Here is a 113,265-nt window from a genome sequence, read left to right on the forward strand (position 1 = left end):
GTATGCATCGATGATCTGCACGTGATCGCGGGCAAGGCCGACTGGGAAGAGGCCATGTTCCACCTGTTCAATCGCCTGCGCGACAGTGGCCGGCGCCTGCTGCTGGCAGCCTCCAGCTCGCCGCGGGAGCTGCCGATCAAGCTGGCCGACCTCAAGTCGCGGCTGACTCTGGCGCTGATTTTCCAGATGCGCGGGATGTCCGACGAGGACAAGCTGCGTGCCCTGCAACTGCGTGCCTCGCGCCGCGGCCTGCACCTGACCGACGAGGTCGGCCACTTCATCCTCACCCGTGGCACGCGCAGCATGAGCGCGCTATTCGACCTGCTCGAGCGGCTCGACCAGGCTTCCTTGCAGGCCCAGCGCAAGTTGACCATTCCATTCCTCAAGGAAACCCTCGGCTGGTAGCGCTGAAAACACGGTGCCAGAGCGTCGAATCGGAAAAGTCACATGTTTTTCGATAAAATTTGCAAATGGGTCCGATAGAAGGCATAGTTTCCCCCTTCTAAAGGACTACAGACACGGTCGTGCCCATGCTGAAGCGCTTCGCACCCCTCGTGCCACTTGCACTTGTCACCCTTCTTTACGGCTGTGCCTCCACCGGCTCGGTCGCGCCTTCGCAGGATCAACGCATGGCCACCGAGCAATCGGTCAAGGCCAAGGCCTCTACCTCTTCCGTATTCGCCGAGGAAGAGCTGGCCAGCGAAGATGACCTCGAGGCATTTTCCAGCAACAGCAAGCCGTACCAGTTGCCCGTGCTGGCCGACAGCATTCTCGAACGCGGCATGGCGCTGATCGGTACCCGCTACCGCTTCGGTGGTACCTCCGAGAAGTCCGGCTTCGACTGCAGCGGTTTCATCGGCTACCTGTTCCGCGAAGAGGCCGGCATGAACCTGCCGCGCTCGACCCGCGAGATGATCAACGTCGACGCACCGAAAGTCGCGCGCAACAAGCTCAAGCCCGGCGACCTGCTGTTCTTCAGCACCAACGGTCGTGGTCGCGTCAGCCACGCCGGCATCTACCTGGGTGACAACCAGTTCATCCATTCCAGCAGCCGCCGCAGTGGTGGCGTGCGCATCGACAGCCTGGGCGATCGCTACTGGAGCAAGACCTTCATCGAGGCCAAACGCGCGCTCGCCATGGCGCCGACCACGATCTCGCGCAATTGAATTGATATCAAAATGCTGTACCCTGCCACGGCGGCGTAGCTGAAAAGCTCGCCGCCGTGCGCATTTACAGAAAGCAGCTAATCTAAATCCTCAACTCTTTTTACCTTCGGCCAAGGCCGGGGGCTTCCCGACAGGACGTTTGCATCATGGCGATGTTGGCGCGCTTCGCATTCCTCTCCCTCGTGGCCCTGCTCGCGGCCTGTTCCAGCCGGGCGCCCGCTCCGGCACCGATGGCCAAAGCCCCAGTGGTGTTCAACCCTGCGCCGTCATCGCCCGCGGCGGACGATGTGCTGTTCCGCGCCATTGGCCTGGTGGGCACGCCCTATCGCTGGGGCGGCAACACGCCGGACGCCGGTTTCGATTGCAGCGGCCTGATTGGCTACGTGTACCGTGACGCCGCCGGCATCAACCTGCCGCGCACTACCCGCGACATGATCGTGATGCGTGCGCCGAACGTTGACATCAACGCCCTGCAGTCGGGCGACCTGGTGTTCTTTGCCACTGGCGGTGGCTCGCAGGTGAGCCATGCCGGGATCTACGTGGGCGAGGGGCGTTTCGTGCATGCACCGTCCGCTGGCGGTACCGTGCGCCTGGACTACCTGTCCAGCAGCTATTGGGCCAAGGCCTACCTGCAGGCCAAGCGGGTGATCCCGGCGGGGCATCTGGCGCAGAACCCTTGACCAGGCAGGCGGGCCCTTGATCAGGGTCCCCAACACTATCCTTCTACCGCTCCTCCCTGCGCTGCGCCGATCAGGATGTTCGTCCGATAACGACATCCTCGGAGCGGTTAATGAGCACTATCAAGGAGCGGGTCGAGCGCAGCCTCGATGCACTGGACACAGGGCGGCCGCTGGCGGCCCTGGTGGACGAGATTGTCCGCCAGTATCCAGACCCCTTCATACTGGCAAATCGGGAGGCTGCGCGCCTTCTGCTCAAGCACACCGGCAAGGTGATGGATCCGCGCTTTGTCTGGTGGCATCAGTTCGAGAGCGGCAGCAGTAGCCCGCTTACCTTCAACGGCTGGAAGCATTCGGGGGCACCGGTCAAGTCGATGGGGCTGGCCGAGTTGGTGGTCGAGCGCTTCGATGTGCAGTTCCAGGATGCGCCTGACCAGTTGGATCAAATCGGAGGCTTCTACCGGCAGGGCGCCCGAGTCGCCCAGTTCGATGAGCGCAATGAAGTTCACTTGTTGGGGCGTGAGATCCTGGATGACTTGTGGGCGCTGGATTTCGCCGAGGTCTATCGGGCCGCGATCGAGCGATTTTGGTCCGACTATGGCCGGCATTTCAGGGTCATCGCCAAGATCAATCTGCTTGGACAAGCCGCCAAGGCCCTGGGCCGCGGTCTGATTAGCCAGCTCGACTGTCAGCGTCTGCGGGCGGTCGCCGCGAATGGCCTGACGACGGGGGTACTGCCAACCCTGGCGTTGTTGGAGCAGGACGCGACCCACCCGCCGTTGACTGTCAGCCGCTATGTCTTTGGCGAAACCGACCGCGGTAGTTTGTACCGGCTGACGGCTGCGGATGGGCGCGTCGTGCTGTACATGCCGTGGTCACATGAGGCCGTGCGGGGGTTCGATTCCGAACTGACCATGGCGCGCTGGCTGCGTCAGCATCTGCAATCTACCCAGGCGCAGCAGGCATTTGTCGAGGGGGCACATGTCAATCCGCGAGATGACTCCGGCAGGAGGCTGATCAAGGTGCACCTGCAAGGTATTGCCGACAGTCGCTCCGACGAGATGGCCGTCGTCGCACTCTCCTTGTTCAAACGTGAGCCGGGCAAGGCGTTGTTCGAGGTACTGGTCGACCAGGTCTTGATCGAGATGCGCCAGACTGCCGAAGTCATCCAGAGCAATGCTGCACTACGCAAGGCGATGTGGCAGGGGTATCTGTCGGCGTTCCTCAAGGTGTTCGGTGGCTTTGCGCCGTTGGGGTGGCCCATGAGTCTGACGCTGCTGGGGGCTGGCGTTGGCAAAGTGGGGCTGGATGTGGACGCCGCGGTACATGCCGTTGACGAGCAGGTACGTCAGAGTGCGCTGCGCGATGCCATGCTCGACAGCCTGTTTACGGCGTTGAACATGGTAGATATCGGCTTCACCACAAGCTTCGGCTCACTGGCTTACGAAGCGCCGCCCCATGAGATCAGGGCATCGCTTGGGCAATGGCAGAGGGTTCGCAGTGCCACCCTGCCGGTTGAAGGGCAGGAGGCCAACGCGCTGGTAGCCGGCGAAGTGGTGCAAAGTGGCCGTTTGCGTGGTGTACGCTTGGGCAATGATGGTAGTTGCTGGATTACCCTCAATGGCTTGAACTATCGGGTGCGCTACAGCCATGAGCTCTCCGTCTGGCTGATTGTGCCGCAGGACAACCCTTTCGCTTTTACCGCGTTGCATCCGGTACGGCTGAGTGACCAGGATGAATGGGAACTGCTGGAGCCGCCACGGTTGCTCGGTGGTGCGCCCGCGGTAGCAGCCGAACTGCCGAGCCTGCGCTCGGAGTTTTGGGATACCTATTGCCGGACCGAGCTGTGGGAGAGCGCCAAGCTGTCGACCAAGGCCATCGTGCGGCAAAAAAACGTGTTGGTTGGCGCGGGTGTTGTCGAGCTTGCGCCTGGCCAGGTGTACGACCTGGATGCTCGTGGTCTGCCTTGCGTGCTGCGCGCGGGCAGGCCGGTATATTCCTATCGTCGGGGAAGGCAGTTCTCCAACGCATTGATCGAGGATTACACCCACGAGGCATCAAAGGTCAACGATGTGTTCCGCTATGGCACTTACGCGCATCCGGACATGGATGACTATATCGGACGTCTTGCCGACACTTTGGAAGCGCTGCCTGCGAACAACGCCGTCACACTGTATCGCGGAGGTCACGCGACGCGGGGGACGGGTGGAGAGGGTTATCGCAGCGGACGCCTGCAGGTGGGCGATATGCTGGTCAACACTGACCTGAGCTCCTTCACCGAAAACCCTTACAAGGCCTGCGAGTTCGCGTCGACTGGTAGCGGTGAAGAAGAGGATGGGGAAATCCGCGGGTTCGATGACAGCTCGGTGATTTTCGAATTACCGGCGCAGCGCTACCAGGGTGGTAGACCGATCAGCCCGTTCTCGATCTACCCGATGGAGGCTGAAACCCTTTTTCTGCCGGGGCGCTACTTCCGCATCGAGAGTTTGCAGCAGATATATGGAGAGGGCTATCGGTTCGTTCGTGTGCAGCTTGCCACGGTGCCCGAGCCCGGCACGGCAATCGTGCATGACCTGCGGACCGGTCAGCCTTTCAATAGGGATATCTACCGCGCACGTTTCAGGAACCAGGCGGTGGCGGACCGGTTCATCCCTGCCGCCGGTGGTGGCCAGCGTTGAGGTGAGGTTACCCGTTGCGGATCGCCCTAGCCCTGCTTGAGCAGCAGCGCCACACCGGGGAAATACTGCCCCAGCTCGTTGTGCAGCTTGCGATAGGCATAAGGGAAGTACCAGGCAATCGCGCAGGCGGTGTGTTTCTGCAGGTCATCGACCAGGTCCTGCAGCTCCTCGGGGCTGGCGTGCTGGCCGGCCTTCCACGGGGTGACGAACAACGCTCCGGCCTTGAGCTGGCTGGCGTAGGCGATCGCCTTGGCCTGGTTGGCGGCTTCCTGCAGCGCCGGCGCCAGGTCCAGGCGGGCAATGCGTGGCCAGCGCTGGCTGGTGTGCAGGTGGATCGACTCCTCGGCGCTGCTGATGGCCAGGTCGCCACGGGCTTCGCGCTCGCCTTCGTCGCGCTGCTTCTTGCTGGTGTACTGCTGCAGCGCCACCAGCTCGGCCTGCCAGGCGGCGGCCGCGAGTAGCCCGGCATTGGCGGCGGCGCCGTGCCAGTAAGGGGCTTCGTTGTCGCCCTGGAACTGGTTGAAGCGGTCGATGCAGTCGACCCAGCGTTCCAGGGCCGGGCGCAGGAATTCCAGGCGCGGGTTGTTGATGATCAGGCCTTGCATGCTGCGCTCCTTGTCATTGTGATCGAGGTCAGCCGAAATGGTGGCTATGTGATATCACTGCTTTGAGTGTGGCACAAGCTGGCGAATCGGCCATTGATCCAGGCCAGATCGGTCCTCGTTCGATTGACGCTCCCTGTGCAACCCTCTAACCTTCGCGGCGTGTTTCAGGTGCCCGACGAACCGAGGTTCGGCAGGGTGAAACTGGGAAGCCGGTGGGCGCCAGCAGGCGCGAATCCGGCGCTGCCCCCGCAACGGTAGGTGAGTAGAAGGCTGCGCAGGGACACTAGTACCCGGAAGGGCGCGTGGCCCGGGCATGTCCCGCTCGCGAGCCCGGAGACCGGCCTGTCACTGCCAACGGCATCACGGAGGGTGATGTGCGGTGCGATGTGGCCTGGGGCCACGGCCCCTGCGCGTTCTCCGTCTGCCCGCCTTTTCCCTGTCGCCAACCGGCGACAGCCTGCGGAGACCCCTGATGAGCGAATCCACCGAACGCGACGAACGTCACCTGGCGCGCATGCTGCGCAAGAAGGCGATCATCGACGAGCGCATCGCCAATTCCCCCAACGAGTGCGGCCTGCTGCTGGTACTGACCGGCAATGGCAAGGGCAAGAGCAGTTCGGCCTTCGGCATGCTCGCCCGCGCCCTGGGCCATGGCATGCAATGCGGCGTGGTGCAGTTCATCAAGGGCCGCAACAGCACCGGCGAAGAGCTGTTCTTCCGCCGCTTCCCCGAGCAGGTGCGCTATCACGTGATGGGCGAGGGCTTCACCTGGGAGACCCAGGACCGCCAGCGCGACATCGCCGCCGCCGAGGCCGCGTGGGCGGTATCGCGCCAGTTGCTGCAGGATCCGTCGATCCAGTTCGTGGTACTCGATGAACTGAACATCGCCCTCAAGCATGGCTACCTCGACCTCGACCAGGTGCTCTCGGACATCCAGGCCCGCCCACCGATGCAGCATGTGATCGTCACCGGCCGTGCAGCCAAGCCGGAAATGATCGAACTGGCCGACACCGTCACCGAGATGGGCATGCTCAAGCACGCCTTCCAGGCCGGTATCCGCGCACAGAAGGGCGTCGAGCTGTGAGTGACTCGCGCCAATGCCCCGCCGTGCTGATCGCGGCCCCGGCCTCGGGCCAGGGCAAGACCACGGTCACCGCCGCCCTGGCCCGCCTGCACCGCAACCTCGGGCGCAAGGTGCGGGTGTTCAAGTGCGGGCCTGACTTTCTCGACCCGATGATCCTCGAGCGTGCCAGTGGCGCGCCGGTCTACCAGCTGGACCTGTGGATGATCGGTGCCGAGGAGAGTCGTCGCCTGCTGTGGGAAGCGGCGGGCGAGGCCGACTTGATCTTGATCGAAGGCGTGATGGGGCTGTTCGACGGCACGCCGTCGAGCGCCGACCTGGCCCGCCATTTCGGCGTGCCGGTGCTGGCGGTGATCGATGGCACGGCCATGGCCCAGACCTTCGGCGCCTTGGCCCTGGGCCTGGCGCGTTACCAGCCCGACCTGCCGTTCGCCGGGGTGCTGGCCAACCGGGTTGGCAGCCTGCGCCACGCGCAGTTGCTCGAAGGCAGCCTCACCGAAGGCCTGCGCTGGTATGGCGGGTTGTCCCGCGAGCGTGGCATCGAGCTGCCCAGCCGCCACCTGGGCCTGGTCCAGGCCAGTGAACTCAATGACCTGGATGCGCGCCTGGATGCCGCCGCCGAGGCGCTGGGTGCCAGCTGCGATGCCGCATTGCCGCCACCGGTCGGTTTTGCCCGACCTGAGCCACTGGGCGTGACCACGCCGCTTGCCGGGGTGCGCATCGGGGTGGCCCACGATGAAGCCTTCGCCTTCACCTATGGCGCCAACCTGGATCTGCTGCGCAGCCTCGGCGCGCAGCTCGAATTCTTCTCGCCGTTGCATGATCGGAAACTGCCTGATGTAGACAGCCTGTACCTGCCAGGCGGCTACCCGGAGCTGCACCATCAGGCCCTGGCCGCCAACACGCCGATGCTGGAGGCGATCCGTGGCCACCACGCCGAGGGCAAGCCGCTGCTGGCCGAATGCGGCGGCATGCTCTACCTGCTCGACGCTCTGACCGATGTGGCCGGTGTGCGTGCGCCGCTGGCAGGCCTGCTGCCGGGCGAGGCGACCATGCAGAAGCGCCTGGCGGCCCTGGCCCTGCAGGCCGTCGAGTTGCCCGAAGGCACCCTGCGTGGCCACACCTATCACCATTCGCTGACCAGCACTGAGCTGCAACCGATTGCCCGGGGCCTGAGCCCCAACGGCGGACGCGGCAACGAGGCGGTCTATCGCCTGGGGCGGCTGACCGCTTCCTACGTGCATTTCTATTTTCCGTCCAACCCCGACGCGGCGGCGGCGCTGTTGCGACCATGAGCGAACACGCGTACAGCGCCGTTGAACGCGCGGCGATCTACCGGGCCATCGGTGAGCGCCGCGACATGCGCCATTTCGCCGGCGGCGAGGTAGCGCCCGAGTTGCTGGGGCGTCTGCTGGCCGCTGCTCACCAGGCCCCCAGCGTGGGCCTGATGCAGCCCTGGCGGTTCATTCGTATCAGCCAGCGCGGTTTGCGCGAACGTATCCAGGCGTTGGTGGAGGAGGAGCGGGTGCGCACAGCCGAAGCCCTGGGCGAGCGCTCCGATGAGTTCATGAAGCTCAAGGTCGAAGGCATCAACGACTGCGCCGAGGTGCTGGTGGCAGCGCTGATGGACAAGCGCGAGGCGCATGTCTTCGGCCGCCGCACCCTGCCGGAGATGGACCTGGCTTCGCTGGCCTGCGCCATTCAGAACCTGTGGCTGGCGGCGCGGGCCGAGGGGCTGGGCATGGGCTGGGTGTCGCTGTTCGAGCCGCAGGCCCTGGCCGAGCTGCTGGGCATGCCCGCAGGCGCCAAGCCCATGGCGGTGCTGTGCCTGGGGCCGGTGACCGAATTCTACCCGGCGCCGATGCTGGTGCTCGAAGACTGGGCTGAGCAACGGCCGTTGAGTGACATGCTGTACGAGAACCATTGGGGGGAATGCCCATGAGCGTGGCCTTGCTGACCGTGGCCGGCGTGGCCCTGGATGCACTGCTGGGTGAACCGCGGCGGCGCCATCCGCTGGTGGGCTTCGGCAACCTTGCCGCGCGCCTGGAGCAGCGCTTCAACGCTGGTGGCCGGGGCTGGCGCAGCCACGGTGTCACGGCCTGGTTCCTGGCGGTGGTGCCGCTGACCTTGCTGGCGCTGATCCTTTCCTGGCTGCCTGTTATCGGCTGGATGGTGGACGTTCTGGCACTGTACTGCGCCCTCGGCCTACGCAGTCTGGGCGAGCATGTGCTGCCGGTGGCCCAGGCGTTGCGCCAGGGCGACCTGGAGGAGGCGCGGCGGCGCGTCGGTTACCTGGTCAGCCGCGAGACCCGCGAACTGGATGAGCCTGCCGTGGCCCGGGCGGCCACCGAGTCGGTGCTGGAGAACGGCAGCGATGCGGTATTCGCCGCGCTGTTCTGGTTCGTCGTGGCCGGGGCGCCGGGGGTGGTGCTGTACCGCCTGAGCAATACCCTGGATGCCATGTGGGGCTATCGCAACGAACGTTTCGAGCGCTTCGGCTGGTGCGCGGCACGCATCGACGATGGGCTGAACTATATTCCCGCCAGGCTGGTGGCGCTGACCTATGCCCTGCTGGGCAAGACCCGCCTGGCCCTGGCCTGCTGGCGCAAGCAGGCGCCGCTGTGGGACAGCCCCAACGCCGGCCCGGTGATGGCGGCGGGGGCCGGTGCCCTGGGGGTGGAGCTGGGTGGCCCGGCGGTGTACCACGGCGAGCTGCACGAACGCCCGCGCCTGGGCGAGGGGCCGATGGCCGACGCTGATGCCATCGAGCGTGGCTGGAGCCTGGTGCAGCGCGGCGTGTGGCTGTGGGTGCTATTGATCTGCGTGGGAGCCTACCTGAATGCTTGAGCACGGTGGCCGCCTGCTACGGGCGGTGAAACAGTACGCGATCCCTCGGCACCAGTGGCTCGACCTGTCCAGTGGTATCGCGCCCTGGCCCTACCCGATACCACCGATTCCCGTGGACGCCTGGGCTCGACTGCCCGAGACCGAGGACGGTCTGGAGGCGGCTGCACGGCGCTACTATGGCGCGCAGCCGCTGCTGGCGGTGGCCGGCTCGCAGGCGGCGATCCAGGCTTTGCCGTACCTGCGTCCGACCGCTCGGGTCGGGGTGCTGACGCCATGCTATGCCGAACATCCGCATGCCTGGGCGCGGGCGGGGCATGCGCTGGTCGAGCTGGATGAGGCCCAGGTCGAGGACGCACTCGACAGCCTGGATGTCCTGGTGCTGGTCAATCCCAACAACCCCACCGGTCGCTGTGTGCCCCGTGAGCGGCTGCTGGCCTGGCATGCGCGTCTGGCTGCGCGGGGTGGCTGGTTGTTGGTGGACGAAGCCTTCATGGACAACACGCCGGCACACAGCGTGGTCGATCAGGCCGGACAACCCGGGCTGATCGTGCTGCGCTCGTTCGGCAAGTTCTTCGGTCTGGCCGGCGTGCGGCTGGGCTTCGTCGTCGCCGAGGCGGATGTGTTGCGGCCACTGGCCGAGGCGCTCGGGCCCTGGACCGTCAGTGGCCCGACCCGGGTGCTGGGGCAGGCGTGCTTCGCCGACGAGGCGACGCACCTGGCGCAGATTGCCCGTTGCGCCCAGGCCAGCCAGCGCCTTGCCATGACGCTCGAAGGTGCTGGCCTGCCACCTAGCGGTGGCTGCGACCTGTTCCAATACGTACGTGACGAACGTGCCGCGCACCTGCATGACTATCTCGCTCGCCGGGCCATCCTGGTGCGGCTGTTCGAGCGGCCGTCGGCGCTGCGCTTCGGCCTGCCCGCCACGGCGGCGGACGAGCAACGCCTGGCCCAGGCCCTGGCGGACTATCACAAGGAATCGGCATGACCACCCTCATGGTGCAAGGCACCACCTCCGATGCCGGCAAGAGCACGCTGGTCACCGCCCTGTGCCGCTGGCTGCTGCGCCAGGGCATCGCCGTGGTGCCATTCAAGCCACAGAACATGGCGCTCAACAGCGCCGTGACCGCCGACGGCGGCGAGATCGGTCGCGCCCAGGCGGTGCAGGCCCAGGCCTGCCGGCTGGCGCCGCACACCGACATGAACCCAGTGCTGCTCAAGCCCAACAGCGACACCGGCGCCCAGGTGATCGTCCATGGCCGGGCGGTGACCAGCATGAACGCCGTGGCCTATCACGACTACAAGACCATCGCCATGCAGGCGGTGTTGGCCTCCCACGAGCGCTTGAGCGCAGCCTATCCGGTGGTGATGGTCGAAGGTGCTGGTTCCCCGGCGGAGATCAACCTGCGTGCTGGTGATATCGCCAACATGGGCTTCGCCGAGGCCGTCGACTGCCCGGTGATCCTGGTGGCCGATATCAACCGGGGCGGCGTGTTTGCCCATCTGGTCGGCACCCTGGAGCTGCTGTCGGCGAGCGAGCAGGCACGGGTCAAGGGCTTCGTCATCAACCGTTTCCGTGGCGACATCGCCCTGCTGCAACCTGGCCTGGACTGGCTGGAGCAGCGCACCGGCAAGCCGGTGCTGGGCGTGCTGCCCTACGTCACCGACCTGCACCTGGAGGCCGAGGATGGTATCGATACGCGCCAGGGCGAAAAGAGTGAGCGCCTACTGAAGGTGATCGTCCCGGTGTTGCCGCGCATCAGCAACCACACCGACTTCGACCCGCTGCGCCTGCACCCTCAGGTGGACCTGCAGTTCATCGGCCCGGGCCAGCCGATTCCGCCAGCCGACCTGATCATCCTGCCTGGCTCCAAGAGCGTGCGCGGCGACCTGGCGCAACTGCGCGAGCGCGGCTGGGACACGGCCATCGCCCGGCACCTGCGTTATGGCGGCAAGCTCATCGGCATCTGCGGTGGCCTGCAGATGCTCGGCGAGCAGGTGCATGATCCCCTGGGCCTGGAGGGGCCGGCCGGCTCCAGTGATGGTCTGGGCCTGCTGGCGTACAGCACCGTGCTGGAATCCGAGAAGCAGTTGCGTAACGTGGCGGGCACGCTCGATCTCGAGCAGGCCCCGGTGGCGGGGTATGAAATCCATGCCGGCGTCACCAGCGGGCTGGCGCTGGAGCGCCCCGCAGTGCAACTGGCCGATGGCCGTGCCGATGGCGCCATCAGCGCCGACGGGCAGATCCTCGCCACCTACCTGCATGGCCTGTTCGAGGGTAGCCAGTCGTGCGCCGCGCTGCTGCGCTGGGCCGGGCTGGCCGATGCGCAGACCATCGACTACGAGGCCCTGCGCGAGCGCGATATCGAGCGCCTGGCCGACCTGGTCGAGCAGCACCTGGACACCGCGCGCCTGCGCGAACTGTGTGGAGTCGCCTGAAATGCACAGCCTGATCCTTGGCGGCGCCCGTTCGGGCAAGAGCCGCCTGGCCGAGCAACTGGCCGAAGCCAGCGGCCTGCCGGTGACCTATATCGCCACCAGCCAGCCGCTGGACGGCGAGATGAATGAACGCGTGCGCTTGCACCGTGAACGGCGTCCGGCCCATTGGGGGCTGGTGGAAGAGCCCGTGGCGCTGGCCGCCGTGCTGCACGCCGAAGCCGCCGAAGGGCGCTGCCTGCTGGTGGACTGCCTGACCCTGTGGCTGACCAACCTGCTGATGCTCGAGGATGACCAGCGCCTGGCGCAGGAGCGCGACGCGCTGCTCGCCAGCCTGGCGCAACTGCCGGGCACGATCATCCTGGTCAGCAACGAAACCGGCCTGGGCGTGGTGCCCATGGGCGAACTGACCCGCCGTTACGTCGACCTCGCAGGCACCTTGCACCAGGCCGTGGCCGAACGCTGCCAGCGCGTGGTGCTGACCGTCGCCGGTCTCCCTCTCATGCTCAAAGGACCAGCCTTATGACCCCGATGTGGTGGCGTGACGCCTGCCAACCCCTCGACACCGCCGCCATGGACCAGGCTCGCGCCCGTCAGCAACAGCTGACCAAACCGGCCGGCTCCCTCGGCCAGCTCGAAGGCCTGGCGGTACGCCTGGCTGGCTTGCAGGGGCGCGAGCGTCCCAGCCTGGAGCGGGTCGCCATCACGATCTTCGCCGGCGACCATGGCGTGGTGGAGGAGGGCATCTCCGCCTATCCGCAAGCGGTGACCGGGCAGATGCTGCGCAACTTCGTCGGCGGTGGCGCGGCGATCAGCGTGTTGGCGCGCCAACTGGATGCTCAACTGGAGGTGGTCGACCTCGGTACCATCGACCCGACGCTGCAACTGCCCGGTGTCCATCACCTGAATCTTGGGTCCGGCACCGCCAACTTCGCCCGCCAGCCGGCGATGACCGACGCGCAGCTGGCGGCGGCGTTGCAGGCCGGCCGCGACAGTGCCCTGCGCGCGCTCGACAACGGCGCCCAGCTGTTCATCGGCGGTGAAATGGGCATTGGCAACACCACTGCCGCGGCCGCGCTGGCCAGTACCTTGCTGGGCTGCCCGGCGCGTGAGCTGAGCGGCCCGGGCACCGGCCTGGACAGCGCCGGCGTGCGCCACAAGGCCGAGGTGATCGAGCGTGCCCTGGTGCTGCACGGCCTGCGCGCCGACCAGCCGCTGCAGGCATTGGCCTGTGTCGGCGGCTTTGAAATCGCCGCGCTGGCGGGTGCCTACCTGGCCTGCGCCCAGCACGGCGTGGCGGTGCTGGTCGACGGCTTCATCTGCAGTGTCGCCGCCCTGGTGGCGGTGCGCCTCAACCCGCAATGCCGCCCGTGGCTGCTGTTCGCCCACCAGGGCGCCGAGCCAGGCCACAAGGCCCTGCTGGCGGCGCTGGAGGCCGAGCCGCTGCTGGCCCTGGGGCTGCGCCTGGGCGAGGGCAGCGGCGCGGCGCTGGCGGTGCCGCTGATTCGCCTGGCCTGCGCCCTGCACGGGCAGATGGCGACCTTTGCCGAGGCCGCGGTGGCGGATCGTCCGGCATGATCCTCGAGCTGTTGCGCCATGGTGAGACCGAGCTCGGCGGTGGCCTGCGCGGCAGCCTCGACGATGCCCTTACCGAAAACGGCTGGGCGCAGATGCGTCAGGCCACCGTCGCTGCCGGCCCCTGGGATGTGCTGGTGAGCTCGCCGTTGCAGCGTTGCGCGGCGTTTGCCGAAGACCTGGGGGCACGGATCAACTTGCCGGTGCAGCGTGAGGCGGGTGTGCGCGAGCTGCATTTTGGTGACTGGGAAGGGCAGAGCACCGCCCAGATCATGCAGGCCGACGCCGATGCCCTGGGGCTGTTCTGGCGTGATCCTTATGCGTTCACCCCACCTGCGGGCGAGCCGGTGCTGGCCTTTGCCGAACGAGTGCTGGCCGCGGTCGAGCGTCTGCACCGCGAGCATGCCGGCAAGCGGGTGCTGGTGGTGACCCATGGCGGGGTGATGCGCTTGCTGCTGGCGCGTGCGCGCGGGCTGCCACGTGAGCAATTGTTGCAGGTCGAGGTCGGCCATGGCGCGCTGGTACGCCTGGCTGTGGCTGAAGACGGTCAGTTGCGCGAGGTGCGCTGAGATGCTGCCGTTCTGGATTGCCCTGCAGTTTCTCAGCAGCCTGCCGGTGCGCCTGCCGGGTATGCCGGCGCCACAGGAAATGGGGCGTTCGCTGCTGTTCTATCCCGTGGTGGGGCTGCTGTTCGGTCTGTTGCTGTGGCTGGCCAGCCAGCTGCTGCATGGCGTGGCGGCCCCTCTGCATGCGGCCTTGCTGCTGGCGCTGTGGGTGTTGCTCAGTGGCGCGCTGCACCTGGATGGCCTGGCCGACAGCGCCGATGCCTGGCTGGGTGGGTTCGGCGACCGCGAGCGCACCTTGCAGATCATGAAGGACCCGCGCAGCGGGCCGATCGCCGTGGTCACCCTGGTTCTGGTGTTGTTGCTCAAGTTCTGTGCCCTGTGGGTACTGGTCGAGCGGGGGGCTGGCGGCCTGCTGGTGCTGGCACCGGTGGTGGGGCGCGCGGCGATGCTGGGGTTGTTCCTCGGTACCCCCTATGTGCGCCCCGGTGGGCTCGGGTCGGCACTGGCCGAGCATCTGCCGCGGCGCGGCGCCGCGTGGGTGTTGCTGGGCAGCGCGGCACTCTGCGTGACGCTGGGCGGCTGGCCGGTGCTGTGGGTGTTGCTGCTGGCGGCAGTGGCGTTCACCTGGTTGCGCCGGTTGATGTGCCAGCGCCTGGGAGGGACTACCGGGGACACCGCCGGGGCACTGCTCGAGTTGCTGGAACTGGTGGTGGTGCTTGGCCTGGCATTGCAGTAGGCAACGCCTGAAAAATCCTGCGGGAAAAAGCGGAAATCCTTACCCGGCACTTGTTCTATCCTCGTGCGCTCGCCCACTACCAGGAATGCCTCGCATGCACCACTGGATCCTCGCCGGCCTGCTTGTGCTCGCCGGCATGCCCGCCAGCGCCGCCGAGCTGATCGACTTCTGGGATACACCGCGCCATGGCGGCAACAGCTTCAATCGCCTGCCCCCGGACCAGGCCTACTTCGACGCCCTGAAAGGCTACGGTGCCAGCTGGGTACGCCTGTCGTACGACAAATGGCAGCCGGCCAAGCGCGATTTCCTGTTGGGCAATGCCGACGATTACCAGGGCCTGGCCGCCAGCGACCTGCGGCAACTGGTCGAAGTGCTCGACCGCGCCCACGCCGCGGGGCTCAAGGTAGTCATCACGCCACTGTCGCTTCCCGGCATGCGCTGGGCGCAGAACAATGACAATCGTTTCGATGACCGCCTGTGGCAGGACAAGCGTTTCTGGGCCCAGGCCGCGCGTTTCTGGCGTGACGTTGCCCTGGCGCTCAAGGATCACCCGGCCATCGCCGCCTACAACCTCGTCAACGAGCCTGCGCCTGAGAAGCAGGGTGGCCTGGCCGAGCATGCCGACCTCGAGCGGATGAAACAGTGGTACGCCCGCGAGCAGGGCGGGCCGCGTGACCTGCCCGCGCTCTATCGGCAACTGTTGGCGGCAATCCGCGAGGTCGATGGCAAGACGCCGGTGATGGTCGATGCCGGCTGGTACGCCGCTGCCGACGCTTTCGGCTACTGGCCCGCGGCGCTGGAGGACGAGCGCGTGCTGTACAGCGTGCACATGTACGAGCCCTATGCCGCCACCAGTGCGCCGAACCTGGCCCGCCGCCAACCATACGCCTACCCGGGGCCGGTACCGTTCGCCGGGAAGACACAGCAGTGGGACGCCGGCCAGGTCGCGCGCTACCTGGAAAAGTCGGTGGATTGGGCCGCTGCCATCAAGCTGCCGCGTTCGCGACTGGTGGTTGGCGAGTTCGGTTGCATGCGCCGCCTGCCCGGTTGCCGGCAATACCTGGAGGACGTGCTCACGGTGCTTGACCGCCAGCAGTTGCATTGGGCGTTCTACAGCTTCCGCGAAGACAGCTGGGACGGCATGGACTACGAACTGGGTTCGGCCAAGGTGCCCTGGCGATACTGGCAGGCGATCGACAAGGGAGCGCCTGACCCACTGGTGCGCAAGGCCACAGCGGAGTTCGAGCCGATCCGTCGGCGTCTGCAGCCCGGAACCACCCCTTGAAATGTCTTGCAACGTCGTTGATGCGGGTATATACACGTATCCATGCTGAACAGTGAATGCATCTGTACCCATCTACGTCGTGCCGCCCGTGGGGTGAGCCGGCATTACGACGAGGCCCTTGTCGGCTTCGGCATCAATGTCGCCCAGTTTTCCCTGCTGCGTCATGTCCAGCGCCTCGACCGCCCCAGCATCACTTGCCTGGCCGAGGCCATGGGCCTGGAGCGCAGCACCTTGGGCCGCAACCTCAAGGTGCTCGAGGCCGAGGGCTTGGTGCGGCTGGCCGACGGAGAAGACCAGCGCAACCGTGTGGTGCTGTTGAGTGAGGCGGGCAGGGCATGCCTGGATGCCGCCTACCCGGCCTGGCAGCAGGCTCAGGAGCAACTGGTGAAGCGGCTGGGTGAGGGGCAGCGCGACGAATTGGTGCGCTTGCTGGAGCAACTTGCCTGATACACGACGATTAAAAGCGGGTATATACCCGCATCAACCTTGTGATGGGCTGGAGACAACGACAATGACTTCCCTTTGGCGGAGCAGCGGTTGGGTACTTCTGGGGGCGGCGCTGATCCTCGCGCTGTCGCTGGGGGTGCGGCATGGTTTCGGCCTGTTCCTGGCGCCGATGAGCGCCGATTTCGGCTGGGGCCGCGAGGTATTCGCCTTCGCCATTGCCCTGCAGAACCTGATCTGGGGCCTGGCCCAGCCGTTTACCGGGGCCTTGGCCGATCGCCTGGGCGCGGCCAAGGTGGTGATCATCGGCGGCATTCTCTACGCAGTCGGGCTGGCGATGATGGCCTTTGCCGATTCGGCCTGGTCGCTGTCGCTCAGTGCCGGCCTGCTGATCGGCATCGGCCTGTCCGGCACTTCGTTCTCGGTGATCCTTGGCGTGGTCGGCCGCGCCGTGCCGGCGGAGAAGCGCAGCATGGCCATGGGCATCGCCAGCGCCGCCGGCTCTTTCGGTCAGTTCGCCATGCTCCCAGGCACCCTCGGCTTGATCCAGTGGCTGGGCTGGTCGACAGCCTTGCTGGTACTGGGCTTGCTGGTGGCCTTGATCGTGCCGTTCGTGGGCATGCTGCGCGACCGCCCGCTGCCCAGCCATGGCGCCGAGCAGACCCTCGGCCAGGCATTGCGTGAAGCGTGCGCGCATTCCGGTTTCTGGTTGCTGGCGCTGGGCTTTTTCGTTTGTGGTTTCCAGGTGGTGTTCATCGGCGTGCACCTGCCGGCCTACCTGGTCGACCAACACCTGCCGGCGACTACCGGCACCACCGTGCTGGCGCTGGTCGGCCTGTTCAACATCGTCGGCACCTACACCGCGGGCTGGCTGGGTGGGCGCATGTCCAAGCCGCGCCTGCTGACCGGCCTGTACCTGCTGCGTGCCGTGGTCATCGTGCTCTTCCTCTGGGCGCCGGTGACCCAGTTCAGCGCCTACCTGTTCGGCATCGCCATGGGCCTGCTGTGGCTGTCCACGGTACCGCTGACCAATGGCACCGTGGCCACGCTGTTCGGCGTGCGCAACCTGTCGATGCTCGGTGGCATCGTGTTCCTGTTCCACCAACTGGGCGCCTTCCTCGGCGGCTGGCTGGGCGGCGTGGTGTATGACCAGACCGGCAGCTATGACCTGGTGTGGCAGATCTCGATCCTGCTCAGCCTGCTGGCCGCGGCGCTCAACTGGCCGGTGCGCGAACGCCCGGTCGCCCGCCTGCAGGCCCAGGCGGCATGAACCGCTTGTTGGGGCGCGGCCTGCTTCTGGTTGCTGCAGTGCTGCTGTTGGCGCTGGTGTGGTGGGGCTGGCACAAGGGCGGGCTGGCACTGATGCAGTTGGGCATGAGCCTGTGTTAAGCGCTACCCTGCACATTCAAGGAATCATGTGCCGGAGATCGATATCATGCATGCGCGCTGGCTGACCCTACCCCTGCTGGCCCTGGCCGCCGCCACTTCGAGCTGGGCGGCGGACTGCCCGGCGCTCCTCCAGGGCAGCCTGCCCGAGCTGCGCGGCAAGGAACAGATCGACCTGTGCCAGCGCTTCGCCGGCAAGCCGCTGGTGGTGATCAACACCGCCAGCTACTGCGGCTTCGCCTCGCAGTTTGAAGGCCTGGAGGAGACCTACAAGGACTACCGCAAGCAGGGCCTGGAAATGCTCGGCGTGCCGTCCAATGACTTCAAGCAGGAAGACGCCGACAGCGAGAAGACCGCCAAGGTCTGTTACGCCAACTATGGCGTGACCTTCACCATGACCAAGACCCAGGCTGTTCGTGGCAAGGATGCGATCCCGATGTTTGTCGAGCTGGCCCGGCAGAGCAGCGCGCCGAAGTGGAACTTCTACAAGTATGTGGTGGATCGCAAGGGCAAGGTGATCGGTAACTTCTCCAGCCTGACCAAGCCGGATGATCCGGCGTTCAGGGCGGCGATCGACAAGGCGATTGCTTCGCAGCCTTGAGGGCAATAGGTCCACGTGGGCCGGGAATGACCTGATATTTTTGCCAGTTTTCCTCGGTGGCGAAGTGGTTCAGCCTTGCTGAACTATCGCGTTCGCCCGGAGGGCATCATGGCAATGAGCAATCTCACGATATGCGACCAGCAGCATTCAGTTCTGGCGTCGGCAGGTACTGCTCGAAGCTATCCGCCTTATGGAGGATTGTCAGCAGCTACTGGCCCACGGTTGGCGTACTGTGGGCAACTCCGTGAGGTATCGACGGGTGCTTACTACTTGGGTAATGGGCATCGCATTTATATCCCCGGCCTGATGCGGTTTTTATCTCCGGATGCGTTGAGCCCGTTCGCAAGGGGAGGCGTCAATGCGTATGCCTATTGTGCTGGAGATCCGATCAACTATCAGGACCGCAGTGGTAGGGAGAGGGGGGCCAATGGCGGGGGGCGGCTTCCCTTTGGCTGGGCGCCAGGTAATGGGTCAATTCGAAGTCAGCCGTTTTCTGGCGCTACGAGCTTTGATATGAATAGTTCGACCCAAATCTACGATTCTAGTAGTAGCAGTGACAGGGTGCTCTCAAATAATCAAATCTTTGGTGCTGTTTTATCTTCTACTCTCGATGGTACGCTTCTAATTAAAAACGGCGGCGCCTTGGTTAATATGCTGCGTGCTAAATTTGGTGGCGGCCAAGATGGCACGAGCCCGCCATCATGGAAGCAAATCGGGGTAACGGCTGCCGCTACGGCCGCCAACGCAGGAAGTCTGCTTTTCACCGCAGCGGGTGTAACAAGCAACACAGAAACCCTAATCATCCATTCGGGTTCTCCCGCTGCGGACGATGTGACGCTCGCAACCGTTAGCACCGACACTGTGGCGAAAGGCTTATCATGGGGGCTAAGCGCGGCGGCCCATGTTCAAGGGAGAGACTACCAATTGGATATGTTCAAGTCGGGTAGTAAAGCACCAGGTCCCGACGCAGTGCCTTTAAAGAGAACGGATCTCAGAGAGCAGGTCTGATTATAGAAGTGACCCGCCCAGCGCCACCTGCCGTTTTATCAAGTTGTCGAGGCCGCGGCACCTGTGCCCGGCCGCTCTGGCCTGTGCGTGGTCTGGATTATTTGTCGATAGGGCCCTGCGAGCAGCAATGATCATTGGCAATGCACGGTCAGCGCAACCATGCGCATTACCACTGGCCGCACCATCAGAACGCATACGAACGCCACCGGCATTGCCAAACGGTAGGCTTTAAGTACATTTCCGAGATAGTCGGCATCGACGCCGGCATTGGCAGCTGTGATCACGAAGCACATCAGCAAGGCCATGATTGCGGACATGTAAAAGGCGAAGACATAGGGGGTTGCGCGCCGGTGCAATTTACGTCGAGTGCGTGAGATAGACAGTTCGGTCATGGAGCCTCCTGTTCGTTTGCTGGGAGGCGCAGATTAGCAACGGGTGTGCGGGGTGTTGTAGACCCTGATCGGTGAGTTCTTTATAAAGAGAACCTTACGAATCACACGAGCCAGCCATGGACCTGCTTAACGCCATTCGCAGTTTTATCAAGGTCGTCGAAGCAGGCAGCATCGCTGGCGGCGCTCGCAATCTCGGAGTGAGCCCTGCCGCTGTAAGCCAGAACCTTGCGCGACTGGAATCACACCTGCAGGTGCGGCTGCTGACCAGAACCACTCGCAATATGGCCCTGACATCGCCTGGCAGCCTGTACTACGAGCGTGTGCGGCATATCGAGCGCGAGCTTGCCTTGGCCGAGCAGGCGGTCACCACGCCGGACAGCGAGCCCCAGGGGCGATTGTGCATCGCCTCGACCTCAGCCTTCGGCCGGCATGTGCTGGCGCCGTTGATCCCGGTATTCAGCGCCCGCTACCCGCTGCTTTCGATAGAGTTGGTGATGGCTGATCGCAAGGTCAATCACGCCCTCGAAGATGTGGATGTCAGCCTGCGCATCACCCCGCAGCTGGAAGACCACCTGCTGGCCCGGCATATCGCCCGTATTCCATTTGTCTGCTGCGCGTCGCCTGGCTACCTTGCCAGCGCTGGTCGGCCCACCACTCCGGAAAACCTGCAAGACCACAGTTGCCTGGTGTTCCGCTACCCGGTGGATGGTCGCTTGCTGCCCTGGGGCTTCATGCGCGACGGGCTGCGTTTCGAGGCCCGATTCGGCAGGGTATTGATCAGTGACGACATCGATGCGCTGACCCAGATGGCCCTGAATGACGGCGGCATTACTCGCCTGGCGGAGTTCGTCGTGCGCCCGCATCTGGATGCCGGCCGGCTGGTGCCGTTGTTCGAAAACAATGGCGGTAGCCACGTTTATGCCCGGACTGAACCGATGGATGTCTTTCTATGCCTGGCCGACCGCTATGCGCTGACGACCAAGGTGCGTGTGTTCATGGAATACCTGCAACAGTGCCTGGGCGAACAATGGCCCGTGCAGGCATGAAAAAACCGCCACAAGGGCGGTTTCTTCATGCAGCGGGTGACACTCAGAAGCGGTAGGTCAGCGAAGCGCCAATGCCGTGGGCACTGTTTTCGTACTTGGCCTGGTAGCTGCCCTTGAGGCCGGCTTCAGTCGGGCTGTGCGGCTGGTTGTTGACCTTGGTGTCCTCTTCCCACAGGTAGGAGTAGGCCACGTCGATGGTCATGTCGTCGGACGGGCTCCAACCGGCACCGATGCTGAAGATCTTGCGATCGCCAGTGGGGATGCGCGGCGAACGGTTGGTGTTGTTGGTCGGCGACTGGTCAACCGAGAAACCGGTACGCAGGACCCATTCCTTGTTGACCTTGTACGAGGCACCAATGGCGTGAGCCCAGGTGTCGTGCCAGTTCTGCTCTTCGTTGATGGTCGCGAACTGCCCGGCAGGGCCTGCTGGCACTTCGTTGTTGACCGTGATGTTCTCCAGGCGGCTCCAACGGGTCCAGGTGCTGCCTGCGTACAAGGTCCACTGGTCATCCAGCTCGTGGGTGACCGAGAAGTCCACCGACTCGGGGGTCTTGATCTTCAGGGTGGCATCGAACTTGTTGCCGTCCAGGCCCAGCAGCGGGTAGCTGACCTTGGTCTTGCCCTCGAGCTTGTAGTCGACCATCGAGTGGTAGGTCAGGCCGACGCGGGTGCGGTCGGTGGCCTGGACCAGGATACCGATGTTGTAGCCAACCGCGGTGTCGTCGCCCTTGATCTTCACTTCGCCATCGGCCGGACGCAGCGGCGAGATACTGGCCAGGTTCGAGCCCAGTTCACCCTCGATGCGGTTGATGGTCGGGCCGAAACCGATCGAGACCTTGTCGTTGAACGCATAGCTCACGGTCGGCTGGAAGGTCACGACCTGAACATGGCTTTTCTTGCCCCAGTAGCGCGCGGCATCGTCGCTGCCGTAGTCGGTGACCAGGCCGAATGGCACGTAGACGCCGAAACCGACGCTCCAGTGGTCATCGATGGACTTGACGTAGTAACCCATCGGCACGCCGACCAGAGGCACCATGTCGCCGTCCATTTCCCCCCCTTTGTTGCTGCCGCGTCCGGAAATATCGGACTTGGCGATGACCGCGGCACCACCGACGGTCATCTGATCGCGCTTCAGGCGGGACATGCCCGCCGGGTTGCCATACACGGTGCTGGCATCTTCGGCAGAAGAAGAACGACCCGCAAAACCTGTCCCCATGCCGCTGATGCTCTGTTCGTTCAGGGCAAAGCCGCTGGCGAGCAATTGACTGGAAGCGAGGGCAACGGCAACGCCGAGAGAGGTTTTGAGCATAACTTTTTTCATTATTAGAAACTCCTTGGGATCTCCGGGGCGAAACGCTACCAACAAATGCCGCGCTGCGCTATAGGCTAGAACGCAGGAGATAGAGCGGTTTTGTAGGACAATCCGACCAAAATTCCGTTTATTCCGGTTGTAGGACGTGGCTGTTCAGGAGGCGTGGGTCAGCATCGGCTCGATGCACTGGTGCCAGGCGTGGGTGAAATCCCGCAGGCGTCCCTGGGGGTGGAAGGTCTGCCGCCAGATCCGCGCCAGGCCCAGTAGATCGTCGGCGGCTGGTAGCGGCGTGGCCTGCTCTTCTATGAGCATCCAGGCGATGGCGGTGGCATAGCGCAGGTTGACGGTGAGTTCGAGGTGGGGGCCGCCGAGAAAGGCGTGCTGGCTGGCCAGGCCGCGGACCAGGCTGGCCAGTTCGGGGTCGCGTGCCAGGTATTCGTCCCACAAAGAACTGTGACGATTCTCACCGATCCGGTAAAGCCCGTGGCCGCGTCGGTCATGCAGGGCAGCGCCCAGCCCCGACTGACTTGCGGCAACGCCCAGTAACAAAGCTTCTGCGCTGTCGCAGTGGCGGCCCAGGTAGATCAGGGTCGGTCGGATCACGTATCGACTCAACTCGTTCGCAGCGATGCCCATGATGGCCTCTTACGAAAAGGGCCGACGGGCGCTGGAGCTTGGCAGCTGGTGAGTGGTCAGGCCCGCCGGAAGCGGCAGGTGCCGCTCGAGTTGAAGTGTAGTGTGATAACAGTGGTGTAAAGGGCTGTTTTTAAATCGATTGCAGCCAGAAGGCGCGGAGCATATGCCCGCTGGCGATTAAGCCAATTACCTTCAGGCTGGCGCGTGCAGGGTGTATTCATGGGGTGAATCACCTGCCATTCATTCATGCGGTCAACGACTGGCGCGCACGCTCGATCACGGCCTGCAGCGGCTCGGCCCGGTTGTATTGTTCCGGATAGAGGCGCTCGCTGTGGCAAGCCACACCGTATTCGTCGACCAGGGTGAAGCTGAAGCTGCCCTTGCGTGGGGCAACGATAAGGCACTTGAGTGGAGCGAAGGCCTGGGAAAGGGTGCCAAAGGCAGCCTGGATTTGTTGATGGTTACTCATATTGTTGGATGTTCCTGCGTAAGACACGGTGTTTGATCCGTGCACAATAGAAACGTTCCAGTGACGTCTTTATTAAGGAGACGCAGAACCTGACTGGAACAGGGCAGCCAGAAGGGCGCATGCAATAAGTGGCGCTGGGCTGACTGGTAGGTACGACAGAAGGCAGGCAGCACACCGACACCAGGGTTCTGGGCATCGGGGAAGATCCTGATCAATCTGAAAACGTGATTCGTGCTGGGCAAGGGTTTGCCGAGTGAATCATCGAATGGGCCGGTCCCGATGGGGCAGCGCCTGCTCGTTTTGAGCGCCGGGCTGTAGGGACTAAGTGGCCAGAATGACTTCAGCTGGGTACTAACAGGGCGCAACCCTACGCGAACATACAAGGGTTGGCAAGCTTTTATTTTCTTGCGGGAAGCCGACCATTATGTCGCCTATCGCGCCTGCTGTGAAGAGGGGCAAATGCCCCGGCAATCGCCTGGATGTGCGGTTTTCGGGCGCGGTCGTGCCGTTTGTTGGTGCACTTGTACACACTCGCCCGGAGACTTGTAACGCACTTGCAACATCCTGTGGAAGGCTCGCCAATGACTTGACTGGGGGCTTAAGTCAATGAAAAAAAACACTAATTTTTGCTGGTGAAAAAATCGACAGTTTGACTGAAAGCCCCATTTCACAGGGGTTTGCGGGCTGCCTTCAGGGGTTGTCCACCGAGTTATCCACAGGTTCTGTGGATTGTCCCGGGCGCTTGCTCTAGTACGGGCGTGCCAGCTGTTTCATCGATTGTCCGACAATTGGTGGCGCGGTCTGGCATGGGCATTTTCACCGCGAAAACGTCAAGAAAAAAACATCGAAAAAAATGTCGATCAGCCGAAAGTCGCTCGGGCCAGCTTGCAAAAAATCGAGTAGAGTGGCGCGCCTCTCGAGTCACCCTTGCTGTTGGTCATGAAGCTTCGCGGTAAACACTTCGCCAGTCCTGATGCCTCTCCATCGCTGCCGTCCCCCAAGCGCTTTTCCCTGAAAGTGGCCCTGTGGCTGCTCGACAGCCCGCGCCTGGGCGACAAACCCAGCGTCAAGCACCTGGCCGGGCGCATGCTCAAGCAACCGGCGCGCCAGGGCGTGGTGGTGGCGCAAAGCCGCCTGGGGCAGATGCTTTGCCGGGACTGCGGCAATGCCCGCGACCGGCGTATCGGTCATGAGCTGTTGCGTCAGGCGGCCCGTGCCGGCGACCGTCGGGCACAGCTGGAATTTGGCCGGTTGTGCCAGGCCCAGGAACCTGAACAGGCCCGTTACTGGTTGGAGCTGGCGGCGGGGCAGGGTTCGCAGGAGGCGCGGCGGCTGTTGCGTCAGTGGTTCTCCGCCTGAACAGGCGCGGGCTTGCCCGCGACAGGGCTGCACAGGCAGCCGCGCCAGCAGCCTGATAAGCTGCGCAGCATCAATCAGTGTTCGATCGGGGTAGGCATGACAGTGGATCTGACCAGCATTCTGCTGGGCTTGGTGGCAGGTGCCGTGCCTTGCCTGGGCTGGGTCATGCAGGTACAGCGCGGCCAGGGTGCGCGCAAGGCCGAGCAAGCGTTGCTTGCAGAGCGCCTTGCCGCCGCGCAGTTGGCCCAGGCCGGTCTGCAGGCGCAGCTGGAGGCCAGCCGTGACGAGGTCAGCGACCTCAGCGAGGCCAACACCGTCAAGCAGACCCAGCTGGCCGCCCAGGGGCGTGAGCTGGAGTTGCTGCAGATCGACCGCGACAACAGCCGCGACGCCGCCCACGCCTGGCACCTCGAGCGTGCCAACCGTGAGGCCGAGCTGCGCCGCCTGGAGGCGCAGGCCGCCCGGCTGGAGGCCGAGTTGCGCGAGCAGCAGGAAAGCCACCAGCAACGCCTGGAAGACTTGCAGGGGGCCCGCGACACCCTGCGCGCCCAGTTCGCCGACCTGGCCACCAGGATCTTCGATGAGCGCGAACAACGCTTCGCCCAGACCAGCCAGCAGCACCTGGGCCAATTGCTCGACCCGCTCAAGGAGCGCATCCAGGCGTTCGAAAAGCGTGTCGAGGAAAGTTACCAGCAGGAAGCCCGCGAGCGGTTCTCTCTGGGCAAGGAGCTCGAGCGCCTGCAACAGCTCAATCTGCGCCTGTCCGACGAAGCCACCAACCTTACCCAGGCACTCAAGGGCCAGAAGACCCAGGGCAACTGGGGCGAACTGATCCTGGAGCGGGTGCTGGAACACGCGGGGCTGGAGAAGGGCCGCGAGTACCAGACTCAGGTCAGCCTCAAGAGCGCCGACGGCGAGCGGTTCCAGCCTGACGTGCTGATCATGCTGCCCGGCGACAAGCAGGTGGTGGTCGATGCCAAGGTCAGCCTCACGGCCTACCAGCAGTTTGTCGGCAACAACGACGAGGCTGCGCTCAAGCAGCACGTGCAGTCGCTGCGCAATCACGTCAAGGGTTTGTCGAGCAAGGACTACAACCGCCTGGAGGGCCTGCACAGCCTAGATTTCGTGCTGTTGTTCGTGCCCATCGAGGCGGCCTTCTCGGCGGCGCTGCAGGCAGAGCCCAACCTGTTCCAGGAGGCCTTCGACCGGCAGATCGTGATTGTCAGCCCGACCACCTTGCTGGCCACCCTGCGGGTGATCGACAGCCTGTGGAAACAGGAACGCCAGGGCCAGAACGCCCGCGAGATTGCCGAGCGCGCCGGCTGGCTGTACGACAAGTTCGTGCTGTTCATCCAGGACCTGGACGAGCTCGGCACCCGCCTGGCCCAGGTCGACAAGGCCTACGCCGCGGCACGCAACAAGCTGTGCGAGGGGCGCGGCAACCTGGTCAGCCGCAGCGAGCAGCTCAAGCTGCTCGGCGCGCGGGCCAGCAAGAGCCTGCCGGCCGAGCTGGTCGAGCGCGCCCTGAGCGACGAGGTCCTTACTGAACCAGGCTCAGATGCCGATTGAGCAGGGCGCGCAGGGCTGCCGGCTTGACCGGCTTGGCCAGGTAGTCCAGGCCCGCGGCATGGACCAGGGCGATGGTCTCGTTGCGCCCGTCGGCGCTGATCACCACGCCGGGTACCGGCTCGCCCAGACGCGCCCGTAGCCAACCCATCAGCCCGGTGCCGGTCTCGCCGTCATCCAGGTGGTAGTCCACCAACGCCAGGTGCGGGCGCAGGCCCTTGCCGAGCAGGGCCTCGCATTCGGCCTGGTTGCGCGCGGTCCACACCTGGCAGCCCCAGCGGCTGAGCAGGCTGTTCATGCCGATGAGGATGCTGTCTTCGTTGTCCACGCACAGCACCTGCAGCCCGGCCAGCGGCTGGCCGGCCTGTTCCACGGGGGCGGGCGTCGCGGGCGCGGGGCTGCGGGCGATGGGCACGCTGACGCGGAACACGCTGCCCTTGCCCGGCCAGGACCGTACCTCCAGCGCGTGCCCGAGCACCCGGCACAAACCATCGGCGATCGCCAGGCCCAGCCCCAGGCCTTTCTCGGCGCGGGTCTGGTGGCTGTCCAGGCGCTTGAACTCCTGGAAGATCACCGCCAGCTTGTCGTCGGCGATGCCCGGGCCGCGGTCCCATACTTCCAGCCACAGGCTTTCACCCTTGCGTCGGGCGCCGAGCAGGATCGGGCCTTTACCGTAGCGCAGGGCGTTGGTGAGGAAGTTCTGCAGCACCCGGCGCAGCAGCTTCATGTCGCTGTCGACGCGCAGGCGGCTGCCGCGCAGGCGGAACGCCAGGCCTTTTTCGGCGGCCAGTACCTTGAACTCGGTGCCGAGGGTATCGAATAGCTCGTTGAGGGCGAAGGGCTTGATGTCGGGGGTGACCTTGCCGTTCTCCAGGCGCGAGATGTCGAGCAGGTCGCTGATCAGCTCTTCGGCCGAGCGCAGCGAACTGTCCATGTGCCGCACCAGTTGCCGGGCTTCGTCGTTCATGCCCTCGGCTTGTTGCGACAGGGCGGCGGAGAACAGCCGGGCGGCGTTGAGCGGTTGCATCAGGTCGTGGCTGACGGCGGCAAGGAAGCGGGTCTTGGACTGGCTGACCGCCTCGGCGCGGCTCTTGGCCTCGGTCAACGCCTGGTTCAGCTGCGACAGCTCGTGGGTGCGCTCGGCGACCCGCTGCTCCAGCCCCTCGTTGGAGTCGCGCAGAGCCTGCTCGGCTTCGCGGAACGGGGTGATGTCGGTGAAGCTCATGACGAAGCCGCCGCCGGGCATCGGGTTGCCGATCAGTTCGATCACCCGGCCATTGGGGAACAGCCGTTCGGAGGAATGGGCGCGGCCCTGGCGCATCCAGTGCAGGCGCCGCGCCACATGCACCTGGGCCTCGCCCGGGCCGCACAGGCCGCGTTCGGCGTTGTAGCGGATGATGTCGGCGATCGGCCGGCCGACGCTGATCAGCCCGTCGGGGTAGTTGAACAGTTCGAGGTAGCGGCGGTTCCAGGCCACCAGGTGCAGGTTCTGGTCGACCACGCTGATGCCCTGGTTGATGTTCTCGATGGCCCCCTGCAGCAGCGCACGGTTGAACTGCAGCACTTCGCTGGCTTCGTCGGCGATGCGCACCACGTCCTCGAGCTGCATGTCGCGGCCTTCGATGGCGGCCTTGACCACGGCGCGGGTCGAAGAGGTGCCGAGCACACCGGCAAGGAGCCGTTCGGTGTGCTCGATCCAGTCGCCGTCGGCGTTCTGGTTGGGGTTGAAGCCCTTGCCCTGGCGGTAGGCGAAGCGGATGAAGCTTTGCCGGGCGCGCTCTTCGCCGACGAAACGCGCGGCGAGCTTGAGCAGGTCGTCGATCTGCACCGCCAGCAAGGGTTTGCTGGAGGGGCGGGCGCTGGTCTGCTGGCCGATGAAGCGCCCGGCCTGCCAGTGCTCGGAAACCCGCGTGCGCGACAGGATCGAGACCCAGGCAAACAGGGTGAAGTTGCCCGCCAGCGACAGCACCACGCCCTGGGTCAGCGGGGTGATCGGCAGGTTGAGCGGGTTGCCGTGCAGCCAGGCCAGGCCCGGGAACAGTTGCAGCGACCAGCCCAGGCTGTGGGCGGCGATCGGCAGGACCAGGGTGTAGAACCACAGGAAGATGCCGGCGGCCAGGCCCGCGAACACGCCACGGCGGTTGGCCTGTTTCCAGTACAGCGCGCCAAGCATGGCCGGGGTCAGCTGGGTGACCGCGGCGAAGGCGATCTGGCCGATGGTCGCAAGGCTCGCGGTGGAGCCGAGCAGGCGGTAGCTGACATAGGCCAGCAGCAGGATCACCACGATGGTCACCCGGCGCACCGAGAGCATCCAGTGGCGGAACACCTCGAACGGTCGCTCGGCGTTGTTGCGGCGCAGCAGCCAAGGCAGCAGCATGTCGTTGGAGACCATGGTCGACAGCGCCACGGCCTCGACGATGACCATGCCGGTGGCCGCCGAGGCGCCGCCGATGAACGCCAGCAGGGCCAGGCTCGGGTGCGCCTCGGCCAGCGGCAGGCTGATCACGAAGGAGTCGGAGATCACCGTGCCCGGCAGCAGCATCTGCCCGGCCAGGGCGATGGGCACCACGAACAGCGCGGCCAGGGCCAGGTACAGCGGGAACACCCAGCGCGCCAGGCGCATGTCCTGGGGCTCGATGTTCTCTACCACGGTGACGTGGAACTGCCGGGGCAGACAGATGATTGCCATCATCGCCACGGCGGTCTGCACCACCATCGACGGCCAGTTGATGGTCTCTTCCCAGTAGTCGTTCAGGTGCACGGATTGCCGGGCCTGGGTGAACAGGTCGTCGAAGCCGTCGTACAGGTTGAACACCACGAAGGCGCCCACGGCAAGGAAGGCCAGCAGCTTGACCAGCGATTCGAAGGCGATTGCCAGGACCATGCCGCGGTGGTGCTCGGTGACGTCCAGGCTGCGGGTGCCGAAGACGATGGCGAACAGCGCCAGCACCAGCGATACCACCAGCGCGGTGTCCTGCACGCGGCTGCCGGTGGCGTCGGCGTTGGCGCCGATCAGCAGGTTCACCCCCAGCACGATGCCCTTGAGCTGCAGGGCGATGTATGGCAACACGCCAACCAGGCAGATCAGCGCCACGACCACCGCGAGGCTCTGCGACTTGCCGTAGCGGGCAGCGATGAAGTCGGCGATGGAGGTGATGTTCTGCTGCTTGCTGATCAGCACCATCTTCTGCAGCACCCAGGGCGCGAAGATGAGCAGCAGCACCGGGCCCAGGTAGATGGGCAGGAACGCCCAGAGCTGCTCGGCGGCCTGGCCGACCGCGCCGAAGAAGGTCCAGCTGGTGCAGTACACCGCCAGCGACAGGCTGTACACCCAGGCGCGCAGGCGCGGCGGCAACGGCGTGCTGCGGCGGTCGCCGTAGAAGGCGATGGCGAACATGATGGCCATATAGGCCAGGGCGACCACGGCGATCAGCCCGCTGGACAACGACATGCAAACTCCGGAGCAAAAAAGAAAACGCGGTCCCGATCAATCAGTCTGGCACGCAGGGCGCGGTTCGTCAGCGCCGACGATGGTCGCAGTGGCAGGACGTCGCAGGCCCCGCGATGGGCCAGTATTGCCAACTAAGCCTGGCGGGCCCTGCGTGTGCCCATCCAGTAGAACACCGCCGCCAGTAGCACCGACCCGATCAACAGGTAGAACACCGTCACCGGCACCACATGCCCCAGCGCCAGGCCTACCAGGATAGGCCCGAGCCCAGCGCCGAGGTTGGAGAGGTTCTGCGCGCCATAATAAACCCCGCGCAGATGCTCCGGCGCGATCAGGTCGATGAACATGAACTCGGCCGGAATCACGATGATCTCGCCCAGGGTGAACACCAGCATGGCCAGGCACCACGCCGGTGCCGAAGCTGCCACGGAGAACCCCAGCAGCCCGGCAGCGAACATGGCCATGCCAGCCATCAGCCAGGGCATCAGGTGCTGCCGGGTGATGCGTCGGCCGATCAGGTATTGCAGGCCGATCACTGACAGGGCATTGGTGGTGACCAGGTAGCCGGCCAGACGCGCCACTTCGGCGGGATCGTTCAGGGTCACCACCAGGTACTGCGAAAGGTAGGCGGTGAACTGGCCGAACACCACGGCACTGAGCACGCCGCCCAGGGTGAAGCACACCAGGCGCCGGTCGCGCAGCATGCCCAGGGCGACCTGGGCGAACCCCGCTGCCGGCCTGTCCTCGCGCAGGCTCAGCAGGCTGCGCTCGCCAAGGCGGTAATAGACCAGGCTCAGGCCGAGGCCGATCAGGGCCGAAACCACGAACGGCAGGTGGTCGTCCGCCTCGATCAGCAGTACACCCAGCATCGGCCCCGCGGCCCAGGCGATGTTGTTGAAGGTGTACTTGATGGCGAACACTTCGCCGCGTCTGTTCTCTGGCAGCAGGGCGCAGAACCCGGCCTTGGCGGCAATGTCGACCACGGTCTGGGCCAGGTAGGCCATCACCAGGAAGCAGAAGAACAGCGTCGCCGAAGTGCTGGCCATGATGCCGAGGAAGGCCAGGGCGAACACCAGGGTGCAGGTGACGATCAGCGTATGGCTGCGCAGGGTGTCGACCAGGTGTCCGCCATAGAGGCTGAGCATGGATGCCAGGAGCATCGCGCCGCCGACCAACAGGCCGGTCTGGCCAACCGACAGGCCCAGGTGCGTTGACAGATACACCACCAGATAGGGCAGGGTGATGGCCCGGGCCGTGGTCAAGGTGAAGGTGGTGAACAACAGCAGGCGAACCGCAGCGGGGTAGCCTTTCAGGGCGCGGAGCATCGACTGATCCTTGTCATTGTCAGCGGTCAAGCATATGCCAGGTGCCGGTCCGGCCGCTATATCTTTAAAATCGATAACAGATAGAGAAATTACCCGTTATATAGATATTCTTTGCAGGCATAAGATATCTCTTCCTTACACAAGGGCAGGAGACACCTTATGCCATGCACCCAGACCCGCGCGCCTTCCTGGCGCCCGTTCAGCCAGTTGGCCCACCCCCGCGAAGTGATCCGCCAGTTCACCCCCAACTGGTTCGCCGCGACCATGGGTACCGGCGTGCTGGCCCTGGCCTTCCATCAGGTCCAGGTGCCGGGGTTGGACTGCGTGGCCGAGGGCCTGTGGTGGCTGACCATCGGCCTGTTTACCCTGTTCTGTGTCCTGTACGGCGCCCGCTGGGTAATGTTCTTCGATGAGGCGCGGCGGATTTTCGCGCACTCCACCGTGTCGATGTTCTTCGGCACCATCCCCATGGGCCTGGCCACCATCCTCAACGGTGCCCTGGTGTTCGGCTTGGCGCGCTGGGGCGAGGGCGTGGTGCCGTGGGTTGAAATGCTTTGGTGGCTCGACGTGGGCCTGGCGCTGCTATGCGGCGTGGCGATTCCCTACCTGATGTTCACCCGCCAGGAGCACAGCATCGACCAGATGACCGCGGTGTGGCTGCTGCCAGTGGTGGCAGCGGAGGTCGCCGCCGCCAGTGGCGGGTTGCTGGCGCCGCACCTGGTGGATGCGCACCGGCAGTTCCTGGTGGTGATCACCAGCTATGTGATGTGGGCGGTGTCGCTGCCGGTGGCGTTCAGCATCCTCACCATCCTCATGTTGCGCATGGCCCTGCACAAACTGCCGCCGGCCAACATGGCCGCATCCAGCTGGCTGGCGCTGGGCCCGATCGGCACCGGCGCGCTGGGCATGCTGGTGCTCGGTGGCGATGCGCCAGCGGTGTTCGCCGCCAATGGCCTGGGCGGTCTGGGCGAGGTGGCGCGTGGGCTGGGGCTGGTGGCCGGGATCGTGCTGTGGGGCGCCGGGTTGTGGTGGTTGCTGACGGCGGTGCTGATCACCCTGCGCTACATGCGCCAGGGCATGCCGTTCAACCTGGGCTGGTGGGGGTTCACCTTCCCGCTGGGCGTGTACTGCCTGGCCACGCTGAAGTTGGCGGCTTGGCTGGGGCTGGGCTTCTTCACGGTGTTCGGTCAGGTGCTGGTGGTGGCGCTGGCGCTGCTCTGGCTGCTGGTGGCCAGCCGGACCCTGAGCGGCGCATGGCGGGGCGAGTTGTTCGTGTCGCCGTGCATTGCCCGGCAGTGAAGCCGGGCAATGCTGCGACTGGAGGGGCTAGAGGTTGGGTCTGTAGGAGAAGCCGCTTGCCGCTTGCGCATCGGTGAACGGGACAATTGGCAATTGACGGTTCAGCACAGCGTTGACCATCGAGCCCGGGAACATCTGGATTCTATTGTTGAACCGTTCCACCTCACCGTTGAAGATAGCGATCGCCGCGCCGACATTTTCCTGTTGCTCGGCGATTTCCCGCATTAGATTGTTCAGCACTTCGGATGCCTTGAGATCGGGATAGGCCTCTACGGCAACTCGCATGCCATTGAGCAGCGAACGGGTGGCGTTCTCTGCATTTACCAGTGAGTCGCCGTTAGCCGTGCTCGGCAATTCGGCAATGGCACTGCGCAGGCGTGTGATCTCGCTCATCAGGCTCTGTTCGTATTCCTGGTAATGGTTCACGTGTTGCTGCAGGCCGTCGAGCACCTTGTTCTTTTGCCGCTCGTAGGTCAGCACATCGGCCCAGGCACGCTGTGCACGGTTGAGGCCACCGATAATCGAGTTATACAGTCCGATTATGCTCATTAAAACCAAGGCCGTGACGGCAATGCCGATGATGGTGGGAAGATCCACTGTCATTGCTCCATTTGCATATTAGGTTGATTGGACAATTCGAAGTTGTCGTCATGCTGTTCGACGAGTACGTGAATCGCCTCCAGCAGTCTTGTTAGCGTGGGCAAGGCTATGCCGGAATCGAGGTGTTGGAAGAAGGCGCCGGGTGTGCTCAGGTCGCACGGCATGTCGAAGTCAGTGATGTCATTGTCAAAGCTTATGCACAATCCAGCACCATCGGCTGCGAATTCTAAGTTCAGACTGTGCAGACCTGTTTTCATGCTCAGCAAGTGCAACACGGTAACGGGTTTGGCGAATCGAGCGCAGTCCATTGCTGTGGTGCCGCTCAGGGTGAAGACTTCGTTGAACGCGGTTGAACTGGTCTGGTACTTGTTCGGGTAGTCGATCCCATCCTGCAGATCCCCCCGCACGGCGATACCCCGCATCCAGGGAAAGCCAACTACCAGGCTATAGCGCTGGTGGTGGTCGAAGACGGTTCGGGTCCGTATGGTGGTGCTGCCTTTGCTGTCTGTCGTGGTGTAGGTTTCCTGCCGCTTCTCGACGTACTCCAGATCGATGAAGAGGTATTCAAGGGTCTGTCGTGTACCTGCGTGGCGTCCCTTCAGCGCGCGCTGTATCTTGCGGCTGTAGTTACCACGCGAGTAGTCGTTGAAGGATCGCTGGAGTTGCTCAAGCAACGGCTCAAGCGGTGTGTCGGTTTCTACAAGACCGTTTGTAAACCAGCTTGAGCGGCGTGCCAGTTCCTTTGAGAGCTCAGGTATCTCTTTGCTATCGCCAATGACCATGGCGATGTTGAAGATCGTGGGGACTAAGATCGGCCCAGCGAAAATCCATGCGACGAACGACGTTGGGACACCCCAGTCTTGTGCCGTCGACACCAACAGCAAGGAAGGCCCCAACAAGTAGTTGTCTATCAACGCAACGGCAGCAAGGCCAATACCTAGGAGTGAAGTGTATTTCAAGGCCTTGTTTTCAATGCGCAGCTTGCCTTTGTAATCGGCGAAAGTCTGCACAATGTCCAGTAATTCAGACTTGTTCCTTACCACTTTCATGGCTTGTCTGGCTGACTCGATCAACGCTCTTAGCTGATCGTCTCCACTCATCTTGCGCATTTCATTCCTTTGTGTGCTCCGTGTCTGTCGCCTCGCCATTGCGTGTGCTTTTGACACCATAGTGAGGGCTGGCAGTCTGCCATCGTCACTGTCGTCTTTCCAGTTCTCCGAATGATTGGGAGGCTGAAGTGTCAGGCCCGATCAAGCAGATGCAGCGCATATCGTGGGTGACCATCCGGTCCGACCGACAGGTACGGGGACTTAGGGCGCGCTGCTGCGGTCAAGGGTTGCCTTGGCGGGACTTTTCCGTGCAGATTTGTGGCTTATCACGCTGTACGTGCCTCCAATGACAAAGCCCAACCAGGTACAAGGACGATGAGTCACCCCTCGCAATTCACCCTGCTCGGCAAGCGGCGCTTCCTGCCGTTCTTCATCACCCAGTCGCTGGGTGCCTTCAACGACAACCTGTTCAAGCAGTCGCTGATCCTGGCGATCCTCTACAAGCTGAGCCTGGAAGGCGACCGCTCGATCTGGGTCAACCTGTGCGCGTTGCTGTTCATCCTGCCGTTCTTCCTGTTCTCGGCGCTGGCCGGGCAGTTCGGCGAGAAGTTCGCCAAGGACCGCCTGATCCGTGCGATCAAGCTGGCCGAGATCGTCATCATGGCCATCGGTGCGACCGGTTTCGTCACCCATCATCTGGAGCTGATGCTGGTGGCGCTGTTCGCCATGGGCACCCACTCGGCGCTGTTCGGCCCGGTGAAGTACTCGATCCTGCCCCAGGCCCTGCGTGAGGAGGAACTGGTGGGCGGCAACGGCCTGGTGGAGATGGGTACCTTCCTGGCGATCCTGGCCGGCACCATCGGCGCCGGTATGCTGATGTCCTCCAGCCAGTACGCGGTGCTGGCCGCCGCCGGGGTGGTGGGCACCGCGGTGCTGGGCTACCTGGCCAGCCGCTGGATCCCCCGCGCCGCCGCCGCCGCGCCACAGATGAAACTGGACTGGAACATCTTCAAGCAGTCCTGGCTGACCCTGCGCCTGGGCCTGGGCCAGACCCCGGCGGTATCGCGCTCGATCGTCGGCAACTCGTGGTTCTGGTTCGTCGGCGCGATCTACCTCACGCAGATCCCGGCCTACGCCAAGGACTGGCTGCACGGCGACGAGACCGTGGTCACCCTGGTGCTGACCCTGTTCTCGGTAGGCATCGCCGTCGGTTCGCTGCTGTGCGAGCGCCTGAGCGGGCGCAAGGTGGAGATCGGCCTGGTGCCGTTCGGCTCGTTCGGCCTGACCCTGTTCGGCCTGCTCTGGTGGTGGCATTCGGGGGATGTCCCGGTCGGTGCCGTGCCCCATGACTGGCTGGCCTTGCTGGGCATGAGCCAGGCCTGGTGGATCATGCTGTCGATTGTCGGCCTGGGTATTTTCGGTGGCTTCTACATCGTGCCGCTGTACGCGCTGATCCAGGCGCGCACCGCGGAAGGCGAGCGGGCCCGGGTGATCGCCGCCAACAACATCCTCAACGCGCTGTTCATGGTGGTGTCGGCGATCATCACCATCGTCCTGCTGAGCCTGGCCAAGCTGAGCATCCCGCAGCTGTTCCTGGTGGTGTCGCTGCTCAACATCGCGGTCAATGCCTACATCTTCCGCATCGTGCCGGAATTCACCATGCGCTTCCTGATCTGGCTGCTCAGCCACTCGATGTATCGGGTCGAGCACCGTGAGCTGCAGCGCATTCCCGACGAAGGCGCGGCGTTGCTGGTGTGCAACCATGTGTCATTCGTCGATGCGCTGCTGATCGGCGGCGCCATCCGCCGGCCGATCCGGTTTGTCATGTACTACAAGATCTACAACCTGCCGGTGCTCAATTTCGTGTTCCGCACCGCGGGCGCCATCCCCATTGCCGGGCGCGGCGAGGACGAGGCCACCTACGAGCGGGCCTTCGCCCGCATCGCCCGCTACCTGGCCGATGGCGAGCTGGTGTGCATCTTCCCTGAGGGCAAGCTGAGCGCGGATGGTGAGATCGATGTGTTCAAGGGCGGGGTGAACCGCATCCTGCAGGAGACGCCGGTGCCGGTGATACCGTTGGCGTTGCAGGGGTTGTGGGGCAGCTTCTTCAGCCGTGACCCGAACAAAGGCTTCTTCAAGCGCCTGTGGTCGCGGGTGACCCTGGTGGCCGGCACCGCCATCCCGGTGGAGGCGGCGCAGCCCGAGGCGCTGCGCGAGCAGGTGAGCCTGCTGCGCGGCGACGTTCGCTAGGGGTAACGGAGGAAGGTCAGCTGGCGCTGACCTTCAGGCCGACCAGGCCGGTGATGATCAGGGCGACACTGGCCAGGCGGATCAGCGCCATGGATTCACCGAACAGGATGATCCCGGCGATCACCGTGCCGACCGCGCCGACGCCGGTCCAGATGGCATAGGCGGTGCCCAGCGGCAGCTCCTTCATGGCCAGGCCCAGAAGGCCGAGGCTGATGACCATGGCGCCGACCGTCAGCACGGTGGGCAGGGGGCGGGTGAAGCCGTCGGTGTACTTGAGGCCGACAGCCCAGCCGACTTCGAACAGGCCGGCGAAGAACAGGATGATCCAGGACATGGTGAGTCTCCATCGTTATCAAAGATGGGGCCGTCCCCGGTATGTTCACGCACAGCGTCGTGAGGCCGTCCTCACAGTGCGCACTATAGTGCCCATTTGCCGAGGCTGGGGCAAGTTTCAAGGATCGGTGGTTGCCTCATCGCCGGCAAGCCGGCTCCCACACCGACCGCATGAAGCCAGCCATGCGCTAACCCTGTGGGAGCCGGCTTGCCGGCGTGAGGCCTGGGCAGGCAACATCAATTTCTGGCAGATACGATGTTCTCAACCTCGGGCTCAGGCTCCTCCATCCGCCGGAACCACGTCGACAGCAAAGCCCCGGAGATGTTGTGCCATACGCTGAACAGCGCACTGGGCACCGCCGCCAGGGGTGAGAAGTGCGCCGACGCCAGGGCCGCGCCCAACCCGGAGTTCTGCATGCCCACCTCCAGCGCCAGCGCCTTGCGCTGGGCCAGCGGCAGCTTGCACAGCTTGCCGGTCAGGTAGCCCAGCAGGAAGCCGAAGCTGTTGTGCAGCACCACCACCGCCATGATCAGCAGCCCCGATTCGACGATCTTCGCCTGGCTGACCGCCACCACCGCGCAGACGATCATCACGATGCTTACCACCGACACCAGCGGCAGCACCTGCACTGCCAACTGCACCCGGGCGCCGAGCAGGCGCTGGGCGAGCACGCCGAGCACGATCGGCAGCATCACCAACTGCAGGATCGACCAGAACATGTCCATGAACGAAACCGGCAGCCACGCCGAGGCGAGGAACCAGATCAGCGCCGGGGTGAGCAGCGGGGCGAGCAGGGTGGTCACCGCGGCGATCGCCACTGCCAGTGCCAGGTCACCCCTGGACAGCCACACCATGACGTTCGACGCCGTGCCGCTCGGGCAGCAGCCGACCAGGATCACGCCCACGGCGATTTCCGGCGGCAGCTGGAACAGCTGGCACAACAGCCAGGCCACCCCGGGCATGATCACGAAATGCGCCACGACCCCCAACGCCACCCGCCATGGCTGGCGGGCGACGGCGGCGAAGTCGTCGAGCTTGAGGGTCAGGCCCATGCCGAACATCACCAGGCCCAGCAGCGGCACGATGGCGACCTTGAGGGCGATGAACCACTGTGGCTGAAGGAAGGCCAGGCAGGCGAACACCAGCACCCACAGGGCGAAGGTGTTGCCGACGAAGCGGCTGAGGGCGGCGAGGGCACGCATGGGGCAATCCTTGTTGTTCTATTCAGGTGCCCCCGATCATACTCAAGACCAGCTCAGAATGGGCCAGCCGTTGGTTTGCGCGTGCTCGCGCAGCACCGGGTCCGGGTTGACCACATAGGGATGATCCACCTTCAGCAGCAGCGGCAGGTCGTTGCGCGAGTCGGAATAGAAGCTCGCGCCCTCGAGGTTTTCCTGTTCCTGGTCGAGCCACTCCAGCAGGCGGGTGATCTTGCCCTCGCGGTAGGTGAGCACGCCGTGGGTCTTGCCGGTGAACACGCCATTGACCGCTTCCAGTTCGATGGCCAGGTATTCGTCCACGCCCAGGCGCGCGGCGATCGGGCCGACCAGGTGCGCACCGCTGGCCGAGATGATCAGGACCCGGTCGCCGCGCTGGCGGTGCTCGGCGATGCAGCGGCAGGCATCACCGTAGATGATCGGCTCGATCACATCCTCGACCCAGGGCTCGACCAGGTGCTCCACCTCTTCCAGGGTGCGCCCGGCGATCGGCTCCAGGCTGAAGGCCATGTAGTCCTCCATCTGCAGGTGGCCTTTGCCGTAGGCTTCCATCAGTTCATGGTCGCGCTTGAGGAAACTCTTGCCATCGACCCAGCCCAGTCGGGCCATCTGCTCGCTCCACAACGACGCGCAGTCGCCGTGGATGAGGGTTTCGTCCAGATCGAAAATTGCCAGTGCCATGCGTTGAATCTCCTTAGGCCACTTCCCGTAGCGCCGTGGGGTCGATCGACAAGGATACCCGTTGTCCGTCCGCGTGCAGATCGCTGGCGCAACGATTGAGTACGTCCACCACCAGTTCCACGCCGCGTACCTGGACGCGGTAGCGGATCACGTTGCCCAGCAGGCTGTGGCTGCGGATCTCGCCATCCAGCTCGCCGTTCAGGCTCAGGGTGATCGACTCTGGCCGGATCGCCAGGCGCGCGGCCACCGGGCGTTGCAGCAGGCGGCTGGCGCTGTCGGCATCGAGCAGGTTGTAGTTGCCGATGAAGCCGGCGGCGAACAGGTCCACGGGCGCGGTGTAGAGGGTTTCGGCATCGCCGCTCTGGACGATGCGTCCCTGGTTCATCAGGACGATGCGGTCTGACATGGTCAGCGCTTCTTCCTGGTCATGGGTGACGAAGATGGTGGTCAGCCCCAGCTCGCGCTGGATGGCGCGGATCTGTTCGCGCAGGTGTTTGCGGATACGCGCATCCAGCGCCGACAGTGGTTCGTCGAGCAACAGCAGGCGCGGGCGGGTGACCAGAGAGCGGGCCAGGGCCACGCGCTGGCACTGGCCGCCGGACAGCTGGTGCGGGTAGCGCGAGGCGAAGCTGCCGAGCTCGACCAGGTCGAGTACCTCGCGCACCCGTGCCTGGCTTTCGTCGGCCTTGACCTTCTGCATGCGCAGGCCGAAGGCGACGTTCTGTTCCACGGTCATGTTGGGGAACAGCGCGTAGCTCTGGAACACCATGCCGATGCCGCGCTTTTGCGGGCTCAACGGCACGATATCCTGGCCGTCGAGCAGGATCCGCCCGCTGTCCACCGGGGTCAGCCCGGCGATGCAGCGCAGCAGGGTGGACTTGCCGCAGCCAGAGGGGCCGAGCAAGGTGACGAACTCGCCGCGTTCGATCTGGCAGTCGATGTTCTCGAACACCGGGCTGCCGGCGTAGCTCTTTTGCAGTTTCTGTACGCTGACGAAGCTCATGTCAGGTCTTGTCCTTGTTCAGGCGGTTGGCAACCCAGGTCAGCACCAGCACGAAGGCGAAGTAGGAGATCACCAGGGCGCTGTTGAAGTGGCCGCTGCTGTTGCGCATGTTGTTCAGGTACACCTGCAAGGTCTCGTAGCGGGTGCCCACCAGCAGGTTGGCGAAGACGAACTCGCCGAACAGGAACGAGAACGACAGCAGCAACGCCACCATCAGGCCCTTGCGCAGGTTCGGCAGCACCACCAGGAACGCCGCCTGCCAGGTGCTGGCGCCGAGCAGTTGCGCGGCGTCCATCAGGTCGCGCAGGTTGATCGCCTGCAGGTTGTTGGTAATCGCCCGGTACATGAACGGCAGGGCGATGGTGAAGTAGCAGCCGATCAGGATCCACGGCGTGCCGACCATGGCCATCGGCCCGCTGCCATAGAGTTGCAGCAAGCCCACCGCGGACACCACCGGCGGCACCGCGAACGGCAGCAGGATGAGTACGTTCATCAAGGCGTCGAGCTTGGGGAAGTGGTAGTGCACCACGAACAACAGCGGCAGGATCAGCACCACCGACAGCAGCAGCGCGCCCACGCACACCAGCAGCGACTGGCCGAAGGCGGCGAGAAAGCGCGGTTCGCTCCACAGCGCCACATACCACTTGAAGGTCAGGCCGCTGGGCAGCAGGGTCGCCGACCAGCTGGTGGCCAGCGAATAGAGCAGGGTGCCGGCCAGTGGCAGCAGCAGGATGAGGAACAGCAGGTAGACCACCGCGCGGTGGTAGAGCCCGCCGGGTTTGTTTTCAGCGCGCATGGTAGCTCCTCTTGAGCAGCCATTGATGGGCCACCGTGACCACGGTCATCAGGCCCACCAGCACCATCGCCAGCGCGCTGGCCAGGTTCGGGTCGAGGCTGATGTCGCCGGCCACAAGGCCGGCGATGCGAATCGGCAGCACGTTGAAGTTGCCGGTGGTCAGGGCGTAGACGGTGGCATAGGCGCCCAGGGCGTTGGCCAGCAGGATGACGAAGGTGCCGAGCAGCGCCGGGGTAAGCACGGGCAGGCCGATGTGCCGCCAGAACTGCCAATGATTGGCGCCCAGCAGCGCGGCGGACTCACGCCAGTCTTCGCGCAGGGCGTCGAAGGCGGGGAAGAGCAGCAATACGCCCAAGGGGATCTGGAAGTAGGTGTAGACCAGGATCAGGCCGGTCTTGGAGTAGATACTGAAGTCGCCGAGCAGCCCCATTTGCTTGAGCAGCAGGGTGAGCGCGCCATTGAAGCCGAGCAGGATGATGAAGGCGAACGCCAGGGGCACGCCGGAAAAGTTGCTGGTCATGTTGGCGAAGGCGCTGACGAAGTCGCGCAGTTTCGAGTCGACCTGGCGCAGCGAATAGGCGCCCAACGTGGCGATGACGATGCCGAACAGGCTCGACCAGAAGCTGATCTCCAGGCTGCGTTGCAACGCCTGCAGGTAGAACTTCGAGGCGAAGATCTTGCTGAAGTTGGCCAGGCCCCAGCCACTCTCGCTTTGCAGGCTGTTTATCGCAACCCAGGCCAGCGGCGCGATCTGGAAAATGATGAAGAACACGGCGAACGGCAGCAGGCAGAGCAGGGCCAGGTAGCGGCCGCGATGGCTTGCATTCACTTGAGCAGCTCCCGGCAGACCGGTTTGTCGTGGGCGGCGCCGAGCAGTTCGCAGATCGTGCCGCACAGCTCGGTCTGCAGCGGCTTGGCCGCAGGGTCGAGGCTGAATGCCTCGCCGAATACGAACAGCGGCACTTCACGCTCCTCGGCGAGCAGGCCGTTGTGCGAGCGGTCGTTGTTCATGCCGTGGTCGGCGGTGACCAGCACCTGGTAGCCCTCCTCGAGCCAGCGCGGCAGGTAGTCTGCCAGCAGGATGTCGGCGCTGCGCGCGGCGTTGCGGTACTGGCTGCTGTCCAGGCCATGGCGATGGCCGGCGTCGTCGATGTTCATCGGGTGCACCAGAAGGAAGTTCGGCGCATGGCGACGGCGCAGGTATTCGGCGTCGGCCAGCAGGTGCGAATCGGGGTAGTGGTCGGCGTAGTAGAACAGGCCGTGCTGGATCGGTAGCTTCGGCGCGTGGGTGTGGCGGTCGCGCAGCGGGTCGAACGGCGAGCGGTTATACAGTTCGCTCATCCAGTGGTAGGCCGCCGCCGCGGTGCCCAGGCCGGCCTCGCGGGCGTAGTGGAACACGCTGCGCTGGTTGGACAGGCGGTTGATGTTGTTGTGCACGATGCCGCTGTCGATCGGCGGCACACCGGTGAGAATGCATTCGTAAAGTGGTCGCGACAGCGACGGCAGCTCGCACTCCACGCGGTACAGCGCGGCGCGGTCGGCCTCGACATAGGCGTGCAGGTGGCCCATGGCATGGTGGGCGACCTGGTGGTTGAGGCCGTCGAGCAGGACCAGGATGACGTTGTGTTGCATGGTGGCTCCGCAGGGGTATCAGTCGGTAGCGCGTCGCCCTCATCGCTGGCAAGCCAGCTCCCACAGGTCTTGCGCTGACCCTGTGGGAGCCGGCTTGCCGGCGACAGGGCCGGTTCAGGCAGAAGGCAATCTGCCCCTTATTCCATCTCGATGATCACCTGCTCCTGCCACTTCTGTGGCAGGGCCTTGGAGGTCGCTTCCCAGGCCGCAGCATCTTTGATTGGCTGGGCGGCCTTGTACTGTTCGTTGGGCAGCAGCTTGGCCTGTACATCCGCCGGCAGCTTCAGGTGTTCGGCACGGATCGGCCGGGCGTGGCCGATGGCCAGGTTGGTCTGGCCGGCATCGCTGAAGATGTATTCACGGGTCAGCTTGGCCGCGTTCGGGTGCTTGGCGTATTTGTTGATGATGGTGGTGTAGCCGGAGATGACCGAGCCATCGGAGGGGATCAGCACCTCGAAGCGTTTCGGGTCGATCTGTTCGCGGTAGCTCAGGCCGTTGAAGTCCCACACCACGCCCACTTCCACCTCGCCTTTCTCGAGAGTCTGGATGGTCGGGTTGGCCAGCGACAGGCGCTTCTGCTGGGCCAGCTTGGTGAACAGCTGCAGGCCCGGCTCGATGTTGCTTTCGCTGCCCTTGTAGGCGATGGCGGCGGCGAGTACGCCGTTGGCGGCCTGGGCGGCGGTGCCGACGTCACCGATGGCGACTTTGTACTTGCCCTTTTCCAGGTCGTGCCAGGTGCTTGGGCGGTCCTCTTCCTTCACCAGGTCCTTGTTGATGATGAAGGCGATGGTGCCGGTGTAGGCCAGCGCCCAGTGGCCGTCCTGGTCCTTGGCCCACGCCGGGACCTGGTCCCAGGTGCTTGGCTTGTAGGGTTGGGTCACGCCCTTGGCGACCGCGATCGGGCCGAAGGCCGCGCCGACGTCGCCGATATCGGCGCTGGCGTTGTCCTTCTCGGCATCGAACTTGGCGACTTCCTGGGCCGAGCTCATGTCGGTGTCGCTGTGCTTGAGGCCGTACTTTTTCGCCAGGTCTTCCCAGGTGCCTTTCCAGTTGGCCCAGGCATCGGGCATGCCCACGCTGTTGACCGTGCCTTCCTTGCGGGCGGCGTCTTCAAGGGCCTTGAGGTCCTGGGCCATGGCCGAGGTGCAAAAAGCGATGGCCGAACCGAGCAGTGACGCCATGAACAACTTTTTCATCCGAAGCTCCTTTGGTGGGTGCCTTGCATTCGTTGTTATGAACGGAAGCGGTGCTTGCGACCCCTTGGTCTAGGTCAGCAAACCTTGCGCCAAGGTAGGCCTGTTGCGTGACAGTTTGATGTAAGGGGCGGGGGCGGGTGGCAGGCCCAAGGCCCTGGAGTTACAGCGTAGACCAGATCGAAAGCCTTGATTCTCGTGGGCTGGCGCGGATCTGGCAGATCTGGCAAGTGCCCTGCGGCGCCTGTGTCACAGGATGTTCATCAGCCGTGCCTAGGCTTGCACTACGCTCCAACTGCCCCGTTTCGGGGCTGGACTAGTCCAGATAGGTAACCTTTGATGCAAGCGACGCCACCGCGCGCGGTAACAGCCATCTGCCACGCGCTGCAGGAGCAGATCGAACACGGCTTGCTGGCGCCCGGCGGCAAGCTGCCGGCCGAGCGCAGGCTCAGCGAGGTGTTCGACACCACGCGTATCACGCTGCGCGAGGCGCTGGTGCAGCTCGAGGCCATGGGCCTGATCTACCGCGAGGAGCGGCGTGGCTGGTTCGTCGCGCCCGAGCGTCTGACCTACGACCTGATCGAGCGCAGCCATTTCCATGCGATGGTGCGCGACCAGGGGCGCGAGCCGCGTACGCAGCTGCTGTCGGCGCGGCTGCAGCCGGCTTCGGCGGCGATCTGCGCGCGCCTGCGGCTGCCGGCGTTGTCCAGCGTGGTGCGGATCTGCCGGTTGCGGCGTATCGACGGGCGGGCGGTGCTGTATGCCGAGCACTATCTCAACCCGCGCTACTTCCCCGGCATCCTCGAACTGGACCTGGCCCAGTCACTGACCGAGATCTATGCGCGGGAGTACGCGATTCACTATGGGCAGGTGTGCTTCGAGATCCTGCCGACGGCGTTGCCGGCCGAGGCGGCGGCTGCCTTGAAGGTGTCGGCTGGCAGCCCCGGGCTGCATATCACCCGGGTCAACAGCGACCTGCATGGGCATCTGATCGACTGCGACCTGGAGTACTGGCGCCATGATGCGATTCGCATCCGCGCCGAGGCGGGTTAGGGCGGCCATTTGTAGGAGCGGCTTCAGCCGCGATGCGGGCAACTCGGTGCCTGGCACCCGCTTTGCGGGTGATCGCGGCTAAAGCCGCTCCTACGCAGGGCACGCCCTACTTCGCGTCGCCCATTCCACCACCCCCAGCCGTCACCACCTGCACCGACAGCCGTGGCGTCGCCAGATCCAGCCCCGCTTCATCGAGCTGGCGCTTCAACGCCAGGTTGAACGCCCGCGATACCTCCCACTGCTTGATCGGCGCGGTCTTGAACCGCGCCCGCAGGATCGCCGAGCCCGACTCGAAGCTTTCCACCCCCTGCAACTCCAGCGGCGACCAGATGTTGCGGCGCATCAGCGGGTCGTTGCGCAGTTTCTGCCCGACCTCGCGGATCAGGGTGATGGCCTGGTCGATGTTCATGCTGTGCGGGATGGCCACGCGGAAGATCGCGTAGCCGAATTCGCGCGAGTAGTTCTTGATGCTCTTGATCTCGCTGAACGGGATGGTGTGCACGATGCCGTCGATGTCGCGCAGGCGCACGGTGCGGATGGTCAGGCCCTCGACCGTGCCCAGGTGGCCGCCGACATCCACGTAGTCGTCGATGGCCAGCGAGTCCTCGATGATGATGAACAGGCCGGTGATCAGGTCGGCCACCAGCGACTGGGCGCCGAAACCGATGGCCAGGCCGATGACACCGGCACCCGCCAGCAGCGGGGTGACGTTCATGCCCATGTTGGCCAGGGCGACGATCACCGCGATGATGACGATCACCACGAACATCACGTTGCGGATCAGCGGCATCATGGTCTGCGCCCGGGCGTTGGCCAGCCCGCGCCGCGAATGCACCAGGGCATGGTGCACGGCGGTGTCGGCGAGGATCCACACCAGCCAGGCGACGATCAGCGTGCCGGCCAGGCCCAGCAGGCGCAGGCTGACTTCATGGCCGTCACCCTCGGCGAAACTGATCATCGAGTGGCCCCAGACGCGCAGGCCCAGTTCGATGAACAGCAGCCAGATGAACAGGTGCACCAGGACATAGCCGAAGTTGCGCAGGCGTTCGGTATAGACCGCCTGGCGCTTGTTGGCGCGCCTGGGCTTTGCCGCGTGGCGACGGACCAGGCCATTGAGCACCATGCACACCACCACCAGCACGGTGCACATCAGCGACTGGCGCAGGGCGGTGCTGGTGTCGCCGGCGGAGACGAAGGTGGCGAACAGCGAGATCGCCACCAGGATCAGCGCCGGGATGTACCAGAAGCTGCCGAGCAGTTCGATGGTGTCGCTCAGGGTGCGCCGGGTCAGGCGCCGGGACAGGGGCTGGTTGCGGATCAGGTGGGCGATCGGGCGGCGGAAGCGCAGGATGAACAGCCCGGTGCACAGCGCGGCGATCACATTGGCCAGGGTGGCCAGGGCGTGAGCCAGGTGGCTGCCCAGCGCGGTGGTCAGGCGTGGGTCGCTCATCGCCTCGCCGAACGCGGCGAAGCTGCCGATCAGCCACAGTGGGCGGAACGCCTGGTGCCGCAGGATATGCAGGGCGCGGTGGCGATGCGGGCCGTCGAGCAGCGAGAAGGCAATCACGCAGATCGCCGAGAACAGGGTGCCGACCACCAGCGCGTAGGCCAGCACCATGGCCATCGACTTGCCCAGCGAGGAGGGCAGGGCGAAGCTCAGGTACACGGTGAACACCAGCGCCACCAGCCAGGGCCCCAGCTTGCGCAGGGCAAAGCGCACCAGATCCCAGGTCCGCGGGTGTTGCGGCAGGTCCTCGGTCAGGCCGAAACGCAGGCGCACGCGGTGGCCGATCCAGTTGAAGGCATAGGCCAGCAGGCCCCAGACCAGGATGACCCCAGCGAAGCCAAACAGGATCGCCGGCCATTGATGCACCGGCACCACCAGTGCGGCCAGCTCGTCCTGGGCCTGGTCGATTTCCAGCGACCAGCGCTTGAACGGGCTGGCATCGCCGCTGAACTGTTTCTCGAAGTCGTGCAGGGCACCGCCGATCAGGCCGAGCACGCCCTGTTCGACGGTGGGTTGCGATTGTTTCGTGGCGTCGCGCAGCTTTTTCAGGTCGGCCAGCAGCTTGGCGCGTTGCTGGTCGTTTTCCAGGTTCTTGATCACCTCGTCCAGGGACTTGCCCAAGGGCTCGCTGGCTTCGGGCTGGGCGGGCGTGCTGGAGCCGAGCAGGCCTGGCAGGCCGGCGGCGTGCGCTGGCGTGACGAACAACAGGAACAGCAGCGTGATGCAACGCAGGAGGGCTGGCACCGGGAAATCTACCTCAGGTCAAACGTTTGCCCGAGTGTAGAGGTTTACGACGGCAGTTTCTCGAGGATCTTCCAGCAGGTGAGGCCGAAAATGCCGAGGGTGCCGATCCACATCATCAGCACGCCGACATTGCGCTCGCGCAGGCTGAAACCGATGGTCAGCAGCATCAGGAACAGGAACACCGGCACGAACAGGGACAGGAAGGGGGACATGTACGGCAATCCTTTTGCTTCGGGGCATGTCCTAAGCATAGCGGGTTGTGGCGGTGGGAGCGTTGACCCGGGGCATGTTACCCGGCAAGCCGGGTCCTGCGGTCGTTCTGCGTGTAGGAGCGGCTTCAGCCGCGATGCAGGCAACGCGGTGTATGGCACCCGCTTCGCGGGTGATCGCGGCTAAAAGCCGCTCCTACAGAGGTCATGCCGGATCAATGGGGTATGGTTTGTGGCCTCAGGGCAGTTCGCGGCTGCGGTAGAAGGCGCCGAGCACCTTCACCAGGTGGGCCAGGTCATGGCTGCCGCACAGCTCGCGGATCGAGTGCATGGCGAAGGTCGGCAGGCCGATATCCACCGTACGCACGCCCAGGTGGCTGGCGGTGATCGGGCCGATGGTCGAGCCGCAGCCCATGTCGCTGCGCACCACGAAGCTCTGCACCGGGACTTCCTCGGCCATGCACAGGTGGCGGAAGAACCCGGCGGTTTCGCTGTTGGTGGCGTAGCGCTGGTTGTTGTTGACCTTGATCACCGGGCCTGCGTTGAGCTTGGGGCCGTGGTTGCCGTCGTGCTTGTCGGCGTAGTTGGGGTGCACGCCGTGGGCATTGTCGGCCGAGACCATCAGCGAGCGCTGGATGGTGCGCACATAGTCGTCGCCATCGGGCAGCAGGCGCTGCAGGGTCTGTTCGAGCATCGGGCCATCGGCGCCGCAGGCCGAGCAGGAGCCGACTTCCTCGTGGTCGTTGCACACCAGTACGCAGGTCTCGTCGCCTTCGGCGTTCAGCAGCGCCTGCAGGCCGGCGTAGCACGACAGCAGGTTGTCCAGGCGGGCGGCGGCGATGAAGTCGCCGTTCAGGCCGATCAATGCGGCGTCCTGGGTGTCGTAGAAGCTCAGCTCGTAATCCAGCACCACGTCGGCGTTGAGGTCGTGTTCGCGGGCCAGCTGCTCGGTGAGCAGGGCGCGGAAGTCGACGCGCTCGTCGCCGGCGACCTGCGCCAGGATCGGTGGCAGTTCGGTCTGCGGGTTGATCTGCCAGCCTTCGTTGGCGGTGCGGTTGAGGTGGATCGCCAGGTTCGGGATCACCGCGATCGGCAGCTTGAAGTCGATCAGCTGGCTTTCCACCTTGCCGTCACGGCGGAAAGTGACCCGGCCGGCCAGCGACAGGTCGCGGTCGAACCAAGGGGCAAGCAGGGCGCCGCCATAGACTTCGACGCCCAGTTGCAGGAAGCCCTGGCGCTGCAGTTCGGGCTGCGGCTTGACCCGCAGGCATGGGCTGTCGGTGTGGGCGCCGACCATGCGGATACCGCCGATCAGCGGCGAATGCTTGCCGAGCTTGATGGCGATGATCGAGGAATCGTTACGGGTCACGTAGTAGCGGCCGCCAGGCACGGTGGCCCAGCTGTCGCGTTCGTCCAGGCGCTGGTAGCCGGCGGCCTCGAGGCGTTGCGCGAGGCTGGCGGTGGCGTGGAAGGGCGTCGGGGAGGCCTTGAGGAATTCGATCAGGCCGGCGTTCAGGGCATCGCGCATAAGTCACTCCAGACAGCAGTGGCGCGAGTTTAGCGTAAATGCTCGAAAATTTGTGTCGAGCCATCGCGAGGCGTGGCAGCGCCCCGCGATTGGCCAGTGCCTTAGAACGGCGCCGGACACTCGAATTTCAGGCGTTCGCCAGACACCGGATGGGTAAAGCTCAGCATCGAGGCATGCAGGCACAGCCGCTCATGGGCCGCCAGCGCCTCGGGGTTGGCGTACAGCCGGTCGCCGAGCAGCGGGTGGCCGATCGACAGCATGTGCACGCGCAGCTGGTGCGAGCGCCCGGTGATCGGCGTCAGTTCGACCCGGCAGTGATCGCCGCAGCGCTCGACGATGCGCCAGAAGGTCAGGGCATGCTTGCCTTGCTCATGGTCGACCACGTGGCGCGGCTTGGTCGGCGGGTCGTAACGCAGGGGCAGGTCGATGCTGCCGCTGTCGAGCGCGGGCTGGCCCCAGCACAGCGCGGTATAGGCCTTTTCGGTCTCGCGGTCGTGGAACTGGCGTGACAGTTCACGATGGCTGTCGGCGTCGCGGGCGAGCAGGATGATCCCCGAGGTTTCCCAGTCCAGGCGGTGGACGATCAGGGCTTCCGGGTAGCCGTTTTCCTGCAGGCGGGTGATCAGGCAGTCCTTGTTGTCCTCGGCGCGGCCCGGCACCGACAACAGCAGGGTCGGCTTGTTGATCACCAGGACGGCGGCGTCTTCGTGAAGGATCTGGATGTTCGACAGCGGCATTGCTAGGTCTCGGTGAAATGGCGGAAAGCACTGGGGCCGCCTTGCGGCCCATCGCCGGCAAGCCGGCTCCCACAGGGTCCCGCGTTGTCTGTGGGAGCCGGCTTGCCGGCGATGGGCTGCAAAGCAGCCCCAATGATTACACCCAGCTGCGCGATCAGCGATCAGGCAGGGTGATGTTCAGTTCCAGAATCGAGCAGCTGCCCTGGTTTTCCAGTTCGATCTGTACGTCGTCGTTGCCGATGTTGACGTACTTGCGGATCACCTCGACCAGCTCCTTCTGCAAGGCAGGCAGGTAGTCCGGGGTGCTGCGCTGGCCACGCTCGTGCGCCACGATGATCTGTAGACGCTCTTTCGCTACCGACGCGCTGCTCTGTTTCTGTCTGCCACGAAAGAAGTCAAAAAGGTTCATGGTTTATTTGCCTCCAAACAGGCGCGCGAAGAATCCTTGCTTCGGCACTTCGATGAACCGCAGTGGCTTGGGCTTGCCCAGCAGGCGGTCGACGGTGTCGCTGTACGCCTGGCCTGCATCGCTCTGGTCATCGAGAATGACCGGGATGCCCTGGTTGGAGGCCTTGAGCACGGCTTGGGATTCGGGGATGACACCCAGCAGTTCGACCGAGAGGATTTCCTTGACGTCCTCGACGCCAAGCATTTCGCCCTTTTCGACGCGCTCGGGGTGGTAGCGGGTGATCAGCAGGTGTTCCTTGATCGGGTCTTCGCCCTGTTCGGCACGGCGCGACTTGCTCGACAGCAGGCCGATCATGCGGTCGGAGTCACGTACCGACGAAACCTCGGGGTTGGTCACGACGATGGCTTCGTCGGCGAAGTACATCGCCAGGTGCGCACCTTTCTCGATACCGGCCGGCGAGTCGCAGACCACGAAGTCGAACTGGTCCTTGAGCTCCATCAGTACCTTTTCGACGCCTTCCTTGGTCAGCGCGTCCTTGTCGCGGGTCTGGCTGGCGGCCAGCACGAACAGGTTTTCCAGGCGCTTGTCCTTGATCAGGGCCTGCTGCAGGTTGGCTTCGCCGTTGACCACGTTGACGAAGTCGTACACCACGCGGCGTTCGCAGCCCATGATCAGGTCGAGGTTACGCAGGCCGACGTCGAAGTCGACGATGACTGTCTTGTGCCCGCGCAGTGCGAGGCCGGTACCGATGGCGGCGCTGGTGGTGGTCTTGCCCACACCCCCCTTGCCGGAAGTAACCACGAGAATCTTGGCCAAGGTGTTTCACCCCTAAATAATTCGGGACAGACGTCCCTGCAAATACAAAAAACGGCAACGGGAAAAAAGTTGCGCTAAAAATGCCGGCAAGTATCCGTTAAAGACGGGTGATGTTCAACACGTCGCCGGACAGGCTGACCTGTACGCCCGAACCCCACAGCGGGTCGCGGCGCAGGTCTTCGCACACTTTGTACTGGCCGGCGATGGAGACCATTTCCGCAGTCATCTGCAGGCAGAAGATCCGCGCCTTGGTATTGCCCTTGATACCGGCCAGGGCACGGCCACGCATGGCGCCGTACACATGGATGTTGCCATCGGCAAGAAGTTCCGCGCCGGGGCTGACCGAACCGGTCACCACCAGGTCGCCGCCCTGGGCGTAGATCTGCTGGCCGCCGCGCACCGTCGAGGTGATGATCCGCGTCGGGCGAACTTCGGGTTCGGCCGGCGCAGCTGGCGGCGCAGGCGCGGGCTCGGGCTTCTTCACCTCGGGCTCCGGCTCGAGCGGCCGTTCGCGGGCGCCGGACGGCGGCAGCACCGGCAGGTCGATGGCGATCGCGGCGGCGATGTCCTCGATGCGGCTGGCGCGGATCGCCAGGGTGCGCAGGCCATGGTGACGGCACACGCGCATCAGCCTGGGCAGGTCGATGGCGCCTTCGTCATGGGGCAGCTTGTCCAGGGCCAGCACCAACGGCGTGTTGCTGAAGAAATTCGGCGCCTGCGCGACCTTCGCCGCCAGCTGGCGGTCGAGGGACTCGAGGTCGTTGCGCGCCAGTTCCAGCACGGTGATGGCAAGCATGCTGCCCTTGAGCTGGAACACGGGGGCGTTGTCGGGTGTCTGGTTGGGGCTCATGGTCTGCATAGACGGCTTGTTGCGAAAAAAGTGCCCTGACTTATAGCGATAAGACCGTTTGCCCGCAACCGATGTAGAATGCCGGGCTCATGTCTTGCCGGAAGCTTCAATGGAACGCCCGCGTTTTCGATCCTCTTTCCTTCACCCGCGATTCTGGGGCCTGTGGCTGGGCCTGGGCCTGCTGTGGCTGGTCGCCCAGCTGCCGTACCGGGCCTTGCTGGGGCTGGGGCGCGCCCTGGGCGCGGTGATGTACCGGCTGGCGGGTGAGCGCCGACGCATCGCCGCGCGCAACCTGGAACTGTGCTTCCCGGCGCTGTCCGGCGACGAACGGCAGCGCCTGCTCAAGGAAAACTTCGCCTCCACCGGCATCGCCTTCTTCGAGATGGCCATGAGCTGGTGGTGGCCAAAGGCCCGGCTGGCGCGCCTGGCCCACATCGAGGGCATCGAGCACCTGCAGGCCGCCCAGCGTGAAGGTGAGGGGGCGATCCTCATGGCCGTGCACTTCACCACCCTAGAGATCGGCGCCGCCTTGCTGGGCCAGGTGCATACCATCGACGGCATGTACCGCGAACATGGCAACCCGGTGTTCGACTTCATCCAGCGCCGCGGCCGCGAGCGCCACAACGCCGACTCGCTGGCGGTGGAGCGCGACGACGTGCGCGGCATGCTCAAGCTGCTGCGCAAGGGCCGGGCGATCTGGTACGCGCCGGATCAGGACTACGGCATCAAGCAGAGTATCTTCGTGCCGCTGTTCGGTATCCCCGCGGCCACCGTCACCGCCACCACCAAGTTCGCCCGGCTGGGCAAGGCGCGGGTGATTCCGTTCACCCAGAAGCGCCTGGAGGATGGCAGCGGCTATCGCCTGGTGGTGCACCCGCCGCTCGAAGACTTCCCCGGCGAAACCGAGGAGGCCGACTGCCTGCGCATCAACCAGTGGGTCGAGGGTGTGCTGCGCGAGTGCCCGGAGCAGTACCTGTGGGCGCATCGGCGCTTCAAATCGCGGCCTGAAGGCGAACCACGGCTGTACGACAAGAAAAAGCGTTAGGGCGCGGGCTTGCCCCGCGACAGGGCCGGTACTGGCAACCACTGACTCCAGGAAGGATGCATGACCTCAACCACCGGCCTGATCCTCTCCGGCGGCGGTGCCCGCGCCGCCTACCAGGTCGGCGTGCTGGCCGGCATCGCCGAGCTGCTGCCGCCGGGCGCCGCCAATCCGTTCCCGGTGATCGTCGGCACCTCGGCTGGCGCGATCAACGCGGTCAAGCTGGCCAGCGGCGCCACCCGCTTCGCCGAGTCGGTACAGCAACTGACGGCATTCTGGCAGAACTTTCGCAGCCACCTGGTGCTACGCAGCGACTGGCCAGGCGTGATCCGCCAGGCCAGTCGCTTCGTCGGCCACAGCCTGCTGGGCCTCGGCGGCCAGGTGCCGGTGGCACTGCTCGACAGCCGCCCATTGCGCGGCCTGCTGCACGAGCATCTGAACCTGGATGGCATCGCCCACTCCCTGGCGGCCAATCAGTTGCGTGCCATCGCCGTGACCGCGTTTGGCTACGAGTCCGGCCAGGCGGTGACCTTCTACCAGGGCCGCGACACCATCGAACCCTGGTTGCGCCACCGCCGCATCGGCATGCCCACGCCGCTGACCATCGACCACCTGCTGGCCAGTTCGGCGATCCCGTTGCTGTTCGCCCCGGTACGCCTGGGCGAGGAGTACTTCGGTGATGGCGCGGTGCGCCAGCCGGCGCCGATCAGCCCGGCGCTGCACCTGGGTGCCAGTCGCGTCCTGGTAGTCGGGGTCAGCGGCAACCCCCAGCGACCCTCGCCACCCTTGCCGACCCAGCGCGTGTTCAGCGGCCAGCAACCGAGCCTGGCGCAAATCGGCGGGCATATGCTCAACAGCACCTTCATCGACAGCCTCGAGGACGATATCGAGCTGCTGCAGCGGCTCAACCATCTCAGTCACCTGCTGCCGGCGCACCTGGACGCCCGGCGCCTGGGGTTGGCGCCGATCGAGGTGCTGGTGGTGGCGCCCAGCCAGCCGCTGGACGAGATTGCCGCCCGTCACCGCCGCGAGCTGCCGGCGGCGCTGAGGCTGTTCCTGCGCGGGCCGGGGGCGACCAAGACCAGCGGGGCAGGGGTGCTGAGCTACCTGCTGTTCGAGGCGAGCTATTGCAGCGAACTGATCGAGTTGGGGCGCAAGGATGCCTTGGCCAAGAAACGGGAACTGTGCCAGTTCCTGGGAATTTGAGGCTTCCTGTATTGGCCATTTCGCTGCGGTTGGTCGCCACGGCAAGTCGTGGCGACCAACCGCAGCGGCCGCATGCTTATTCGGCGATCTGCAACTTGCGCGACTGGGTGTACACGTATCGCAGCTTCTCGTACTCGAACGGTGAGTTGGTCTGCCCGTAGCGGAAGTTGGTGGTGTAGCGCTTGTCCACTGCCCGCAGCACGGTGAGCTCCGGGTGGTCGCTGGCGGTGTCGGGTACGTTCAGGTAGTTGATTTCCTTCTCCCCCACGTAATCCACCACCAGCCCGGTGGTGTCGCGCAGGTTCGACGGGCCGAGGATCGGCAGCATCAGGTACGGTCCGTCCGGCACCCCGTAGAAGCCCAGGGTCTGGCCGAAATCCTCGCTCTGCCGAGGCAGGCCCATCTTGGTCGCCGGGTCCCACAAGCCGCCGACCCCGATGATGGTGTTGAACATCAATCGGGCGGTGATCTGCGCCGAACGCTTGGGCTTGAGCTGCAGCACACTGTTGAACAGGTTGGGCACATCACCCAGGTTGTTGAAGAAGTTGCTCACCCCGGTGCGCACGAAGCTCGGGGTAATGTAGCGGTAGCCGTCGACCACCGGCAGGAACACCCACTCGTCGAAGCGGTAGTTGAAGTGGTAGATGCGTCGGTTCAGCGACTCCAGCGGGTCGTAGATGTTCAGCGCGGCCAGGGTCGAGCGTTCGAACTCGCGCTGGTCCAGGCCGGGGTTGAATTTCAGTTCGCGCAGCGGGTCGACGAAACCGTCGGATTCCACGGTGAGCGTTTCGGTCTTGTCGGCCTCGACCACGCTGGCACGCGGCGCGACTTCCTCGGCCAGGGCGCAGCCGCTGGCGAGCAGGGCGGTGACGAGCAGCAGTCTGTTAACCACGGAAGAACTCCAGCATGGCGTCGCTGTTGACGCGGTAGTTGAGGTTGCCGCAATGGCCGCCATGGGGGTAGAGCGTCAGGCGTTCGCCGAATACCCGGCGCAGGAAGCCGATGTCGCCGGGGCCGAGGATCACATCGTCGGCGTTATGCATCACGGCGATCTTCGGGTTGTCGCGCAGATAGTCCTCCAACGCGTACAGGCTCACCTGGTCGACCAGTTGCAGCAGGCTGTTGCCGTCGGTGCGCGCGCGCCACATGGGGATCACCTGCTCGGTCAGGTAGCAGTCGAAGTCGCACTGCAGGGCCCGTTTGAAGAAGGGCTCCAGGCTGCTGCCTTCGGTGATCGGGAACTTCGGCGGAATGATCAGCCCGCGACGGTTGATCAGGTCGGAGGTAAAGGCGATGTCGGCGGCCGAGAAGCGGAACGAGGTGCCGATGAGCATGGCCATCTGCTCATTGGACAGGTGCTCCCGCGACTTCTGGAAGTCGTAGAGCAACGCATCGTTGAGGTCGATGTAGCCCTTGTCCTGGAAGTAGCGGGTGAGCTTTTCCAGCATCAGTTCATAGAAGGTGGTGCTGCGGTCGATGCCCTTGACCCGGGTCTGCACCAGCTTGTCCAGGTTGGTGATCGAGGTGTACAGGTTGACCGGCGGGTTGAGCAGCAGCACACGCTTGAACTTGAAGCTCTGGCGGGTTTCGTCGAGCTTGCTGACGAACGCCGCGTCCAGTGCGCCCAGGCTGTAGCCAGTGAGGTAATACTCGCTGACCGGCAGGCGCGCTTGCTGGGCACGCACCGCCTGCATGACCCGGTACAGGTCCTTGGCGTCCTCGCTCGACACCCCGGGGGTGGCGAAGCGCGAGGCTGCGCTCATGAAGTCCCAACTGGTGGGCGAGGACAGCTGCACCACATGGTAGCCGGCCTGGTAGAACAGCTTCTTCAGGTACTCGTTGATGCTGCTGGAGTAGGGCGCGCCGGTGCCGGCGATCAGGAAGATCAGCGGCGCTTCGTGGTCTTGCCTGGCCAGGCGGTAGCGCAGCTTCTTCACCGACCAGAAGTTGTCGGGCAGGGTGAACTCGCGCTCCGGGCGCAGGGTGAGGCTGTAGTCGGACTGGTCGATGTCATCGTCGCTGGGCAGCGTCGGGCGCTGCTCCGGCGGCGTGGTGGCGATGGTCGCCTCGAACGGGTTGGTCAACGGGTAACCGTAGCTCGCGGCATCGATATCCCGCGCCGAGGCGGCCGCCGCCATGAGCAGGCCACCGAGCAGGGCGGCAAGGCGCAAAGATCGAAGCATGTAGTCCCCCAAGGAAAATGCAAGGTCGTGCGGTACGCAGGCTAGTGTCCTGTCTCGGAAAAACCTTCACCTTTGCGGGCAGAAGTGAACGTCTTGTTTCCAGGACAGGACACTAGGACCACGGCGGGCCAGACAAAGTTGCCCGTCGCCCTGTCGTTCGTCGCACCAGATGTTGCCGCGCCAGCCAACGTTTGTCTTGTGCAACATAGCTGCCTGGCCATGATTTTGCCTTTCATCACCCCGCTGGGGGATCATGCAGCGTTTCCATTACCGCTGTTGGAGAACCGGATGTCTCGTACGTGGCCACTCTTTGTCTTGCTGGCGTGCCTGGGCCTGTGGCTGGCGGCCAGCTATGGCGTGCGTTATGGGTTGATGGAGGATGCCCAGTGGGTGGGGGTGTGCAGCGCCCCAGGGGCGATCTGGCAGTGCCAGGCGCGATCATTGCTCGGGCTGGGAATTCATTTCCAGGTCATGGCCTGGGGGGCGCTGGGCCTGGCGCTGGTCTGCCAGCTGTGGCCGGGACGGGGCGGCTGGTGGCTGGCGGTGCTGGCGTTGGTGTTCGGGGTGCCGGCGCTGGTGCTGTATACCGCGAGCATCGCGGTGTTTGCGTTGGTCCTGGCGGGGTTGCGGCTGGTACGGTGATGCGGGGCCGCTGAGGCGGCCCATCGCCGGCAAGGTCTGACGCGCTTTTCTGTGGGAGCCGGCTTGCCGGCGAATCGAGGACGAAGTCCTCGCGCTGGGTTTCACGCCGGGCGCAACCTCAGGCTGCGCCACAACGCCCCGACCATCAACACGCTGACCACCGCCCAGCCCCACGCCTGCGGGTTCTGCAGCCCTTCGCGGAACAGCTGCGGCGCCACTCCGGCACCTACGATGAAGGCCAGCAGCGCCACCTCCGCCCGCCGCGCCGGTACTGGCCGCAACAGATAGACCAGCGCCGGCAGCAGCAATGCCGCGCTGGGGAAACTGCGATAGCGCGGATCGAACACCATCGCCAGCATGCTTACCGCCGCTGCGAACCCTGCCGCCAGCAACCATGTACCTGCGTGCGCCTCGAGCCAGGCGAACAGCCGCTGGCGCCAGCCGTCACGGCGGGCCAGCGCCAGCGCGCCGTGGGCCAGCACCAGCAGGTTCAGCCCGGCCAGGGCAAACGCCCACAGCCATTCGCCGGCAAAACGCGCGTTGGTGCGCATCAGCTCACCCCACAGTCCCAGACAGCCGGCGCCCAGGGCCGCCAGCAACGGCAGCAGCAGGGCGGCGCGCTGGTCGGTCGGGCGCCCGGCCAGGGCCAGGGTCGCCAGCATCAGAATCACGCTGGCCAGCAACCATTGTGGCCACAGTGCCAGGTTGCTCACCGGCCCTTCGAGCACGCCCTTATCGTGGCGGTCGGCGTCGTACAGCCCCCAGTAGCCGCCCACGGCACCTTCGCTGGCGCGCTTCCACGGCTGGTCGAAGGCTTCGATCAGGTTGTAGCGCCAGCCGTTGGCTTCGGCCAGGGCGACGAAGCCGCGGATGAAGCGGGCCTCGTTGACCCGGCTCGGCTCGGCGGTTTCACGCTGGCGGCCCTCGCTGGGCCAGCCGGTTTCGCCGATCAGGATGTCCTTGGGCGCAAAGCGGTTGCCGAATACCTGGCGTACCTCGGCGACATGGGCCAGCGCCGCATCAATGCCGCGAGGCTCGTCCTCCCAGTAGGGCAGCAGGTGGATGGTCAGGAAATCCACCGCCGGTGCGATCTGCGGATGCTGCAGCCAGAACTCCCAGACATCGGCGTAGGTCACTGGCACGCTGACCTGGCTTTTGACCTTGGCGATCAGGCCGGCCAGGCGCTCGCCGGTGACTTCCTTGCGCAACAGCGCCTCGTTGCCGACGATCACCGCGCTGACCACGTCAGGGTTGGCGTTGGCCGCGGCGATCAGTAACTCGACTTCCTTGTCGGTGTCCACCGGGTTGGCGTTGACCCAGGCGCCGAGCATCACTTTCAGCCCGTGTTTGCGCGCCAGCGCCGGGAGCGCCTCGAGGCCGGTCATCGAATAGGTGCGGATGCACTGGAAACGCTCGCTGAGCAACGCCAGGTCGGCGTCCATGCGCGCCGGGCGCAGGCGGAACGGCTGGTCGAAGGGCGACTGGTCCTTGTCGAAGGGGGTATACGAGGCGCACTGCAGCTTGTGCGTCGGGCTGGCGGCATCGGGTAGGTGCACCGGCCTGCCGAGCCCATACCAGAGGGCGGCGAGACAGAGGAAGGCGAGCAGGCTGGCGAGCAGGTATAGCGTGCGCAACATCGGGCGGTCCATCGTCGTATTCGGGAACTGGGGCCGCTGCGCAGCCCCGAGGACCCGTGATAGTAGCCCGGCGCCAAGCCTTTGGCATGCAAGGATCGCGCAGACCGCCACAGTTGCATGGCGCTAATGGCACAGTGCTGTCGCTGATCGCTCGCTGAAGGTCGCTGACAGAGCAGGTCGCAGGCCGAGGCAGGTCGATGATGCAATCTCCAAGACCTGACGAGGGATGCTTTGATGGCGACTATTACAAGAATGCGACGTTTCCTGGGCGTGGGCACCGCCCTGGTTTTGGCCATGAGTACTGCGCAGGCAATGGCCAAGGAAGTCAGCATCGGTTACGTGGATGGCTGGTCCGACAGCGTCGCCACCACCAACGTGGCCGCCGAAGTGATCAGGCAGAAACTCGGCTATGACGTGAAGCTGCAGGCCGTTGCCACCGGCATCATGTGGCAGGGCGTGGCCACCGGCAAGCTCGACGCCATGCTCTCGGCCTGGCTGCCGGTGACCCATGGCGAGTACTGGACCAAGAACAAGGACAACGTGGTCGACTACGGCCCCAACTTCAAGGACGCCAAGATCGGCCTGATCGTCCCCGAGTACGTCAAGGCCAACAGTATCGAAGATCTCAAGACCGATCAGAGCTTCAAGCAGAAGATCGTCGGTATCGATGCCGGCTCCGGGGTCATGCTCAAGACCGATCAGGCCATCAAGGACTACGGCTTGACCGGTTACAAGCTGACCGCCAGCTCCGGTGCGGCGATGACCGCGGAACTGGGCCGCTCCTACGCCAAGCAACAGTCCATTGCCGTGACCGGCTGGGTACCGCACTGGATGTTCGCCAAATGGAAGCTGAAGTTCCTCGAGGATCCAAAAGGCGTGTACGGCGCCGCCGAAACCGTCAACAGCATCGGTAGCAAGGAACTGGCGAGCAAGGCCCCGGAAGTGGCCGAGTTCCTCAAGAAGTTCCAGTGGCAGTCCAAGGATGAGATCGGCGAGGTGATGCTGGCGATCCAGGAAGGCGCCAAGCCCGAGGCTGCGGCCAAGGACTGGGTGGCCAAGCATCCGGAGCGGGTCAAGGAGTGGACGGGCAAGTGATGGCCTGAAATGGGGCTGCTGTGCAGCCCTTTCGCCGCGGTTCGTCGCCACGACAAGCCGGCTCCCACAGGTGCGGCGCAGATCCTTTGTGGGAGCTGGCTTGTCGTGGCGACGAACCGCAGCGGCCCCAAGGGTTGTTACCAAATCTGCAAAACACCGTTGCATCTAAGACTAAGGTCGTCTGGTTGGCGTCCGGCGGCAGCATAAAGTGGAGTCGGGTTCTCCCTAATCTGTGCTGCTAGGACAAAAACAATGAACGACAGCATTTACCAATCGATACAGAACAGTCCGCGCTTCAAGGAACTGGTCACCAAGCGCGAGCGTTTCGCCTGGATCCTCTCGGCGATCATGCTCGGCCTCTATTGCGCCTTCATCCTCCTCATCGCCTATGGCCCGCACGTGCTGGGCGCCAAGCTCAGTGCCGGTTCGTCGATCACCTGGGGCATCCCCCTCGGTGTCGGGCTGATTCTCTCGGCATTCGTGCTCACCGCGCTCTATGTGCGCCGCGCCAACGGCGAATTCGACGAGTTGAACAAGGCGATCCTCGAGGAGGCCAAGCAATGATCCGACACGCCAAAACCCTGGCCGTCCTGGCCTGCGGTGCCTTCGCACCCGCCGTGTGGGCCGCCGATGCCCTGACCGGCGAGGTGCAGAAACAACCGCTGAACGTCGCTGCCATCGCCATGTTCGTGGCCTTCGTCGCCTTTACCCTCGGTATTACCTACTGGGCCTCCAAGCGCAACAAGTCGGCGGCCGACTACTATGCCGCCGGCGGCAAGATCACCGGTTTCCAGAACGGCCTGGCAATTGCCGGTGACTACATGTCGGCGGCCTCGTTCCTGGGTATTTCCGCGCTGGTGTTCACCTCGGGCTACGACGGCCTGATCTACTCCATCGGTTTCCTGGTCGGCTGGCCGATCATCCTGTTCCTGATTGCCGAACGCCTGCGCAACCTGGGCAAGTACACCTTCGCCGACGTGGCCTCGTATCGCCTTGGGCAAAAGGAAATCCGCACCCTGTCGGCTTCCGGTTCGCTGGTGGTGGTGGCGTTCTACCTGATCGCCCAGATGGTGGGTGCTGGCAAGCTCATCGAGCTGCTGTTCGGCCTGGACTACCATGTGGCGGTGATCCTGGTCGGTATCCTGATGTGCCTGTACGTGCTGTTCGGCGGCATGCTGGCCACCACCTGGGTGCAGATCATCAAGGCGGTGCTGCTGCTGTCCGGTGCCAGCTTCATGGCGCTGATGGTGATGAAGCATGTCGGCTTCGACTTCAACACCCTGTTCTCCGAGGCGATCAAGGTGCATGCCAAGGGCGAGGCGATCATGAGCCCGGGCGGCCTGGTCAAGGACCCGATCTCGGCGTTCTCGCTGGGCCTGGCGCTGATGTTCGGCACCGCCGGCCTGCCGCACATCCTGATGCGCTTCTTCACCGTCAGCGACGCCAAGGAAGCCCGCAAGTCGGTGCTCTACGCCACTGGTTTCATCGGTTACTTCTACATCCTGACCTTCATCATCGGCTTCGGCGCGATCCTGCTGGTCAGCACCAACCCCGACTTCAAGGATGCCGCCGGCGCCCTGATCGGCGGCAACAACATGGCGGCGGTACACCTGGCCGACGCGGTAGGTGGCAGTGTATTCCTCGGCTTCATCTCGGCAGTGGCCTTCGCCACCATCCTCGCGGTGGTCGCGGGCCTGACCCTGGCCGGCGCCTCGGCGGTGTCCCATGACCTGTACGCCAGCGTCTGGCGCAAGGGCAAGGCCAACGACAAGGACGAGATCCGCGTGTCGAAGATCACCACCGTCGCCCTGGGCGTGCTGGCGATCGGCTTAGGGATTCTGTTCGAGAAGCAGAACATCGCCTTCATGGTCGGCCTGGCCTTCTCCATCGCCGCCAGCTGCAACTTCCCGGTGCTGCTGCTTTCGATGTACTGGAAGAAACTGACCACCCGCGGCGCCATGATCGGTGGCTGGATGGGCCTGGTCAGCGCGGTGGGCCTGATGATCCTCGGCCCGACCATCTGGGTGCAGATCCTCGGCCACGAGAAAGCCATCTACCCGTACGAGTACCCGGCACTGTTCTCGATGATCATCGCTTTCGCCGGCATCTGGTTCTTCTCGGTCACCGACAAGTCCAAGGCCGCCGAGAACGAACGTGCGCTGTTCTTCCCGCAGTTCGTCCGCTCGCAGACCGGCCTTGGGGCCAGTGGCGCGGTATCGCACTGACACCTTGAGCTGAACACACAATGCCCCGGCCAATGCCGGGGCATTGTGCTTCCAGAGTTGTCGCATTACTTGCCGCTAGGAAATTTCTTAGGCTCGCTCGGAACGGTCTTAGTCATCGCCGCGACGTGTTCACCAATACTTCTCCTCACCCGCTGGCCATGCGCCGGCAGGCATTGACCACTTCAAGGAGATCAGATTCGTGAAACGTACGTTACTCGCCCTTCCCCTGGCCATGTTCTTCGCCGGCTCCGCTTTTGCGGTGGACCCGATCGAGAAGCAGGTCCAGGTGACCGCCCAGGTACCGACCGACGCTTTCTTCGTCGAGCCGGTGGGCGGCAACTGGATGAACGACCCGCAGGAAATGGCCTGGAACTCGTATCAGGCCAAGCTCGATCCGATCCGCAAGGAATTGCAGGTCAAGAGCACTGTGGGCCCGATCACCGCCTATCTGGTTTCGCCGGCAGTCATCGCCAGCGGCACCGAAAACATCGGCCTCGACGTCAAGGTCGGCGACACCGTGCTGCAGACCACCCCGGCCGAAGTCGTCAGCGCCACCCAGGCGGCACCGGGCGCGATCATCGGCTTCGAGGTGGCGGCCCAGCCCGCGCCGGCCACCGGTTATGTGCCTGGCAACTACCAGGGCCTGGTGAGCATGATCTTCGAAACCGCCGCACCCTGAGCCCTCCCTCTTCGTTCATCCGTTGTTCCCCCTGACCCTCGGCTCCCGCCGAGGGGCGGGTGGGTATTGCCTGCAAGCGACGCCTCATGACCAATCATTCCACCCTGGCGGCCATGGGCCGCTGGTTGCTGCTGCCGGCCTGGCTGGCCGTCCTTTCGCCGGCCAGCCCGGCCGCCGGCAATGCCCTCAGTGCCATCGATGGCCTGCCGCGTGAGTTCGAAGCACATTTTTTCGATGTGCCGCTGGCGGTCCGGGTCGACCTCGATGGCCGCTATCTCGGTGATGCCATGGTGGTGCTCAGCCGCGATCAGCGCGTGCAGCTACTGGAGTTCACCGATACCCTCGACAGCCGCGAACCGGAAAGCCTGCGCCGCCGCTGGCGCGAGCGCCTGATTGACGGCCGCCCCTTGGGGGACTGCCGCGCCGATTGCCCCGACGGCCTGCGCGCGGTGCACTACAGCCTGGTGAATTCGCAGCTGTCGCTGTTGACCAACCAGGCCGAGATCGGCGATGTCAGTGAACGTTTTCATCGTCAGCCGGAGCAGGGCAGCTATGGGCTGCTGCTGCGTAACCAGCTCAATCTGGTCAATGATGGCCATGCCACCAGTGGTCGTTATGCCTTGCAGGGCCAGGGCAGCGTGGGCAACTGGACGACCTTGGCCGACGGCCAGCTCGACCGGGGCAGCGACAGCCGCCAGGGCACGCGCCGTCGGGTTGACCAGTTGTATGCCGAGCGCCTGGTGGAAAACCAGTTCTATCGGCTGGGCTACTTCACCCCCAGCGCCCAGGGTTTGACCCGCCAGCCCCGGCTGATGGGCAGCACGGCCGATACCACCCTTGGCTTGATGCTGGGCAGCAGCGACAGCCTGGCCATCGACACTGGCGCTCCCAGTGCCACGCCGATCTACGTTACCCCCAATCGTCCCGCCGTCGCCGAGGTCTACCGCAACGGCGTGCTGATCAACAGCCAACCGGTGCAGCCTGGATTGCAGACCCTCGACACCAAGGTCCTGCCCGGGGGCATCTACGAAGTCGAGGTACGCCTGGTCGAAGATGGCCAGGAGACCTCGCGCAGTCAGGAGTTCGTCTACAAACCCAGCAACTGGCGCAGCACCGATGCGCCCTGGCGCTACAACCTTTACCTGGGGCGCCAGAGCACGTTGTTGAGCAACTGGGAGCGTGACACCGATGACAGCCTCGCCGCTGGCGTGCTGGCCAACTACATGCTGCATCCGCGGGCAATCCTGGGTTTGTCGGCGCAGCGTGTCGATGACGCCATGCAGTACGGCACCTCGCTGGACTGGGACCTGCGTGAGCGTTTCAAACTGTACGCCAACCTGTTCCAGACCCAAGGCCAGGGTAACGGCTACGACTTTCAGCTGATCCATGCCTACGACAGGGGCTCGCTGGTTGCCAGCCACAGCCGAACCTGGCTGGCGCGCCCCGACTGGAGCCGCTTTGACGATGAAACGTCGCGGCCATTCCAGGCGCGCCAGACACAGTCGTCATTGTCGTTGAGCCACCGTCTCGACCCACGCAACACCGCCAGCGTGCGGCTCTCGCATGCTGAAGGCGCCAATGCTGGCACTGGCCTCGACCTGGGTTGGTCGTACTACGGTCGTCTGTTGGGCTCGGACGCCAACTGGCGACTGTCGCTGTTCGATCGTCCAGGCACGGCAGCCACAGGCGAGTCTCGCAGCCGTGGCGTCAACTTGAGCCTGAGCATGAGCCTGGGTGGCGGCAGTGGCCGGCGTGTATCGGCCAGTGTCGGCAGCCGCACCTCGCGAGACGGAGGGCGCGACCTGAACGCCTCGCTGGCCTACCAGCAAGATGTCGATATCGGCCCACTGCGCAGCGTCGGCGCCACGCTCAGCGCGGACCGCTACGGCGCAGGGCTTGGCGGCGACACGCAGTTCGAGAACCAGGTCGTGCACGGCGACGCCTATGTCCAGCGTTCGTCCTACAGCGGCGATTTCAGTGGTGGCATCAACCTGGAGAGCATGGTGGCCGTGGGGGCCGGCAAGGCGGCCATGAGTGGTCAGTACCTGCCGCACCAGGCCGGGCTGATCGTCGATGTCGACACCGATATCGACGGGTTGAAGCTGCGCGCCGATGACCGCCATGGTAGTTCCGCCAACCTGCGGCCTGGGCGCAACGTGATCCCGGTCGCAGCCTACAAGGCCGGGCATGTGCAGTTCGATTTCGAGGGCAGCGCGGCCACTGCTGCGGTCATCCAGCCCGCGAGCCTGGACTATCACCTCAACCGCGGCGGTATCGAATACCGTCAACTGCGGGTGTTGCGCACCGTTACCGTGCTGGGGCGCCTGTTCGACGAGCATGGCACGCCGATGCGCGGCGCCCAGGTGATCAACCATGCCAGCCGCAGCGTCACCGAGACCGATGGTTTCTTTGCGGTCGAGATGAGCGAGTCGACCCCGACCCTGGAGATCCGCCAACAGGGGCAGGCGGTATGCCTGCTGAGCCTGGACATGAGCGCATTGGCGCGGGAGGACGACGTGCTGCTGGCTGGTGACCAGCGGTGCGCACCCGAGATTGCCAAGGTGACCACGGTCGCGCGCGGTGGGCAGGGCTAGCGGATCTCGCCCGGGCAGTGGCTTTGCACCAAAGGCTCACCGAATTTCAGGAAATTTCCGAATACCCCATGGGAAGGATCCCGCTGGTTCTGCCATGGCTACATGGCCATACCCCACCGATACTTTCCCGTCATCCACGTACGGAGCTTTGACCATGAACATCCTCCGCCTGCTGGCCCTGGTGCTGCTGGCCTTGCCCTTGGCCGCCAGCGCCGCCCCCGAACTCAATGTCGGGGCGTTGTACGATTACCTCGATGGTGGCAAGAGCACCTTGCTCAAACGGGTGCGCAACGGCGGCGACACCACCGCCTTCGTCAAGGTCAGCGTCGCCGAGCTGGTGTATGACAGCGCTGGCGTGGCCCACGAGGTGGACACCGATGGCCTGCCTCTGGAGCAGCGCGGCCTGGTCGCCAGCCCGGCGCGGCTGATCGTGCCGGCCCAGGGGATGCAGGCGGTGCGCCTGCTATACCGTGGCTCGCGTGAGCGTGAGCGCTATTTCCGCTTGCGCTTCGTGCCGGTGCTGCCGGAGCTGGGCGACGGCTTCGCCGTGGATGAGCAGGAGGCGGAAAAATACCGTGACAGCCTCAAGGCCGGTGTCAACTTGCTGGCCGGTTATGGTTCGTTGCTGTTCGTCAGGCCCGCCGAGACGCGCTTCCAGACGCCGGTACGGCGTGAGGACGGCCGTTTGACGGTCGTCAACCAGGGCAATGCCACGGTCGTGCTCGACCATTTCCGCCAATGCCAGGCTGCAGGGCAGGGTTGTGAACCTGCCACCAAGCATCATCTTCTGCCTGGCCGTACCCGGCAGTTCAGCGGGGAGGTGGGCAAGGTTCACCAGTTCGAGCTACATGAGGGCGATAAGCCCCGTACGATGGTGGTGGAGGGATGATCGTGCTTTCCTCTTCCACAAGCCGGCGAGGGTGGGGACGCTGGGGCTGGGCTATCTTGCTGTGCGGGGTCATGCCATTGGCCAGCGCACTGGAAGTGACCATCAGCGCCCAGTATAGGGGGGGCGGGTCGGGTCGCTTCGAGAATACGACCCCTCCGGGTGGTCTATGCAGGCAGTGGCCCGCAACTTGCCGCGGGGGCACTACGGTCGACCTGCCGATTACATTCACGAAAAAAGCGGTACAGGAAGCGGCGGATCCTCGAAATGAGTTCTTCCTTCAGCTCCCGGGGCGCCGGGAGGTCGATGTCTATCACGATGAGACAGGCGAACCGCGTCGGATGACTTTCGAATGGACGTTGTTCAGCGTGATTGCCAAAAGCGCGACACTCGATCGCAACCCAACCTATTCCCGAATACTTGGCGGATGCGTTTCCGGTGGCGGGGCGTCGGGTAGTTGGGGGAATGGGAGGGCGAAAGTGCTGTGGCGTCCGAGCGATTCAGTCACTCCCGCGCCATGCTGGTCACGTAGCACCTATGCCCCTGCAGGTACCGTAATGCAGGCTGACGTGGAAGAGCTCAGCATCGGCTTCAACATGAACATACCTCCCCCTTATCGGCTAAAGGCCGGTACCTACCGAGGAAGCATCACCTACCGCATCGGCCCAGGCGGTGATTTCGATTTCGGCAATGATGTCAGCAATCTGAGTGGTGACAGCCTCACCGTCAATTTTGTACTCGATGTACAGCATGCCTTCATGTTCGAGTTTCCGCCTGGCTCCGATCGGGCTGTGCTGGAACCCAGGAATGGTTGGCAGGCATGGCTGGCAGGTGGCAAGGCGCCGCAACGTCTCTATCGCGACTTGCCGTTCAGGGTGTGGTCCACGGGCCCGTTCAAGGTATACAAGCTCTGTCAGTACGACACGGGCGCGAAGTGTGCCATCAAAAACGATGGGGGAGAGCAGGTACCTGTTGATGTTGCCATGAGCCTGCCTGCGGGTGTCCAGCATCGTGGCCAGGCGGTGGAACGGCTGCCTTTGCCCACCGGGCGACTCGCGGCTTTGCAGTTCGAGGCAGCGATGCCGACCCTCAATCGACCCGGGCAACTGCATTTCGAGGTAGGGCGCAACGATGTACAGGCCATGCTCCAGCATCCCGGCAGCACTTATAACGGCCAGGTCACCGTGGTCTTCGACGCCGAGCTGTAGCCGGCTGATATGGTGCACGAGGTAAACGCCATGCACAGAGCCCTGGTGGTCGACGACCACCCCTTCATCCGCAGTACCGTCTGCATGCTGCTGCGCCAGCAACGCCTGGAAATAGTCGGCCAGGCCGACAACGGTATCGACGCGGTTCGCCTGGTCCGCGAGCAGTCGCCGGACCTGGTGATCCTCGACATCGCCATGCCCGGCCTGGACGGGCTGGAAGTGATCACCCGGATCAAGTCACTGGGGAGGCTCACGCGTATCGTGGTGCTGACCTCGCAACTGGCCGAGTCCTACTCGTTGCGTTGCATGCAGGCCGGGGCCGTGGGTTATGTGTCGAAAACCGATGACCTCGATGAGCTCGGCAAGGCGGTGCGCGCCGTGCTGTCTGGCTACAGCTACTTCCCCGAGGTGGCGTTCAGCTCGGTCAACCGCCAGGACTTGCAGGCAACCGAGGCACAGTGCATCGCCAGTTTGACCGATCGCGAGCTGATGGTCCTGCAGCACCTGGCGCGAGGCTATAGCAACAAGGCCATCGGCGAGGCCATGTTGCTGAGCAACAAGACCATCAGCACCTACAAGATTCGCCTGCTGGAAAAGCTGCGACTCAGCTCGTTGATCGACCTGGCGGATTTCGCCCGTCGCAACGCGCTCATCTGAGCGCTGTCGTCCCGTGTTCCTGCGTGCCTTGCTGATAGGGATACTGGGGTGTCTGAGCTACCTGCCAACCTGCGCCGCCGTGCAACTGCATGCGCGTCCCGCCCCGCAGACGCCGCCGCCGGTCCTGGACAATGCGCAGCTGCGCTGGCTGTGGGAGCACCGCGCGTTGCGCCTGGGCGTGATCGCCCGTGACAACCCACCGTTCGACATGCTCACCACGGGGCAGGCGTATGAGGGCATCACCGCTGACTACGTCGGGCTGCTGGCGAGCCAACTGCGCCTCGAAGTACAGCTGCAGGTGTTCGCCTCGTTCGCCGAGGCGGCGACAGCCTTGCGCCAGGGCAATCTCGATCTGATTGGTTCGGTCAGCCCGCAGCAGGCGCTCGAGGCAGGGCTACGACTGTCTTTGCCCTATGCGATGGATCGTCCGCTGCTGATTGCCCCGCAGCACAGCGCCCGGGAGCAGGTCCGCAGCGGTGCCAGCTTCAGACTGGCGCTGGTTGATGGCTATCGCCCGAGTCGACAAGTCCAGGCGCTGTATCCCATGGCCGAGATCCAGCTCCATCCCTCGCCCTTCAGTGCCCTCGCGGCCCTGACGCTGGGGGAGGCCGACCTTTATCTGGGCAGCATGCTGGGCAGCCGCTATCTGCTGGGCCGCAACCAATGGAGCGCAGCCGAGGAAATCGGCCAACCGGCTCTGGCGCGTCAGGCCGTCGGTTTCGCCATGGCGCCTGACAACGCACCCTTGATTGGCATGGTCGATCGCATCCTGGGGGGGCTGGGCGAGCACCATGACGACATCCTTGGGCGTTGGAATACGTTGCCTGCCGCTGTACGCCGATCACCAGGCATTGCCCTGAGCGAAGCCGAGCGGCGTTGGGTGGCCGAGAACCCTCGGGTGAGTGTCCTTGTGGATGAGCAAGCGATGCCATTGAGCTTTCGCGATGGCAGCGGGCAGTTGCAGGGGCTGAGCCTTGATCTGCTGCAATTGATTGGTCGGCGAACCGGCCTGGAGTTTCAGGTCGAAGCGGGCGGCAATGCGGCGCAGATGGTCGGGCAGGTGCGCCTGGGAAAGGCACAGCTGATTGCCGGCCTGCCCTACAGCCTGGCGCGTGGAGAGCTCCTGCGATTCAGCCGTGGCTACCTGAGTTCTGCGCATGTGCTGGTGGCGCTGGAGCACGCCAAACCGACGGATGATCTAGGGCAACTTAGCGGGCAACTGCTGGCCTTGGTCGAGGGCAGCGTAGCGCAGGATCTGCTGGCCCAGGCGCACCCGAGGATCCTGCAAGTGCCGGTCGGCGGTGCTCTGGAGGCGGTGCACGCGGTGGCTGCCGGAAGGGTTGCGGCAGCCGTGCTGCCCATTGACCAGGCCCGGTTGCTGGTTGCTCGCTGGTACCCCGGACGCCTGCGGATCAACAGCCTGGCCTTGCCAGTGGCGCATTTTGCGTTCGCCAGCAACCAAGGTGAGATGCATCTGCAGAGCATCCTGGACAAGGCGCTGCTCGAACTGGCCCCGCAGGAAACCGATGCGCTGGCCCGGCGCTGGCGCAGTCCGATGATCATTGCCGCCAGCGGCTGGCAGCGTCACCGGACCCAATTGCTGGTAGGGTTTTTTGGCGCCTTTGCCGCACTGGCTGTGGCCGCGTTATGGATTCGCTACCTGCGCCGCCTGCAGGTGCAACTGCGCCGGGCCAAACGAGACGCCGAATCGGCCAACCAGGCCAAGACCCACTTTCTGGCAGCCATGAGTCATGAAATCCGCACGCCGTTGCACGCTCTGCTGGGCATGCTGGAACTGGCGCAGCGCAAGGCGGGTCAGGGCGTACTCGATCACCTGGCCATCGAGGTGGCAGCCGACGCCGCCCGAGGGTTGCAAGAGCTGATCGGCGATATCCTCGACGTAACCCGTATCGAGGCGGGCCAGTTGCAGTTGACGCCGATGGTGGTATGCCTGCGTGAGCAGGTGACGCAGGTTATCCAGTTGTTCGAGCAACAGGCCCGTGGCAAGGGATTGCGGCTTGATCTCACGGTTCAGGGCGATGTTGACCGCCCGGTGCTGCTCGACCCAGTGCGCTTGCGGCAGGTGCTGGCCAATCTGTTGAGCAATGCGATCAAGTTCACGACGCAGGGACGGGTCCAGGTGAGCATTTGCGCTCAGTCCCGTGGCGATCGCCTGGTGGTGACCCTGATCGTCGAGGACACTGGTATCGGCATCGCCAAGGCGGAACTGGCCGAGCTGGGCCAGCCATTTCGCCAGGCCAGCAATCAGCGCCAGTCGCCGCGCAACAGCACGGGACTTGGCTTGGGCATCTGCCGCAGCTTGTGCCAGTTGATGGGCGGCCACGTGCAGTTGAGCAGCGAGCTGGGCAAGGGCACCCGGGCGCAGATCCACCTGGAACTGGCAATCCAGTCGCTGGGTCTGCCAGTACCTGCAGTACCACCGCGCAGCGATGTCCCGGTGGACGGCTTACGGTTGCGCGTGCTGGTGGTGGACGACTACCCGGCCAATCGCTTGCTGTTGGCTCAGCAGCTCGATTACCTCGGGCATCAGGCCCGGGTTGCGGAAGACGGGACGCAGGCACTGCGGCTGTGGTTGAACGAGCACTTCGATGTCGTCATCAGCGATTGCAGCATGCCGCGACTCGACGGTTATGGCCTGGCCAGGGCGATTCGTCTGCATGAGCGGCGCAGGGGCAGGGCGGCGTGTCGGATAGTCGGGCTTACCGCCAGCGCGTTGGCGGACGAACGGCGTCGTTGCCGTGCGGCCGGCATGGATGATTGCCTGTTCAAGCCGCTCGACTTGCAGGCGTTGGTGGGCGTGCTGGCCGGCAGTGCGACCAGGCAGGACAAGCGTTTGCCGGATGGGGAGGCACGTGGGGCGAAATTCGATTTCGAGCATCTGCGCCAGTTGGCGGGCGGTGACCTGGACGCGCTGGAGGCGGTGCTGGCCGATCTGCGGCGCAGCAATCGTGATGACCTCGCCCGCCTGGCCCTCCTGGAAAGTTCAGGCGAGGATCCTCAGGCATTGGCGGCACTGGCGCATCGGGTCAAGGGCGGCGCACGCATCTTGCGCGCGGTCGACCTGATCACCGCCTGCGAGCGACTGGAGGCCAGTTGCGCCAGCGAACCTTTGCAGCTTGAGCGGCTGCGCCGCGATGCCCAGGCCTTGCATGCGGTGATGCAAGACCTCGAGCACTATCTGGGCCGCCGCGCTCAGGCCTGAGCGTGATGCCAGGCCAGGTTCATATCCTGCCCAGCAACAAGAGAATCAGCAGGACCACCAGCACCACGCCGATGATGCCGGACGGGCCGTAACCCCAGGAGCGGGAGTGAGGGAAGACCGGTAAGCCACCGATCAGCAGCAGGATCAGGATGATGATGAGGATCGTGGTCATGGCGGAGTCCTTGCGTGATGGAAGGGCTGGAGCGCAGCGGTAGCCGCTTAATGGTTCCGACCGGTGCCCTTGGCTAAAAATTCAATCCGCCTGCCTGGTGATTGAAATACCTGCCGCCCGATATTGGCGTATTCAGCAATTTGATGCCGTACCGGCAGCCTGGGTGTTGTGGCTAGACTCCAGCCATTCCCACTGTTCAAGGCGCTCCACCATGCACAACCGAATGATGATCACTGGCGCCGGCTCCGGCCTTGGCCGCGAGATTGCCCTGCGCTGGGCCCGCGAGGGCTGGCAGCTGGCCCTGGCAGACGTCAATGAGGCGGGCTTGCGCGAAACCCTGGCTTTGGTGCGTCAGGCCGGAGGCGACGGCTTCACCCAGCGCTGCGACGTGCGCGACTACAGCCAGCTCACTGCCCTGGCCCAGGCCTGCGAGGAGAAGCTCGGTGGGGTCGATGTGATCGTCAACAATGCCGGGGTGGCCTCGGGCGGCTTCTTCGCCGAGTTGTCCCTGGAGGACTGGGACTGGCAGATCGCGGTGAACCTGATGGGCGTGGTCAAGGGCTGCAAGGCGTTCCTGCCACAGCTCGAACGCAGCCGCGGGCGGATCATCAACATCGCCTCGATGGCGGCGCTGATGCAGGGGCCGGGCATGAGCAACTACAACGTGGCCAAGGCCGGTGTGCTGGCGCTGTCCGAAAGCCTGCTGGTGGAGCTGCGCCAGGTGGAGGTGGCGGTGCATGTGGTGTGCCCGTCGTTCTTCCAGACCAACCTGCTCGACTCGTTCCGTGGGCCGGACCCGGCGATGAAGGCGCAAGTGGGCAAGTTGCTGGAAGGCTCGCCGATCAATGCGGCCGACATCGCCGAATACATTCATGAGCGGGTGGCTGCCGACGAGTTCCTCATCCTTCCCCATGAAGCCGGGCGTCAGGCCTGGAAACTCAAGTGCCAGGCGCCTGAACGGCTATACGACGAAATGGCGGACATGGCGGTCAAGATGCGGGCAAAGTCACGTAAAGCTAACTAATCAGCGAATTTCTGTAGGCTTTCTTTACCTTCACAAGTAGGAAATGTCTATTTCTGCGGCGAAGGATTGAGTAGGCGAAAGCTGGCGAGGCAGTCTCCGATTTTCCCTTGAGCGAGAGGCAACGGAGATGCTGGTTATCGGACGCGAAGTGGGCGAGGTCATCGTCATTGAGGGGGGCATCAGGATTCAGGTGATGTCGGTGGAGAACGGCCAAGTGCGCTTCGGCATCTCTGCACCTCGAGAGGTGGAGGTGCACCGGGTAGAAGTCTACAAACGTATCAAGGCCCTGGAACTGCAGAAGCAGCGGGCCTGACAAGCCGTTACTCCAGCAGTTCCCGCGGTACTTCATGCCGGGCCAGCAACTGGCATTGCTGGCTTTCCAGGTCGAACAGGATGAACGCCTGCCCCTTGGCCAGTGCCTGGCGTACCCGCAGCACCCGTGTTTCCAGCGGCGTGTCGTCGCCATTGTCGGTGCCGTCGCGGGTGACGAAGTCCTCGATCAGGCGGGTGAGGGTTTCGCTTTCGAGTTGGTCGTGAGGAATCAGCATGGGTTTGGGCAGTGGTGATGGGGATGTGCGCATGCTACGTGAAATCATCTGCAATGCGCAGTCGATTGGCGCAGGAGGCCTGTGCAGGAGCGGCGCAGCGCCGCTCCTGCGGATTGTGCGGATTGCTCTCAGCCCTTGTTGCCCACCAGGCTGTCCACCGCCGGCACCCGGGTGTCGCTTTCCATCTGCGCATCGTGCTCCAGCTGGTGGCTGAAGCGCTCCAGTGAGGCACTGGCCGGTTGCGAGTCGCTGGCGAACACCGGCGGGCTGAGCAGGTAGGCGCTGAGCAGCCGGCTGAGCGCCGCCAGGCTGTCGATATGGGTGCGCTCATACCCATGGGTGGCGTCGCAGCCAAAGGCTACCAGGGCAGTGCGGATATCGTGCCCGGCGGTCACCGCCGAGTGGGCGTCGCTGAAGTAGTAGCGGAACAGGTCGCGGCGCACCGGCAGGTCGCGGTCGCCGGCCAGTTTCAGCAGGTGGCGCGACAGGTGATAGTCGTAGGGCCCGGACGAGTCCTGCATGGCCACGCTCACCGCGTGCTCGCTGGACGCCTGCCCTGGTGCCACCGGGGCGATGTCGATGCCGACGAACTCGCTGACGTCCCAGGGCAGGGCAGCCGCGGCGCCCGAGCCGGTCTCCTCGGTGATGGTGAACAGCGGGTGGCAGTCGATCAGCGGCTGCCGGCTACTTTCGACCACGGCCTTGAGCGCTGCCAGCAACGCAGCGACACCGGCCTTGTCGTCCAGGTGGCGTGCGCTGATATGGCCGCTTTCGGTGAACTCCGGCAAGGGGTCGAAGGCGACGAAGTCGCCGATGGCGATGCCCAGTGCTTCGGCATCGGCGCGGGTGGTGCAGTAGGCGTCCAGGCGCACCTCCACATGCTCCCAGCTGATCGGCATCTGGTCGATGGCGGTGTTGAAGGCGTGCCCGCTGGCCATCAGCGGCAGTACGCTGCCGCGGTACACGCCGGTGTCGGTAAACACGCTGACTCGGCTGCCCTCGGCGAAGCGGCTCGACCAGCAGCCCACCGGCGCCAGGGCCAGGCGGCCATTGTCCTGCAACTGGCGAACGCTGGCGCCGATGGTGTCCAGGTGCGCCGAGACGGCACGGTCGGGCGAGCTCTGACGGCCCTTGAGGGTGGCGCGGATGGTGCCGCGGCGGGTCAGCTCGAAGGGGATGCCCAGTTCATCCAGGCGCTCGGCGACATAGCGCACGATGGTGTCGGTGAAGCCGGTGGGGCTGGGGATGGCGAGCATTTCCAGCAGGACGCGTTTGAGGTAGTCGAGATCGGGTTCGGGGTGTTTCTCAGGCATCAGGATCACTCCTTCGTTTCGAGGGCCTCATCGCGGGGCAAGCCCGCTCCCACGTGATTGCGTCGGAGCGGGCTTGTCCGGCGAGGAATTCAGGCTGGTAGCCGGCTGTGGGGAAACAGCAGGTCGACGAAGCGCTCGGCCGTCGGTTGCGGTTCATGATTGGCCAGCCCGGCGCGCTCATTGGCTTCGATGATCACGTAGTCCGGGTGCTCGGCATCGCGGACCATGAAGTCCATGCCGACCACCGGGATCTCCAGGGCGCGGGCGGCGCGCACGGCAGCGTCGGCCAGTACCGGGTGCAGGCGCTCGGTGACATCCTCCAGGGTGCCGCCGGTATGCAGGTTGGCGGTGCGGCGCACGGCCAGGCGTTGTCCGGCGGGGAGGATGTCGTCGTAACCCAGGCCTGCGTCTTTGAGCGTACGTTCGGTCTCGTCGTCCAGCGCAATGCGGCTCTCGCCGCCCGTGGCGGCCTGGCGCCGACGACTCTGCGCTTCGATCAGCGCACGGATGCTGTGCTTGCCGTCGCCGACCACCTGCGCCGGGTGACGGATCGCCGCCGCCACCACTTCGAAGCCGATCACCAGGATGCGCAGGTCGGAGCCGGCATGGAAGCTCTCCAGCAGCACACGGCTGTCGAAACGCCTGGCCTGTTCCACGGCATGGCTGACGTCATCGATCGTCGTGAGGTTGACCGCCACCCCTTGGCCCTGCTCGCCATCGACCGGCTTGACCACCACCGCGCCGTGCTCGTCGAGAAACGCCAGGTTGTCGTCGGCATTGCCCGCCAGCTGCTGCGCCGGCACTTGCAACCCGGCGTTGTGCAGGGCGCGTCGGGTCAGGCGCTTGTCCTGGCACAGGGTCATGGTCACGGCGCTGGTCAGGTCGCTCAATGACTCGCGGCAGCGGATCCGCCGCCCGCCCAGGCTGAGGGTGAACAGGCCGCTGGCGGCATCGTCGACCTGCACCTCGATGCCGCGCCGCAGCGCTTCGTCGACGATGATCCGCGCATAGGGATTGAGCGTCGCTTCAGGGCCAGGGCCGAGAAACAGTTGCTGGTTGATACCGTTCTTGCGCTTGATGGCGAAGGTCGGCAGGTTGCGAAAGCCGAGCTTCTTGTACAGCCGCTTGGCCTGGCGGTTGTCGTGCAGCACCGACAGGTCGAGGCAGGCCAGGCCGCGGCTCATGAAGTGCTCGATGAGGTGGCGTACCAGCACTTCGCCGACGCCGGGCCGCGTGCAATGCGGGTCCACCGCCAGGCACCACAGGCTACAGCCGTGCTCGGGGTCGTCGAAGGCCTTGCTGTGGTCCAGGCCCATGACACTGCCGATCACCGCCTGGCTGTCCTCGTCCTCGGCCAGCCAGTACACAGGCCCGCCGAGCTCGCGTGGGGTGAGCAGCTCGGGGTCGACCGGGAGCATGCCACGGGCCTGGTACAACGTGTTGATTGCCTGCCAGTCCGCCGGGCCCTGCGCCCGGCGGATGCGGAAGCCGCGGAACACGCGTTGCGCGGGGCGGTAGTCGGTGAACCACAGGCGCAAGGTGTCGGAGGGGTCGAGGAACAGTTGTTGCGGGGCCTGGGCCAGCACCTGCTGGGGCGCCGCGACATACAGCGCGATGTCGCGCTCGCCCGCCTGCTCCTGCAGCAGGTCTTCGGCCAGGCTGAGCGGATCGGGGTAGGTATGCCCGATCAGCAGCCGCCCCCAGCCGCAGTGCAACGCCCGTGGCTGGTCGTGAGGCTCGCTGCCATCTCCGGCCAGGCGCGCCTGCAGGCGCTCGTAGGACGGCGCCTGGCCACGCAGCAAGCGCTGGCCGTAGGCGATCTCGTGGGCTTTCATCGGTCAGATTCCTTGTTCGCTGAGCCACAGGTTCAGGGCCGCCAGCTGCCACAGCTTGGAGCCGCGCAACGGCGTGAGCTGGCCGTGGGGATTGCTCAGCAGGCGGTCGAGCATGGCCGGGTCGAACAGGCCGCGATCCTGGCTCGGGTCGGTCAGCAGCTCGCGCACCCAGCCCAGGGTGGCGCCTTCCAGGTGCTTGAGGCCGGGTACCGGGAAGTAGCCCTTCTTGCGGTCGATCACCTCGTGGGGGATGACCCGCCGCGCCGCCTGCTTGAGCACCTGCTTGCCGCCATCAGGCAGCTTGAAGCGCGCCGGGATGCGCGCCGACAGCTCCACCAGGCGGCAGTCGAGGAACGGCGTGCGCGCCTCCAGGCCCCAGGCCATGGTCATGTTGTCGACCCGCTTGACCGGGTCGTCCACCAGCATCACCGTGCTGTCCAGGCGCAGCGCCTTGTCCACCGCGTCCGGTGCCCCGGGGCGGGCGAAGTGCTCGCGCACGAAGTCGCCGGCCGCGTCGGTGTCGAGCCGCCAGGGCGCCTGCACGGTGTCGCGGTACTCGGCGTGACTGCGGTCGAAGAAGGCCTGGCGATAGGCCGCGAAGGCATCCTCGGCGCCATCGACCTGCGGGTACCAGTGGTAGCCGGCGAACAGTTCGTCGGCGCCCTGGCCGCTCTGCACGCCCTTGCAATGCTTGGCCACTTCCCGCGACAGCAGGTAGAAGGCGATGCAGTCGTGGCTGACCATCGGTTCGCTCATGGCGCGAAATGCCGCCGGCAGTTGCTCGATGATCTCGTGCTCGGCGATGCGCAACTGGTGGTGACGGGTGCCGTAGTGCCGGGCGATCAGGTCGGAGTACTGGAACTCGTCGCCGCGTTCGCCGCCGGCATCCTCGAAGCCGATGGAAAAGGTCGACAGGTCGTCCACTCCGGCCTCGCGCAACAGGCCGACCAACAGGCTGGAATCGACACCGCCGGACAGCAGCACGCCGACATCCACCGCCGCGCGCTGACGGATGGCCACGGCGTCGCGAGTGGCGTCGAGCACGCGGCTGGTCCAGCCTTCCAGGTCGAGTTCGCGCTCGTCCGGGTTCGGACCGTAGTGCAGCTGCCACCAGGTCTGGCGCTCGACTTCACCATGGCGGTCGACGCGCATCCAGGTGCCGGGCTCGAGCTTCTGCACATTGGCCAGCAGGGTGCGCGGCGCGGGCACCACGGCGTGGAAGTTCAGGTAGTGGTTGAGCGCGACGGGGTCGATCACCGGGTCGATATCGCCGCCCTTGAGCAGCGCCGGCAAGGTCGAGGCGAAGCGCAGGCGCTCGCCGTTGCGCGACAGGTACAAGGGTTTGACGCCCAGGCGGTCGCGGGCCAGGAACAGGCGCTGGTTGTCGCGCTCCCAGATGGCCAGGGCGAACATGCCGTTGAGCTTGGGCAGCAGTGCCGCGCCCCAGGCGTGATAGCCCTTGAGCAGCACCTCGGTGTCGCCGTCCGACCAGAAGCGGTAGCCCAGGTCTTGCAGTTCCTGGCGCAGCTCGGGGAAGTTGTAGATGGCGCCATTGAAGGCCAGGGCCAGGCCCAGGTCATTGTCGACCATGGGCTGCGCCGAGCCGTCGGACAGGTCCATGATCTTCAGGCGGCGATGGCCGAGGGCGATCGGGCCCTGGCTATGGAAACCCCAGGCGTCGGGGCCGCGGGGCGCCAGGTGGTGGGTGATGCGCTCCACCGCGGCGAGGTCCGCCGGGCGAGGTGCTTGGTCGATGGGGGTGAAACGTAACTCTCCTGCTAATCCGCACATAAGTCCTTACCGGTTTTGCCGTTGGGGAGGGTGTGCCGCGAAAGTGGGCACTTAGGTAGTGACCGGGGCAGGAAGTGAGAGTTTTAGATCAATCCGTTATATAGGGCGAATGGTCGCCTACAGGCTTTTCGCTGGCAAGGCGGCCCCTTTCGCCAGGGGCCGCCTTGCCAGTGATGCGGTTTCAGGTATCAGGCCAGGTTCACCGTTGCCACTGGCTTGCGTGACGCCAGGCTGACCAGCACGAAGCTCGCCAGGCCGATGGCCAGGCTGTAGTAGATCGGCGAGTTGGCGTCCAGGCCGTCCTTGAACATGAAGAACAACGCGGTGGCGAAGCCCAGCGTCATGCTGGCGATGGCCCCGGCGGTGGTTGCGCGCTTCCAGAAGATCGCGCCCATCAGCGGGATCAGCATGCCGCCCACCAGCAGGTTGTAGGCCAGGGTCAGGGCGCTGATCACATCGTTGACCGCCAGGGCGATGCCCAGCACCACCAGGCCGGTGAGCAAGGTGAACAGACGGTTGATGCCCAGGCTCGACTGCTTGCCGCCACGCAGTTTCGGCAGCAGGTCTTCGGTCAGGGTGGTGGAGGCGGCCAGCAGGCCGGCGCTGGCGGTGGACATCATCGCGGCCAGGGCGGCGGCCATCAGCAGGCCACGGATGCCCTCGGGCAGCTGGCCCTTGATCATCTCGGCGAAGGCGTTGTTCGGGTTGGCCAGGTCTGGCATCAGTACATGAGCAGCCATGCCGATCAGCGCGCAGGCCAGGCCGTACAGCACGCAGTAGACACCGGCGGTGGTGCCGGCGCGCTGGCAGACCTTCTCGTCACGGGCGGTGAACACCCGCTGCCAGATGTCCTGGCCGATCAGGATGCCGAAGAAGTAGATCAGGAAGTAGGTGATGATGGTGTCCCAGCCGATGGTGGTCCAGCTGAAGCTGGCCGCCGGCAGCTTGGCCACCAGGGCGTCCCAGCCGCCGGCCTTGTACAGGCACACCGGCAGCAGGATGAACATCAGGCCCACGGTCTTGATCACGAACTGGACGATGTCGGTCAGGGTCAGCGACCACATGCCGCCGATGGTCGAGTACACCACTACCACGCCGCCGCCAAACAGCAAGGCCATCCAGAACGGCACGTCGAGCAATACCTGCAGCACGGTGCCCATGGCCAGGGTCGAGGTCACCGCGATCATCAGCGCGTAGGCAAGCATGATCGCCGCGCTGGCCTGGCGGGCCATCGGGTTGTAGCGGCGCTCCAGCACCTGGGTCACGGTGAAGATCTTCAGGCGCAGCAGCGGCTTGGCCAGGAACAGGTTGAGGGCGATGATCCCCAGGCCCAGGGCGGCGCACAGCCAGAAACCGGAGATGCCGTGTACATAGCCCAGGCGCACGGTGCCGACGGTGGAGGCGCCGCCGAGCACGGTGGTGGCCATGGTGCCCATGTACAGGGTCGGGCCGAGGTTGCGCCCGGCCACCAGGTAGTCTTCGTGGGTCTTCGCGCGCCGCATGCCGTACCAGCCAAGCGCGAGCATGCCGGCGGCATAGATCAGTACAACGATGATGTCCAAGGCCATTGGGGGTCTCCCGATTATCTTTATTATGGCGAGATCGGCCGTCCGGACGGTGCAAGGCGCCCGGCGGTTCTGTCTTGTGTTGGCGGGCCTCTATGGCCCTCCCGAATGGCTCCTGCCGGGGTCAAACTTTCAGGACGTCTATCACTACCCTGTAGGAGCGGCTTCAGCCGCGAAGCAGGCGCCGCCATATCTGGGCACCCGCTTCGCGGGTGATCGCGGCTGAAGCCGCTCCTACAGGGAAGAGGTCCGCCTTAGCGGCGCACCACGCCCGGCAGCACGCAGAGCATTTCGAACAGCAGGTTGGCACCCAGCAACGAGGTGTTGCCGGTGGTGTCGTAGGGTGGGGAAACCTCGACCAGGTCGCAGCCGATCAGGTCCAGGCCGTGGCAGCCGCGGATGATCTCCATCGCCTGGATGGTGGTCAAGCCGCCGATCTCCGGGGTGCCGGTGCCGGGCGCCCAGGCCGGGTCGATGCCGTCGATGTCGAACGACAGGTACACCGGGCCGCCACCGACCTTCTCGCGCACTTCGGCCATCAGCGGCGCCAGCGACTTGTGCCAGCACTCCTCGGCCTGCACCACGCGAAAGCCCTGGCGGCGGCTCCAGTTGAAGTCGTCGGCGGTGTAGCCCTGGGCGCGCAGGCCGATCTGCACCACGCGGTCGCAATCGAGCAGGCCTTCTTCCACGGCGCGGCGGAAGGTGGTGCCGTGGGCGATCTTCTCGCCGAACATGTGGTCGTTGACGTCGGCGTGGGCATCGATGTGGACCAGGCCGATCTTGCCGTGCTTCTTGTGCAGGGCACGCAGGATCGGCAGGGTGATGGTATGGTCGCCGCCCAGGGTCAGCGGGATGACATTGTGCTCGACGATCTCGTCGTAGGCCTCTTCGATGATGCGCACGGCGTCGAGCAGGTTGAAGGTGTTGATCGCCACGTCACCGATGTCGGCCACCGACAGCGAGTCGAACGGGGCGGCGCCGGTGGCCATGTTGTAGGGGCGGATCATCACCGACTCGGCGCGGATCTGCCGCGGGCCGAAGCGGGTGCCGGAACGCAGCGAGGTGCCGATGTCCAGCGGCACGCCGATGAACGCGGCGTCCAGGCCTTCGGCGCTTTGCAGGTGGGGCAGGCGAAGCATGGTGGCGATGCCGCCGAAACGCGGCATTTCGTTGCCGCCCAGTGGTTGGTGGAGAATCTTGTCCACGGTGGGCCTCATCAGTCGGTCGATTGTTCTGTTTGTTCGAACCTGTGCCGCCGCGCGCCTGGATCATCTGGTCATGCTGGCGGGCAGGGACATTTCGCCGCAGTCTGCGCAAGGTAGTGGTCGGGAAGAATCGCTACCGACAAATACTTACTTCAGGATTCTCTGAACTATCGGCCGGCAACCGGGTTAGACTCTGGCGATTTCCACCCTGCGGACCCTGCGCCATGGCTTCATCGCTGCCCGACCTGAAACTGCTGCGCATCTTCGCCAGCGTGGTGCGCCACCAGGGGTTCGCCAATGCCCAGCGCGACCTCAACCTGTCGACCTCGGCGATCAGCACCTACATGAGCCAGCTGGAAAGCGCCCTGGGCATCGTGCTCTGCCACCGTGGCCGGGGCGGCTTCAGCCTGACCAGCAAGGGTGAACTGTTCCACCAGGAGACCTTGCGCCTGCTCGGTGAGCTGGACGGTTTCGAACAGTACGCCGCGGCGCTCAAGGGCGAGCTGCGCGGCACCCTCAACCTGGGGGTGATCGACTCTACCGTTGGCGACAGCGCCCTGCCGCTGGCCGAGGCCATCGGCGCCTACAGCCAGGAACACCCGGCGGTGCACCTGCACCTGTCGGTATCGAGCCCCTACGAACTGCAACTGGGGGTGCAGGACAACCGCCTGGACCTGGCCATCGGCGCGTTCTCCTCGCGCATGAGCGGGCTGGTCTACCAGCCGCTGTACCGCGAGCAGCACTGGCTGTATTGCAGCAGTCGTCACGCGCTGTTCGGCGAGCGGCGCATTCCTGAACCGGTGATCACCCAGCAGCGCATGGTCGGACGGGGCTACTGGAGCCAGGCCGAGCTGGCCAGGCATGGTTTCAAGCACAGCGCGGCCACCGTGGAGAGCATGGAGGCGCAGCTGATCCTGATTCTCTCCGGCGCCTACATCGGCTACCTGCCCGAGCACTACGCCCAGGCCTGGGTCGACAAGGGCGACCTGCGCGTGCTGTCGCCGGCCACGTTCGGCTACCAGGCACCGTTTTCGCTGATCATTCGCCGTGGCCGCAGCCGGGAACCGTTGATCCAGACCTTCCGCGACCTGCTCAAGAGCCAGCTCAACGTAGGGTGAGGACTGTCGCGTTGTGAACATTCCGTCAGGGCGGGCGAATTTCCTACAAAACTTGACCGCTGGCATGCTGGCCTTCTGCTAAATATCTACTTGCTTTGATGATTTTCCCACTCATCTGGATAAGCAAGGGATCGCCAACGATGCGCATGAATTTGCCCGTCACCGAGCACGAAAGAACCTTTCCCCAAGACCAGCGGCTGATCTCCACCACCGACCTGAACAGTCGCATTACCTATTGCAACGACGCATTCGTGGCCATCAGCGGCTTCACCTACGACGAACTGGTCGGCCAGCCACACAACCTGGTGCGTCATCCCGACATGCCGCCGGCGGTCTTCGGGCATATGTGGGACACCATCAAGCAAGGCAAGCCGTGGATGGGCGTGGTCAAGAACCGCGCCAAGAACGGCGATTTCTACTGGGTCAGCGCCTACGTGACGGCGGTGTACGAGAACGGCCGCATCAGTGGCTACGAATCGGTGCGCTCGGTGCCGAGCCGGGAGCAGATCCGCCGGGCGGAAAAGTTGTACGCCCGTCTGCGGGCGGGGCGCTCGCCGGTAGCGCTGGCGGCGCGCCTTGGGCATGGGATCGGCCATGGCTGGCCGCTGATCGGCGCGGGCCTGCTGTCGGCCGCCGCCTACCTGTGGTTGCCCCCCTATGCGGCGCTGGGGGTGTTGATGGCCAGCCTGCTGGCGGCCTGGTACGTGGTCGAGCACCGGCAGAACCAGTCGATCCGCCGTACTCTCGAAGAGCACCCCAAGGCCTTTACCAGCCCGCTGGTGGCCCTGACCTACAGCGACAACCCCGGCCTGCAGGGCCAGCTCGACCTGGCCATCATCAGCGAAGAGGCGCGCCTGCAGACCGCGCTGACCCGCTTGGTGGATGCCGGTGTCGGGGTCAAGTCACGGGCCGCGCAGTCCGCCGGGCTGTCCGATGCCCAGGCGCAGATGCTCGACCGCCAGCGCAGCGAGACCGACCAGTCGGCCACCGCCATCGCGCAGATGGCGGCGACCATCCAGCAGGTGACCCATAACGTGCAGACCACCGCCCACGCCGCCAGCGACGCCGACCAGCTGGCCCAGCAGGGCAGCGACCTGGCGCAGCAGAGTCTGCGCGCCATGGGCAGCATGAACGAAGCAGTCAGCGACATCGGCCAGGCAGTCAATGCCCTGGCCGAGCAGACCCAGTCCATCGGCAGCGTGGTGGATGTGATTACCTCGATTGCCGAGCAGACCAACCTGCTGGCGCTCAATGCCGCCATCGAGGCGGCGCGGGCCGGCGAGCAGGGCAGGGGCTTCGCCGTGGTGGCGGACGAGGTGCGGTCGCTGGCGCAGCGCACCCGCGCCTCGACCGAGGAGATCCACCACATCATCTCCACCCTGCGTTCCGGTGCCGACCGTGCGGTGGCCAGCGCCAGCCGCGGGCAGCAGATCTCCAGCGACAGCGTGCACAGCGTCGAGGCGGTGCAGGAGGCGTTGGCGGGGATCGCCCAGGCCATCAGCCGCATCACCGGCATGAGCCAGCAGATGGCCACGGCGTCGGAGCAGCAGAGCCATGTGGCCGAGGATATCAACCAGCAGATCGTGCGCATCGCCCATTTGTGCGACGAGAGCGCGGGGCAGGCCAAGCAGGGCGCCGAGATCAGCCAGGACCTGGAGCGCATGGCGGAGTACCTGCACAGCCTGGCGGAGCGGTTCAACCGCTGATGCCCGTTGCCTTCATCGCCGGCAAGCCGGCTCCCACAGGGACAGTGCAAGGCTTGAGGTTTGCGCGGTCGGTGTGGGAGCCGGCTTGCCGGCGAAAGGCCCGCAAAGCGGGCCCAAATTTCCAGCCTGTGGCAAAATCCCTCCTCCAACGGAGACCCCCATGCCCAGACCTCGCTGCGAGCGCTGCCAGCGCCCGCTTGCCCACTGCCTCTGCCCACTGATCCCGCACCTGGACAGCCGTACCCGCGTGGTCGTGCTGCAACACCCCAGTGAAACCGCCCACGCCCTGAACACGGCACGCCTGGCGGCCCTTGGGTTAGTGAATGCAGAGTTGCGGATCGGCGAGGTGTTCGATGACCTGGAGATATTGCTGGCGACACCGGGTTATCGCCCGGTCCTGTTGTTCCCAGGTGATGAGGCAGAGGTCTTGCAGGCATACGGGCAGGGCGATGATCTGCCATTGCTGCTGATCGTACCCGACGGCACCTGGCGCAAGGCACGCAAGATGCTCTACCTGAACCCGCAGCTGGAAGCGTTGCCACGGGTGACGCTGGGCGAAGTCCTGCCTTCGCGCTACCGGTTGCGCAAGGCACCTGAGCCAGGCGCCGTATCCACCCTCGAGGCGATCGTGCAGGCGCTGAACGTGCTGGAAGCGCCTGCTGGCTTCGATGCGTTGTTGCACCCGTTCGAGGCCTTGATCGACGGGCAGATCGCAGCCATGGGCGCCGAGACGTTTCAACGGAATCATGGGCAGGACTGAGCTAATGACGCATTGCTTTGGGCAGACCTCTGTAGGAGCGGCTTTAGCCGCGATCACCCGCGAAGCGGGTTCCAGGCACCGCGTCGCCGGCATCGCGGCTGAAGCCGCTCCTACAGGAGTTCCTGCTATGACGGGAAGTTACCGCTCGCGCAACGCCTCTGTCCGGGCCTTCATCACCGGCTTCAACAGATAGTCCAGCACGCTCTTCTGCCCGGTAATGATGTCCACCGTGGCGACCATCCCCGGGATGATCAGCAGCGGCTTGTTGTCGCCACCCAAGTGGTTCTTGTCGGTGCGCACCTGGATCAGGTAGAACGCATTGCCCTTGTCGTCGGTGACGGTGTCCGCGCCGATCAGCTCCAGCTTGGCCTTGAGCCCGCCATAGATGGTGTAGTCGTAGGCGCTGAACTTGACCATCGCGGTCTGTCCAGGATGCAGGAACGCCACGTCCTGCGGCCTTACCTTGGCCTCGATCAGCAGGTTGTCCTCGATCGGCACGATCTCCACCAGGTCGCTGCCGGGCTGCACCACGCCGCCGATGGTGTTGACCTTGAGCAGCTTGACGATGCCGCGCACCGGCGACACCACGGTGGTGCGGTTGACCCGGTCGTCGATGGCGATGCTGGTGGCGGTGATCTTCGACAGTTCGGTGCGTTTGTCGTTGAGCTCCTTGGCGGCGTCGGAGCGGAAGCTTGCGTCCGATTCCTGGATCTTGCTGCGGATCTCGGCGATCGCCGCTTCGGCGCGAGGGATGGCCAGGTTGGTCGCGTTCAGTTGGCCGCGCGCCTCGACGCTGCGCTGCTTGAGGCGCAGGATCTCCACCGGGGAGATGGCGCCCTTGCTCACCAGCGGCGAGGACATGTCCAGTTCCTGCTGCAACAGGCCCACTGCCGAGCGGTACTGGTCGACCTTGGAACGGAACTCGGCCAGCTCCTGGGTCTTCTGCCGCAGCTGTTCATTGAGGGTCTGCTTCTCGCTGGTCAGGCGGCGCTGGCGCGATTCGTACAGCGCGGCCTCGTCCTCGGCCACCTGCGGCGCCTTGGCGCGTACTTCGCTCGACAGCACGAAGGGGCGGCCTTCGGATTCGGCCGACAGGCGTTCCACCTGCGCGCTGAGTGCATAGCGGTCGGCCTCGCTTTCACCCTTGTTCGACTTGAAGCGCGTGTCATCCAGGCGCAGGAGGGTGGCGCCCTTGTCGACCATCTGCCCCTCGCGCACGAAGATCTCGGTGACGATGCCGCCTTCGAGGTTCTGCACCACCTGCACCTTGCTCGACGGGATGGCCTTGCCTTCGCCGACGGTGACTTCGTCGAGCACCGCGAAGTTGGCCCAGACCAGCGCCACCAGCAGCAGGATCGCCGCCAGCCACACGGTCAGGCGCGACAGGCTGGGCGACTCCTGCAGGGTGGCGCCGGCCAGCTCTGGCATATAGTCGCGTTCGGCGCGGCTGTCGCCGCCCTGGAGGTAGCTGCGCACGCTGTGGCTGATGGGCATGTTCTACCTCCGATGCAGGCCGGGGCCCGCTCCCACAGGGATTCAACAGTGTTGGTTCACAGCGCCGCGCCGATACGGCCCTTGCGCAGCGCGTCGATGACCGCATCCTTCGGCCCGTCGGCAACGATCTTGCCGTTGTCCAGTACCAGCAGCCGGTCCACCAGGCTGAGCATCGAGGTGCGGTGGGTGACCAGCAGCAGGGTCTTGCCGGGCACCCAGTTCAGCAGGCGCTGGCGCAGTTGCTCCTCGCTGCTGTTGTCCATGTGGCTGGTGGGTTCGTCGAGTATCAGGATCGGCGGCTCCAGCAGCAGGGCCCGAGCCAGCAGCACGGCCTGGCGCTGGCCGCCGGAGAGCAGCTGGCCGCGCTCGCCCACCGGGCGGTCGAAGCCTTGCGGGTGCTGGCGGGCCAGCTCGCTGACACCGGTCAGCTCGGCCACCTCGAGCATGCGCGCGTCGCTGACGTGCCGTGCGCCGAGGGTGAGGTTGTCGCGCAGGCTGCCGGCCAGCAGCGGCAGGTCGTGCGCCACGTAGCCGAGCTGGCTGCGCAGGTCGCTGATATCCAGTTGGCGCAGATCGAGGTTGTCCAGCAGCACCTGGCCTTCGTCGGGGTGATGGAAGCCCATCAACAGCCGGGCAAGGGTGCTCTTGCCCGAGCCGCTGCGGCCGATGATGCCGATGCGCTCGCCCGGCTTGAGGGTGGCGCTCACGTCGTTGAGGGCTGGCGCCGTTTGCCCGGCATAGCGGAAGGTGGCGTGGTTGATGGTGATGCCACCTTGCAGCGCGGTGTGCTCCAGCGCCTGGTGCTCGGCCTCGCGCTCCTGGGGCAGGCTCATCAGGGCGTCGGTGCTGCGCATGGTCAGCTGGGCCTGCTGGTAGCGGGTGATCAGCCCGGCGATCTGGCCGAGCGGGGCGAGCACCCGGCTGCCAAGCATGTAGCTGGCCACCAGCGCGCCGACACTGAGGTTGCCGGCGATGATGCTGTACACCCCGGCGACGATCGTCGCCATGCCGCAGAACTGCTGGATGAACAGCGTGCCGTTGCTGGCCAGCGACGACAGGTTGCGGGCATGGGCGTCGAGGCGGGCGATGGCGCCGTTGGTGTGTTCCCACTGGTACTGGCGTTCGCTTTCGGCGCCGCAGGCCTTCAGGGTTTCCAGGCCGCCGAGGGTCTCGATCAGCAGCGCCTGGCGCACCGCGCCGAGGCTCAGGCTTTTTTGCACGGTGTCGCGCAGGCGCACCTGGATGAACAGCGCCAGGCCTACCGCCAGTGGGAAGGCGATCAGCGGGATCACCACCAGCCAGCCTCCGAGCAAGCCGATCACCAGCAGCATCAGGGCCACGAACGGCAGGTCAATGATGCTGGTCAGGGTGACGGCGGTGAGGAATTCGCGCAGCCCCTGGAAGTCATGGATGCTCTGGGCGAAGCCACCGATGGTGGCCGGGCGCGCCTTCATGCTCATGCCGGTGATGCGTTCGAACAAGGTGGCGGAGAGGATCAGGTCGGTCTTCTTGCCGGCCTGGTCCAGCAGGTGGGCGCGAACCATGCGCAGCACCAGTTCGAAGGCGGTGCCGATGAACAAGCCGGCGACCAGCACCCACAGGGTGGACAGCGCCTGGTTGGGGACCACGCGGTCGTAGGTCTGCATGACGAACAGCGGCACCATCAGGCCCAGCAGGTTGATCAGCAGGCTGGCCAGCAGGGCATCGCTGTACAGCCAGCGGGAGTGGCGCAGGGTGTCGCGGAACCAGGCGTTGACCCGCGGGATCAGCGGCGCACGCACGTCCTCCAGGGTATGCCGGGGGCGGGCGAACAGGGCCTGGCCGCTGTAGACCTCGGCCAAGGCCTCGCGCTCGACCCACTGCTCACCGCCTTCGGCCTCGCAGGGCAGCAGCAATGCCCGGCCGTTTTCGCCCCAGCGTTGCAGCACGGCGCTGCGGCCGTCATCGAGGATCAGCAGCACCGGCAGGTTGAGTGGGGAAATGGCGTCCAGGTCACGCCGCAGCACGCGAGCCTGCAACCCGGCACGCGCGGCGGCGCGGGGCAGCAGGCCCAGGGCCAGGCGTTGCTCGGCCAGTGGCAGGCCACTGCACAGGCTGGCACGGCTGGCCGTGCAGCCATGCAGCTTGCACAGGATCAGCAGGCCATCGAGCAACGGATCATCAACATCCAGGCGCGGTTGCGCGCTTTGCATACTGGTCACGATGGCCTACTCCTGCCGCGGTGGACGGGAAATGGGCGCTGGCGAAAAGTCCCTTGTCTCGTCAGAACCTAACGCATGTCAGGCAACTTCGCCTCGTTGCGCACTTCGGTCTTGGCGATGGCTTCCGGCGGCAGCGAGATACGCTGCTTGCTCAGCAGCTCGCCCATGGTCGCCAGGACCCGGTACATGGAGAACTCTTCGGTATAGCGCACCTCGGTGTAGCGACGGTTGGCGTTGTACAGCTCGTTCTCGCTGTCGAGCACGTCGAGCAGGGTGCGCTGGCCCAGGCCGAACTGGTCCTGGTAGGCGGCACGCACGCGCTGGGTGGTCTCGGCGTACTCGCGGGCGCTCGGGGTCTGCTTGCGGGCGTTGTTCATCGCGTTCCAGGCCAGGCTGAGGTTTTCGTTCAGCTCGCGCAGGGCATTGTTGCGGATGTCCATCGCCTGGTTGATCTTGTGCGCGTCCGACTGCAGGCGGGCCTTGTCGCTGCCGCCGCGGAACAGGTTGTAGCTGAGCTCGACGCCGGCCTGCCAGTCATTGTTGTCATGCCCTTTCTGGCCGCCGATGTTGTTGTTGGCACCGGTGGCCAGCACTGCATCCAGGCGCGGGTAGAAGGGCGACTTGGCCACTTCGTACTGCTGCTCGGCGGAGCGCACGTCAGCCTGCGCCGACTTGAGGTAGGGGTTGTTCTCCAGCATGCCCTGGCGGGCATTGAGCAGGTCGCCCGGCACTTCGCCCTTGATCGTGACGGGAGTTTCCAGCTCATCGGGCAGGCGCCCGACTACGCTGTAGAAGTTGGCCTCGGCGTCGGCCAGGTCGACCTCGGCGGTGTCCAGGTTGTTTTCGGCCAGGGCGCGACGGGCGCGGGACTGGTCGAGGTCGGCGGTGCTGCCCACGCCGCGTTCGCTGCGCAGGCCGATCTGGTCGTTGACCCGCAGGTGGGCCTGCAGGTTGTTCTTGGCCAGGGTTACCAGTTCACGGCGCTTGAGTACCTCGAGGTAGACCTCGATGGCGCGCAGGGCGATGCTCTCGGCGGTGGCCTGGGTGTAGTAGGCGCGCGAGGTGGCCACCGCTTCGGTGCGGGCGACCTCGTTGGAGGTATTGAAGCCGTCGAACAGCATCTGCCGCAGACGCAGCTCGGATTGGGTGTAGTTGAGCGTTTCCTTGTTGTGGTTACGCGTGCCGTCCGGGTTGAAGCCGCGGGTATTGGTGTTGTCCGAACGTTGCCGGCCGTAGCCTGCGACCAGATCGACGGTTGGGTAGTACCCCCCGCGGGCGAACTTCACATCCTCGTCGGCCGACAGCCTGCTGTTGCGGCTGGCACTGATCTCGGGATGCTGGTCCACGGCGTTCTGGACAGCCTCGGTAATCGACATCGCCTGACTGTTGGCACACGCCATGGCCAACAAAATCGCACTGGTGATGGGGGTTAAAGCGCGCATGGGGTACATCTCCCTGGTCTTGAATAATGTCCTGCGATTCGCCAAAAAAATGACGAAATATTAGAATCAAACCGTTTCAGGTTTGTAACAACAGAGCTAAGAACATTTACCGGGCGAGCTAAGAAGATTTTTTCATAAGATATATGCGAAAAAAAACTTATGCGGTCTAAGGAATCCGGGACATTGTTTCATTCAGGTGGTTACGGGAATTGGCTGGGACAGGCGATTTTCGGGCCTTGGTGAAAGTTCCAGATTTTTTGCAGCTAAGGAGACAGGGGAGGAAGGCGAAAGCGGAATTTGGCGACAAAAAAATGGCACTCAATAATGGCCATTCGCCCTGTCCACTATCGCGGCAGTCGTCACAAGGAGCGTGGTTTCTCACGAACGTGACAGCAACGGTTCCAACAACCATGGCACTCGGAACCTTGCGCACATTACCCGGCACGCCTTGATCTGCGAAAAGCCCATCGGCAGGGGAGGCGTACGCTCATGGCTAAATTAGTCGGTGTGGTCGGCAAGGTAGTCGGCCAGGTATTCGCGGTGGGCGATGACGGTCATCGCCGTCTGTTGGTGGAAGGGGATCGTCTGTTTGCCGGCGAGCAACTGGAGACCGGGAGCGAGGGTGCGGTGGCGGTGCGCTTGCAAAACGGTGCCGAGCTGACCCTGGGCCGTGGCAGCAGCCTGGAGATGACCCCCGACCTGCTGGCCGATCGCGCTCCTCATGTACAGGCGCCGGACGCGCAGCCCAGCAACGCCCAGCTCAGTGACGTCGAGCAACTGCAAAAAGCCATTGCCGCAGGCGCCGACCCCACGCAGGAAGCCGAAGCGACCGCGGCGGGCGGCAACCCAGGTGGCGTATCGGGTGCGCTCGGTGGCGGCCACAGTTTCGTGATACTGACCGAGGTGGCCGGTCGGGTGGATCCCACCATCGGTTTCCCTACGGCGGGCTTCAACGGCTTCCCTTTGCTGGCCAACCTCGAGCTTGGTGGCCTCGATGGCAATGACGCGGCGCCCCTGCCGGCCGGCGCGCCACTCGCCGACAATCCGGTCAGCCTCACCGGCCTGGATGTCAGCCCTGCCGAGTTGATCCTGGACGAGGCGAACCTGCCCCAGGGCTCGGCCAGCAATCCTGCGGCCTTGACCCAGTCGGGCAGCTTCACGGTGGTTGCCGCCGATGGCGTGTTCAACCTCAGTGTCGGTGGCATCAATGTGGTCACCGCGGGCGTGGTGACCGGCGTCGGCCAGTCCATCGTCACCGGGCTCGGCAATGTGCTGACCATCACGGGCTACAACCCGGCCACGGGCGTAGTGAGCTACAGCTACACCCTGACCGGCGCGGAACATCATCCGGACGGTGCCGGGACCAATACGCTGGGCGAGCAGTTCTCGGTGCTGGTCAGCGACACTGATGGCGATGTGGCCAGCGGCACGCTGGACGTTATCGTTCGTGACGATGTGCCCAGGGCTGTGAATGACAGCAATGCCAGCACCGCCACCGAACAGCATCTGGAGCTCAGCGGCAATGTGCTGACCAACGATATCCAGGGCGCGGACCGCATCCCCAGCGGCCCGGTGGTGGCCGGTACCTTCGTCGGCACCTACGGCACCCTGGTGCTGGCGGCGGATGGTTCCTACACCTACACCCTCAATACCAACGATCCGGACTTCAAGAACCTGCACGGTGGCGGCAGTGGGGTGGAGAACTTCACCTACACCCTGAAAGACGCCGACGGCGACACCAGCACCGCGACCCTGACCCTCAACGTCAGCAACCTCGATGACCCGGTGACCCTTGGCGGCCTGGACGTCAATGGCGGCGAGCTGACCGTCTACGAGAAGAACCTGGCCGACGGCAGTGCACCTAATCCCGGTGCGCTGACGCAGAGCGGCACCTTCACGGTGGCGGCGCCCGATGGCCTGCAGACCTTGAGCGTCGGCGGCATCAACGTGGTCAGTGGCGGCGTGGCGGCAAGTTTCCCGCAGTCGATCACCACGGCGCTGGGCAACACCCTGACGATCACCGGTTACAACCCGGCCACGGGTGTGATCAGCTACAGCTACACCTTGCTGGACAACGAGAGCCACGCCAACGGCGACGGCGCCAACAGCCTGTCCGAGCATTTCACCGTCACCGCCACGGACACCGATGGCAGCACGGCCACTGGTTCGCTGGACGTGAACATCATCGACGACCTGCCCAAGGCCAATCCGGATGCGGCCAGTGTCGTCGAAGGGGGCACGGTCAGCGGCAACGTGCTGGACAACGATACGTCCGGCGCGGACGTACGGGCCGATGGTCGTTACGTGGTGGGTGTGCGAGCCGGCTCCGACACCTCGACATCGGCCAGTGGCCAATTGGGCGATCCGGTCCAGGGCCAGTACGGTTACCTGACCCTCGATGCCCAAGGCAACGCCACCTATCACGCCAACCCCAATGCCGTGGCGCCGGCGGGTGCCACGGATGTCTTCGTCTATACCGTGCGTGACAGTGACGGCGACGAAAGCACCACCACCATTACCATCGACGTGCGCGATTGCTCGCTGATCGCCGGCCCTGACAGCGAGGTCACGGTCTACGAGAAAGCACTTGACCTGAACAAGGATGGCAACGACCTGGCAGGCGGCAATGTTACCGGAAGTGAACCGGGCTCCACCGGCGAGACGGCCAGCGGTTCGTTGGCCAGTTCCGTCAGCGGTGGCGTGGGCGGGCTGACCTTCACCTTGGTCGGTAACGCCACCGGCCAGTATGGCCAGATCCAACTGAATTCGGACGGCACCTACACCTACACCTTGACCTCTGCGCCGAACTCGCCGAATCACGTCAACGACGGCCCGAATGTGCTGACGGAATCCTTTACCTATCAGGTCAAGGATTCGCTCGGCAACACCACCACCAGCACCATAGTGATCAGCATCGTCGACGACGTGCCCAAGGCTCACAGCGACTTTGCCAATGTCTACGAAGGCGGCACGGTCAGCGGCAATGTGCTGGTCAACGATGTGACCGGCGCCGATGTGCGGGCCGACGGGCAGTATGTGGTCGGCGTGCGAGCCGGCAGCGACACCTCGACCTCGGCCATAGGCCAGCTGGGCAGCAACGTGGTGGGGCAATATGGCTACCTGACGCTCGATGCCCAGGGCAATGCCACCTATCACGCCAATCCCGATTCGGTGGCACCGGCCGGTGCCACGGACGTGTTCGTCTACACCATCCGCGATGCCGATGGCGACGAAAGCACCACCACCATCACCATCAACGTGCACGACAACTCCCTGGTTGCCTGCCCGGATGACACGGCCAAGGTCTACGAGAAGGCGCTGGACCTGACCAAGGACGGCAACGACCTGGCAGCGGGCAATGTCACCGGCAGCGATCCGCAATCCAGTGCGGAAACCACCAGTGGGTCGCTGGCAGGTTCTGTCAGCGGCGGTATCGGTGCCTTGACCTTCACCCTGGTCGGCAATGCCACCGGCCAGTATGGCCAGATCCAGCTGAACGCGGATGGTTCCTACACCTACACCCTGACCTCGGCGCCGAACTCGCCCAACCACGTCAACGATGGCCCGAACGTGGTTACCGAGAGCTTCACCTACCAAGTGAAGGACTCACTCGGCAACACCACCACCAGCACCATCGTGATCAGCATCGTCGACGACGTGCCCAAGGCCCATAGCGATTTCGCCAATGTCTACGAAGGCGGCACGGTCAGCGGCAATGTGCTGGTCAACGACGTGGTTGGTGCCGATGTGCGTGCCGATGGGCAGTATGTGGTCGGCGTGCGCGCCGGCAGCGATACCTCGACCTCGGCCATCGGCCAGCTGGGCAGCAACGTGGCGGGGCAATATGGCTACCTGACGCTCGACGCCCAGGGCAATGCCACCTACCACGCCAACCCCAATGCGGTGGCGCCAGCCGGTGCCACGGACGTGTTCGTCTACACCATCCGCGATGCCGATGGCGATGAAAGCACCACCACCCTCACCATCGATGTGCACGACATTTCGCTGGTGGCCTGCCCGGACGAGACGGCCAAGGTCTACGAGAAAGCCCTGGACCTGACCAAGGACGGCAACGACCTGGCTGCGGGCAATGTCACCGGCAGCGACCCGCACGCCACCACGGAAACCACCAGCGGTTCGCTGGCAGGCTCGGTCAGCGGCGGTATCGGTGCCTTGACCTTCACCCTGGTCGGCAATGCCACCGGCCAGTATGGCCAGATCCAGTTGAACAGCGATGGCAGCTATACCTACACCCTGACCTCGGCGCCGAACTCGCCCAACCACGTCAACGATGGCCCGAACGTGGTCACCGAGAGCTTCACCTACCAGGTCAAGGATTCGCTCGGCAACACCACCACCAGCACCATCGTGGTCAGCATCGTCGACGACGTGCCCAAGGCCCATTGCGACGTGGCTTCGGTCAAGGAGGGGGCCAGTGTCAGCGGCAACGTGCTGGACAACGACGTGGTCGGCGCCGATGTGCGTGCCGACGGGCAGTACGTGGTCGGTGTGCGCGCCGGCTCCGACACCTCTACCTCGGCCATCGGCCATGTCGGCGACACCATCGTCGGCCAGTACGGCTACCTGACCCTGGACAGCCAGGGCAACGCCACCTACCACGCCAACCCCGACAGCGTGCCGGCCGCCGGCGCGACCGACAGCTTCGTCTACACCATCCGTGACGCCGACGGCGACGAGAGCACCACGACCATTCGCATCAATGTGCAGGACAGCAAGCTGGTGGCGTGCGAGGACAACGACGTCACCGTGTATGAAAAAGCCTTGGACCTGCACAAGGACGGCAATGACCTGGCCGCTGGCACCGTCACCGGCAGCGATCCGGGCTCCACTGGCGAGACGGCCTCCGGCAGCCTGGTCGGTTCGGTCCAGGGCGGCGTCGGCGCGCTGACCTACAGCCTGGTTGGCAATGCCGTGGGCCAGTACGGGCAGATCCAACTCAATGCCGACGGTTCCTACACCTACACCCTGACCTCGGCGCCGAAGACCCCGGGTGGTGCCAACGACGGCGCCAACACCGTCAACGAGTACTTCACCTACAAGGCTACCGACGCCTTGGGCAACAGCGTCACCAGCACCATTGCCATCAACATCGTCGACGATATGCCGACGGTGCAGTGCGCGGTACGCAGCATCACGCCCGGCCAGGTGGACTCCAACATCCTGCTGGTGGTGGATGTGTCCAGCAGCATGGCGGCAAGCTCCGGCGTGCCGGGGCTGACCCGCCTGGAACTGGCCAAGCAGGCGATCAATGCCTTGCTCGACAAGTACGACGAGATGGGCGACATCAAGGTGCAGATCGTCACCTTCGGCACCGGTGCGCAGGTGCAGACCCCGGTGTGGGTCACGATCGGCGAGGCCAAGAACCTGATCGCCGGGCTCAGCCCAGGTGGCTCGACCTACTACGATTCGGCGGCGACCAAGGCCCAGGAAGCCTTCGCCACCACCGGCAAGCTGGTAGGCGCGCAGAACATCAGCTACTTCTTCTCCGACGGTGAGCCCACCAATGGTCATGCCATGACCGCGCCACGGGAAGCCGCCTGGGAATCCTTCCTCGACAGCAACGGCATCAAGTCCTACGCCATCGGCATGGGCAGCGGGGTCAACGAGGGCAACCTCAATCCGCTGGCCTACGACGGCAGCAGCCATACTGACACCAACTCGGTGGTGGTCACCGACCTCAGCCAGCTGAGTGCGGTGCTCTCCGGCACGGTGCAGGGCGCGCCGATTACCGGCAGCCTCATGAGCGGCGGCGATTTCGGGGCTGATGGCGGCTTCATCAAGGCGCTGCTGGTCGATGGCACCACCTACACCTACGATCCGAAGGCCAATGCCGGGCAGGGCGGTTACGCGGCCAGTGGCGGCGCGGACAAAGCCACCTTCGACACCGTGAGCAACAACCTGAGCATCAAGACCGGGCTGGGCGGCACCCTGGTGGTGAACATGGACAACGGCGAGTTCACCTACACGCCACCGAAGGACAACGGCAGCGGCCAGGTGGAGAAGTTCGGCTTCACCGCCAGCGACAACGACGGCGATACCCGCAGTGCCAGCCTGACGGTCAACATCAACAGCAATGGCGCGCCGGTCGCGGGTGCCGACCACATCATCACCAATATCAAGGGCGCCACCCTGACGGTGCCGGCAGAGGCGCTGCTGGCCAATGACCGCGACCCGGACCACGACACCCTGAGTGCCGCGCCGACCACCTTCAATACCAACTTCGCCGACAAGGGCGCAGGCTTCACGGCGGGCACCCAGGCGCAGACCATCAAGTTCGATGCCTCCGCCAACAAGGCCGAGAACCAGTTGCGCGACCTGGCCCGCAGCGAGTTCACCAGCCTCAACGGCAGCATGACCGCTGCCCTGGTGGTGGCTGGTTACCTGGGCTCGATCAGCACCGCCAATGCCAATGACGAGGACACCCTGACGGTGACCCTGCGCAAGGGCGAAACCCTGACCCTCGACCATGACCGGCCTGCGGGCAACCTGCTGATGGAATGGAAGGATGCCAGTGGCAGCTACCAGACCATCGCCGATGGCGGCAGCTTCACGGCCACCCATGACGGGGTGTATAGCATCCATGTGATCAATACCGAGAACGCCGCCGGCAACAGCAAGGCAGCCGAGAACTACAAGCTGAGCCTGGTGGTGGACTACAGCAATGCCAGCAACGAGGACTATCACGGCAGCTACACCGTCAGCGACAACCATGGCGGCTACGGCACCGGAGCGGTGGATATCACTTACCAGGCCGGCAACACCCTTACCGGCACCGGCGGTGACGATGTACTGCTGGCCGGGGCCGGCGATACCACCCTCAACGGTGGTGCCGGTAACGATGTGCTGGTGGCGGGGGCGGGCAACAACAGCCTGCACGGTGGTGATGGCGACGACCTGCTGATCGGTGGTCCTGGCAACGACCTGCTCGACGGCGGAGCCGGCAATGACACTGCCAGCTACGCCAAGGCCACCGCTGGCGTGATCGTGGACCTTGGCCATGTCGGGCAGCAGAACACCGTCGGCGCCGGGCTGGACACCCTCAGCGGTATCGAGAACCTGATCGGCTCGGACTACAACGACACCTTGACCGGCAATGACGGTGACAACCTGCTCAACGGCGGCGCGGGCAACGATGTGCTCAAGGGCGGTGCCGGCAACGACATCCTGATTGGCGGGCCGGGCAACGACACCCTGACCGGTGGCAGTGGCAACGACAGCTTTGTCTGGCAGAAGGGCGATACCGGGCATGACACCGTGACCGACTTCACCCCCGGCAGCGATCGCCTGGATCTGTCGCAACTGCTACAGGGCGAGAACGCCACCAGCGCCTCGCTGGACGACTACCTGCACTTCAAGGTCAGCGGCAGCGGCGTCAATGTGGTGTCGACCATCGAGGTCAGCAGCGTCGCTGGCGCGGCGCCGACCCAGACCATCGACCTGGCCGGAGTGGACCTGGCGCAGCATTACGGGGTGTCGGCCGGGGCGGGCGGGCTGATCGCGGCCGGGCATGACACCGCGACCATCATCAACGGCATGCTCAATGACCATTCGTTGAAGGTGGATACGGTGTAAGCCAGCAGCCCATCGCGGGGCAAGCCCGCCCCGCGATGGCGTCACTGTGGCCGGTGCAAGGTCTTCTGCTTGAGGATCCAGGCGCTGACCAGCACCGCGCTGGTCAGCATGAACGCCCGCGCCCAGAACAATGGCACCAGGTAGCAGGACAGCCCGATGCTGGCCCACATCAACCCGATTGCATAGACCTTGCCCTTGAGCGGAATCCCCTCACCGCTGAGGTAGTCGCGGATCCACGGCCCGAGTTTCGGGTGGTTCACCAACCAGTGGTGAAAACGTGGCGAGCTGCGGGCGAAGCAGGCCGCCGCCAGCAGCAGGAACGGGGTGGTGGGCAATACCGGCAGGAAGATCCCCGCCACCCCCAGCGCGACGCTGAGCCAGCCGGCGGCCAGCAGCAGGTAGCGCACCACCTCGATCAGTGGTGGCGTGGCTTGAGCAGGGCGGGCTTCTCTTCGGGGGCGTGCAGCAGCAGGAACAGTGCGCTCAGTGCCTCGGGGATCTGCACGATCATGTCGTCCTGCAGGTTGGCGTTGCCGGCAATGTCGGCGAACTCGGGTTGTTCGTCGAACAGGCCCGAGCCGACCATGATCGGCAGGAGCATTTCGCTGACTTCTTCCTCGGCGTTCTCGAACCAGGCCTCTTCACGCAGGAACACGCCTTCCATGAAGCCGATGCACCAGCCGCGCAGGTCGGAATCGTCCGGTTCTTCGGTCAGGTCTAGTTCACAAGGCAGGTCGAATTCCTCGTCGCTGGCCAACTGGCGGGCGATGTGGCCCTTGAGCGCGACCAGGGTGGCCTCGATCTCGGTGCGCTGGGCATCGCTGGCGTAATGGGGTTCTTCGGCGAACAGCGCGTCGATCCATTCGCGTTCTGGAACTTCCTCGGAGCAGATCGACAGCGCGGTCAGGTAGCCGTGGGCGGCGACGTAGTCCAGCGCTTCTTCGTGCAGCTCATCGGCGTCGAGGAAGGCTTGCAGGCGGGTCAGTTGCTCGGCGAAGGACATTACAGGGCTACCTTGGGGAATAAACGATGCTGAATTCTAGCACCTTGCGGCGCTCGCGGGGCAAAGCGAACGTCTGTCACCGGGGCATGCCGGGGTACGCGGCAGTCGGGTATACTCCGCGGTTTTTCGTGCCAGGTGGCGTTTTGCGGCCATCCGGCAAAAACCGCTTACGCATTCGGTGTGTGCGCGGCGGATTTATCGTCCAGCCTGAGTCCAGGATGGTACGGCGATTTTGGAGTGGCAAATGCTCGAACAGGCTCAGCGCGTCCTCAAGGATGTCTTCGGTTACGACAGTTTCCGCGGGCGCCAGGCAGCGATCATCGAATGTGTGGCGGGCGGTGGCGACGCGCTGGTACTGATGCCCACCGGTGGCGGCAAGTCCCTGTGCTTCCAGGTGCCCGGCTTGCTGCGCCCCGGCTTGACGGTGGTGGTGTCGCCGCTGATCGCGCTGATGGACGACCAGGTCGCCACCCTCGACGAATTGGGCGTGGCCGCCGCTGCGCTGAACTCCACGCTCAGCGCCGAGCAGCAGCGCGACCTGGCCGGGCGCCTGCGCCGCGGCGAGGTGAAGATGCTGTACCTGGCCCCCGAGCGCCTGGTGCAGCCGCGCATGCTGGACTTCCTGCGCGGCCTGGACATTTCCCTGTTCGCCATCGACGAGGCCCACTGCGTCTCGCAATGGGGCCACGACTTCCGCCCCGAGTACCTGCAGCTGGGCCAGCTCGCCGAGCTGTTCCCCCACGTGCCACGCATCGCCCTGACCGCCACCGCCGACATGCGCACCCGCGAGGAGATCGTCCAGCGCCTGCACCTGCAGGGCGCCGAGCGTTTCCTGTCGAGCTTCGACCGGCCGAACATCTTCTACCGTATCGTGCCCAAGGAGGCGCCGCGCAAGCAGTTGATGGCGTTCCTTGGCGAGCGGCGCGGCAACGCCGGCATCGTCTATTGCCTGTCGCGCAAGAAGGTCGACGAGACCGCGGCCTTCCTTTGCGACCAGGGCTTCCCGGCGCTGCCGTACCACGCCGGCCTGGCTGCGGAGACCCGCGCCGCCAACCAGCACCGCTTCCTCAACGAGGAAGGGCTGATCATGGTCGCCACAATTGCCTTCGGCATGGGCATCGACAAGCCCAACGTGCGCTTCGTTGCCCACCTCGACCTGCCCAAGTCGCTCGAGGCCTATTACCAGGAGACCGGCCGTGCCGGCCGTGACGGCCTGCCGTCGGACGCCTGGATGGCCTACGGCCTGCAGGACATGGTGATGCTCAAGCAGATGCTGCAGAACTCCGAGGGCGACGAGCGCCACAAGCGCATCGAGCAGCACAAGCTCGACGCCATGCTGGCCCTCTGCGAGGAAACCCGTTGCCGCCGCCAGTCGTTACTGGCCTATTTCGACGAGGTGCTCGAGCAGCCCTGCGGACACTGCGACAACTGTGTCGACAACGTGCAGACCTGGGACGCCACCGAGCCCGCGCGCCAGGCCTTGTCGGCGGTGTTCCGCACTGGCCAGCGCTATGGTGTCGGCCATCTGGTCGATGTGCTGTTGGGCAAGGACACCGAGAAGGTGCGCAATTTCGGCCACGAGAAGCTGTCGGTGTTCGGCGTCGGCAAGACGCTGGCCGAGGCCGAGTGGCGCTCGCTGTTCCGCCAGTTGGTGGCGCGCGGGCTGGTGGACATCGACCTGGAAGGTTACGGCGGCCTGCGTTTGTCCGACAGCTGCCGGCCGCTGCTGCGCGGTGAGGTGAACCTGCAACTGCGCCGCGACCTCAAGCCGCAGACCGTGGCCAAGGCGTCCGGCGGCAGTGGCGGCAGCCCGGCCAGCCAGCTGGTGCGTGCCGAGGAGCGGGAGCTGTGGGAGGCGTTGCGCACTTTGCGGCGCAAGCTGGCCGAAGAGCACAGCGTGCCGCCTTATGTCATCTTCCCCGACTCCACTTTGCTGGAGATGCTGCGCAGCATGCCCACCAGCCTCAGCGACATGGCCCAGGTCAGTGGCGTCGGCGCGCGCAAGCTGGAACGCTACGGCCAGGCCTTCCTCGAGGTGCTCAATGGCGCCGGTGGCACCGAGGAAGCGCCGAAGGTGGTGCTCGACCTGCGCCACGAACTGGTCAGCCTGGCCCGCGCCGGCATGACGCCGGCGCAGATCGCCGGGCAACTCAACTGCACCGAGAAGAACGTCTACAGCTTGCTGGCCGAGGCCATCGGCCGCCAGGAACTGAGCCTGGAGCAGGCGCTGGACCTGCCCGAAGAGCTGATGATGGAAGTACAGGATGCCTTCCTCGACGGCGAGGGCGAGCTGCCTCCGGTGTCCGCTGTGGCGCCGCTGTTCGGCCAGCGGGTGCCGGAAGGTGTGCTGCACTGTGTGCGGGCGGCGCTGGCGGTGGAGTTCGGCGTGTGATTGCCGGCATTTGTGCCATTTGCTGACCTTTGTCATACCCTTACATGATTATCAGTCATTTCCGTGGCGTCGAACCTTGCCTGATCGGTCGGGCCATGGTTAGCTGGCTAATAATTAGTTCTATTCATTGAGTTACTTATGCCCCTGACCGACAACCAACACCGCTTCGGCATGCAGCTGGCCCAGATGTCCCGAGGCTGGCGCGCCGAGCTGGACCGCCGCCTGGCCGGGCTCAATCTGTCGCAAGCCCGCTGGCTGGTGCTGCTGCACCTGGCCCGGTTCGACGAGGCGCCGACCCAGCGTGAGCTGGCCCAGAGCGTGGGGGTGGAAGGCCCGACCCTGGCGCGCCTGCTCGACAGCCTGGAAAGCCAGGGGCTGGTGCGCCGCCAGGCCGTGATGGAAGACCGTCGGGCCAAGAAGATCCTGCTGTGCCCGCCGGCCAAGCCGCTGATCGACCAGATCGAGACCATCGCCAATGCGTTGCGGCTCGAGTTGTTCACCGGGGTCGATGAGGCCGACCTGGAAGTGTGCATGCGCGTGCATGCGAAGATTCTCGATAATCTCGAGAAGTCCTGAGCTTTACCTGGATCGCGGGGCAAGCCCGCTCCCACGAGTTTGCTCCCTCAATAGGCTGCATGACTTGTGGGAGCGGGCTTGCCCCGCGATCATTTCTAGAAGGTATGCCCCAGGTTCAGGTACACCGCCTTCTCATGCGCATCGTTGGCGCCATAGCTCAAGTTCAACGGCCCCAGCGGCGTTTCCAGCCCCAGGAAGATGCTCGCCGCATTGATGTAGCCGCTGTCGAACTCGTTGTCGTTGTTCCACGCCCGCCCGCGCTCCAGCGACCCGCCCAGGTACAGCGGGAAGTCCAGCGGCAGGTAGGCGCGTGGCGTCAGGCGGCGGTAGTAGACCATGCGCAGCAGGCTCATGTTCTGCCCGGAGATCGAGTCCTGGCGGAACCCCGATAGCTGCCGTGCGCCGCCGAAGACGAAGCTTGAGGTGACCACTTCGGCATCGTCCAGGGTGCGCCCGTAGCGCCCGCCCAGCACCAGGGTGTTCGGCCCGCTGCTGATGGCCTTGTCCAGGTTGAACAGCCACTGCCGGTAGTTCTGGTCCGAATCCAGCGACTTGTCGTACTTGCGCACGGTCAGGCCGATGTCTTCGCCGCTGTGCGGGAAGTAGACGTTGTCGAAGGTGTCGAAGGAGTACTTGAGCTCGTAGAAGCCCTCATTGAAGCTGACCTTGGGCAGGTCCTGGTCGCCGATGCGCACCTCGGCGTTGCCCCAGGCCTTGCCCACGCCCAGGCGCACCTCGCCGTAGGTGCCGATCTGCCGCCCGACATTGAGCCCGAAGCCGTAGCGTTCGAGGCGGTATTCGGCCACCGGGTCGTTGTCCAGGGTGGCCTCGACATTCTGCGAACCCAGGGCCAGGTAGGGGGCGATGAAGTAGCGCGAGCCCACGTCCAGCGGCTGGTAGAACTCGCTGTACAGCTCCTGTTCGTCGCCGATCTGGGCCCGGGTCAGCCATTCGCCGCCGAGCCGGTTGATGCCGTTGACCCGGTAGCTGGCGCCAAGGTTGAAGGCGCTGTCGCCGCGCAGGTCATCCGACAGGTTCAGGCCCAGGCGCAGGTAATCGGTACCGCCACGCCGGCCGCGGGCGTTGATCACCAGGGTGTGTTCATCGCCCTTGTGCGCGACGCGGTATTGCACCTGGTCGAAGTAGTCCAGCCCGTAGAGGGTGCCCATGTCGGTCTGCAGGCGGCCGAGGTCCAGCGGCTCGCCGATGGGTTGGCGGATGTAGTAGCGGATCACGTCGTCGCTGACCTTGGAGTCGTTCTCCACCTTGATGGCAGTGATGATCGGCGTGCGCTGCTTCGGCGAACGCGCCACCGCCAGGTTGCTGTCACCCTCGGGCCGGCGCAGCGCCGCCAGGCGCGGATCGAGGGCGCGGGTGGCGCGGTAGCCGGCATCGATCATGTCCTGGGCGCGGCCGAAGTCGGTGACGCCGAACGCGGACAGCGGCGGCTGGACGAGGATGTCCTCGCGGCGCAGGCTGGCCAGCTGTTCCTCGGAGTTGCGCCGGGTCATCAGGGTGATCGACTGGTTGAGCACGTCGACCACCGTGGCCAGCTGCTTGCGGTTGCGCAGCGGGGTGCCGATGTCGACGACGATGGCCAGGTCCACACCCATCTCGCGCACCACGTCCACCGGGATGTTGTCGGTCATGCCGCCGTCCACCAGCAGCCGACCGTCCAGTTCCACCGGGGCGAACACTGCCGGGATCGACATGCTGGCGCGGATCACCTGGGGCAGGTGGCCACGACGGAAGATCACCTTCTCGCCACTGGTGATGTCGGTGGCCACGGCGCGGAACGGGATCGGCAGCTTGTCGAAGTCGCGCACGTCGGCGGCATGGGCCAGCTTGCTTTCCAGCAGCAGGGCGAGGTTCTGGCCCTGGATCACGCCCAGTGGCAGGCCTAGGCTGCCGTCGTCGCGAAAGCTCAGCTTCTGCTTGACCAGGAAGTCGCGGTCGTCCTGCTTGCGTCGGAACGGCACGTCCTTGCGCGGCGGGGCGTCGGACAATGCCTGTTGCCAGTCGAGGGTGGTGGCCAGTTTTTCCAGTTCGGCGATGCTGTAGCCCGAGGCGTACAGACCGCCGACCACCGCGCCCATGCTGGTGCCGGCGATGGCGTCGATGCGCACGCCCTGTTCTTCCAGGGCCTTGAGTACGCCGATATGGGCCAGGCCGCGGGCGGCGCCGCCCGACAGCACCAGGCCGATTTTCGGCCGCGCCGTTTCGGCGGCATGCAAGGTGATGGAAGTGAGCATCAGCAGGAGGCAGAACAGCAGGCGGCGCATCGTGAGTCTCAAACCAGAGGGTAAAGACCGCTAGTATAAGCGGCCCTTCCTACGGAGTTCCCCGACATGGCAGACAGCAAGCCACAAATTGTCATCACTTATTGCACCCAGTGCCAATGGCTGCTGCGCGCCGCCTGGCTGGCGCAGGAGTTGCTCAGCACCTTCGCTGACGACCTCGGTCAGGTCGCCCTGGAACCTGGTACCGGCGGGGTGTTCCGCATTACCTGCGACGGCGTGCAGATCTGGGAGCGCAAGGCCGACGGCGGCTTCCCCGAGGCCAAGGCGCTCAAGCAGCGGGTGCGTGACCAGATCGATCCGCAGCGCGACCTGGGTCACAACGATCGCTGATCAGGCGCCTTCGGCCACGGTCTGCCGGGTGGGTTGCTCGGCGGCCAGGCGACTGGACAGGATGATGGCGAAGATGATCAAGGCACCACCGGCGAGCATGCGCAGGGTCGGCTGTTCGGCGAACACCACCCAGGCCACGGCGATGCCGTAGACCGGCTCCATGCCGAACACCACCGCGGCGGTACGCGCCTTGATCACCGCGAGGCTGGCGACGAACAGGCTGTGGGCGACGCCGGTGCAGAAGATGCCGAGCAGGGCGATCCATAGCCAGTCCATGGGCGCCACCGCAGCCAGGCCCGGCGCGGCGAACGGCAGCAGGCACAGGCTTACCACCAGGTTCTGCCACAGCGCCGCCTGCACGGCGGGCAGGCGCCCGGAGCCGGCGCGGTTGGTCAGCGACAGCAGCGAGAACAGCAGGCCCGAGAGCAGCGCCCAGAGCAGCCCGCCGGTGGCCTCGCTGGCCAGGTCGAAGGCGGGGGTGACCAGTACCAGGCCGATGCTGACCAGCAGCACCAGGACAGCCTCGTTGCGGCGAATGCGTTCACGGAACAACAAGCCTTCAAGAATCACCGTGAATGCCGGAAAGCTGGCGAAGCCGAGGGTGGCGATGGCCACGCCGCCGACCTTGACCGCGATGAAGAAGCTCACCCAGTGTCCGGCCAGCAGCACACCCCCCAGCAACAGGCGGCGCAGGTCCTGGCCGCGCAGCGGTTGCCAGGCCTGGCGCGCCAGGCCGGCGAACAGGCCCAGGGCCAGCACGGCGAACGCGGCACGGCCAAAGACGATGATCGAGGGGCTGGCACTGGCGGCCAGTTTGCCGAAGACGCCAGTCAGGCCGAAGAACAGCGCGCCGATATGCAGGGCGCCGAGGGCGGTGCGGTGGTTCATGGTGGTCCCTAGAGTGTGAGGTTTCCTTTACCGGCCCTTCGCCGGCAAGCCGGCTCCCACAGAGGTGCGCGTGATCCTGTGGGAGTCGGCTTGCCGGCGAAGGGCCGGTACAAGCGCCAGAAATAGTGGCTGCAGTGTAAAAAAAACTGCAGGCGCTTTCTGTCGCCCAGCTAGCGTTCCTTGTCGCCAGACTCGCGCCGCAACGCCAGCGGCGTGCAGCCGAACGCCCGCAGCACCGCCGCGCTGAATGCGCTCTGCGAGCCATACCCCACGCGCGCGGCGATCTCGCCCACCGGCAACACCGTCTCACGCAATAGCCGGCGTGCCATCGTCAGCCGCCGTTGGCGGATGTAGTCCATCGGCGTCAGGCCGCACTCGCTGGCAAACCGCGCATGCAGCCGCGCACTGGACAGCCCGGCCAGCCGCGCCAGGTCGGCGACCTGCAGCGGGTAGGCGGCGTGCTGCTCGATATGGCGGTCGAAGGCGGCATAGGGCAGGCGCCTGCTGGCCAGTACCGGGGCGCAGGCCTGTGGATTGAGGCTGGCCAACAGCAACACCGCGCCCTGGCGGGCAATCAGCGGGTCGTCCACGGGGCTGCTTGCCAGCCAGTCCACCAGCTGCTGTTGTCGGCTGTCCAGGCTCAATGGGCCGGGGCGGTTGAGCAGGCGGCGGCTGTCGTCGGCGTGCTCGCCCAGATGATCACCGAGCCAGTGTCCGCCCGGTACGTCTAGCACCAGGCAATCGCTGCCCTCGCGGCTCCCGCACGTGTGGTGGGCACCGGCGGGAACCACCATCAGGTCCTGGCGAGCGACCCGGCCGCCGCGTCCATCCACCTCGAAATCCAGGTGCCCACCGAGGCCGAACACCAACTGTGGATGGTCGTGGCTGTGGGCGATCAGGTCGTGGCGGTAATGGCGCAACGAGAGCAAGGGGCCGGCGGTCATGGTGAGTCCTCACGGGGCAGGCGAAGATTGTACACCTGCAGGCGAGGGCAGGATGGTCATGTCCCTGCCACCAATCTGTCACCTGCGCCTGCCAGTCTCCAGCAAACAGCGCCGGAGCCTGCCCATGAGCCACGCCGAACCCCTTCGCCCGTCACGCAAGCAGCGTGTCCGCACCCTGTGGATTTCCGATGTGCACCTGGGCACCCGCGACTGCCAGGCCGAACACCTGGCGCACTTCCTCAAGGGCTACCAGGCCGAGCGCATCTATCTGGTCGGCGATATCATCGATGGCTGGAAACTGCGCAGCGGCATCTACTGGCCCCAGGCCCACACCAATGTCATCCGCCGCCTGCTGACCCTGAGCAAGCGCGGCACCGAGGTGATCTACGTTACCGGCAACCATGACGAATTCCTGCGGCGTTACTCGAAACTGATCCTGGGCAACATCCAGCTGGTGGACGAGGCCGAACACCTCACCGTCGACGGTCGGCGCCTGCTGGTGATCCATGGCGACCAGTTCGACGTGATCACCCGCTACCACCGCTGGCTGGCTTTTCTTGGCGACCGGGCGTACGAGTTCACCCTGGTGCTCAACCGTTGGCTCAACCACTGGCGCGCCCGTTACGGCTATGGCTACTGGTCGTTGTCGGCGTACCTCAAGCACAAGGTCAAGGGCGCGGTTAACTTCATCAGCGACTTCGAGGACGCTATCGCCCACGAGTGCACCCGGCGTGGCTTCCATGGTGTGGTGTGCGGGCATATCCACCATGCCGAGATCCGCCAGGTGGGCGAGGTGGAATACCTCAACTGCGGCGACTGGGTGGAGTCGTGCACGGCGCTGATCGAACACTGGGACGGGCGGATCGAGCTGTATCGGTTTGCCGAGGCGCAGGCGCGGGAGGCGGCGCTGCGCTTGGCGGAGCTGGGCGAGCCGGCCTAGTGTCTTGTCGGCTGTGCCAGTGATCGCGGGCAAGCCCGCTATCGGTACTGGCAGTTCAGGCGGTGGCTTGCAGGGCCGCCTTGTAGATCGACTGCCTGGGCTGGGCGAACAAGCGCTCCAGCATCGGCTCGAAGAACGCAAGCGGCAGGCTTTCATAGTCCGGATCGAACGCCGCCGCGTCGTAGCGGGCGCAGAACTCGAGGGTCCGTTGGTAATGCGGGTGATCGCGGAATTGCTCGCGCAGGTGGCGATCCATGCCCAGGTGGTGGAAGAAGTAGTAGCCCTGGAAGATCCCGTGTTTCTCGATCATCCACAGGTTCTCGTCGCTGACGAACGGCTTGAGGATCGCCGCGGCGATATCCGGGTGGTTGTAGCTGCCCAGGGTGTCGCCGATGTCATGCAGCAGGGCGCAGACGACGTACTCTTCATCGCGACCGTCGCGGTGGGCGCGGCTGGCGGTCTGCAAGGAATGGCTCAGGCGGTCGATGGGGAAGCCGCCGAAGTCGCCGTCGAGCAGGCGCAGGTGGGCGAGGATGCGTTGGGGCAACTGCTGGGCGTAGGCGCGAAAGTCGTCGGCGATGATCGCCCAGTCCTGGGCGGTGCCATCGCGCATATGGCTGAAACTGGCTTGCTTGCTCATCACCGCGTGCCGCTCGTGTCGGGGAACATACCGCAGTGTTGGCCAGGATCCGGGCTTTGGCAGTGGCCGGCCGGGACGCGAACCTGGCCTTGCGGGCCGATTCAGAGGCTCAGGCGGCCCAGCAGGATGTCGCGGAACATGGCGAAGTCGCCGACCAGGCTGTACCAGGGGTGGCTGAAGGTGGCGGGGCGGTTCTTCTCGAAGAAGAAGTGCCCGGCCCAGGCAAAGCCATAGCCGGCCAGCGGCACGGCCAGCAGCAACAGCCACTTGCCGCTGCCGATGCTGTAGGCGAGCAGGGCGATCACCAGGCTGGTGCCGACGAAGTGCAGGCGGCGGCAGGTGGGGTTGCTGTGCTCGCCCAGGTAATAGGGGTAGAACTCGGCAAAACTGCGGAACTGCGCGGTGCGGGTCATGGCGGGCTTCCGGATCTGCGGGTCTTGCTGACAGGATACACGGCGTGGAGCCTGAATCGAGTCTAGAGTCACTGGGTGCCGTGGCCAGTGACAATAGGCGCCAATTGAGTATCCTTTCAGTTCACCGCAGGAGCGGTCAGCACAAGAGCCTGTCATGAGTGAGAGAACCACTTCAGCCAGCTGGGCATCAGGGATCGTCAAGGCACTCGAGCTGGAAGGGCTCGATTGTCCGGCCATGTTCAAGCAGCTCGGGCTCGACTTCGCCGCCCTCGACGACCCCGACGCGCGATTCACCCAGGATTCGATGACCCGCCTGTGGCAGCTGGCGGTCGAGCTGTCGGGCAACGAGGCCATCGGCCTCAACATGGCCCGGGTGGTGCGCCCGGCCTCGTTCCATGTGGTGGGCTATGCGCTGATGTCCAGCCGCACCCTGGCCGAGGGCTTCGAGCGCCTGGTGCGTTATCAGCGCATCATCGCGGAGAGTTCGGACCTGAGCTTTCGCCACGAGCCCGACGGCTATGCCCTGGTGCTGACCGTGCATGGCGACCACCTGCCGCCGACCCGGCACAGCGCCGAAGCCTCGCTGGCCTGCGCCCTGGCGTTGTGCACCTGGCTCAGCGGGCGGCCGATCCAGCCACGACGGGTGCTGATCCAGGGCGCCCTGCCAAAAAATGTCGAGCCGTACAAGGTGGCGTTCCACGCGCCACTGCAGTTTGGCGCGGCCCATGACGCGCTGGTGTTCGCACGCGCCGACATGGAGGCGCCGTTGCCTACCGCCAACGAGGCGATGGCGGTGCTGCATGACCGTTTCGCCGGTGAGTACCTGGCGCGTTTCTCGGAAAGCCGGGTAACCCACCGCGTGCGCCAGGTGCTGTGCCGCATCCTGCCCCAGGGCGAGCCCAAGCGCGAAACCGTGGCCCAGGCCCTGCACCTTTCGCAGCGCACCTTGCAGCGGCGCCTGCAGGACGAGGGCACCAGCTTCCAGACCCTGCTCGACGACACCCGCCGCGAACTGGCCGAGCAGTACCTGGCGCAGCCTGGCACCACGTTGCTGGAAACCGCCTACCTGCTGGGTTTCGCCGACCCGAGCAACTTCTACCGGGCGTTCCGCCGCTGGTTCGACAGCACGCCGAGCGAGTACCGCACGCGCCTGTCGGTCAGTGACGCCAGAACGCCGGCATGCACAACACCAGCACCGTGATGATTTCCAGGCGGCCCAGCAGCATGCCGCCGGCAAGGATCCATTTGGCGGCATCCGGCAGCGTCGCGTAGTTGCCGGCCGGGCCGATCACTTCGCCCAGCCCCGGGCCGACGCCCGAGACGGTCCCGGCGGCACCGGTGAGCGCGGTCATCCAGTCCACGCCCAGCAGCGACAGCAGCAGGGCGATGATGCAGATGGTGATGGCGAAGAAGAACGAGAAGGTCAGGATCGAGCGCACGATCTCTTCGTCGAGGCGGTGGCCGTTATATTTCTGCTTGATCACCGCGCGCGGATGGATCAGCTGGTTGAGGTTGGCCTTGAGCAGGATGTAGGCGACCTGGAAGCGGAAGATCTTGATACCGCCGGCCGTCGAGCCGGAGCAGCCGCCGACGAAGCCCAGGTAGAAGAACAGCATCAGCGAGAAGTTGCCCCACAGGCTGTAGTCACCCAGGGCGAAGCCGGTGGTGGTGACCACCGAAGTAACGTTCAGCGCCACGTGGCGCAGGGCATCGAGCCAGTGCAGCTCGGTGGTGGCCCAGTACCAGGTGCCAAGCACCAGCCAGGTGGCCACCAGCATGGCCAGCAGGCCCTGCACCTGCTGGTCCTTGATCAGCGCCCGGCGGTGGCCGCGCAGGGTGGCCACGTACAGGGTGAATGGCACGCTGCCCATGATCATCACCACCACCGCGACCCAGTGCACCGCAGGGATGTCCCATTTGGCCAGGGACTGGTCGGAGGTGGAGAACCCGCCGGTGGAGATCGCCGACATGGCGTGGTTGATCGCATCGAACAGGCCCATCCCCGCCCACCAGAAGGCCAGGCTGCCGAGCACGGTGATGCCGACGTACACCGCCACGATCGACTTGGCGACCATGTGCGAGCGCGGCATGACCTTCTCCGAGCGGTCGGAGGACTCGGTCTGGAACAGGCGCATGCCACCGATGCGCAGCAACGGCAGGATCGCCACGGCCATGCCGATGAAGCCGATGCCGCCCAGCCAGTGCAGCATCGAGCGCCACATCAGGATGCCCGGCGACATGCTGTCCAGGCCGCTGAGCACGGTGGCGCCGGTGGCGGTGATGCCGGACATGCTCTCGAAGAAGGCGTCGGTGTAGCTGATGTGCTGGGTCAGCAGGAAGGGCAGGGCGGCGAACACGCACACCACCAGCCAGCTGCTGACGGTCAGCAGGTACATGTCGCGGGGGCGCAGGTGCACGTGCTCGGGGCGGCCGGGGATGACCAGGCCGAGCCCTGCGAGGAAGGTGATCAGGCTCGACCAGAGGAACGACGGCATGTCGCCGGTGCGCTCGAAGACCACCAGGGTCGCCATGGGCACCACCATGCTCACCGCCAGGGTGATCAGGAAGATGCCGATGATGAAACCAATGATCCTTAAGGTCGGCAACGCCATGTGATCTGCTCTGACTCGCTACGGAAAGGGCGCCATTCTACCTGTGGGCCGGGTCTTGTAAACGCCGATTGCTGGCCTCAGCGGAGCGGGCTTGCACCGCGATGGCCGGATCGCGGGGCAAGCCCGCTCCCACGATCCCCCTCGATGGTGCAGAATGGCCGCACTTTCAATCTGCCAGGAGGGTAGCCCATGGAGGCTCTCGACGCATTGCTCAACCGTGTTTCCGTGCCACGCCTGACTGACCCGGCGCCCAATGCCGCCCAGCGCGAGGCGCTGTTCCAGGCCGCATTGCGTGCGCCTGACCATGGCCAGCTGCGCCCCTGGCGTTTCCTGACCATCGAAGGGCAGGGCCGGGAAAAACTCGGCGAGCTGTTCGCTGAAGCCGTGCAGGCCAAGGGCGAAGCCACCCAGGCGGCGCTGGACAAGGCCCGGGCGATGCCGCTGCGCGCGCCGTTGCTGATCGTGGTGATCGCCCGGCTGCAGGATCACTTCAAGGTGCCGAAGATCGAGCAGCGCTTGGCCGCGGGCTGCGCCGCCCATGGCATCCTGATCGCCGCCCATGCCCAGGGTATCGGCGCGGTATGGCGCACCGGCGACATGGCCTTCGACGCCCATGTGCACAAGGGGCTGGGGCTTGCCGAGAACGAAGAGCTGATCGGTTACCTGTATGTCGGCACGCCAATGGCCGAGCCACGCACCGCGCCGATCCTGGAAACTGCCGAGTACGTCAGCGCCTGGGGCGAGTGATTGAGTGGGGCCGCTTTGCGGCTCTTTCGCCGCGGTTCGTCGCCACGACAAGCCGGCTCCCACACCGATCTAACCCTGTGGGAGCCGGCTTGTCGTGGCGACGAACCGCGGCGAAAGGGCTGCAAAGCAGCCCCAGGATCTGTCAGCCAGCGTTGACCTCACAGGGCAGCTCCAGCGTAGCCACAAACCCACCCTGCGGATGGTTCGCAAGCTTCAGGCTGCCACCATGGCGCTCCGCCGCCTTGCGTGCAATCGCCAGCCCCAGCCCATGTCCCGGCGCCTCTTGCCCCGGTGCCCGGAAGAATGGCTCCCCCAACTGCTCCATATATTCCGTCGCCACCCCCGGCCCATGGTCGCGCACGCTCAGCACGATACGGTCCTGTTCGCGGCTGGCGCGCAGCTCGATCGGCTGCCCGGCCGGATTGAAGCGCAGCGCATTGCGCAGCAGGTTGTCCACCGCCCGCTCGATCAGCGTCGGCCAGCCTTGCAGGGTCAGGCCCGGCTGCATCTCCAGGCGCACCTCCTGATCCGGCGCTGACAACTGGGCATCCTTGCGCACGCCGCCCAGCAAGGCATTGAGGTCCACAGGCTCGGCATGCGCCTGCTCGGCATCGACCCGGGCCAGCACGAGGATTTCGCTGATCAGGTCTTCCAGACGATCGCATTCGCGGGTCAGGCGCGGCCACAGGGCCTGACGCTGTTCCGGCTCGGCGCGCTCGGCCAGGGCCAAGGCGATGCGCAGCCGGGCCAGTGGCGAACGCAGTTCGTGGGACACATCGCGCAGCAGCTGGCGCTGGCTGCCGATCAGGCTCTGCAGGCGTGCGCCCATCTTGTTGAAGTCGTTGGCCAGCACGCCGAACTCGTCGCGGCGCACGGCCAGCCGCGCCAGGCTGTTCTGCTGGTAGCTGGTCTGCCCCAGGTCGTGCACGGCGCCGCGCAGGCGGCTGAGCGGGCGGGTGATCGACAGGGTTACCAGCAGGCTGAACAGGGTCAGCACCACCAAGGCTATGCCCAGGGCGCTGAGCGGCCAGATCAGGCTTTCGCGGTGCCAGGCGGCCAGCTCCGGGTGGGGGATACGGTAGATCAGCAGGTAGGTCTCACCGCTGCCGGGGCTGGTGTATTCCTCGGTCAGGCGGCGCCACGGCAGGCGACGTTCGTCGTTGTGCTGGCGTGCCTCGAAGGCCGCGGCGCGGCGCGGGAAGGTGCCGGGGACCACGGCATCGCCGCTGTCGTCGAGCACCTGCACGTCGATCTTGTAGCGCTGCTTGCGCCGTTCCAGGAAGCGTTGCGACGACTCCAGGCCTTCCTGTTCGTAGTGCTGGGCCCAGTGGCTGGCCAGGTTGTTCAGGCCCGGGTGGCGACTGAGGATCCAGGTGTCCTGGTTGAGCATGTGCCCGAGCAGGATCGACAGCCCGGCGACCAGGGCGATGGCCAGCCAGAAGCTGGCCAGGATGCGCCAGAACAGTGAACGCAAGACAAGCACCTCCAGGAAATGGCGAAAGCCCGGCGCGCAGGGAAGCGGGCCGGGCATCGGGCTGACAGCTTACTGGGCCTTGCCGGTTTTTTCAGCCTTCCAGGCCTGGAACTCCTGCCACTCGGCCTTGCGCGCGGCGCGCTCCTTCTGCAGGTCGTCGAATTTCTTCTGCTGGTCGGGCTTGAGCAAGGCGCGGATCTGGCCTTCGGTCTTGTCGTGGCTGGCCTTGAGCTCGTCCTTCAGGGCTTTCTGCTCGGCGGCCGGCAGCTTGGCGATGTAGCGTTCGTTGATGTCGCGGCGCTGCTTCATCTGCTCGCCCATCAGCTTGCCGATCTGCTGGCGCTGGTCGCGGCTCAGGTCCAGCTGGGCGAAAGGCGCGTCACCGCGATGATGCGGGCCGTCGTGGCGCGGGCCGCCTTCGGGCATGGCCATGGCCACGGTCGGCAGGGCGGCGGCGAACATCAGGGCGATAAGGGTCTTGCGCATGGTGTCTCTCCTTTCAGGGGCCGGTGGTTACCGGATGAGCCCAGTCTAGGGAGATCAAGGTCAAGGGCGGTCAGGCGAGGGTAAAGGCTGGGTAAAGATGACAGGGCCGCGCAGCGGCCCCGGATTTCCTACAGACTGTAGTAATAGCCGCGGCTGCGCAGGGCGACGATGCGCGGGCGGCCATCCGGGTGCGGCCCGATCTTCTTGCGCAGGTTGCTGACATGCATGTCCAGGCTGCGGTCATAAAGCGTGAGCTTGCGGCCCAGGCCGATCTGCGCCAGTTCCTGCTTGTCCAGCGGCTCGCCGGGTTGGCGCAGCAAGGCTTCGAGGATACGGCTTTCCGACAGCGTAAGGGTCATCTCACGCTGGTCGATGCTGACCACGCCGCGTACCGGGCTGAAGATCAGGTCGCCGATTTCCACCTGGCTGCTGGGCGCGCTGGGGTGGCTGCGGCGCAACACCGCGCGCAGGCGGGCGGTGAGCTCGCGGGGGTCGCACGGCTTGGCCAGATAATCGTCGGCGCCCAGTTCCAGGCCAAGGATGCGATCCAGCGGCTCGCCACGGGCCGAAAGCATCAGCACCGGCAGGTCGGTGTGTTCGCTGCGCAGCTGTTTGAGCAGTTCCAGGCCGCTGCCATCGGGCAGCATGACATCCAGCACCACCGCCGCCGGGGCGTGGGTGGCCAAGGCCTGGCGCGCACTCTGGCCATCGTGGCAGGCGCGCACCGCAAACCCTTCCTGGGTCAGCCAGCTGCCGAGCAGCTCGCACAGTTCCTGGTCATCATCAATCAGTAACAGCTCGCTCATTTCTCACTCAATTCAACCATTGCCGGCGTCTTCTGTGTCCGCCGCTGGCTAAGATACCGCAGACTGCGGACAACAGTGCAACGACCGAGCCGATCAGGAACCATTGCTGCTGGTCGGTCAGCGGGCTTCGCGGGGCGCTGGCGCCTGCCTGCAGTTCCTTGATCGTCAGCTTCAGGCGCTGGTTGTCCTGGCGCAGGCGGGCGAGCTGGGCGCTTTCACGCTCGCTGTCCTGGTTCTGCAGTTGCTGGGTCAGCGCCGCGCGCTGTTTCTCGCTCTCTTCCAGGCGCTGCTGCAAGTCGGTGATCCGCGCCCCGGCTTCCAGCGACAGCGGCTGTTCGGCCGCGGCGAAAGGGGACAGCAGCAACAGGCAAAGCAGCAGGGACATCGGACCTTGACGCATTGGAACTCCTGATTCGTATCGATTCAGGAGGTTGTCGGCCAGCCGTCGGATTTTATGAATAGTGCCGCGCGGGGTGTAGCAGGGAGCGGCTTCGTGGGGGCGGGCTTGCCGCTGCGAAGCCCGTCCCGGTAAAGCCTGTTACGGCAGGACTTGCTTGAACGGCTTGACCACGACCTTGGCGTACACGCCCGCGGCAATGTACGGATCGGCGTCGGCCCAGGCCTGGGCGGCGGCCAGGGAGTCGAACTCGGCGACGATCAGGCTGCCGCTGAAGCCGGCGGCGCCCGGGTCGTTGCTGTCGATGGCCGGGTGCGGGCCGGCGAGCACCACACGGCCTTCGGCCTTGAGCTGCTGCAGGCGTTCGATATGCGCGGGGCGGGCGGCCAGGCGGTTTTCCAGGGAGTTTTCGACGTCGCTGGCGATGATGGCGTAGAGCATGTCAGTCCTTGGGTTTGGAGGTGGAGGGGTCGGCATCGTGCAGGTGGCGCGACAGGTAGACACCCTGGGCCACCAGGAACAGCACGGTCATGCCCAGGCTGCCGAATACCTTGAAGTCGACCCAGATGTCCTGGAAGGTGAAGGCGACGAACAGGTTGGCGGCGCCGCACACCAGGAAGAAGGCGATCCACGCCACGTTCAGGCGGTTCCACACTGTTTCTGGAAGTGTCAGGGCATGGCCCATGATGCGTTTGATCAGCACCCGGTCACCGATGAAGTGGCTG

At 65.0% G+C, this 113,265-nt stretch carries 101 protein-coding genes, 1 pseudogene and 1 riboswitch (2 of these 103 running past the window's edge); of the genes and pseudogenes, 51 read left to right on the plus strand and 51 right to left on the minus strand.

All coding sequences use genetic code 11. The features are described 5' to 3' along the window. From hda to CCOS191_RS06660, 4 genes are all read left to right on the plus strand, one after another. Positions 1 to 405, plus strand: partial view of a DnaA regulatory inactivator Hda gene (gene hda, locus CCOS191_RS06645; RefSeq protein WP_031314897.1) — the 3' portion only. 300 nt of this gene lie to the left of the window's left edge; the window shows 405 of its 705 coding nt (coding positions 301–705); its start codon lies off the left edge, out of view; the stop codon is at positions 403 to 405. Between the two features lie 125 nt (positions 406 to 530). Next, positions 531 to 1,166: a C40 family peptidase gene (locus CCOS191_RS06650; protein ID WP_046854536.1), complete on the plus strand. Its 636-nt coding sequence runs from the start codon at positions 531 to 533 to the stop codon at positions 1,164 to 1,166. A 146-nt stretch (positions 1,167 to 1,312) separates the two neighbouring features. Beyond that, complete coding sequence (locus tag CCOS191_RS06655) at positions 1,313 to 1,846, plus strand: C40 family peptidase (RefSeq protein ID WP_046854537.1); 534 nt, start codon at positions 1,313 to 1,315, stop codon at positions 1,844 to 1,846. 110 nt (positions 1,847 to 1,956) lie between these two features. Then, the gene (locus tag CCOS191_RS06660) at positions 1,957 to 4,521 is read left to right on the plus strand and encodes a dermonecrotic toxin domain-containing protein (protein WP_046854538.1); all 2,565 of its coding nucleotides are present in this window, start codon (positions 1,957 to 1,959) and stop codon (positions 4,519 to 4,521) included. A 26-nt stretch (positions 4,522 to 4,547) separates the two neighbouring features. Here the strand turns inward: CCOS191_RS06660 and CCOS191_RS06665 are convergent, their stop codons facing one another. Further along, positions 4,548 to 5,126 (minus strand): hypothetical protein, encoded by a 579-nt coding sequence (locus CCOS191_RS06665; protein ID WP_046854539.1) that lies wholly within the window; start codon positions 5,124 to 5,126, stop codon positions 4,548 to 4,550. A 149-nt stretch (positions 5,127 to 5,275) separates the two neighbouring features. Next, positions 5,276 to 5,486: riboswitch (cobalamin riboswitch) on the plus strand. Between the two features lie 112 nt (positions 5,487 to 5,598). Here CCOS191_RS06665 and cobO point away from each other — a divergent pair. The 16 genes from cobO to CCOS191_RS27055 all read left to right on the plus strand — a co-directional run bounded on the left by cobO (position 5,599) and on the right by CCOS191_RS27055 (position 19,088). Then, entirely contained in the window at positions 5,599 to 6,210 is a 612-nt protein-coding gene (cobO, locus tag CCOS191_RS06670; RefSeq protein ID WP_046854540.1) for a cob(I)yrinic acid a,c-diamide adenosyltransferase, read from the plus strand. Next, a complete protein-coding gene (locus CCOS191_RS06675; protein ID WP_046854541.1) occupies positions 6,207 to 7,502 on the plus strand; it encodes a cobyrinate a,c-diamide synthase in 1,296 nt (431 codons plus the stop codon). The genes cobO and CCOS191_RS06675 overlap by 4 nt, the downstream gene beginning before the upstream one ends. After that, positions 7,499 to 8,149, plus strand: coding sequence for a 5,6-dimethylbenzimidazole synthase (gene bluB, locus CCOS191_RS06680; RefSeq protein WP_046854542.1), 651 nt, complete (start codon positions 7,499 to 7,501; stop codon positions 8,147 to 8,149). Before CCOS191_RS06675 ends, bluB begins: the two co-directional genes overlap by 4 nt. Continuing rightward, a complete protein-coding gene (gene cbiB, locus CCOS191_RS06685; RefSeq protein WP_046854543.1) occupies positions 8,146 to 9,054 on the plus strand; it encodes an adenosylcobinamide-phosphate synthase CbiB in 909 nt (302 codons plus the stop codon). The genes bluB and cbiB overlap by 4 nt, the downstream gene beginning before the upstream one ends. After that, positions 9,047 to 10,039, plus strand: coding sequence for a threonine-phosphate decarboxylase CobD (gene cobD, locus CCOS191_RS06690; RefSeq protein ID WP_046854544.1), 993 nt, complete (start codon positions 9,047 to 9,049; stop codon positions 10,037 to 10,039). The genes cbiB and cobD overlap by 8 nt, the downstream gene beginning before the upstream one ends. Beyond that, a complete protein-coding gene (locus CCOS191_RS06695) occupies positions 10,036 to 11,490 on the plus strand; it encodes a cobyric acid synthase (protein ID WP_046854545.1) in 1,455 nt (484 codons plus the stop codon). Before cobD ends, CCOS191_RS06695 begins: the two co-directional genes overlap by 4 nt. 1 nt (position 11,491) lies before the next feature. Further along, complete coding sequence (gene cobU / locus CCOS191_RS06700) at positions 11,492 to 12,013, plus strand: bifunctional adenosylcobinamide kinase/adenosylcobinamide-phosphate guanylyltransferase (RefSeq protein WP_046854546.1); 522 nt, start codon at positions 11,492 to 11,494, stop codon at positions 12,011 to 12,013. Further along, positions 12,010 to 13,065 carry a nicotinate-nucleotide--dimethylbenzimidazole phosphoribosyltransferase gene (gene cobT, locus CCOS191_RS06705; protein WP_046854547.1) on the plus strand — a complete coding sequence of 352 codons (1,056 nt, stop codon included), beginning with the start codon at positions 12,010 to 12,012 and terminating at the stop codon, positions 13,063 to 13,065. The genes cobU and cobT overlap by 4 nt, the downstream gene beginning before the upstream one ends. Next, positions 13,062 to 13,631: an alpha-ribazole phosphatase family protein gene (cobC, locus tag CCOS191_RS06710; protein ID WP_046854548.1), complete on the plus strand. Its 570-nt coding sequence runs from the start codon at positions 13,062 to 13,064 to the stop codon at positions 13,629 to 13,631. Before cobT ends, cobC begins: the two co-directional genes overlap by 4 nt. Position 13,632: 1 nt before the next feature. Further along, positions 13,633 to 14,364 (plus strand): adenosylcobinamide-GDP ribazoletransferase, encoded by a 732-nt coding sequence (locus CCOS191_RS06715; protein WP_046854549.1) that lies wholly within the window; start codon positions 13,633 to 13,635, stop codon positions 14,362 to 14,364. 94 nt (positions 14,365 to 14,458) lie between these two features. Further along, entirely contained in the window at positions 14,459 to 15,649 is a 1,191-nt protein-coding gene (locus CCOS191_RS06720; protein WP_046854550.1) for a glycoside hydrolase family 5 protein, read from the plus strand. 42 nt (positions 15,650 to 15,691) lie between these two features. Next, entirely contained in the window at positions 15,692 to 16,096 is a 405-nt protein-coding gene (locus CCOS191_RS06725) for a MarR family winged helix-turn-helix transcriptional regulator (RefSeq protein WP_046854551.1), read from the plus strand. 64 nt (positions 16,097 to 16,160) lie between these two features. After that, the gene (locus tag CCOS191_RS06730) at positions 16,161 to 17,363 is read left to right on the plus strand and encodes an MFS transporter (protein WP_046854552.1); all 1,203 of its coding nucleotides are present in this window, start codon (positions 16,161 to 16,163) and stop codon (positions 17,361 to 17,363) included. Beyond that, positions 17,360 to 17,482 carry a hypothetical protein gene (locus CCOS191_RS28505; protein WP_269451408.1) on the plus strand — a complete coding sequence of 41 codons (123 nt, stop codon included), beginning with the start codon at positions 17,360 to 17,362 and terminating at the stop codon, positions 17,480 to 17,482. Before CCOS191_RS06730 ends, CCOS191_RS28505 begins: the two co-directional genes overlap by 4 nt. 46 nt (positions 17,483 to 17,528) lie before the next feature. Beyond that, positions 17,529 to 18,080, plus strand: coding sequence for a glutathione peroxidase (locus tag CCOS191_RS06735; protein ID WP_046857702.1), 552 nt, complete (start codon positions 17,529 to 17,531; stop codon positions 18,078 to 18,080). Between the two features lie 108 nt (positions 18,081 to 18,188). Beyond that, positions 18,189 to 19,088, plus strand: coding sequence for an RHS repeat-associated core domain-containing protein (locus tag CCOS191_RS27055; protein WP_082120364.1), 900 nt, complete (start codon positions 18,189 to 18,191; stop codon positions 19,086 to 19,088). Between the two features lie 131 nt (positions 19,089 to 19,219). On the opposite strand, the gene CCOS191_RS06740 is transcribed toward CCOS191_RS27055, so the two are convergent. Next, a complete protein-coding gene (locus tag CCOS191_RS06740; RefSeq protein ID WP_046854553.1) occupies positions 19,220 to 19,480 on the minus strand; it encodes a DUF2798 domain-containing protein in 261 nt (86 codons plus the stop codon). 116 nt (positions 19,481 to 19,596) lie between these two features. Between CCOS191_RS06740 and CCOS191_RS06745 the strand changes: the two genes are divergently transcribed. Continuing rightward, positions 19,597 to 20,526, plus strand: a complete 930-nt coding sequence (locus CCOS191_RS06745) for a LysR family transcriptional regulator (RefSeq protein ID WP_046854554.1) — start codon at positions 19,597 to 19,599, stop codon at positions 20,524 to 20,526. Positions 20,527 to 20,569: 43 nt separating this feature from the next. Here CCOS191_RS06745 and CCOS191_RS06750 read toward each other — a convergent pair whose 3' ends face one another. The 3 genes from CCOS191_RS06750 to CCOS191_RS06760 form a co-directional block, all read right to left on the minus strand. Beyond that, the gene (locus CCOS191_RS06750; protein ID WP_046854555.1) at positions 20,570 to 21,847 is read right to left on the minus strand and encodes an OmpP1/FadL family transporter; all 1,278 of its coding nucleotides are present in this window, start codon (positions 21,845 to 21,847) and stop codon (positions 20,570 to 20,572) included. 144 nt (positions 21,848 to 21,991) lie between these two features. Continuing rightward, positions 21,992 to 22,474, minus strand: coding sequence for a hypothetical protein (locus CCOS191_RS06755; protein WP_046854556.1), 483 nt, complete (start codon positions 22,472 to 22,474; stop codon positions 21,992 to 21,994). Positions 22,475 to 22,718: 244 nt separating this feature from the next. Continuing rightward, positions 22,719 to 22,943, minus strand: a complete 225-nt coding sequence (locus CCOS191_RS06760) for a hypothetical protein (protein WP_046854557.1) — start codon at positions 22,941 to 22,943, stop codon at positions 22,719 to 22,721. A gap of 939 nt (positions 22,944 to 23,882) precedes the next feature. Here CCOS191_RS06760 and CCOS191_RS06765 point away from each other — a divergent pair. Both CCOS191_RS06765 and rmuC read left to right on the plus strand, forming a co-directional pair. Continuing rightward, positions 23,883 to 24,302, plus strand: a complete 420-nt coding sequence (locus tag CCOS191_RS06765) for a tetratricopeptide repeat protein (protein ID WP_046857703.1) — start codon at positions 23,883 to 23,885, stop codon at positions 24,300 to 24,302. A gap of 210 nt (positions 24,303 to 24,512) precedes the next feature. Next, positions 24,513 to 25,871: a DNA recombination protein RmuC gene (gene rmuC / locus CCOS191_RS06770; RefSeq protein WP_172670919.1), complete on the plus strand. Its 1,359-nt coding sequence runs from the start codon at positions 24,513 to 24,515 to the stop codon at positions 25,869 to 25,871. Here rmuC and CCOS191_RS06775 read toward each other — a convergent pair. Continuing rightward, a complete protein-coding gene (locus CCOS191_RS06775) occupies positions 25,843 to 29,319 on the minus strand; it encodes a hybrid sensor histidine kinase/response regulator (protein ID WP_046854558.1) in 3,477 nt (1,158 codons plus the stop codon). The two genes, rmuC and CCOS191_RS06775, sit on opposite strands and share 29 nt — an antisense overlap. Positions 29,320 to 29,450: 131 nt before the next feature. Next, on the minus strand, positions 29,451 to 30,641 hold the full coding sequence (locus CCOS191_RS06780) for an MFS transporter (RefSeq protein ID WP_046854559.1): 1,191 nt from the start codon (positions 30,639 to 30,641) through the stop codon (positions 29,451 to 29,453). A gap of 159 nt (positions 30,642 to 30,800) precedes the next feature. Between CCOS191_RS06780 and CCOS191_RS06785 the strand changes: the two genes are divergently transcribed. Then, on the plus strand, positions 30,801 to 31,940 hold the full coding sequence (locus CCOS191_RS06785; RefSeq protein ID WP_046854560.1) for a TDT family transporter: 1,140 nt from the start codon (positions 30,801 to 30,803) through the stop codon (positions 31,938 to 31,940). Positions 31,941 to 31,967: 27 nt separating this feature from the next. On the opposite strand, the gene CCOS191_RS06790 is transcribed toward CCOS191_RS06785, so the two are convergent. Then, positions 31,968 to 32,537 (minus strand): LemA family protein, encoded by a 570-nt coding sequence (locus tag CCOS191_RS06790; protein ID WP_046854561.1) that lies wholly within the window; start codon positions 32,535 to 32,537, stop codon positions 31,968 to 31,970. A 2-nt stretch (positions 32,538 to 32,539) separates the two neighbouring features. Next, positions 32,540 to 33,649 (minus strand): hypothetical protein, encoded by a 1,110-nt coding sequence (locus CCOS191_RS06795; RefSeq protein WP_052752579.1) that lies wholly within the window; start codon positions 33,647 to 33,649, stop codon positions 32,540 to 32,542. A gap of 315 nt (positions 33,650 to 33,964) precedes the next feature. Here CCOS191_RS06795 and CCOS191_RS06800 point away from each other — a divergent pair, with 315 nt between their 5' ends. Then, complete coding sequence (locus CCOS191_RS06800; protein ID WP_046854562.1) at positions 33,965 to 35,839, plus strand: MFS transporter; 1,875 nt, start codon at positions 33,965 to 33,967, stop codon at positions 35,837 to 35,839. A 16-nt stretch (positions 35,840 to 35,855) separates the two neighbouring features. Here the strand turns inward: CCOS191_RS06800 and sugE are convergent, their stop codons facing one another. The 8 genes from sugE to CCOS191_RS06840 form a co-directional block, all read right to left on the minus strand. Next, a complete protein-coding gene (gene sugE, locus CCOS191_RS06805; RefSeq protein ID WP_023631604.1) occupies positions 35,856 to 36,173 on the minus strand; it encodes a quaternary ammonium compound efflux SMR transporter SugE in 318 nt (105 codons plus the stop codon). 236 nt (positions 36,174 to 36,409) lie between these two features. Next, positions 36,410 to 37,375: a bile acid:sodium symporter family protein gene (locus CCOS191_RS06810; protein ID WP_046854563.1), complete on the minus strand. Its 966-nt coding sequence runs from the start codon at positions 37,373 to 37,375 to the stop codon at positions 36,410 to 36,412. Positions 37,376 to 37,417: 42 nt separating this feature from the next. Continuing rightward, complete coding sequence (locus CCOS191_RS06815) at positions 37,418 to 38,071, minus strand: HAD family hydrolase (RefSeq protein WP_046854564.1); 654 nt, start codon at positions 38,069 to 38,071, stop codon at positions 37,418 to 37,420. A 13-nt stretch (positions 38,072 to 38,084) separates the two neighbouring features. Next, positions 38,085 to 39,074, minus strand: coding sequence for an ABC transporter ATP-binding protein (locus CCOS191_RS06820; protein WP_046854565.1), 990 nt, complete (start codon positions 39,072 to 39,074; stop codon positions 38,085 to 38,087). Position 39,075: 1 nt separating this feature from the next. Beyond that, positions 39,076 to 39,870: an ABC transporter permease gene (locus CCOS191_RS06825; RefSeq protein ID WP_046854566.1), complete on the minus strand. Its 795-nt coding sequence runs from the start codon at positions 39,868 to 39,870 to the stop codon at positions 39,076 to 39,078. Beyond that, positions 39,860 to 40,699 carry an ABC transporter permease gene (locus CCOS191_RS06830; RefSeq protein ID WP_046854567.1) on the minus strand — a complete coding sequence of 280 codons (840 nt, stop codon included), beginning with the start codon at positions 40,697 to 40,699 and terminating at the stop codon, positions 39,860 to 39,862. The genes CCOS191_RS06825 and CCOS191_RS06830 overlap by 11 nt, the downstream gene beginning before the upstream one ends. Next, positions 40,696 to 41,502 carry an alkaline phosphatase family protein gene (locus tag CCOS191_RS06835; protein ID WP_046854568.1) on the minus strand — a complete coding sequence of 269 codons (807 nt, stop codon included), beginning with the start codon at positions 41,500 to 41,502 and terminating at the stop codon, positions 40,696 to 40,698. The genes CCOS191_RS06830 and CCOS191_RS06835 overlap by 4 nt, the downstream gene beginning before the upstream one ends. A 137-nt stretch (positions 41,503 to 41,639) precedes the next feature. Continuing rightward, a complete protein-coding gene (locus tag CCOS191_RS06840; protein WP_046854569.1) occupies positions 41,640 to 42,698 on the minus strand; it encodes an ABC transporter substrate-binding protein in 1,059 nt (352 codons plus the stop codon). A gap of 336 nt (positions 42,699 to 43,034) precedes the next feature. On the opposite strand from CCOS191_RS06840, the gene CCOS191_RS06845 reads away from it, so the two are divergent. Then, positions 43,035 to 43,748 (plus strand): UTRA domain-containing protein, encoded by a 714-nt coding sequence (locus CCOS191_RS06845; protein WP_046854570.1) that lies wholly within the window; start codon positions 43,035 to 43,037, stop codon positions 43,746 to 43,748. 106 nt (positions 43,749 to 43,854) lie between these two features. On the opposite strand, the gene CCOS191_RS06850 is transcribed toward CCOS191_RS06845, so the two are convergent. From CCOS191_RS06850 to minC, 7 genes are all read right to left on the minus strand, one after another. Continuing rightward, entirely contained in the window at positions 43,855 to 45,999 is a 2,145-nt protein-coding gene (locus CCOS191_RS06850) for a mechanosensitive ion channel family protein (RefSeq protein WP_046854571.1), read from the minus strand. 44 nt (positions 46,000 to 46,043) lie between these two features. Continuing rightward, positions 46,044 to 46,211 carry a hypothetical protein gene (locus CCOS191_RS28110; RefSeq protein WP_172670874.1) on the minus strand — a complete coding sequence of 56 codons (168 nt, stop codon included), beginning with the start codon at positions 46,209 to 46,211 and terminating at the stop codon, positions 46,044 to 46,046. 235 nt (positions 46,212 to 46,446) lie between these two features. Continuing rightward, complete coding sequence (locus CCOS191_RS06855) at positions 46,447 to 47,736, minus strand: M18 family aminopeptidase (protein WP_023631594.1); 1,290 nt, start codon at positions 47,734 to 47,736, stop codon at positions 46,447 to 46,449. 101 nt (positions 47,737 to 47,837) lie between these two features. After that, the gene (locus CCOS191_RS06860) at positions 47,838 to 48,473 is read right to left on the minus strand and encodes an RluA family pseudouridine synthase (RefSeq protein WP_046854572.1); all 636 of its coding nucleotides are present in this window, start codon (positions 48,471 to 48,473) and stop codon (positions 47,838 to 47,840) included. A 154-nt stretch (positions 48,474 to 48,627) separates the two neighbouring features. Further along, complete coding sequence (gene minE, locus CCOS191_RS06865; RefSeq protein ID WP_023631120.1) at positions 48,628 to 48,882, minus strand: cell division topological specificity factor MinE; 255 nt, start codon at positions 48,880 to 48,882, stop codon at positions 48,628 to 48,630. 3 nt (positions 48,883 to 48,885) lie between these two features. Next, positions 48,886 to 49,698 carry a septum site-determining protein MinD gene (gene minD / locus CCOS191_RS06870; RefSeq protein WP_023631119.1) on the minus strand — a complete coding sequence of 271 codons (813 nt, stop codon included), beginning with the start codon at positions 49,696 to 49,698 and terminating at the stop codon, positions 48,886 to 48,888. A gap of 97 nt (positions 49,699 to 49,795) precedes the next feature. Then, positions 49,796 to 50,557, minus strand: coding sequence for a septum site-determining protein MinC (gene minC / locus CCOS191_RS06875; RefSeq protein WP_046854573.1), 762 nt, complete (start codon positions 50,555 to 50,557; stop codon positions 49,796 to 49,798). Positions 50,558 to 50,657: 100 nt separating this feature from the next. Between minC and CCOS191_RS06880 the strand changes: the two genes are divergently transcribed. Continuing rightward, positions 50,658 to 51,593: a lipid A biosynthesis lauroyl acyltransferase gene (locus CCOS191_RS06880; RefSeq protein WP_046854574.1), complete on the plus strand. Its 936-nt coding sequence runs from the start codon at positions 50,658 to 50,660 to the stop codon at positions 51,591 to 51,593. A 60-nt stretch (positions 51,594 to 51,653) separates the two neighbouring features. Then, positions 51,654 to 52,796, plus strand: coding sequence for a patatin-like phospholipase family protein (locus CCOS191_RS06885; RefSeq protein ID WP_046854575.1), 1,143 nt, complete (start codon positions 51,654 to 51,656; stop codon positions 52,794 to 52,796). 76 nt (positions 52,797 to 52,872) lie between these two features. On the opposite strand, the gene CCOS191_RS06890 is transcribed toward CCOS191_RS06885, so the two are convergent. Together CCOS191_RS06890 and CCOS191_RS06895 are read right to left on the minus strand one after the other, a co-directional pair. Continuing rightward, a complete protein-coding gene (locus CCOS191_RS06890; RefSeq protein ID WP_046854576.1) occupies positions 52,873 to 53,688 on the minus strand; it encodes an MlaA family lipoprotein in 816 nt (271 codons plus the stop codon). Next, a complete protein-coding gene (locus CCOS191_RS06895) occupies positions 53,681 to 54,979 on the minus strand; it encodes a serine/threonine protein kinase (protein ID WP_046854577.1) in 1,299 nt (432 codons plus the stop codon). The genes CCOS191_RS06890 and CCOS191_RS06895 overlap by 8 nt, the downstream gene beginning before the upstream one ends. Before the next feature lie 288 nt (positions 54,980 to 55,267). Here CCOS191_RS06895 and CCOS191_RS06900 point away from each other — a divergent pair, with 288 nt between their 5' ends. Then, complete coding sequence (locus tag CCOS191_RS06900) at positions 55,268 to 55,621, plus strand: hypothetical protein (protein ID WP_046854578.1); 354 nt, start codon at positions 55,268 to 55,270, stop codon at positions 55,619 to 55,621. Between the two features lie 101 nt (positions 55,622 to 55,722). Here CCOS191_RS06900 and CCOS191_RS06905 read toward each other — a convergent pair whose 3' ends face one another. Then, positions 55,723 to 57,270, minus strand: a complete 1,548-nt coding sequence (locus tag CCOS191_RS06905) for a glycoside hydrolase family 17 protein (protein WP_046854579.1) — start codon at positions 57,268 to 57,270, stop codon at positions 55,723 to 55,725. Positions 57,271 to 57,492: 222 nt separating this feature from the next. Between CCOS191_RS06905 and CCOS191_RS06910 the strand changes: the two genes are divergently transcribed. From CCOS191_RS06910 to CCOS191_RS06950, 9 genes are all read left to right on the plus strand, one after another. After that, complete coding sequence (locus CCOS191_RS06910) at positions 57,493 to 58,353, plus strand: glycine betaine ABC transporter substrate-binding protein (protein ID WP_031314875.1); 861 nt, start codon at positions 57,493 to 57,495, stop codon at positions 58,351 to 58,353. Positions 58,354 to 58,605: 252 nt separating this feature from the next. Continuing rightward, positions 58,606 to 58,917, plus strand: a complete 312-nt coding sequence (locus CCOS191_RS06915) for a DUF485 domain-containing protein (RefSeq protein ID WP_023629970.1) — start codon at positions 58,606 to 58,608, stop codon at positions 58,915 to 58,917. Continuing rightward, the gene (locus tag CCOS191_RS06920) at positions 58,914 to 60,578 is read left to right on the plus strand and encodes a cation acetate symporter (protein WP_038706600.1); all 1,665 of its coding nucleotides are present in this window, start codon (positions 58,914 to 58,916) and stop codon (positions 60,576 to 60,578) included. The genes CCOS191_RS06915 and CCOS191_RS06920 overlap by 4 nt, the downstream gene beginning before the upstream one ends. Before the next feature lie 199 nt (positions 60,579 to 60,777). Continuing rightward, positions 60,778 to 61,257 (plus strand): CS1 type fimbrial major subunit, encoded by a 480-nt coding sequence (locus CCOS191_RS06925; RefSeq protein WP_046854580.1) that lies wholly within the window; start codon positions 60,778 to 60,780, stop codon positions 61,255 to 61,257. An 86-nt stretch (positions 61,258 to 61,343) separates the two neighbouring features. Beyond that, complete coding sequence (locus tag CCOS191_RS06930; protein ID WP_046854581.1) at positions 61,344 to 63,851, plus strand: CS1-pili formation C-terminal domain-containing protein; 2,508 nt, start codon at positions 61,344 to 61,346, stop codon at positions 63,849 to 63,851. A gap of 154 nt (positions 63,852 to 64,005) precedes the next feature. Further along, positions 64,006 to 64,740, plus strand: coding sequence for a pilus assembly protein (locus tag CCOS191_RS06935; RefSeq protein ID WP_046854582.1), 735 nt, complete (start codon positions 64,006 to 64,008; stop codon positions 64,738 to 64,740). A gap of 554 nt (positions 64,741 to 65,294) precedes the next feature. Further along, positions 65,295 to 65,945 carry a hypothetical protein gene (locus CCOS191_RS28330; protein ID WP_082120366.1) on the plus strand — a complete coding sequence of 217 codons (651 nt, stop codon included), beginning with the start codon at positions 65,295 to 65,297 and terminating at the stop codon, positions 65,943 to 65,945. Between the two features lie 30 nt (positions 65,946 to 65,975). Continuing rightward, positions 65,976 to 66,602: a response regulator transcription factor gene (locus CCOS191_RS06945; RefSeq protein ID WP_046854584.1), complete on the plus strand. Its 627-nt coding sequence runs from the start codon at positions 65,976 to 65,978 to the stop codon at positions 66,600 to 66,602. 13 nt (positions 66,603 to 66,615) lie between these two features. After that, complete coding sequence (locus CCOS191_RS06950; protein ID WP_046854585.1) at positions 66,616 to 69,825, plus strand: ATP-binding protein; 3,210 nt, start codon at positions 66,616 to 66,618, stop codon at positions 69,823 to 69,825. 19 nt (positions 69,826 to 69,844) lie between these two features. Here the strand turns inward: CCOS191_RS06950 and CCOS191_RS27065 are convergent, their stop codons facing one another. Next, positions 69,845 to 69,997 carry a DUF3309 family protein gene (locus CCOS191_RS27065; protein ID WP_046854586.1) on the minus strand — a complete coding sequence of 51 codons (153 nt, stop codon included), beginning with the start codon at positions 69,995 to 69,997 and terminating at the stop codon, positions 69,845 to 69,847. Between the two features lie 211 nt (positions 69,998 to 70,208). Here CCOS191_RS27065 and CCOS191_RS06960 point away from each other — a divergent pair, with 211 nt between their 5' ends. Then, positions 70,209 to 71,021 (plus strand): SDR family oxidoreductase, encoded by an 813-nt coding sequence (locus CCOS191_RS06960; RefSeq protein ID WP_046854587.1) that lies wholly within the window; start codon positions 70,209 to 70,211, stop codon positions 71,019 to 71,021. Positions 71,022 to 71,148: 127 nt separating this feature from the next. After that, positions 71,149 to 71,334 carry a carbon storage regulator gene (locus CCOS191_RS06965; protein ID WP_046854588.1) on the plus strand — a complete coding sequence of 62 codons (186 nt, stop codon included), beginning with the start codon at positions 71,149 to 71,151 and terminating at the stop codon, positions 71,332 to 71,334. A gap of 7 nt (positions 71,335 to 71,341) precedes the next feature. Here CCOS191_RS06965 and CCOS191_RS06970 read toward each other — a convergent pair whose 3' ends face one another. The 6 genes from CCOS191_RS06970 to speB all read right to left on the minus strand — a co-directional run bounded on the left by CCOS191_RS06970 (position 71,342) and on the right by speB (position 79,278). Then, a complete protein-coding gene (locus CCOS191_RS06970; protein WP_023630058.1) occupies positions 71,342 to 71,569 on the minus strand; it encodes a YheU family protein in 228 nt (75 codons plus the stop codon). 128 nt (positions 71,570 to 71,697) lie between these two features. After that, the gene (locus tag CCOS191_RS06975; RefSeq protein ID WP_046854589.1) at positions 71,698 to 72,882 is read right to left on the minus strand and encodes an osmoprotectant NAGGN system M42 family peptidase; all 1,185 of its coding nucleotides are present in this window, start codon (positions 72,880 to 72,882) and stop codon (positions 71,698 to 71,700) included. 89 nt (positions 72,883 to 72,971) lie between these two features. After that, entirely contained in the window at positions 72,972 to 74,717 is a 1,746-nt protein-coding gene (gene ngg / locus CCOS191_RS06980) for an N-acetylglutaminylglutamine synthetase (RefSeq protein WP_046854590.1), read from the minus strand. Positions 74,718 to 74,720: 3 nt separating this feature from the next. Further along, entirely contained in the window at positions 74,721 to 76,508 is a 1,788-nt protein-coding gene (locus CCOS191_RS06985) for an N-acetylglutaminylglutamine amidotransferase (protein ID WP_046854591.1), read from the minus strand. Positions 76,509 to 76,696: 188 nt separating this feature from the next. Beyond that, positions 76,697 to 78,076 (minus strand): sodium:solute symporter, encoded by a 1,380-nt coding sequence (locus CCOS191_RS06990; RefSeq protein ID WP_046854592.1) that lies wholly within the window; start codon positions 78,074 to 78,076, stop codon positions 76,697 to 76,699. 251 nt (positions 78,077 to 78,327) lie between these two features. Continuing rightward, a complete protein-coding gene (gene speB / locus CCOS191_RS07000; protein ID WP_046854594.1) occupies positions 78,328 to 79,278 on the minus strand; it encodes an agmatinase in 951 nt (316 codons plus the stop codon). Between the two features lie 224 nt (positions 79,279 to 79,502). Here speB and CCOS191_RS07005 point away from each other — a divergent pair, with 224 nt between their 5' ends. The 4 genes and pseudogenes from CCOS191_RS07005 (at position 79,503) to CCOS191_RS07015 (ending at position 82,862) form a co-directional block, all read left to right on the plus strand. Further along, the gene (locus CCOS191_RS07005; protein ID WP_046854595.1) at positions 79,503 to 80,396 is read left to right on the plus strand and encodes a LysR family transcriptional regulator; all 894 of its coding nucleotides are present in this window, start codon (positions 79,503 to 79,505) and stop codon (positions 80,394 to 80,396) included. 146 nt (positions 80,397 to 80,542) lie between these two features. Then, positions 80,543 to 80,845: pseudogene (locus CCOS191_RS28675) on the plus strand (PAS domain-containing protein); the annotation flags it as partial. 228 nt (positions 80,846 to 81,073) lie between these two features. Next, positions 81,074 to 82,102, plus strand: coding sequence for a methyl-accepting chemotaxis protein (locus tag CCOS191_RS07010; protein WP_442963667.1), 1,029 nt, complete (start codon positions 81,074 to 81,076; stop codon positions 82,100 to 82,102). A gap of 160 nt (positions 82,103 to 82,262) precedes the next feature. Next, the gene (locus CCOS191_RS07015) at positions 82,263 to 82,862 is read left to right on the plus strand and encodes a tRNA-uridine aminocarboxypropyltransferase (RefSeq protein ID WP_046854597.1); all 600 of its coding nucleotides are present in this window, start codon (positions 82,263 to 82,265) and stop codon (positions 82,860 to 82,862) included. A gap of 138 nt (positions 82,863 to 83,000) precedes the next feature. Here CCOS191_RS07015 and CCOS191_RS07020 read toward each other — a convergent pair whose 3' ends face one another. The 3 genes from CCOS191_RS07020 to CCOS191_RS07030 all read right to left on the minus strand — a co-directional run bounded on the left by CCOS191_RS07020 (position 83,001) and on the right by CCOS191_RS07030 (position 87,999). Beyond that, positions 83,001 to 84,356 carry an HlyD family type I secretion periplasmic adaptor subunit gene (locus tag CCOS191_RS07020; protein WP_046854598.1) on the minus strand — a complete coding sequence of 452 codons (1,356 nt, stop codon included), beginning with the start codon at positions 84,354 to 84,356 and terminating at the stop codon, positions 83,001 to 83,003. Positions 84,357 to 84,412: 56 nt separating this feature from the next. After that, complete coding sequence (locus CCOS191_RS07025) at positions 84,413 to 86,548, minus strand: type I secretion system permease/ATPase (protein WP_156177743.1); 2,136 nt, start codon at positions 86,546 to 86,548, stop codon at positions 84,413 to 84,415. 77 nt (positions 86,549 to 86,625) lie between these two features. Continuing rightward, on the minus strand, positions 86,626 to 87,999 hold the full coding sequence (locus CCOS191_RS07030; protein WP_046857706.1) for a TolC family outer membrane protein: 1,374 nt from the start codon (positions 87,997 to 87,999) through the stop codon (positions 86,626 to 86,628). A 489-nt stretch (positions 88,000 to 88,488) separates the two neighbouring features. On the opposite strand from CCOS191_RS07030, the gene CCOS191_RS07035 reads away from it, so the two are divergent. Further along, positions 88,489 to 95,592 carry a retention module-containing protein gene (locus CCOS191_RS07035; protein WP_046854600.1) on the plus strand — a complete coding sequence of 2,368 codons (7,104 nt, stop codon included), beginning with the start codon at positions 88,489 to 88,491 and terminating at the stop codon, positions 95,590 to 95,592. Positions 95,593 to 95,633: 41 nt separating this feature from the next. Here the strand turns inward: CCOS191_RS07035 and CCOS191_RS07040 are convergent, their stop codons facing one another. Beyond that, the gene (locus tag CCOS191_RS07040) at positions 95,634 to 95,999 is read right to left on the minus strand and encodes a YbaN family protein (RefSeq protein WP_023630695.1); all 366 of its coding nucleotides are present in this window, start codon (positions 95,997 to 95,999) and stop codon (positions 95,634 to 95,636) included. Between the two features lie 8 nt (positions 96,000 to 96,007). After that, complete coding sequence (locus CCOS191_RS07045; protein ID WP_023630694.1) at positions 96,008 to 96,595, minus strand: YecA/YgfB family protein; 588 nt, start codon at positions 96,593 to 96,595, stop codon at positions 96,008 to 96,010. Between the two features lie 244 nt (positions 96,596 to 96,839). Here CCOS191_RS07045 and recQ point away from each other — a divergent pair, with 244 nt between their 5' ends. Together recQ and CCOS191_RS07055 are read left to right on the plus strand one after the other, a co-directional pair. Beyond that, positions 96,840 to 98,987 carry a DNA helicase RecQ gene (gene recQ / locus CCOS191_RS07050; protein ID WP_046854601.1) on the plus strand — a complete coding sequence of 716 codons (2,148 nt, stop codon included), beginning with the start codon at positions 96,840 to 96,842 and terminating at the stop codon, positions 98,985 to 98,987. 138 nt (positions 98,988 to 99,125) lie between these two features. Then, positions 99,126 to 99,563, plus strand: a complete 438-nt coding sequence (locus CCOS191_RS07055; protein ID WP_038706592.1) for a MarR family transcriptional regulator — start codon at positions 99,126 to 99,128, stop codon at positions 99,561 to 99,563. A gap of 95 nt (positions 99,564 to 99,658) precedes the next feature. Here CCOS191_RS07055 and CCOS191_RS07060 read toward each other — a convergent pair whose 3' ends face one another. Continuing rightward, positions 99,659 to 101,845: a patatin-like phospholipase family protein gene (locus CCOS191_RS07060; protein ID WP_046854602.1), complete on the minus strand. Its 2,187-nt coding sequence runs from the start codon at positions 101,843 to 101,845 to the stop codon at positions 99,659 to 99,661. Between the two features lie 66 nt (positions 101,846 to 101,911). Here CCOS191_RS07060 and CCOS191_RS07065 point away from each other — a divergent pair, with 66 nt between their 5' ends. After that, positions 101,912 to 102,193 carry a SelT/SelW/SelH family protein gene (locus CCOS191_RS07065; protein WP_023633166.1) on the plus strand — a complete coding sequence of 94 codons (282 nt, stop codon included), beginning with the start codon at positions 101,912 to 101,914 and terminating at the stop codon, positions 102,191 to 102,193. Here CCOS191_RS07065 and CCOS191_RS07070 read toward each other — a convergent pair whose 3' ends face one another. Further along, positions 102,194 to 103,081: a DMT family transporter gene (locus CCOS191_RS07070; RefSeq protein WP_046854603.1), complete on the minus strand. Its 888-nt coding sequence runs from the start codon at positions 103,079 to 103,081 to the stop codon at positions 102,194 to 102,196. It lies immediately after the preceding gene. Positions 103,082 to 103,251: 170 nt separating this feature from the next. Beyond that, complete coding sequence (locus tag CCOS191_RS07075) at positions 103,252 to 104,025, minus strand: helix-turn-helix transcriptional regulator (RefSeq protein ID WP_046854604.1); 774 nt, start codon at positions 104,023 to 104,025, stop codon at positions 103,252 to 103,254. Between the two features lie 124 nt (positions 104,026 to 104,149). On the opposite strand from CCOS191_RS07075, the gene CCOS191_RS07080 reads away from it, so the two are divergent. Next, positions 104,150 to 104,965, plus strand: a complete 816-nt coding sequence (locus tag CCOS191_RS07080) for a UDP-2,3-diacylglucosamine diphosphatase (protein ID WP_046854605.1) — start codon at positions 104,150 to 104,152, stop codon at positions 104,963 to 104,965. Between the two features lie 55 nt (positions 104,966 to 105,020). Here CCOS191_RS07080 and CCOS191_RS07085 read toward each other — a convergent pair whose 3' ends face one another. Both CCOS191_RS07085 and CCOS191_RS07090 read right to left on the minus strand, forming a co-directional pair. Next, on the minus strand, positions 105,021 to 105,605 hold the full coding sequence (locus CCOS191_RS07085) for an HD domain-containing protein (protein ID WP_046854606.1): 585 nt from the start codon (positions 105,603 to 105,605) through the stop codon (positions 105,021 to 105,023). Between the two features lie 101 nt (positions 105,606 to 105,706). After that, positions 105,707 to 106,018 carry a DUF962 domain-containing protein gene (locus tag CCOS191_RS07090; protein ID WP_023631733.1) on the minus strand — a complete coding sequence of 104 codons (312 nt, stop codon included), beginning with the start codon at positions 106,016 to 106,018 and terminating at the stop codon, positions 105,707 to 105,709. A gap of 154 nt (positions 106,019 to 106,172) precedes the next feature. On the opposite strand from CCOS191_RS07090, the gene CCOS191_RS07095 reads away from it, so the two are divergent. Next, complete coding sequence (locus tag CCOS191_RS07095) at positions 106,173 to 107,219, plus strand: AraC family transcriptional regulator (RefSeq protein ID WP_046854607.1); 1,047 nt, start codon at positions 106,173 to 106,175, stop codon at positions 107,217 to 107,219. Here CCOS191_RS07095 and CCOS191_RS07100 read toward each other — a convergent pair. Next, entirely contained in the window at positions 107,176 to 108,630 is a 1,455-nt protein-coding gene (locus CCOS191_RS07100; RefSeq protein WP_046854608.1) for a TrkH family potassium uptake protein, read from the minus strand. The genes CCOS191_RS07095 and CCOS191_RS07100 overlap by 44 nt on opposite strands. 189 nt (positions 108,631 to 108,819) lie before the next feature. On the opposite strand from CCOS191_RS07100, the gene CCOS191_RS07105 reads away from it, so the two are divergent. After that, positions 108,820 to 109,377, plus strand: coding sequence for an NAD(P)H nitroreductase (locus CCOS191_RS07105; RefSeq protein ID WP_038706586.1), 558 nt, complete (start codon positions 108,820 to 108,822; stop codon positions 109,375 to 109,377). Between the two features lie 142 nt (positions 109,378 to 109,519). Here CCOS191_RS07105 and CCOS191_RS07110 read toward each other — a convergent pair whose 3' ends face one another. The 6 genes from CCOS191_RS07110 to CCOS191_RS07135 form a co-directional block, all read right to left on the minus strand. Next, positions 109,520 to 110,908 carry a sensor histidine kinase gene (locus tag CCOS191_RS07110; protein WP_046854609.1) on the minus strand — a complete coding sequence of 463 codons (1,389 nt, stop codon included), beginning with the start codon at positions 110,906 to 110,908 and terminating at the stop codon, positions 109,520 to 109,522. A gap of 12 nt (positions 110,909 to 110,920) precedes the next feature. Then, positions 110,921 to 111,337, minus strand: coding sequence for a Spy/CpxP family protein refolding chaperone (locus CCOS191_RS07115; RefSeq protein ID WP_023632412.1), 417 nt, complete (start codon positions 111,335 to 111,337; stop codon positions 110,921 to 110,923). Between the two features lie 128 nt (positions 111,338 to 111,465). Then, on the minus strand, positions 111,466 to 112,143 hold the full coding sequence (locus CCOS191_RS07120; protein WP_038706585.1) for a response regulator transcription factor: 678 nt from the start codon (positions 112,141 to 112,143) through the stop codon (positions 111,466 to 111,468). A 7-nt stretch (positions 112,144 to 112,150) separates the two neighbouring features. Then, positions 112,151 to 112,543 (minus strand): hypothetical protein, encoded by a 393-nt coding sequence (locus CCOS191_RS07125; RefSeq protein WP_046854610.1) that lies wholly within the window; start codon positions 112,541 to 112,543, stop codon positions 112,151 to 112,153. 138 nt (positions 112,544 to 112,681) lie between these two features. Continuing rightward, positions 112,682 to 112,981 carry a YciI family protein gene (locus CCOS191_RS07130; RefSeq protein WP_038706584.1) on the minus strand — a complete coding sequence of 100 codons (300 nt, stop codon included), beginning with the start codon at positions 112,979 to 112,981 and terminating at the stop codon, positions 112,682 to 112,684. Between the two features lies 1 nt (position 112,982). After that, positions 112,983 to 113,265: the 3' end of a septation protein A gene (locus tag CCOS191_RS07135; RefSeq protein ID WP_023631974.1), read on the minus strand. It continues 314 nt past the right edge of the window; 283 of the gene's 597 nt are visible here — the last part of the coding sequence; the start codon falls outside the window, past its right edge; its stop codon occupies positions 112,983 to 112,985.

This window comes from Pseudomonas sp. CCOS 191, from assembly GCF_001007005.1.
Lineage (GTDB): Bacteria > Pseudomonadota > Gammaproteobacteria > Pseudomonadales > Pseudomonadaceae > Aquipseudomonas > Aquipseudomonas soli.

Excerpts from the sequence above, each read along its gene's own strand:
- CCOS191_RS06650 (WP_046854536.1), top strand. The coding sequence starts at position 531 with ATGCTGAAGCGCTTCGCACCCCTCGTGCCACTTGCACTTGTCACCCTT.
- CCOS191_RS06655 (WP_046854537.1), top strand. The coding sequence starts at position 1,313 with ATGGCGATGTTGGCGCGCTTCGCATTCCTCTCCCTCGTGGCCCTGCTC.
- CCOS191_RS06660 (WP_046854538.1), top strand. The coding sequence starts at position 1,957 with ATGAGCACTATCAAGGAGCGGGTCGAGCGCAGCCTCGATGCACTGGAC.
- CCOS191_RS06665 (WP_046854539.1), bottom strand. The coding sequence starts at position 5,126 with ATGCAAGGCCTGATCATCAACAACCCGCGCCTGGAATTCCTGCGCCCG.
- cobO (WP_046854540.1), top strand. The coding sequence starts at position 5,599 with ATGAGCGAATCCACCGAACGCGACGAACGTCACCTGGCGCGCATGCTG.
- bluB (WP_046854542.1), top strand. The coding sequence starts at position 7,499 with ATGAGCGAACACGCGTACAGCGCCGTTGAACGCGCGGCGATCTACCGG.
- cbiB (WP_046854543.1), top strand. The coding sequence starts at position 8,146 with ATGAGCGTGGCCTTGCTGACCGTGGCCGGCGTGGCCCTGGATGCACTG.
- cobD (WP_046854544.1), top strand. The coding sequence starts at position 9,047 with ATGCTTGAGCACGGTGGCCGCCTGCTACGGGCGGTGAAACAGTACGCG.
- CCOS191_RS06695 (WP_046854545.1), top strand. The coding sequence starts at position 10,036 with ATGACCACCCTCATGGTGCAAGGCACCACCTCCGATGCCGGCAAGAGC.
- cobU (WP_046854546.1), top strand. The coding sequence starts at position 11,492 with ATGCACAGCCTGATCCTTGGCGGCGCCCGTTCGGGCAAGAGCCGCCTG.
- cobT (WP_046854547.1), top strand. The coding sequence starts at position 12,010 with ATGACCCCGATGTGGTGGCGTGACGCCTGCCAACCCCTCGACACCGCC.
- cobC (WP_046854548.1), top strand. The coding sequence starts at position 13,062 with ATGATCCTCGAGCTGTTGCGCCATGGTGAGACCGAGCTCGGCGGTGGC.
- CCOS191_RS06715 (WP_046854549.1), top strand. The coding sequence starts at position 13,633 with ATGCTGCCGTTCTGGATTGCCCTGCAGTTTCTCAGCAGCCTGCCGGTG.
- CCOS191_RS06720 (WP_046854550.1), top strand. The coding sequence starts at position 14,459 with ATGCACCACTGGATCCTCGCCGGCCTGCTTGTGCTCGCCGGCATGCCC.
- CCOS191_RS06725 (WP_046854551.1), top strand. The coding sequence starts at position 15,692 with ATGCTGAACAGTGAATGCATCTGTACCCATCTACGTCGTGCCGCCCGT.
- CCOS191_RS06730 (WP_046854552.1), top strand. The coding sequence starts at position 16,161 with ATGACTTCCCTTTGGCGGAGCAGCGGTTGGGTACTTCTGGGGGCGGCG.
- CCOS191_RS28505 (WP_269451408.1), top strand. The coding sequence starts at position 17,360 with ATGAACCGCTTGTTGGGGCGCGGCCTGCTTCTGGTTGCTGCAGTGCTG.
- CCOS191_RS06735 (WP_046857702.1), top strand. The coding sequence starts at position 17,529 with ATGCATGCGCGCTGGCTGACCCTACCCCTGCTGGCCCTGGCCGCCGCC.
- CCOS191_RS27055 (WP_082120364.1), top strand. The coding sequence starts at position 18,189 with ATGGCAATGAGCAATCTCACGATATGCGACCAGCAGCATTCAGTTCTG.
- CCOS191_RS06740 (WP_046854553.1), bottom strand. The coding sequence starts at position 19,480 with ATGACCGAACTGTCTATCTCACGCACTCGACGTAAATTGCACCGGCGC.
- CCOS191_RS06745 (WP_046854554.1), top strand. The coding sequence starts at position 19,597 with ATGGACCTGCTTAACGCCATTCGCAGTTTTATCAAGGTCGTCGAAGCA.
- CCOS191_RS06750 (WP_046854555.1), bottom strand. The coding sequence starts at position 21,847 with ATGAAAAAAGTTATGCTCAAAACCTCTCTCGGCGTTGCCGTTGCCCTC.
- CCOS191_RS06755 (WP_046854556.1), bottom strand. The coding sequence starts at position 22,474 with ATGGGCATCGCTGCGAACGAGTTGAGTCGATACGTGATCCGACCGACC.
- CCOS191_RS06760 (WP_046854557.1), bottom strand. The coding sequence starts at position 22,943 with ATGAGTAACCATCAACAAATCCAGGCTGCCTTTGGCACCCTTTCCCAG.
- CCOS191_RS06765 (WP_046857703.1), top strand. The coding sequence starts at position 23,883 with ATGAAGCTTCGCGGTAAACACTTCGCCAGTCCTGATGCCTCTCCATCG.
- CCOS191_RS06775 (WP_046854558.1), bottom strand. The coding sequence starts at position 29,319 with ATGTCGTTGTCCAGCGGGCTGATCGCCGTGGTCGCCCTGGCCTATATG.
- CCOS191_RS06780 (WP_046854559.1), bottom strand. The coding sequence starts at position 30,641 with ATGCTCCGCGCCCTGAAAGGCTACCCCGCTGCGGTTCGCCTGCTGTTG.
- CCOS191_RS06785 (WP_046854560.1), top strand. The coding sequence starts at position 30,801 with ATGCCATGCACCCAGACCCGCGCGCCTTCCTGGCGCCCGTTCAGCCAG.
- CCOS191_RS06795 (WP_052752579.1), bottom strand. The coding sequence starts at position 33,649 with ATGCGCAAGATGAGTGGAGACGATCAGCTAAGAGCGTTGATCGAGTCA.
- CCOS191_RS06800 (WP_046854562.1), top strand. The coding sequence starts at position 33,965 with ATGAGTCACCCCTCGCAATTCACCCTGCTCGGCAAGCGGCGCTTCCTG.
- sugE (WP_023631604.1), bottom strand. The coding sequence starts at position 36,173 with ATGTCCTGGATCATCCTGTTCTTCGCCGGCCTGTTCGAAGTCGGCTGG.
- CCOS191_RS06810 (WP_046854563.1), bottom strand. The coding sequence starts at position 37,375 with ATGCGTGCCCTCGCCGCCCTCAGCCGCTTCGTCGGCAACACCTTCGCC.
- CCOS191_RS06815 (WP_046854564.1), bottom strand. The coding sequence starts at position 38,071 with ATGGCACTGGCAATTTTCGATCTGGACGAAACCCTCATCCACGGCGAC.
- CCOS191_RS06820 (WP_046854565.1), bottom strand. The coding sequence starts at position 39,074 with ATGAGCTTCGTCAGCGTACAGAAACTGCAAAAGAGCTACGCCGGCAGC.
- CCOS191_RS06825 (WP_046854566.1), bottom strand. The coding sequence starts at position 39,870 with ATGCGCGCTGAAAACAAACCCGGCGGGCTCTACCACCGCGCGGTGGTC.
- CCOS191_RS06835 (WP_046854568.1), bottom strand. The coding sequence starts at position 41,502 with ATGCAACACAACGTCATCCTGGTCCTGCTCGACGGCCTCAACCACCAG.
- CCOS191_RS06840 (WP_046854569.1), bottom strand. The coding sequence starts at position 42,698 with ATGAAAAAGTTGTTCATGGCGTCACTGCTCGGTTCGGCCATCGCTTTT.
- CCOS191_RS06845 (WP_046854570.1), top strand. The coding sequence starts at position 43,035 with ATGCAAGCGACGCCACCGCGCGCGGTAACAGCCATCTGCCACGCGCTG.
- CCOS191_RS28110 (WP_172670874.1), bottom strand. The coding sequence starts at position 46,211 with ATGTCCCCCTTCCTGTCCCTGTTCGTGCCGGTGTTCCTGTTCCTGATG.
- CCOS191_RS06855 (WP_023631594.1), bottom strand. The coding sequence starts at position 47,736 with ATGCGCGATGCCCTGAACGCCGGCCTGATCGAATTCCTCAAGGCCTCC.
- CCOS191_RS06860 (WP_046854572.1), bottom strand. The coding sequence starts at position 48,473 with ATGCCGCTGTCGAACATCCAGATCCTTCACGAAGACGCCGCCGTCCTG.
- minE (WP_023631120.1), bottom strand. The coding sequence starts at position 48,882 with ATGAACCTTTTTGACTTCTTTCGTGGCAGACAGAAACAGAGCAGCGCG.
- minC (WP_046854573.1), bottom strand. The coding sequence starts at position 50,557 with ATGCAGACCATGAGCCCCAACCAGACACCCGACAACGCCCCCGTGTTC.
- CCOS191_RS06880 (WP_046854574.1), top strand. The coding sequence starts at position 50,658 with ATGGAACGCCCGCGTTTTCGATCCTCTTTCCTTCACCCGCGATTCTGG.
- CCOS191_RS06885 (WP_046854575.1), top strand. The coding sequence starts at position 51,654 with ATGACCTCAACCACCGGCCTGATCCTCTCCGGCGGCGGTGCCCGCGCC.
- CCOS191_RS06895 (WP_046854577.1), bottom strand. The coding sequence starts at position 54,979 with ATGCTTCGATCTTTGCGCCTTGCCGCCCTGCTCGGTGGCCTGCTCATG.
- CCOS191_RS06900 (WP_046854578.1), top strand. The coding sequence starts at position 55,268 with ATGTCTCGTACGTGGCCACTCTTTGTCTTGCTGGCGTGCCTGGGCCTG.
- CCOS191_RS06905 (WP_046854579.1), bottom strand. The coding sequence starts at position 57,270 with ATGGACCGCCCGATGTTGCGCACGCTATACCTGCTCGCCAGCCTGCTC.
- CCOS191_RS06910 (WP_031314875.1), top strand. The coding sequence starts at position 57,493 with ATGGCGACTATTACAAGAATGCGACGTTTCCTGGGCGTGGGCACCGCC.
- CCOS191_RS06915 (WP_023629970.1), top strand. The coding sequence starts at position 58,606 with ATGAACGACAGCATTTACCAATCGATACAGAACAGTCCGCGCTTCAAG.
- CCOS191_RS06920 (WP_038706600.1), top strand. The coding sequence starts at position 58,914 with ATGATCCGACACGCCAAAACCCTGGCCGTCCTGGCCTGCGGTGCCTTC.
- CCOS191_RS06930 (WP_046854581.1), top strand. The coding sequence starts at position 61,344 with ATGACCAATCATTCCACCCTGGCGGCCATGGGCCGCTGGTTGCTGCTG.
- CCOS191_RS06935 (WP_046854582.1), top strand. The coding sequence starts at position 64,006 with ATGAACATCCTCCGCCTGCTGGCCCTGGTGCTGCTGGCCTTGCCCTTG.
- CCOS191_RS28330 (WP_082120366.1), top strand. The coding sequence starts at position 65,295 with ATGCAGGCTGACGTGGAAGAGCTCAGCATCGGCTTCAACATGAACATA.
- CCOS191_RS06945 (WP_046854584.1), top strand. The coding sequence starts at position 65,976 with ATGCACAGAGCCCTGGTGGTCGACGACCACCCCTTCATCCGCAGTACC.
- CCOS191_RS27065 (WP_046854586.1), bottom strand. The coding sequence starts at position 69,997 with ATGACCACGATCCTCATCATCATCCTGATCCTGCTGCTGATCGGTGGC.
- CCOS191_RS06960 (WP_046854587.1), top strand. The coding sequence starts at position 70,209 with ATGCACAACCGAATGATGATCACTGGCGCCGGCTCCGGCCTTGGCCGC.
- CCOS191_RS06965 (WP_046854588.1), top strand. The coding sequence starts at position 71,149 with ATGCTGGTTATCGGACGCGAAGTGGGCGAGGTCATCGTCATTGAGGGG.
- CCOS191_RS06970 (WP_023630058.1), bottom strand. The coding sequence starts at position 71,569 with ATGCTGATTCCTCACGACCAACTCGAAAGCGAAACCCTCACCCGCCTG.
- CCOS191_RS06975 (WP_046854589.1), bottom strand. The coding sequence starts at position 72,882 with ATGCCTGAGAAACACCCCGAACCCGATCTCGACTACCTCAAACGCGTC.
- ngg (WP_046854590.1), bottom strand. The coding sequence starts at position 74,717 with ATGAAAGCCCACGAGATCGCCTACGGCCAGCGCTTGCTGCGTGGCCAG.
- CCOS191_RS06985 (WP_046854591.1), bottom strand. The coding sequence starts at position 76,508 with ATGTGCGGATTAGCAGGAGAGTTACGTTTCACCCCCATCGACCAAGCA.
- CCOS191_RS06990 (WP_046854592.1), bottom strand. The coding sequence starts at position 78,076 with ATGGCCTTGGACATCATCGTTGTACTGATCTATGCCGCCGGCATGCTC.
- CCOS191_RS07005 (WP_046854595.1), top strand. The coding sequence starts at position 79,503 with ATGGCTTCATCGCTGCCCGACCTGAAACTGCTGCGCATCTTCGCCAGC.
- CCOS191_RS07010 (WP_442963667.1), top strand. The coding sequence starts at position 81,074 with ATGGCCAGCCTGCTGGCGGCCTGGTACGTGGTCGAGCACCGGCAGAAC.
- CCOS191_RS07015 (WP_046854597.1), top strand. The coding sequence starts at position 82,263 with ATGCCCAGACCTCGCTGCGAGCGCTGCCAGCGCCCGCTTGCCCACTGC.
- CCOS191_RS07020 (WP_046854598.1), bottom strand. The coding sequence starts at position 84,356 with ATGCCCATCAGCCACAGCGTGCGCAGCTACCTCCAGGGCGGCGACAGC.
- CCOS191_RS07025 (WP_156177743.1), bottom strand. The coding sequence starts at position 86,548 with ATGCAAAGCGCGCAACCGCGCCTGGATGTTGATGATCCGTTGCTCGAT.
- CCOS191_RS07030 (WP_046857706.1), bottom strand. The coding sequence starts at position 87,999 with ATGCGCGCTTTAACCCCCATCACCAGTGCGATTTTGTTGGCCATGGCG.
- CCOS191_RS07035 (WP_046854600.1), top strand. The coding sequence starts at position 88,489 with ATGGCTAAATTAGTCGGTGTGGTCGGCAAGGTAGTCGGCCAGGTATTC.
- CCOS191_RS07045 (WP_023630694.1), bottom strand. The coding sequence starts at position 96,595 with ATGTCCTTCGCCGAGCAACTGACCCGCCTGCAAGCCTTCCTCGACGCC.
- recQ (WP_046854601.1), top strand. The coding sequence starts at position 96,840 with ATGCTCGAACAGGCTCAGCGCGTCCTCAAGGATGTCTTCGGTTACGAC.
- CCOS191_RS07055 (WP_038706592.1), top strand. The coding sequence starts at position 99,126 with ATGCCCCTGACCGACAACCAACACCGCTTCGGCATGCAGCTGGCCCAG.
- CCOS191_RS07060 (WP_046854602.1), bottom strand. The coding sequence starts at position 101,845 with ATGCGCCGCCTGCTGTTCTGCCTCCTGCTGATGCTCACTTCCATCACC.
- CCOS191_RS07065 (WP_023633166.1), top strand. The coding sequence starts at position 101,912 with ATGGCAGACAGCAAGCCACAAATTGTCATCACTTATTGCACCCAGTGC.
- CCOS191_RS07070 (WP_046854603.1), bottom strand. The coding sequence starts at position 103,081 with ATGAACCACCGCACCGCCCTCGGCGCCCTGCATATCGGCGCGCTGTTC.
- CCOS191_RS07075 (WP_046854604.1), bottom strand. The coding sequence starts at position 104,025 with ATGACCGCCGGCCCCTTGCTCTCGTTGCGCCATTACCGCCACGACCTG.
- CCOS191_RS07080 (WP_046854605.1), top strand. The coding sequence starts at position 104,150 with ATGAGCCACGCCGAACCCCTTCGCCCGTCACGCAAGCAGCGTGTCCGC.
- CCOS191_RS07085 (WP_046854606.1), bottom strand. The coding sequence starts at position 105,605 with ATGAGCAAGCAAGCCAGTTTCAGCCATATGCGCGATGGCACCGCCCAG.
- CCOS191_RS07090 (WP_023631733.1), bottom strand. The coding sequence starts at position 106,018 with ATGACCCGCACCGCGCAGTTCCGCAGTTTTGCCGAGTTCTACCCCTAT.
- CCOS191_RS07095 (WP_046854607.1), top strand. The coding sequence starts at position 106,173 with ATGAGTGAGAGAACCACTTCAGCCAGCTGGGCATCAGGGATCGTCAAG.
- CCOS191_RS07100 (WP_046854608.1), bottom strand. The coding sequence starts at position 108,630 with ATGGCGTTGCCGACCTTAAGGATCATTGGTTTCATCATCGGCATCTTC.
- CCOS191_RS07105 (WP_038706586.1), top strand. The coding sequence starts at position 108,820 with ATGGAGGCTCTCGACGCATTGCTCAACCGTGTTTCCGTGCCACGCCTG.
- CCOS191_RS07110 (WP_046854609.1), bottom strand. The coding sequence starts at position 110,908 with ATGCCCGGCCCGCTTCCCTGCGCGCCGGGCTTTCGCCATTTCCTGGAG.
- CCOS191_RS07115 (WP_023632412.1), bottom strand. The coding sequence starts at position 111,337 with ATGCGCAAGACCCTTATCGCCCTGATGTTCGCCGCCGCCCTGCCGACC.
- CCOS191_RS07120 (WP_038706585.1), bottom strand. The coding sequence starts at position 112,143 with ATGAGCGAGCTGTTACTGATTGATGATGACCAGGAACTGTGCGAGCTG.
- CCOS191_RS07125 (WP_046854610.1), bottom strand. The coding sequence starts at position 112,543 with ATGCGTCAAGGTCCGATGTCCCTGCTGCTTTGCCTGTTGCTGCTGTCC.
- CCOS191_RS07130 (WP_038706584.1), bottom strand. The coding sequence starts at position 112,981 with ATGCTCTACGCCATCATCGCCAGCGACGTCGAAAACTCCCTGGAAAAC.